Consider the following 109,635-nt stretch of genomic DNA (forward strand, 5'->3'; position numbering starts at 1 on the left):
TCCCGCCGGGGCTGGACCCGCTCCGTAGGGGCTCGGCCGTGCCTTCGCTTGAGCCCGCGCCTGCGCTGGGGTTCTGCCACGCCTTCGCCTGCGCTGTCGCTGGGGTTTCGCCGCGCTCGGCTCGGCCTGCCGACCGGGCGGGGCCCAGGTGTCGCCCCGGTCCGTGGCTGGTCGGCACCTGGAGGTGTGCCCCCTTCCCCGGGCTCTCGGCGCCGCCCCGCGCGGCGCGGACCCGCCCGCCGCCCCCGCCCGGGCAGGGTGAGGCTCTGCCCCCACCTCGCCCCCGTGCCCCGCGCGGCGTGGACCCGCCCGCCGCCCCCGCCCGGGCCCGGGTGAGGGCTCGGCCCTCGCATCGGCCCTGGTGGCCCCGCCGTCCCCACCGGGGCGCGGGCGAGGGGCCGCCTCGCACCCGGCCTTGCGCCTCCGCGCGGCGCGGACCCGCCCGCCGCCCCCGCCCGCCGGGCGCGCTGTCGGTCGGTCACGCACCCGCGGCGCCCCGCGTCGGGGCCGGTCCGGCGAAGCCGGGTGTGACGGGTGGGCGGGTGGGAGGAACCGCCGCGGTAGCGGCGGGGACGTGGGGCGTCGGCTGTGGCGCTCCGCGTCGGGGTCCGGCCGGGCGAAGCCGGGTGTGACGGGTGGGCGGGTGGGAGGAACCCGCCGCGGTAGCGGTGGGGGGGGCGCAGGGCGGCGTGAGGCGCGACGCCCCGCGCCGAGGGCCCGCCCGGCGAAGGCGGGCCGCGCCAGGGAGAGGGGAACCCACCCGTCAGGGGCCGAAGCGGCGGCGGTACGCCGAGGGGCTGAGCCCCGTCGCCCGGCGCAGCCGCGCGCGGAGGTTGGCCGCGGACCCGAGCCCACTGCGCCGGGCCACCACGTCGAGCCGTTCCTCCCCGCGCTCGATGAGCCGGCACGCGAGCCCGACCCGCTCCCCGTTGAGCCAGGCCAGCGGCGTCGTACCCAACTGCGCCCGGAACCGCCGGTGCAGCGTGGCGGGGCTGACGGCGGCCCGCGCGGCGAGCCCGCCCACGGTGAGGGGTTCGTCGAGGCGTTCCTGGGCCCAGGCGAGGAGCGGCGCGAGGGACTCGTCGGGGACGTCGGGGACGGGCCGTTCCACGAACTGCCGCTGTCCGCCGTCGCGGTGGGCGGCGAAGACGAGCCGCCGGGACACGGACACGGCGACCTCCGCGCCGAAGTCGCGGCGCACGATGTGCAGGCCGAGGTCGAGCGCGGCGGCGCTGCCCGCGGCGGTGAGGATGTCGCCGTCGTCGACGAAGAGGACGTCGGGTTCGAGCCGGACGGCGGGGAAGCGGGCCCGGAAGTCCTCGGCCCACTGCCAGTGCGCGGTGGCGCGGCGCCCGTCGAGGACCCCGGCCTCGGCGAGCGTGAACGCGCCGCTGCAGAAGCCGACGAGCCGGGCCCCGCGCGCGTGCGCGCGCCGTACGGCGTCCAGGACGGCGGGGCGGCGCGGCACCTCGGTGTCGGGCCGGTTGGGCACGATCAGCGTGTCGGCGGTGTCGGCGGCCTCGATCCCGACCACCCCGGTGAGGGTGAAGAAGCCGTCGCGCATGAGGGTGCGCGGCTCGGGCGAACACAGCGCGAAGTCGTACAGGGAGGGCCGCTCACGGCCGAGCTCGGGCCGCGGAAGCCCGAAGACCTCGGTGGCGCAGCCGAGTTCGAAGGGATTGGAGTTCTCATCAACGATGACAACGACCCGATGCCCCCGCCCGCCCCCGCCCCCCGACAGCCCGGCTTCGGCTCCCGGCCGCCCGGCTTCGGCCCCAGACCCGGCCCCAGACCCGGCTCCGGGGCGCCCGGCCCCGGCTCCCGCCCGCCCGGCCCCGGCCCCGGAACGCCCGGCCCCGGCTCCTGACCGTCCGGCCCCGGCTCCGGGGCGCCCGGCCCCGGCTCCCGCCCGCCCGGCCCCGGCCCTGGCCCCGCCCCCGGCCCCCGGCCCGCCCCCGGGCCCCTGCGAGTTTTCTTGCGCCATATGCGATTTCTAGCACTCGTGGTCGCGCGGGCCAAGGTTCACGATGGCCTTATGACCATGGAAACCGCAGTTCAGAGGCGTATGCCGATCGCTCTCGACGAGGCCCTCGCCTCGTTCGACGAGCACTGGAGCCCCCGCATCGTCACGCACGTCAACGACTACGACGTACGCGTCACCAAGGTCGAGGGCGAGCACGTGTGGCACGTGCACGATGACACCGACGAGTTCTTCCTCGTCCTGGACGGGGAGTTGGACATCGCCCTGCGCGAGCCCGCGGGGGAGCGCACGGTGACCCTGCCGAAGGGCTCGGTCTTCACCGTCCCGCGCGGCACCGAGCACAAGCCGACCGCGCGCCCCGGCACCCGGATCCTGCTCTTCGAGCCCACGGGCACGCTGACGGTCGGGGACCGCCACGACGAGGTCCCCGACCACGTGGACGTGACCACGGGCCACGCCCTCGACGCCTAGGGCCCGGAGCACCTCAGGCCCCGGCGCCGCCCCCGGCCTCGGCGTCCGCCGCCCGCGCGTCGTACGACGACCGCGCCGCCGCGATCTCGTTCTGGTGCTCCTCGGTCCAGGTGACCAGGGACTGGATGGTGTGGTGCAGGGTGCCGCCCAGCGGCGTCAGCTCGTACTCGACGCGGGGCGGCACCACCGGGTGGACCGTGCGCCGCACGAGGCCGTCGCGCTCCAGCTGACGCAGGGTGACGGTGAGCATCCGCTGGCTGATGCCGTCGATCTCGCGCCGCAGCTCCGTGAAGCGCAGACGGCGCTGGTCGAGGAGTGCGATCACCAGGAGTGACCACTTGTCGGCGATCCGGTCGAGGATCTGCCGCACCTGGCAGTCCTCGCGGGTGTCCCACTGGAAGGGGTCGGCGTCCCCGTAGTCCAGCCCGTTCCCGTACTCCCGGGCGGCGTCGTGAGGCACGGTGCTCCCGGAGTTACTCGGTGACTTCAAAGTGCCTTCTTCCATGCCTGCCGATGCTGCCGCACGCTGTCCATGGTTACAAGAAGGAACCGGCCATCAGTTGGGTAACCAACGGGTTGAATCGAGGAGTCACCATGGGCGCCCGCGCGTGGGCACTGCTGCTCGTCCTCTGCGGCACGATCTTCCTGGAGGGCGCCGACATCGCGATGCTCGCGATCGCGATCCCCACGATCAGGTCCGACCTGGACCTGTCGACGGCCACCGCGGCCTGGGTGATCAGCTCGTACGTCCTCGGCTACGCGGGCTTCACGCTGCTCGGCGGCCGCGCGGCCGACCTGCTCGGCAGGCGACGGATGTTCCTGACCTGGCTCGGGGTCTTCCTGGTCTTCTCCGGGCTCGGCGGCCTCGCGACCGAGGGCTGGATGCTGATCGTGGCCCGGTTCGTGACCGGCGTGGCCGCCGCGTTCATGACGCCCGCCGCGATGTCCATCATCACCACCTCGTACGCGGAGGGCCCCGAGCGCAACAAGGCGCTGCTCGTGTTCGCGGGCACCTCGGCGGGCGGCTTCTCGCTCGGCCTGGTCATCGGCGGGCTGCTCACCGAACTCGGCTGGCAGTGGGTGTTCTTCGCCCCGGTCGTCCTCGCCGCCGCGATCCTCGCCGCCGCCGTCCGGCTCGTGCCCGCGGCCGACGCGCCCGCGGCGAAGGCGTCGGCGACCCTGCGCTCGGGCGGCTTCGACCTGCCGGGCGCGGCGGCGGCCGCGGGCGCCATGCTGCTGCTCGCCTACGGCGTCGTACGGCTCGAACACGGCCTCGACGGCTGGCCGTTGACGCTCGGCGCAACCCTCGGCGGGCTGCTGCTCGGCGCGGCGTTCGTCGGCATCGAGCGCCGCGCGGCCGTGCCGCTCGTGCGCCTCGGCATCTTCCGCACCGGCACGGTGGTGCGGGCCGGGCTCGGCGCGCTGCTGTTCCTCGGCGCCTTCATGGGCTTCCAGTTCGTGCTCACGCTGTACTTGCAGGAGCTGCGCGGCTGGTCGTCGTGGCAGACGGCGATCGCCCTCGTCGTGATGGGCTGCGACGTGGTGCTCGCGCCGACCCTCACGCCCCGCCTGGTGAACCGCTACGGCCACGCCCGCGTCATCCTCGGCGGCTTCCTGCTCGCGGCCCTCGCGTACGCGCTGTTCCTGCCGGTCGGCAGGGACTGGACGTACGCGGCGATGTTCCCGACGCTGCTCATCGCGGGCACGTCCTTCGCCCTCGCGTACGGGCCGCTGATGATCGCGGCGACCGACGGCGTCGCCGCGCGGGAGCAGGGCCTCGCGGGCGGAATCCTGCACACCGCCACGCAGTTCGGGGCGGCGATCGGGGTCTCGGGCGTGACGGCGGTGTACGGGCTCGTCGCCGGGGGCCACGGCGGCACCGCCGGGGCCGGGCACTCGCTCGACGCCTTCCGCGCGGCCCTCGTGGTGCCGGTGGCCCTCGCCCTGGTGGGCGTGGCCGTCGCCCTGGCCGGGGTGGTGCGCGGCGGGCGACCGCCTCAGCCCGCGGCCCGCAGCGAAGAACCGGCCGCCGCCCTGCCCGTGACCAGCGAGGCGCGGTGACCGCTCGGGCTGATGCCCCGGATCCGCTTGAAGGCGTCGCTGAAGCCGAACCCGTCGGCGTACCCGACCCGTCCGGCCACGGACGCCACCGTCGCACCCGGCTCGGCGAGCAGCTCGGCGGCCAGCGTCATGCGCCACTCGGTGAGGTACGCCATCGGCGGCTGCCCGACGAGATCGGCGAAGCGGCGGGCGAAGGCCGCGCGTGAGACCCGGGCGCGCGCGGCGAGCGCCGCCACCGTCCAGGCCCGGCCCGGCTCCTCGTGCATGGCGCGCAGGGCCGGGCCCACCACGTCGTCGCCCAGCGCCCGGTACCAGGCGGGCGGGCAGGACTCGGGCAGGTCGAACCACTCCCGCAGGGTGCAGGCGAGCAGCCAGTCGAGCATCCGGTCCATCACGTACTGGCGCCCCGCCCGGTCGGCCGCCACCTCGTCCGCGATCAGGCCGATGATCGTCAGGCACTCCTCGCCGCCGGGCACCACGAGCACCGGCGGCAGCGCGCTGAGCAGCCGCCGTCCGCCGCTGCCGTCCCACTGGTAGGTGCCGGTGACCAGCTCGGTCTCCGCGTCGCCCGCGGCGGCGACGCCGAAAGGGCCCGAGGTGCGCACGGCGGCGCAGCCCGCCCCCAGGGTGCGCGTCCCGCCCGGGCCCGTGACGTGGGCCTGCCCGCGCAACACCATGACCAGGGTCAGCGCGACGGGCTCCGTCGGCTCCGGCTCCCACGCCCCGCGCAGCACCGTACGGGCGAACAGCGCGCCGTCCGCGCGGATGCCGCGCAGCAGATCCCCCAGAGCGTCCATGCCCCCACCGTAGACGGCCGTCCGGGCCGGCAAGACGGACGCCTATGGGGCCGAGACGGACGCCCATGTCACCGGGAGCGGCACCGGGGTTGGCTGGACGCATGACGACGACACCCCAGCAGACACCCCAGAAGGCACCGCGTACCGACGACCTGATCCTCGTGCTCGGCGCCACCGGCAAGACCGGGCGCAGGCTCGTGCCCCGGCTGCGCGCGGCGGGCCACACCGTGCGCGCGGCCTCCCGCTCCGGCGAGACCCGTTTCGACTGGAACGAACGCTCTACCTGGGCGGCGGCGTTGGACGGCGCGTCCGCCCTCTACCTGGTCGCGCCGGAGGAGCCGGAGCCCGTCGCCGACTTCGTGGCCCAGGCCGTGGCGGCGGGCGTGCGCCGCTTCGTGGTCCTGTCCGGGCGCGGCATCGAGGTGTCCGGCGAGTCCTTCCTCGCGGGCATGGCGCGGGCGGACCGCGTGGTGCGGGAGGCGGACGTCGACTGGACGGTGATCCGCGCCAACAACTTCGCGCAGAACTTCGACGAGGACTACGCCCACGCCCCGCTGCTCGCGGGCCGCCTCGCCCTGCCGGTCGGCGACGTGGCCGAGCCGTTCGTCGACGTCGAGGACATCGCGGAGGTCGCGGCCGCGCTGCTCACCGAGGAGGGCCACTCCGGCCGCGTGTACGACCTTTCGGGCCCGCGCGCCCTCACCTACGCCGAGGCGGTCGCGGAGATCGCGGCGGCGTCGGGCCGCCCGATGCGCTTCGAGGCGGTCACGCAGGAGCAGTTCCTGGCGGAGCTCCGCGCGGCGGAGGTCCCCGAGCCGCTGGCGCGCGAACTGGCCGCCGTCTTCACGTTCACGGCCGAGGGCCACCTCTCGCCGCTCGCGACGGGCGTCCAGGACGTACTCGGCCGGGCGCCGAGGGACTTCAGCGCGTACGTGAAGTCGGCGGCGGCGCGGGGTGCGTGGGCCTGACGGCGGGAGACGGGACGGCCTGCCGCGCGGCGGCGGCCCGCGCCGCGTTGCGCCGCGCGAAGCGGAACGCGTCGAAGGTCAGCAGCGCGAGCGCCAGCCACACCAGGGCGAACCCGGCCCACCGCTCCGGCGGCATCTCCTCGTGGAAGTACAGGATGCCGAGCAGGAACTGGAACACGGGCGCCAGGTACTGGAGCAGCCCCAGCGTGGACAGCGGCACGCGGATCGCGGCGGCGCCGAAGCAGACCAGCGGCGCCGCCGTCACCACGCCGGTCGCGGCGAGCAGCGCGGCGTGCCCGGCGCCCTCCGTGCCGAACACGAGGTCGCCCCGGGTGCCGAGCCACACCAGATAGGCGACGGCGGGCAGGAACTGCACGGCCGTCTCGGCGGCCAGGGACTCCAGACCGCCGAGGTTGACCTTCTTCTTCACCAGGCCGTACGTCGCGAAGGTGAAGGCCAGGCACAGCGAGATCCACGGCGGCCTGCCGTAGCCGATGGCGAGGACGAGCACGGCGGCCAGGCCCACGGCGACGGCGGCCCACTGCACGGGCCGCAGCCGCTCGCCGAGCAGCAGCACGCCGATCGCGATGGTGACCAGGGGGTTGATGAAGTAGCCGAGGGAGGCCTCGACGACGTGGCCGGTGTTCACGGCCCAGATGTAGATGCCCCAGTTGACGGTGATGACGGACGCGGCGATGGCGACGAGGCCCAGTTTGCGGGGCTGGCGCAGCAGTTCACCGGCCCAGGCCCAGCGGCGTACGAAGAGCAGTGCGACGGCGACGACCACGAGGGACCAGGCCATGCGGTGGGCCAGGATCTCGCCCGCGCCCGCGGGCTTGAGGAGCGGCCAGAAGAGGGGCACGAGGCCCCACATGCCGTAGGCGGCGATGCCGTTCAGGAGGCCTGTGCGGGCTTCCCCCTTCGCCTGCGCAGGTCCCACAGTTCCTCCTCCGTACCGGCAGCCCCACGCTGCCTTCCGAAGGTAGCGCCCACGGCCCTGACCTGTCATGCCCGTTTCGCCATACGGTCATGACACACCTGCCCCCCTGCTGTGGGCAGCTGGTCCGCCCAGAGGGCGGAACGGGTGGGCACAGCCCCCCACCGGCCAGCACCCGCAAACGAGACGGTCAGACCAGAGCGGCAGCAACAGCCGAGGCAAGCGGCGTGGTCGGCCGCCCGATGAGCCGGGCAAGATCCCCGCTCGTCCCCGCGAGCCGCCCCCGGCGAATCGCCGCGTCCGCATCCACCAGCACCGCCGCCACCGGCTCCGGCAGCCCCGCCCCCACCAGCACCGCCAGATGCTCCGCGGGCGACACCTCGGCGTAGGACACAGACGTGCCGGAGGCCTTCGCGACCTCCGCCGCGTACTCGGGGAAGCTCCACGCCACGTCCCCGCTCAGCTCGTACGCGCGCCCCTCGTGGCCCTCGCCGGTCAGGACGGCGACGGCCGCGGCGGCGTAGTCGGCGCGGGCGGCGGAGGCGACGCGGCCCGAGGGCCCGGCGCTGCCGACGACGGCCCCGTGCTCCAGGACGGGGGCGAGGTGCTCGGTGTGGTTCTCGTGGTACCAGCCGTTGCGCAGGAACGTGTACGGAAGGCCCGACGCGAGCACCGCCCGCTCGGTCTCCTTGTGCTCGGCGGCGAGGTCGAAGTCGGCGTCCGGCCCGCCGAGGATGCCCGTGTACACCAGGTGCGCGACCCCGGCGGCCCGCGCCGCGTCGATGACGGCCCGGTGCTGCGGCACCCGGCGCCCGATCTCGCTGCCGGACACGAGCAGGACCTTGTCGCCCGCCGCGAAGGCGCCCGTGAGGGTCTCGGGCGCGCTGTAGTCCGCGATCCGCAGCTCGACGCCGCGCGCGGCGAGGTCGGCGGCCTTCTCCTCGTTCCGTACGACGGCCACGACCCGGTCGGCGGGCACGCCCGCGGCGAGAAGCCCTTCGACGACGAGGCGGCCGAGGTGTCCGGTGGCTCCGGTGACGACGATGCTCATGGGTGGTTGCTCCTGTATGTCCCGTTGGGATGAGGTATGGCACTCACCCTAGCTAGGGCACTAACCATCCGTAAGTACCCACTTTGAAGTAAGGTACTGGCATGGCCGTAAGTAAAAGTCGGACCCCGGGCGCCGAGCAGCTGTGCCCCCACCGCCTCGTCCTGGAGCACGTCACGAGCCGCTGGGGCGTCCTCGTCCTGATCGCGCTCGCCGAGCGCTCGTACCGCTTCAGCGAGCTGCGCCGCGAGGTCAGCCGGATCGGCAGGACCGTCAGCGAGAAGATGCTGGCCCAGACCCTCCAGACCCTGGAGCGGGACGGCCTGGTGCTCCGCGAGGCCAGGCCGGTCATCCCGCCGCACGTCGACTACTCCCTCACCGGCCTGGGGCGCGAGGCCGCCGAGCAGGTCATGGCCCTCGCCACCTGGACGGACCGGCGCATGGACGACGTACTGAAGGCGCGCGAGGAGTACGACGCGGCCCGCGCCTGACGCGCGCCGCGCGTACGACGAGGCCCGGTCCTGAAAGGTCAGGACCGGGCCTCGTCGTACGCGGGCGGTGACGGCTAGCCGACGACCGTCCAGGTGTCGCCGCCGGCGAGCAGCGCCGCGAGGTCGCCCTTGCCGTGCTGCTCGACGGCCGTGTCGAGCTGGTCGGCCATGAGCGTGTCGTACACCGGCCGCTCCACGCTCCGGAACACGCCGATCGGGGTGTGGTGCAGCGTGTCCGGGTCGGCCAGGCGCGAGAGCGCGAAGGCCGTGGTCGGGGACGCGGCGCGGGCGTCGTGGACGAGGATGTCGCCCTCGTTCTCCGCGGTCACGGGGACGACCTTGAGGTCGCCGGTGGCCGGGTCGCGCACGACGCCCTTGGAGCCTTCGGTGCCGAAGCGGATCGGCGCGCCGTGCTCCAGGCGGATCACGGCCTCCTCGGCCTGCTGCTTGTCCTTGAGGACCTCGAAGGCGCCGTCGTTGAAGATGTTGCAGTTCTGGTAGATCTCCACCAGGGCCGTGCCCGGGTGGTCGGCGGCCTGGCGGAGGACCTCGGTCAGGTGCTTGCGGTCGGAGTCCACCGTGCGGGCGACGAAGGAGGCCTCGGCGCCGATCGCGAGGGACACCGGGTTGAAGGGCGCGTCGAGCGAGCCCATCGGCGTCGACTTGGTGATCTTCCCGACCTCGGAGGTGGGGGAGTACTGGCCCTTGGTGAGGCCGTAGATCCTGTTGTTGAACAGCAGGATCTTCAGGTTCACATTGCGCCGCAGGGCGTGGATCAGGTGGTTGCCGCCGATGGACAGGGCGTCGCCGTCACCGGTGACGACCCAGACGCTCAGGTCGCGCCGCGAGGAGGCGAGGCCCGTAGCGATGGCGGGGGCGCGGCCGTGGATGGAGTGCATCCCGTACGTGTTCATGTAGTACGGGAAGCGGGACGAGCAGCCGATGCCGGAGACGAAGACGATGTTCTCCTTGGCCAGGCCGAGCTCGGGCATGAAGCTCTGGACGGCCGCCAGGACCGCGTAGTCGCCGCAGCCGGGACACCAGCGCACTTCCTGGTCGGACTTGAAGTCCTTCATCGACTGCTTGGCCTCGGCCTTGGGCACGAGCTTCAGCAGCGTCTCGGAGCCGGTGGGCCCCTCGATCGTGGTGTCAGCCATCGATGGCCTCCTTGAGAGCCGTGGCGAGCTGCTCGGCCTTGAACGGCATTCCGTTGACCTGGTTGTAGGAGACCGCGTCCACGAGGTACTCGGCGCGGATCAGTGTGGCGAGCTGGCCGAGGTTCATCTCGGGGATCACCACCTTGTCGTAACGCTTCAGGACGTCGCCCAGGTTCCGCGGGAAGGGGTTGAGGTGGCGCAGATGGGCCTGCGCGACGCTCTGCCCCGCGGCGCGCAGCCGGCGCACGGCGGCGGTGATCGGCCCGTACGTGGAGCCCCAGCCGAGGACCAGGAGCCGCGCGTCGCCGGTCGCGTCGTCGACCTCGAGGTCCGGCACGGCGACGCCGTCGACCTTGGCCTGGCGGGTACGGACCATGAAGTCGTGGTTGGCCGGGTCGTACGAGATGTTGCCCGTGCCGTCCTGCTTCTCGATGCCGCCGATGCGGTGCTCAAGGCCCGGCGTGCCGGGGATCGCCCACGGCCGGGCGAGGGTCTTCGGGTCCCGCTTAAACGGCCAGAAGACGTCGGTGCCGTCCGCCAGGGTGTGGTTCGGCCCGGAGGCGAACTGCACGCGCAGGTCCGGGAGTTCGTCCGACTCCGGGATGCGCCACGGCTCGGAGCCGTTGGCCAGGTAGCCGTCGCTCAGCAGGAAGACGGGCGTGCGGTACGTCAGCGCGATCCGGGCCGCCTCCAGGGCGGCGTCGAAGCAGTCCGCCGGGGTGCGCGGGGCGACCACCGGCACCGGCGCCTCGCCGTTGCGGCCGTACATCGCCTGGAGCAGGTCGGCCTGCTCGGTCTTGGTGGGCAGACCGGTGGAGGGCCCGCCGCGCTGGATGTCCACGACCACGAGCGGCAGCTCCAGGCTCACCGCGAGGCCGATCGTCTCCGACTTCAGGGCCACGCCGGGCCCCGACGTCGTGGTCACCGCGAGCGAGCCGCCGAAAGCGGCGCCGAGGGCGGCGCCGATGCCCGCGATCTCGTCCTCGGCCTGGAAGGTGCGCACGCCGAAGTTCTTGTGCTTGCTCAGCTCGTGCAGGATGTCCGAGGCGGGCGTGATCGGGTACGAGCCCAGGTACAGCGGCAGGTCGGCCTGGCGCGAGGCGGCGATCAGGCCGTAGGCGAGGGCGAGGTTGCCGGAGATGTTCCGGTAGGTGCCCGGCGGGAAGGCGGCCGCCGCGGGTGCCACCTCGTAGGAGACCGCGAAGTCCTCGGTCGTCTCGCCGAAGTTCCAGCCCGCGCGGAACGCGGTGATGTTCGCCTCCGCGATGTCCGGCTTCTTGGCGAACTTCGTCCGCAGGAACCGCTCGGTCCCCTCGGTCGGCCGGTGGTACATCCACGAGAGCAGACCGAGCGCGAACATGTTCTTGCTGCGGCCCGCGTCCTTGCGGGACAGGTCGAAGTCCTTCAGCGCCTCGACCGTCAGCGTGGTCAGCGGCACCGGGTGGACCTGGAACCCGTCGAGCGAGCCGTCCTCCAGCGGCGAGGTCTCGTACCCCACCTTCTGCATGGCCCGCTTGGTGAATTCGTCCGTGTTGACGATGATCTCGGCGCCGCGCGGCACGTCGCCGATGTTCGCCTTGAGGGCGGCCGGGTTCATCGCGACCAATACGTTCGGCGCGTCGCCCGGGGTGAGGATGTCGTGATCGGCGAAGTGCAGCTGGAAGCTGGATACGCCCGGCAGCGTGCCGGCGGGGGCACGGATTTCGGCGGGGAAGTTCGGCAGCGTCGACAGGTCGTTGCCGAAGGACGCCGTTTCGGAGGTGAACCGGTCACCGGTGAGCTGCATGCCGTCACCGGAGTCACCCGCGAAACGAATGATCACTCGGTCGAGACGGCGTACGTCCTTCTCGCCCGCGGGCCTGCGCTGTTCCCCGACTACGGCTTCGTCGGCCTGCTCGGCCGGGCTACTGACCTGGCTGGTCACTGAACTGGACCTCCCTCGAGGCGACTGTGCGGGATCGCAGGCAGACCTGCCCTCCCGCTGCCCACCCTACGTCTGTAAGGGGTACCTTCCTGGGGCCGCTCGCATGGTGGACGCACCTTTGAGACAGCTTGATGCCCTGATTTATCACGTTCTGCCTCGCCCCCCGGCCTCTCATGAAGACGCTCTCCGCTCATCCTTTGGTTCTAGGGCGCCGGATCTAGGACCGGCGCCCTCCTGCGCTGGGCGCTGTCCCGCTGCCGGGACGTTCCCGCCCTGGTCGGAGTACCTCGTCCGGCACCTCTGACACGATGTCAGTGCGGTGGGTGGATGGTGAATCCCGAACGCCCCGGAATGGGGCCGGACGTTTCCGGAAGGACACCGGAAATACGGAATTAGGAATTCAGATACGTGAGCACGGCAAGCACCCTCCGGTGATCGCCGTCGCTCTGGGAAAGTCCGAGCTTCAAGAAGATATTGCTGACGTGCTTTTCCACGGCCCCGTCGCTGACGACGAGCTGACGCGCGATCGCCGAGTTGGTCCGCCCCTCGGCCATCAGGCCCAGGACCTCCCGCTCACGCGGGGTGAGGCCCGCGAGGACGTCCTGTTTGCGGCTGCGCCCGAGCAGCTGCGCCACGACCTCCGGGTCGAGCGCGGTCCCGCCCTGCGCCACCCGCACCACCGCGTCCACGAACTCGCGGACCTCCGCGACCCGGTCCTTGAGCAGATAGCCCACGCCCCGGCTCGACCCCGCGAGCAGCTCCGTCGCGTACTGCTCCTCCACGTACTGGGACAGCACGAGCACGCCGAGCCCCGGATGGCTCTTGCGCAGCTTCACGGCCGCGCGGACCCCTTCGTCCGTGTGCGTCGGCGGCATCCGCACGTCCGCGACCACGACGTCCGGCAGCTCGTCCTGGGCCGCGAGCTCCGTGATCGTCTTGATCAGCGCGTCCGCGTCCCCCACGCCCGCGACCACGTCGTGCCCGCGGTCGGTCAGCAGCCGGGTCAGCCCCTCCCTGAGCAGCACTGAATCCTCGGCGATGACCACCCGCACCTTGTCCTCCACGATGTTCCGGCCCCCCACAGCCTGTCCCCACCCCATTGACAGACCCCAGCATCCCAGCATCCGGACCCTCATGGGACCGACTCCGGCCACGTCCGAACAGCCGAACGCCCCGAACGGGCAGATCAAGCCCGTCCGGGGCGTGGCTTTCCAGCCGGTTCAGTGGTCGAGGGGGAGGCGCGGGGGCGCGCCGGTCAGGGGCGCCGGGGCGCGGGTGGGGTGCGCCGTCCGGGGTCGCCGGGGTGTGGTGGGGTGCGCCGGTCAGGGCCGCCGGGGCGCGCGGGTGGGGTGCGCCGGGCGAGGCGGGGGCCTGGGGCTCGGGGGCCGGGGGCTAGCCCCGCCAGGGGAGCTCCGCCGTCACCAGGGTCGGGCCGCCGACGGGGGACTCCACCACGAGGATCCCGTCCACCGCGTCCAACCGCTCAGCGAGCCCCGCGAGCCCGGAGCCCGCTCCCACGTCGGCCCCGCCCCGGCCGTCGTCGGTCACCTGGAGCATCAGCCGGTCTGCCGCCCACCACACGTCCACGGACGCCCGCGAGGCCCCGCTGTGCTTGCTGATGTTCTGCAGGAGCTCGGAGACCGTGAAGTACGCGATGCCCTCGATCGCCGCCGCGGGCCGGGCGGGCAGGTCGACCTCCACGTCCACCGGCACGGTGGACCGCGCGGCGAGGGAGGACAGGGCCGCGTCGAGCCCCCGGTCGGTGAGCACGGCGGGGTGGATGCCCCGCGCGAGGTCGCGCAGCTCCTGGAGGGCCACCTTCACCTCGCCGTGCGCCTCGTCGACCATCCGGGCCGCCGCCTCCGGGTCCTCCGCGAGCTTCTCCTTGGCGAGGCCGAGGTCCATGGCCAGGGCGACGAGCCGGGCCTGCGCGCCGTCGTGCAGGTCCCGCTCGATGCGCCGCAGGTCCGCCGCCGCGGTGTCCACGACCACACCGCGGTCCGACTCCAGCTCCGCGACGCGCGACACCAGGCGGGAGGGGCCGAGGAGCCCGAAGACCAGGACGCGGTCGACGGTGGTCAGGGCACGGATGATCCACGGCGTGGCCAGCGTGATCAGCAGACCGGTGAGGGCGGTGAGCCCGATCTCGAAGGGGTTGTCCAGGTAGATGTGGTGCGTGGCGTCGCTGTAGAGCTGGATGCCGCCCTGGCCCACGTAGGCCGGGAAGATCCAGAACCACAGCGGGTACGTGAGCATCGCCCAGCCGTACGTCCAGAAGACCAGCGCCACCACGAAGGCGAAGATCGCCCACGGCATGTGGATGACGGCGTACACCGCGTGCCGCCAGGAGACGCCGCTCTTCAGGACGGCACCCATCCACGCCAGCGGCCCCGAGCCGCGCGGCTGGAGCGGGTGCGGGTCCTTCACGTCGACGCCGAGCAGCGCCCGCGCCCGCACCCGCTCGAGCGACCCGAAGCCGCGGCAGGCGGTCAGCGCCAGGGCGAGGACGGGGACGCCGATGAACGTGATCAGCAGACCCACGCCGAGCGTGAGCGTCGTCACCGCGAAGGAGAAGCCGATGACGCTGAGGGGCATCGAGAGCAGCACGTACACGAACTCCCGCAGGGTGCGCCCCTCGAAGGGCGCCCGCAGCCAGACCGGGAGGCGGTGGTGGCGGGCCGTCCCAGCCGCGTCGCCCCCGTGGTCCTCGGCCCAGCGGCCGTCGAGGTCGCTCCTCATGAGGTGTCCGTACCCCTGTCCGTAGTCCGTGGCCATCGCTGCCGTCCGTTTCTGTTCGTCCCGCGCGGTTCCCGGCCCTCCGTGACCGGCGCGGGCTCCCTCTTGTCGTACTCCCAGAGTGCGCTCCGGGGCGTGTGGTGGACCATGGAGCGCGTCGGCGTCTTCGGCCGGGGGTTTTCCCTACCCTCCGGGGGGATGTGGGCCCCGCCGGCGGAAGGGCCCGCTCCGGCACGGCGCCCGGGCCGCGCCCGCCTCACTCCGTCCGGGCCGCGCCCGCCTCACTCCGTCCGGTCACGCCACGGCAGCTCCGCCGTGATCGTCGTCGGCCCGCCCTGCGGCGAGTCGATGATGAACAGGCCGTCGACCGCACCGAGCCGCTCCGAGAGGCCCGCCATGCCCGTGCCGCCGTCCAGGCTGGCCCCGCCGTGCCCGTCGTCGCGCACCTGGATGAGCAGCCGCTGGTCCGAGCGCCACACCTCGACGCCGGCGGTGCGGGCGCCGCTGTGCTTGGACACGTTCTGCAGGAGCTCGGAGACCGTGAAGTAGGCGATGCCCTCGATCGCCGCCGCCGGGCGCGCGGGCAGATCGGCCGTCACCTTCACCGGCACCGTGCACCGGGCGGCCACCGAGGACAGCGCCGCGCTGAGGCCGCGGTCGGTGAGGACCGCGGGGTGGATGCCCCGGGCCAGGTCGCGCAGCTCCTGGAGGGCGAGCTTCACCTCGCCGTGCGCCTCGTCGACCATGGCCGCCGCCGCGTCCGGGTCCTCGAGGAGCTTCTCCTTGGCGAGACCGAGCCCCATGGCGAGCGCGACGAGCCGGGCCTGCGCGCCGTCGTGCAGGTCCCGCTCGATGCGCCGCAGGTCCGCCGCCGCGGTGTCCACGACCACGCCCCGGTCCGACTCCAGCTCCGCGATGCGCCGCTCCAGCTCGTCCGACGGCGAGAGCAGTCCGCGGGCCATCGCCCGGTCGGCGTTGGCGAGCGCCCGCACCACGAACGGCAGCACCGGCCAGAGCAGGAACAGGCCGCACAGCGTCAGCGTGAACGTCGCGATGCCCCACGGCAGGCGTATGAACCCGTACAGCACGGCCCGCCAGCCCACCGGGTCCTTCAGCGTCGACCACAGCCAGGTGAGGACCCCGCCGCCGCGCCGCGACTTCAGCGGCATGGGGCTCGGCTCGTCGATGTGCACGCCGAGCAGCGTCCGGGCCCGCGCCCGCTCGAACCTGCCGAAGAGCCGCGCCCCGTACAGCGCGAGCGCGAGCAGCGGCAGACCGATGACCGTGAACGACAGGAATCCGCCGATGAAGCACGCCGTCACCACATACGTGAAACCGACCAGGCCCGCCGGGAGATTCAGCAGGAGGTGCAGGATCTCCTTCCAGGTGTGCGCGTCGTACGCGAACCGGGCAGGCGGCAGTGGCTCCGGTGTGGCCTGCGAAGACGTGGAACGTGGGGTCATATGAGCAAGAGTGCCCGGCGTGTGGCCCCGCGCGCCATGAGGGGGGCCGCCGAACCGGACTGTGGATAACCCCACCAGATCGCTGGGGTGGATCCGGCGAACCGATCCGGCGGATCCGGCCGATGACGGACCCGCGGCAGACCGGTCCGTGACGGTCTGCTTACCTCGCCTTTAGCAGGCCCTAGACTCCCGTGCGTACAGATCGTCGAACAGGGCGAGTCACGGAGTGCAGGGAGCGAGGGGCTGACGTGCCAGGGACGACGTACGTCGCGGCGAGCTACTACGAGTCGTACTCCGTCGTCGGACTGCTCGCCGTGGTCGGCGTGCTGTTCGTCGCCGTCGCCTTCGGCGCCGGGCGGCTGCTGCGGCCCGTCGTGCCGACCCCCGAGAAGCTCCTCACGTACGAGTGCGGCGTGGACCCGGTCGGCGAGGGCTGGGCGCACACCCAGGTGCGCTACTACGTGTACGCCTTCCTCTACGTGATCTTCGCCGTCGACTCGATCTTCCTCTTCCCGTGGGCGACGGTCTTCGCCGAGTCCGGCTACGGCGCGACGACCCTCGTCGAGATGTTCATCTTCCTCGGCTTCCTCGCCGTGGGACTGCTGTACGCCTACAAGAAGGGCGTCCTCACATGGACGTGAACCAGGAGCCCGCGGGGCCGGCCGAGCCCGTGCTCCTCCCGGAGCCGAAGAAGCTGGGCGTCCTGTCCCGGCTCGCCCCCGAGCCGATGAAGGTGGTCCTGAACTGGGGCCGCCGCTACAGCCTGTGGGTCTTCAACTTCGGGCTCGCCTGCTGCGCCATCGAGTTCATCGCGGCCTCCATGGCCCGCCACGACTTCATCCGGCTCGGCGTCATCCCGTTCGCGCCGGGCCCGCGCCAGGCCGACCTGATGGTCGTGTCCGGCACGGTCACGGACAAGATGGCGCCCGCCGTGAAGCGCCTGTACGAGCAGATGCCCGAGCCCAAGTACGTCATCTCCTTCGGCGCCTGCTCCAACTGCGGCGGCCCGTACTGGGACTCGTACTCCGTCACCAAGGGCGTCGACCAGATCATCCCGGTCGACGTGTACGTCCCCGGCTGCCCGCCCCGGCCCGAGGCCCTGCTCCAGGGCATCCTCAAGCTCCAGGAGAAGATCGCGCGGGAGTCCCTCGGCGAGCGGTACGCCGCCAACGGGGCGCGCCCGTCCACGGCCGCGCTGCGCAGCGGCCCGGTGGCTCCCCCGGCGCCCCCGGCCGAGCCCTCGGCGCAGGCCGCGCCCTCCGCGCCCTCCGTAGGGGAGGACGGCAGATGACCGGCTGGCTGTCCGCCCCCGTGGAGGAACTGTTCGGCGCGGAGGCGACCGCCGAGGAGTCGTACGACCTCCTGACCGTGGACGTGCCGTCCGCGTCCTGGCCCGAAGCCCTGCGGACCGCCCGGTCCACGCTCGGCTGCACGTACTTCGACTGGCTCAGCGCCGTCGACGAACCGGGCACGGGCTTTCGCGTGAGCTGCCACGTGGTGGCGCTGTCCCCGGTGCGGCGCCTCCTCGTCCGTACGACGGTTCCGCACGAGGCGCCCGTCCTGCCCTCCGCGGTCGACGTCTACGCGGGCGCGGCCTGGCACGAGCGCGAGACCCACGAGATGTTCGGCGTCCGCTTCGAGGGCCATCCGCACCTGGTTCCGCTGCTGCTTCCGGAGAACTTCGAAGGCCATCCCCTGCGCAAGGACTTCGTGCTCGCGGCCCGCGTGGCCAAGGCGTGGCCCGGCGCGAAGGAACCGGGGGAGTCCGAGCACGGTGGCCCCAAGCGGCGCCAGATGCTTCCGCCCGGCGTGCCCGACCCGAACGAGTGGGGCCCGCTGAAGGGCCAGCTGCCCGCCGCCCCGGCGCGCCCCGCACGCGGCGCGGGCCGTGCCGCGGCCGCGGGGGAGCGCCCCGCACGGCGCACGCGGACGGCGAGCGCGGGTTCGGCCGGCCAGAGCCCCGCTCCGGCCGCCGACGCTCCGGCGACCGACGCCCCGGCCGCCGACCAGGCCCCCGCTCCCGCCCGGCCGCCGCGCCGCGCGCGCAGCGTGAGCCAGGGCTCGGCGTCGCAGCGTACGGCGGCGCAGACCCCCGCTCCGGCGGACGCGGCGCGGCCCCCCGAGGCCCCTGGCCCCGACGCCGCCCCGGCCGCCCCGGCGCCGGACAAGCCGCAGCCCGCGCCGCGCGCCTCCGACGCCCCGTGGCACCACGCCCGCCCGGCCTTCGACACACCGAAGCAGGAACCCGAGCGGAAACCTCGGACGGCACCGGCAGAGACCCCGGCACCGGCAGAGACCCCGGCACCGGCAGAGCCCCCGGCACCGGCAGAGACCACAGAGAACACGGCGAACGAGGGGGACTCCGGGAACCCGGACACCGGCACCGAAGGAGGCACGCAGTGAACGACGCCCTCGACGTCACCCTGCGACTCCTCGTCGTCTTCGTCGCCTTCCTCGCCCTGCCCCTGATCGTCGGCCAGACCGAGCACAAGGTGATGGCCCACATGCAGGGCCGCCTCGGCCCCATGTACGCGGGCGGCTTCCACGGCTGGGCCCAGCTCGTCGCCGACGGCGTGAAGTTCGCGCAGAAGGAAGACGTCGTCCCCGCCGACGCGGACCGCCGCATCTTCCAGCTCGCCCCGGCCGTCGCCCTGCTGCCCTACCTCCTGGTCCTCGTCGCCATCCCCATCGGCCCCCAGGAGGGCGCCGTCGGTCAGGTCGTCGACGCGGGCATCTTCTTCGTCCTCGCCGTCATGGGCGTCGGCGTCCTGGGCTCCCTGATGGCGGGCTGGGCGTCGGCCAACAAGTTCTCCCTGCTCGGCGGCCTGCGCACGGCGGCCCAGCTGCTGGCGTACGAACTGCCGATGCTGCTCGCCGCCGCCTCCGTCGCGATGGCCGCGGGCACGGTCTCGCTGCCCGGCATCCTCAACGCCTTCGAGTGGTGGTGGCTGCCCTGGCAGATCGTCGGCGCCGTGGTCTTCTTCGTGGCCGGGCTCGCCGAACTCCAGCGCCCGCCCTTCGACATGCCGGTCGCCGACTCCGAGATCATCTTCGGCGCGTACACCGAGTACACCGGACTGCGCTTCGCTCTCTTCCTCCTCGCCGAGTACGCCGGGATCGTCGTCCTGTGCGGCCTCACCACCGTCCTCTTCCTCGGCGGCTGGCACGGGCCGGGGGGCGCCGACGGCCTCGGCTGGGTGTGGACCCTCCTGAAGACCGGCCTCCTCGCCTTCGTCGTCATCTGGCTGCGCGTCACCTACCCCCGGCTCCGCGAGGACCAGCTCCAGAAGCTCTCCTGGACCCTCCTCGTCCCGCTCGCCCTGGCGCAGATCGCGCTCACCGGAATCGTGAAGGTGGCGATCAACTAATGGCCCGCCCGTCACCCGACCACCGCCCCTCAACGACGCCGTCCGGGCGGCCCCGCATGTCCGTCCCCGGATCCGGCCTGGCCAAGGGCCTCGCCGTCACCCTCCGCACGATGACGCGGAAGTCCGTCACCGAGCAGTACCCGGACGTCCAGCCCGACCTGGCGCCCCGCACCCGCGGCGTCATCGGCCTGTTCGAGGAGAACTGCACGGTCTGCATGCTCTGCGCCCGCGAGTGCCCCGACTGGTGCATCTACATCGACTCCCACAAGGAGACGGTCCCGCCCGCCGCGCCCGGCGGCCGCGAGCGCAGCCGCAACGTCCTCGACCGCTTCGCCATCGACTTCTCCCTCTGCATGTACTGCGGCATCTGCATCGAGGTCTGCCCCTTCGACGCGTTGTTCTGGTCCCCGGAGTTCGAGTACGCCGAGACCGACATCCGCGAGCTCACCCACGAGCGCGACAAGCTCCGCGAGTGGATGTGGACCGTCCCGGCCCCGCCCGCCCTCGACCCCGCCGCCGAGGAACCCAAGGAACTGGCCGCCGCCCGCAAGGCCGCCGACAAGCTCGCCGCCGAGCGGGCCGCCGCCGAACAGCAGACCACCGAGCCCGAGGGGGACGCGTGAACGTCCACGTCGCCGCCGCGGCCCCCCACGGCTTCCTGTCCCCGACCGGCGTCGAGGTCGCCTTCCTCCTCGTCGGCCTCGTCACCCTCGGCGCCGCGATCGTCACCGTCACCACCAAGCAGCTCGTGCACGCCGCGCTCTGGCTGGTCGTGGCCCTCGGCGGGCTCGCCGTCGAGTACCTGCTCCTGAGCGCCGAGTTCATCGCCTGGGTGCAGGTCCTCATCTACGTCGGTTCCGTCGTGGTCCTCCTCCTCTTCGGTCTGATGCTCACCAGGGCCCCCATCGGCCGCTCCCCGGACGCCGACTCGGGCAACCGCTGGGTCGCGCTCGCCGTGGCCCTCGCCGCCGCTGCCGCCCTGGTGTGGGTCGTCGTGGACGCGTTCCGTACGCAGTGGATCGAGCTGGACGGCCCCGCCCAGGGCTCCACCGAGGTGACCGGCGCCTTCCTCTTCCGGAACTGGGTGCTGCCCTTCGAGGCGCTGTCCGTGCTGCTCCTCGCCGCACTGGTCGGCGCGATCGTGCTGTCCCGCAAGTCCAAGGAGGACCCCGGCGGCAAGCCCCCGAAGAGCCGGAGCGGCCCGCAGCCCCCGAAGGGCGCGACGGCCCAGCAGGAGAGGACCCGCTGATGCACCTCGCCTACCCCGCCGTCCTCGCCGTCCTCCTCTTCTGCGTCGGCCTGTACGGCGTGCTCGCCCGCCGCAACGCGATCCTGGTCCTGATGTCCGTCGAGCTCATGCTCAACGCCGTCAACCTCAACCTCGTCGCCTTCGACGTCTGGCTGCGCGACACGCTCCACTCCGGCCAGGCCCTGACGCTCTTCACCATCGCCATCGCCGCCGCCGAGATCGGCATCGGCCTCGCGATCGTCCTGGCCGTCTACCGCAACCGGGGCACCTCCGCCGTCGACGACCTCCGCGACACCGCCGAACACCCCGACGGCGACGACGACGGCGACGACGACTTTGACGGCGTCGCCCTCGACGAGCCCGAGCCCGCCCCCGACGAGGCGGCCCAGCAGCCCCAGAAGTCTCAGCAGTCGCAGAAGGCCGAGGCCACCGCGTGACCACGACCACCCTCGCCGTCCTCGTCCCCGTCCTGCCGTTCCTCGGCGCCGCCGCCGGCCTGCTGCTCGGCCGCACCGTCCCCGGTCTGGTGCGGCCCCTCGCGGTGCTGCCCACCCTGACGTCGCTGGTCCTCGCCGCCGTCGTGGCCGCGCGCCAGGGCGGCGACTCCGCCGTGGACGCGGCCACCCAGCTCACGCCCACCGGCTCGGTGCCGATCGACCTCGCCCTGCACATCGACGGCTTCGCCGCGCTCGTCGCCGTCCTCGTCGGCGTCGTCGCCTGCTGCGTGCAGATCTACTCGACGGGCTATCTGCGCGACGACCCGCGCTACCCCTCGTACGCCGCCCTCGTGTCGCTGTTCACCTCCGCGATGCTGCTCGTCGTCTACTCCGGCGACCTGATGGTGCTCCTGGTCGGCTGGGAGGTCATGGGCATCTGCTCGTACTTCCTCGTCGGCCACTACTGGGAGACCCCCGAGGCCCGCGCCGCCTCCCTGAAGGCCTTCCTGGTCACCAAGCTCGGTGACGTCCCCTTCCTGATCGGCCTGTTCGCGCTCGCCGTCGACGCCGGCTCGTTCCGGATCACCACCGTCCTCGCGACGGTCGCGGACGGCGGCCTCGACCACCCGACGCTGATCGCCCTGCTGCTGCTCGCGGGCGTGGCGGGCAAGTCCGCGCAGTTCCCGCTGCACACCTGGCTGCCCGACGCGATGGCGGGCCCGACCCCCGTCTCCGCGCTGATCCACGCCGCGACGATGGTCGCCGCCGGTGTCTACTTCGTCGCCCGGCTCCTCCCCGTCTTCGCCGCCTCGTCGGCGGCCCTGGTCGTCCTCGCCGTCATGGCCGCCGTCACCATGGCCGGTTCCGCCCTGGCCGCGCTCGCCCAGGACGACATCAAGCGGGTCCTCGCGTACTCGACGATCGGCCAGCTCGGCTACATGACCGGCGCGCTCGCCGTCGGCGACCGGGGCGCCGCCGTCTTCCACCTCCTGTCCCACGGCGCCTTCAAGGCGCTCCTCTTCCTCGCCGCCGGCGTGGTCATCCACGCGGCGGGCACCAACTCCCTGGCCGCGATGTCCCGCATGCGGAACCTGCGCGCCCGCGTCCCCGACGCCTACTGGACGATGACCGTGGCGCTCCTCGCGCTCGCCGCGATCCCGCCGTTCAGCGGCTTCTTCTCCAAGGAGGCGGTGCTCGGCGCGGCCGAGCACGCGGCCACCGGGCACGCCGACGCCGTCCCCGGAGCGGCGGGCTGGATCGTCCTCGTCGCGGGCCTGGTCAGCGCCCTCCTCACCGCCGCCTACGCGGCCCGGCTCTGGCTGCTCGCCTTCAACGGACAGGGAGCGGAAGCCCCCGACCACGGCCGTCAGCCCGTCACGATGACCGCCGTGCTCTGGGTGCTCGCCGTCCCCTCACTCGCCTTCGGCCTCGCCGTCGGCACCCTGCCGGACTGGTTCGACGGCCACGAACTCGCCCCGAAGCTCACCACCTCCGTCCTCGGCACCGGCCTCGCCCTGGTCGGCGCCCTCGTCACCTACGGCGCCTGGCGGCACACCACGGCCCTCGCGGCCCGCGTGCCGATCGGCGCCGTCGCCGCCCACCCCGAGGCCGACGGGGGCGAGGTCGAGGCGGAGGCCATCGCCAGCCACGCCCCCGCGTACGGCGACGTCGCGAGCGCCCCCGACCCGGCGGACCCCGGCCGTCTGCTGCTCGGCCCGCTGCACCGCCACGCCGCCGCGGGCTTCCACCTGGACGCCGTCTACGCCGCCCTGTTCGTCCGTCCCGTGCAGGCGGGTGCCCGCCTCGTCCGCTTCCTCGACCGCGAGGTCGTCGACACGTACGTCCGCGGTGCGGGCGCCGCGCCCCGCCTGCTCGGCGCGGCCGTCCGGCGCGCGCAGACGGGCAACGTGCAGACCTATCTGAGCGCGCTGCTCGCGGGCACCGTCGTCCTGGCGGTCGCCGCCGTCCTCGTCGCCACCGCCGGAGCGTGAGCAGCAGTGATCGGTATCAGTGAGTCCGTGATGCAGTTCCTTCTCGCGTTGATCGTGGTCGGCCCGCTCGTCGGCGCCGTGGCCGCCCTCCTCCCGGCGCCGCCCGGGCTGAAGGGGAAGTCGCCCGACCAGGCCGTGCTGCGCCACGGCGTGACCGTGACCGGCGCGATCCTGCTCGCCGCGATCGTCCTCGCGCTCGGCTTCGACCACGACCACCCGTCGAAGATGCAGGCCACGACCGACATCAGCTGGATCCCCGCGCTCGACGTGCGCATCCACCTCGGCATCGACGGCATCTCCCTCCCCCTTCTGGTCCTGACCGCGCTGCTGACCTTCCTCTGCGCGCTGTACAGCTACTTCAAGCTGCCTGAGGGCCCGTCACCCAAGGCATTCGTGGCGCTGGTGCTCGTGCTCGAGTCCGGCACCCTCGCGACCTTCGCCGTCCTCGACCTGCTGCTGTTCTTCCTCGCGTTCGAGATGGTCCTCATCCCGATGTACTTCCTCATCGCCCGCTGGGGCGGGGCCCAACGCGCTCGGTCCGCCTGGAAGTTCATCCTGTACACGCTGCTCGGCTCCGTCGTGATGCTGCTCGGCCTCCTCCTCATCGGTCTCAGGTCCGGCACGTTCGACATGGTGGCACTCGCCACTGACAATCACCCCGGGCTCACCAAGTCCGTGCAGGTCATCGCCGTTCTGGCGATCGGGATCGGGCTCGCGGTCAAGACGCCGATGTGGCCGCTGCACAGCTGGCTGCCGGACGCCCACACCGCCGCCCCGACCGTCGGCTCGGTCCTGCTGGCCGGCGTCCTGCTGAAGATGGGTACGTACGGGTTCGTCCGGATCCTGCTGCCGATCGCGCCGGACGGCATGCGGACCTTCGCGCCCTACCTCGCCGCGTTCGCCGTCGTCGGGATCATCTACGGCTCGCTCGCCTGCCTCGCGCTCGCGCGGCCCGGCGCGAAGGGCGACCTCAAGCGCCTCATCGCGTACTCGTCCGTCGGCCACATGGGCTTCGTGCTGCTCGGCATCTCCACGATGAGCCCGACCGGCGTGAACGGCGCCCTGTTCGCGAACATCGCCCACGGCCTGATCACCGGCCTGCTGTTCTTCCTCGTCGGCGCCCTCAAGGACCGCACCGGCACCAGCGACCTCGACGCCCTTGCCGAGGGGTCCGGCGCCGCCCTCTACGGCAAGGCCCCGCGCCTCGGCGGCCTGCTCGCCTTCGGGGCCGTCGCCTCGCTCGGGCTGCCGGGCCTCGCCGGGTTCTGGGGCGAGATGCTAGCGCTGTTCGGCGCGTTCAAGCCCGCCGACGACCTCAGCCGCCCGGCGTACCTCACGTTCATGGCCGTCGCCGCCTTCGGCACCCTCCTGACGGCCGCGTACATGCTCATCGTCGTCCGCCGCGTGTGCATGGGCCCGGCCGCCGGAGCGGACGCGCCCCGGCTCGCCGACGTCCACGGCTACGAGTTCGCCGCCTGGACCCCGCTCGTCGCCCTCACCGTCCTCGCCGGACTCTGGCCCGCGGCCCTCCTCGGCCTCACCGACCCGGCCGTGCAGCAGCTCCTCGCGGGAGGAAAGTCGTGACCGTGGCCCCCACCGACAGCGCCTTCGTCGAGAGCGCGGCCAGCGTCGTCCAGAGCGTCGACTGGCCCGCGATCCTGCCGCCCACCATCACGGCCGTCGTCGCGCTCGCCGTGCTCGTGATCGACCTCTTCGTAGGGGAGCACCGCAAGGCGCTCCTCGGCTGGATCTCCCTCGCGGGCCTGGCCGCCGCCGCGCTCTCCATGCTGCCGATCGCCGACTCCCACCACCGCGACACCTTCTGCGTGGTCGGCACGGGCGGCACCGTGTGCAGCTACACGGTCGACGAGTTCACCCTCGCCATCCAGCTCCTCGTCCTCGGCGGAGCGCTGCTCGCCGGGCTGCTGTCGCTGAGCACCCTCAAGGACGCGCGGGCCGCCAAGAGGGAGCTCCCCGAAGGGGAGTTCTGGTTCCTGCTCCTGTCGTCGGTCGCGGGTGCCGTCCTGCTGCCCGCCTCCCGCGACCTGGCCACGCTCGTCGTCGCCCTCGAAGTCGCCTCCCTGCCCGCGTTCGCCCTGGTCGGCCTCAAGCGCGGGGACAAGCGGTCCTCCGAGGCCGCCCTGAAGTTCTTCCTCTCCTCGGTCGCCGCCACCGCGGTGACCCTCCTGGGCGTCAGCTTCGTGTACGCGGCCACGGGCACCCTCTACCTCACCGAGCTGGATGAGAAGCTCGGACAGGTCGACGGACAGCTGGAGACGCTCGCCCAGGCCGGTGTCGTGCTGACCCTCGTCGGATTCGCCTTCAAGGTGGCGGCCGTCCCGTTCCACTTCTGGGTACCCGACGCCTACGTAGGCGCGCCCCTGCCCGTCGCCGCGTACCTCTCGGTCGTCGGCAAGGCGGTCGGCTTCACCGGGCTCATCCTCGTCACCGTCGTCGGTTTCCGGTCGTACGACGACGTGTGGGGCCCGGCCATCGCCGCACTGGCCGCGCTCACCATGACGGCGGGCAACGTCGCCGCCCTCCGACAGCAGGCCACGCGCGCGTACAGCGCGGTCCGGCTGCTCGCCTGGTCGTCGGTCGCCCAGGCGGGCTACCTCCTGGTGCCGATCGCGTCGGCCGGATTCGACAACGGGCGGGGCGAGGACGCCCCCACGGACGCCGTCGGCGCCACCGTCGCCTACGCCCTGATGTACGCCGTCGTGAACCTGGGAGCCTTCGCCGTCGCCGCGCTCGTCGGCCGCACCCGGCGCAAGAACCGGGTCAGCGACTACCGGGGCCTGTACGCCAAGAGCCCGCTGTCCGCCCTCACCCTCGCCTTCTTCCTGCTCTGTCTCGCGGGCCTGCCCCCCGGCATCATCGGCCTCTTCGCGAAGGTCACCGTCTTCTCGGCGGCCGTCGACGCGGGCCTCGGCTGGCTCGCCGTGGTCATGGCTGTCAACGTGGTGATCGCCCTGTACTACTACCTCCAGTGGACGGCGCTGCTGTTCCGCGCCCCCGAGGGCGAGCCCGCCCGGCACCGCGTCCCCGCCCCGCTCACCGTGGCCATCGCCGCGACCGCGGTCCTCGGAATCGCCCTCTCCGGAGCGCCGCAGCTCGTCCTGAGGTTCACCGGGACCAGCCCGTTCTGACGCCTTTCTGAAGCCGCTCCGCCCCGGAGACGACCGCGTCACCCGGGCGGCCCACAGCGGCTCCGGCGCGCACAAGGGAACTAGCTCCTCCCGCCTGGCGTTGACCAGGAAGGGAGGGTCCACTGAACAGTGGAAGACCAGCAAGCAGAGGGTTCCCCCGCGCACCACCAGGAGGGCGTACCGTGCACCGCCGAACCAACGGGCTGAAAACCGCCGTACTCCTCGGGGGACTGTCGGCACTCATCCTCGTCATCGGCAGTTTCTTCGGGCGTACGGGCCTGATCGTCGCGCTCTTCGTAGCCATCGGGACGAACGCGTACGCGTACTGGAACAGCGACAAACTGGCCCTGCGCGCCATGCGCGCCCGCCCGGTCAGCGAATTCGAGGCCCCCGAGCTGTACCGCATGGTGCGCGAGCTCTCCACCCAGGCCCGCCAGCCCATGCCCCGCCTGTACATCTCGCCCACCGAGGCGCCGAACGCCTTCGCGACGGGCCGCAATCCGCGCAACGCCGCCGTCTGCTGCACGGAGGGCATCCTGCGCATCCTCGACCAGCGCGAGCTGCGCGGCGTCATCGGCCACGAGCTGAGCCATGTCTACAACCGGGACATCCTGATCTCCTCGGTCGCCGGCGCCCTCGCCTCGGTCATCATGTTTCTGGTCAATTTCGCCTGGCTGATTCCCATCGGCCGGTCGAACGACAACGAGGGCCCCGGCATCTTCGGCATGCTCCTGATCATGCTGCTCGGCCCGCTCGCGGCCTCCATCATCCAGCTCGCCATCAGCCGCTCCAGGGAGTACGAGGCCGACGCGTCCGGCGCCCAGCTCACCGGCGACCCCCTGGCCCTCGCGAGCGCTTTGCGTAAACTCGACGCCGGTACGAAGCAGTTGCCGCTCCCTCCCGAGCCGCGGCTGGAAACGGCGAGTCACATGATGATCGCGAACCCGTTCCGGCCGGGCCAGGGTATGTCGAAGATGTTCTCCACCCACCCGCCGATGGCGGAGCGCATCGCCCGGCTCGAAAAGATGGCAGGTCGCCCGCGATGAAAGTAATCCTGAACCTCATCTGGCTCGTCCTGTGCGGGCTGTGGATGTGCTTCGCCTACCTGGTCGCGGGCGTGGTCCTGTGCATCACGATCATCGGCATCCCGCTGGGCCTCGCCGCCTTCCGCATCGGCCTCTTCGCCCTGTGGCCCTTCGGCCGCAAGGCCGTCGAGCGCTCCGACGCGGGCGCGCCGTCCCTGATCGGCAACGTGGTGTGGCTGATCCTCGCGGGCTGGTGGCTGACCATCGGCCACATCATCACCGGCGTCCTGCTGTGCCTCACGATCATCGGCATCCCGCTGGGTCTCGCCAACTTCAAGATGATCCCGATCTCCCTGATGCCCTTGGGCCGCGAAATCGTGCCCACGGACGAGCCGTTCGGCGCTGCGTCGGTACGACCGGCACCCGCCGGGCATCCGCAGAACCAGGGGTGGTGACCCGCTTCGGCGGGGCCCGCTTCGAAGAGACGGTGCTCCGGCCGAAGGCCCGCCAGGACGGGACAGCACCCCGTCGACCACGGGCGCCCAGACACGGGCGCCCAGACCCGACGGCGCCCTCCCGAGCGCGGGCGGCGCACCCGGCGGCAGGGGCTCACTCCCGGACAAGGCAGCGCCCCCATAGCCGAGGGAAGCGCCCCTCACAGTCGGGGGGCAGCTGCGATCACCAGCCGGGAGACCGGCTGCGACCACCAACCGGGGACGGCCCGCGTCAGCCGATGGCCGCCTCCTCCAACCGGGGACGGCTCGCCCCAGCCGATGGCCGCCTCCTCGAACCGGGGGCGGCCGATCCGCGGCCGAGGGCCGCCTGCCCCAACCGGGGGCGGCCGATCCGCGGCCGATGGCCACCTGCCCCAACCGGGGATCACCCGCCCCCGCCAGGAACTGACGCCCCGCCGGGCCCGCCCCCGCCCCCACGTCGGCCCCGCCCCCCGATCCGCCGCCGCACCCCGTAGGCCACGGCCCCCACCGCCACCACCCCCGCACCCGCCACCAGCGAAACCCCCGGCAGCGCGAACGCCAGCACCACGCACCCCGTGGCACCCACCACCGGCCCCACGCGCGCGAGGGGCGCCCGACTCAGCGTCCACGCCGACGCGTTGGCGATCGCGTAGTACACGAGCACCCCGAACGACGAGAAGCCCACCGCGCCGCGCACGTCCGCCGTCGCGGCCAGCAGGGCCACCACCGCGCCCACGGCGATCTCCGCCCGGTGCGGCACCTGGAAGCGCGCGTGCACGGCGGCGAGCGCCCCCGGCAGATGCCGGTCGCGCGCCATGGCGAGCGTCGTCCGCGACACGCCCAGGATCAGCGCCAGCAGCGACCCGAGCGCCGCCACGGCCGCCCCCACCCGCACCACCGGCACCAGACCCGGCGCCCCCGCGGCCCGTACGGCGTCCGCCAGCGGAGCCGAAGCCTCCGCGAGCCCGCCCGCCCCCAGCACGGCGAGCACCGCCACGGCCACGCACGCGTACACCGCGAGCGCGATGCCGAGGGCCAGCGGAACCGCGCGCGGAATCGTGCGCGCCGGATCACGGACCTCCTCGCCCAGCGTCGCCACGCGCGCGTACCCGGCGAAGGCGAAGAACAGCAGTCCCGCCGCCTCCAGGACCCCGCCGAAGCCGCCGCCGGAGAGCCCCACGTCCACGCGCCCCGCCTCGGCCTCCGGCGAGCCCAGACAGACCGCGACGACGAGTACGAGAACCGCGAGCACCCCGGCCACGATCACCCGGGTCACCCACAGCGACTTCCGCACGCCCAGGTAGTTCACGGCCGTCAGGGCCACCACGGCGGCCACCGCGACGGCGCGCGCCTGCCCGGGCCACGCGTACGCCCCCACCGTCAGCGCCATGGCCGCGCACGAGGCCGTCTTGCCGACGACGAACGCCCAGCCCGCCAGATAGCCCCAGAACTCCCCGAGCCGCTCCCGCCCGTACACGTACGTCCCGCCGGACTCGGGGTAGCGCGCCGCGAGCCGGGCCGAGGCCACGGCATTGCAGTACGCGACCACGGCGGCGACCGCGAGCGCGATCAGCAACCCCGGCCCGGCGGCGTCGGCCGCGGGCCCGAGGACCGCGAAGATCCCGGCCCCCACCATCGCGCCGAGCCCGATCACCACGGCGTCGCGGACCCCGAGGGTCCGCCGCAGCTCCCCAGCCCCGTCAGGCCCCCGCCGCCCCGTCCGCCCTGTCATGGGCCCGCACCCTAGCGACCCGAGGGAACCGCCACCGCCCCCTGCGACGTCCCACAGGACAACAACGCACGAAAAGGCACGAAAGGTCAGGTCACCGCATGGGTGTCATCAGCTGGATCATTCTGGGCCTCCTCGCCGGTGCCACCGCCAAGATCCTGCTCCCGGGCCGCGACCCGGGCGGCTTCGTCGGCACGACGGTGATCGGCATCGCGGGCGCCTTCGTGGGCGGCTGGCTCTCCGCACGCTTCCTCGACCGGCCCATAGCCGAGCACTTCTTCGACGGCGCGACCTGGACGGCGGCCATCGGCGGCTCGCTCGTCCTGCTCATCGCCTACCGCATCCTCTTCGGCCACTCCCGGCGCTGACTCCGCCGGACGGCCGCGGACGTCCCCACGAGGCTCCTACGCGTTCCCCACACAGACCGCAGCCAGCAGCAAGGGCGGGCACCCGATCCGGGTGCCCGCCCCCTCATGTCCCACGGCGTGCGTACGACTCGACCGCGTACGCGACTACCTACCGGTAGTTCACGAACTGCAGCGCGAAGTCGAAGTCCTTGCCCTTCAGGAGGGCGATCACGGTCTGGAGGTCGTCACGGCTCTTCGAGCTGACGCGCAGCTCCTCGCCCTGCACCTGCGCCTTGATGCCCTTGGGGCCCTCGTCGCGGATGATCTTCGCCACCTTCTTCGCGTTGTCCTGGGAGATGCCCTCCTCGATCGACGCGAAGATCTTGTACTCCTTGCCGGACAGCTGCGGCTCGCCCGCGTCCAGCGACTTCAGCGAGATGCCCCGCTTGATCAGCTTGGACTGGAACACGTCGAGGATCGCCTTCACGCGGTCCTCGCCGTTCGCCTCCATCAGGATCTTCTCGCCGGACCACGAGATCGAGGCGCCCGTGCCCTTGAAGTCGTAGCGCTGCGAGATCTCCTTGGCCGTCTGGTTGAGGGCGTTGTCGACCTCCTGCCGCTCGACCTTCGAGACGATGTCGAAACTGGAGTCGGCCATGTCCTGTGGCTCCTTGTATCGGTATCTGCGTACTCAGCGGGTACACGGCCTTCAGTCGCCGACCGCATCCGCAAAGCCTAGCCACTGCCCCCGCGCCGGGTGCCGATCAATCGGGTGGCGAAGCACCCCTGGGCATCAGGTATCGTTTACGTCGTTGCCACGGAGCACCGCGAGAGCGGGGCCAGGCAGCAAACCCGGCGGTGTGCCCGAGCGGCCAAAGGGAGCAGACTGTAAATCTGCCGGCTCAGCCTTCCCAGGTTCGAATCCTGGCGCCGCCACGCTGAGAGAGACCCTCTTCGACTTGCGTTTACGCAGGTCGGAGGGGGTCTTTGCGTTTCCTTGGAGGGCCATCCAGGGATCGCTTGCGCCGATCGGAAAGCCGATCGAAAATGGGTGATCTGCCTCACATTGTCCCGGTCGTGTCAGTGCCCTGATCGCAGGGCGTCACCCGCCGAGGCGCCGGGGCCTGCGGGGGCGGCCCGGCCGCCGGAGCGGCTGCCCCTTCGCGAGCGAGACGGCGTCGACGCGGGAGCGGGTGCGCGACGCACGCGGGTGCCGTGGGCACACTGGTGACATGTCGTCCAGTTCAGCGCGTCGCAGGCACTGCCCGGAGTGTCGGCGCGAAATCGCCGTCGTCGGCGGGCGGTTCGCTCGTCACGACCCGCCGGGGCCGCGCGGCGGGGAGGACCTGGTCTCGTGCCCCGGCTCGCGCCGCCACGCCCAGATCGGTGCCGCGCAGCCCGCGCTCGACGGCTACGTAGTGCCTGAATTTCCCGGGCAGTTGCCCTTGTTCTGAGCCCCGGCCGCGCTCGGCGGCATACGGGTCAGTTCCCGGCGACCGACTTCACCGCCACCGACACCGGCACGGAACCGCTGACCAGTTCGAGGGTCAGGCCCGCCGTCGCCGGGGTCTCCAGGAGCTCGGCGAGTACCGCGGCCACGTCGTCGCGGGGGACGGGGCCGCGCCCCGTCGACGCCTCCAGGCGCACGAGGCCCGTGCCCGCGTCGTCCGTGAGCATCCCCGGGCGCAGGATCGTCCAGTCGAGGGCCGCACGGCCGCGCACGTCCGCGTCGGCCTCGCCCTTGGCACGCAGATACGCGTCGAAGATCTCGTCCCCCGCGTGGTTCGGATCCGCGCCCATCGACGACACCACCACGTACCGCCGCACACCGGCCCGCTCCGCCGCGTCCGCGAACAGGACGGCGGCCGCGCGGTCCACGGAGTCCTTCCGGGCGGCGCCGCTGCCGGGGCCGGCGCCCGCGGCGAACACCGCCGCGTCCGCGCCCTCCAGATGCCCCGCGACCTCCTCGACGGACGCCGACTCCAGGTCGCACAGCACCGGCTCGGCACCGGCGTCCCGCAGGTCCGACTCGTGCGCCGAATTGCGGATGATTCCTACGGCTTCGTCCCCGCGCGCGGCGAGCAGCCGCTCCAGACGCAGGGCGATCTGTCCATGGCCTCCAGCGATGACAATGCGCATGCCTCCGACGGTACGGCAGATCCGGCCGCTCGGCCTCGGACAGCACCCGCGACGCCCCCGCCCCCGCAGGCGTACGCCGTCACGCCCCCCGCCCCTGCCGCGGCAGACCGAGCGCCACCGCGGCCGCGGAGTCGCAGTACTCGCGCACCGCGCTCGTCCGTGCCACCACGCGCCCCCGATGCACCACCACACGGCTGTACGCCAGGGACAGCGCGCCTTCGAGGCTGTCGCCGCGCACGGCGAGGAGTTCGGCGGGGAAGCCCGCCTCGATCCTGACCGGCGGCAGGCCCATGGCCTCACGGGCGGCCGAACTCACCGCGGCGTACGCCTCGTCGGGGCGCAGCCCGCCGCACGAGGCCAGGAGGTACGCCGCCTCCAGCGGGTCCCCGCGGCCCACGGGGTTCGCGACGTCGCGCAGCGCGCCGCTGCCCGCCGCGACCCGCACCCCGGCGGCCCGCAGCAGGCGTACCGGAGGCGTGCCGGCACTGCCCGGCAACGTGCCGCAGCCGCCCTGCGGCAGGCACACCACCGTCACCCCGGCCGCCGCGAGTTGCTCCGCCGCGCGCGCGGCCACGTCGGAGGGCAGCCGCCGCAGGCCGCCGCAGGGGCCGACCGCCACACCGGGCCGCAGGCCCCCCGCCATGGCGGCGAGCCGGCCGAGGCGCGCCGGGTCGCCGCCGTCCGTGTGCAGGTCGACGGGGCGGCCGTACTCCGCCGCGAGGTCGAGCACCGCCTCGGCGTACCCCGTCGGATCGGGGTCCAGATCCGGGCAACCACCCACTACGGAGGCCCCCATGCGCACCGCGTCCCGCAGCATCGCGAGCCCGTCGGCCCCGGCCGCGCCCGTCAGGAGCCGCGGCACCGCGACGACGGACAGGTCGACGAGCCCGCGCAGCGACCGGCGCGCCTGGAGCACCGCCTCCAGGGAGCCCAACCCCTGCACGTCCCCGACGCGTACGTGCGCGCGCAGCGCCGTCGCCCCGTGCCCGAGCTGCAACAACGCCGCCTCGGTGGTGCGGCGTTGGACGTCCTGCGCGTCGTACGACACCGGCCCCTCGCGGAGCGCGGACAGTGCCGTGTCGCTGTGGGCGTGCGGCTCGGCGGCAGCGGGCAGCAGCAGGAAGCCGCTCAGGTCCACGCGCGCGGCGTGCGCGCTGAGGCTGCCCGCCGTGCCGACGGCCTCGATGCGTCCGGCGCCGACCCGGACGTCCACGGTCCTGCCGTCCACGAGCCGCGCGCCGCAGAGCAGCAGGGCCCCGGACGTGGCGTCGGGCTCGGCGGAGTGGGGCTGCTGCGGCTGACTGTCGGGCATCGCGCTCCTGGGGCTCGGGGGCGGCGCGGACGCGGCTTCGAGGCGCGCAAGATCACGCAGCGTGAGGTGAGCCTAGGACGGCGGCGGCCCCGCTTCGCGGAGGAGCGCAATAGTCGTACCGCTGTGGTGCGGGAGCCGTGCGGCTGTGGTGCGGGAGTCGTACCGCCGTGGTGCGGGCGTGCTCGGATGTGGCGGTGCGGCGTCGGTGGGCCCACGTGCCGGTGTGGCGCCAGGGAGTGCTCGTACCTGTGTGGCGCGCGTGCGCGGTGATGGCTCGCGAGGCGCCGCGACACGTACGGGACGGGCCGATCGGGGCGCCTGCCATGACCTCGGACGGGCCTTGCGAAACGGATTTGGGCGAACGGCTGCCGAGCGTGTAATGTCTTCATCGCTCGCCCCAATAGCTCAGTCGGTAGAGCGTCTCCATGGTAAGGAGAAGGTCAACGGTTCGATTCCGTTTTGGGGCTCTGATGTGAAGGGTTCCTCGCCTCGGCGAGGAGCTGCATCACATCGCAGCGGTGTAGCTCAGTCGGTAGAGCAAGCGGCTCATAATCGCTGTGTCACCGGTTCAAGTCCGGTCACCGCTACACACAGTAGCCGATTGCGGGGTCGGTCCTTCGATCGGCTACTCTTTATGCGTTCATCCGTCCATCCGTCCGTCATAGGAGCACTCACGTGGCTGCCACCGACGTCCGCCCGAAGATCACGCTGGCCTGCGTGGAGTGCAAGGAGCGGAACTACATCACCAAGAAGAACCGGCGTAACAACCCGGACCGTCTTGAGATGAAGAAGCACTGCCCGCGTTGCAACTCGCACACCGCGCACCGCGAGACGCGATAAACACAGGCTAGAACTAGAGGCCGTCCCCGTTGTTTCGGGGGCGGCCTCTAGTCGTTTGTAGATCCAGTAGATCCAGATGTAGATCCAGTAGATCCAGAAGAGATCTGGTGGACCCAGTCTTCACGGATCGCCGGTAGCGTCTCTTGCTCGATCTCTCGCCCAGCCCGTAGCCCGGTCTGCGGCCTCGTGCGGGCACGCCACCGGCGGCACCGGGCTCGCGAGAATCCGAGCTCATTGGAATCCAGCTGCAGGAGGTGCCGAGCCATGGCGCTCGACCAGTCCTTCGTCGGGCGGACCTACCCGCCCACCGACCCGTACGAGGTCGGCCGCGAGAAGATCCGCGAGTTCGCGGTCGCGGTGGGTGACGCCAACCCGGCGTACGCCGACCCGGAGGCCGCCAAGGCGCTCGGGCACCGGGACGTCATCGCCCCGCCGACCTTTGTGTTCGCGATCACGTTCAAGGCCGCGGGCCAGGTCATCGAGGACCCGCAGCTGGGGCTCGACTACAGCCGCGTCGTGCACGGCGACCAGAAGTTCGCGTACACGCGTCCCGTGTACGCGGGCGACCGGCTCACCGTCACCTCCACCATCGAGGCGATCAAGTCGATGGCGGGCAACGACATCCTGGACATCCGCGGCGAGGTCCACGACGAGGCGGGCGAGCACGTCGTGACCGCGTGGACCAAGCTCGTCGCGCGCGCGGCCGGGACCGAGGAGGCGTAAGGCGATGGCAGAGAAGATCGCATACGACGACGTGGAGGTCGGCACGGAGCTGCCGGCCCAGACCTTCCCCGTGACGCGCGCCACGCTGGTGCGGTACGCGGGCGCCTCCGGGGACTTCAACCCCATCCACTGGAACGAGAAGTTCGCGGTGGAGGTCGGCCTGCCGGACGTCATCGCGCACGGCATGTTCACCATGGCCGAGGCCATCCGCGTGGTGACGGACTGGACCGGCGACCCGGCCGCCGTCGTCGAGTACGGCGTGCGCTTCACCAAGCCCGTCGTGGTCCCGAACGACGACGAGGGCGCGACGATCGAGGTCAGCGCCAAGGTCGCGGCCAAGCTCGACGACAACAAGGTCCGTGTGGACCTGCTGGCGACCAGCGCCGGGCAGAAGGTCCTCGGGATGTCGCGCGCGGTCGTGCGACTGGCCTGAGGCCAAGACCTGAGGCCTGAGGCCCGAGGCCCGAGGCCCGAGGCCTGAGGTCCGAGACCTGAGCCAGGGCGATGAAGTAGGCGAAGTAAGGGGCGTTCTCCATTGCGGGGCGCCCCTTACGCGTTGCGGCCCCCCGGCCTGATCAACGCTCCGCACATGGGTGCCGTTCCACCAGCCAAGGGCGCCCCCCTCGGGGCACCCTCAACGCCCCCTCAAGGCCTCCCTCGGCAGACCTCGACCACCCCCCTTGACGTAGTTAGTGATTGAGTACTAACTTACTCGCATGGTCAGGATGAGCGCGGAGGAGCGACGCGAGAGCGTCATCCGGGCGGCGATGAGCGAGTTCGCCCGAGGCGGGTATCACGGGACGTCCACCGAGGCGATCGCCAAGCGCGTCGGGGTCTCGCAGCCGTATCTCTTCCGTCTCTTCCCCGGCAAGAAGGCGATGTTCCTCGCGGCGTCGGCACGCTGCTGCGAGGAGGTCCGGAAGGTGTTCGAGACCGCGAGTGAGGGGCTCGAAGGCGAAGAGGCCCTGCACGCGATGGCGCAGGCGTACCACGGCCTCATCATGGAGGACCCCGACAAGCTGCACATGCAGCTCCAGACGTACGTGGCCGTGGCCGCCGCCGAGGCGGCCGGGGACTACGAGTTCGGCGAGATGGTGCGCGCCGGCTGGATGGAGCTCTGGGAGACCGTGCACCTGCCGCTCGGTGCCGACGTGGACGAGACGACGACTTTCCTGGCCTACGGGATGCTGCTCAACGCCCTGTCGGCCATGGGTTTTCCGCCTGAGCACCGGGTGTGGGAGGGGTTCTACGCCTCGGCGCAGCCTCCGGGGGAGGCGAAGCGGCCCCAGCTCGTGAAGGGGCCGGAGTCGGGGCGGGCTCCGGGGCAGTCCCCGTAGGGGCGTCCGGCCCCGGTGGGATCGCCCGGTGTCCGGGCATTCTTCTGCCCGCATAAGTTAGTCATCAATAACTAACCAAAACAGGAATCTGTAAGAACAGTGTCTGGGGGAGCGATGTCACAGCAAGCAGCACCGCGCGGGAGAGTCGTGTGGGCCCTCGTCATCACCAGCGTCGCCGGGTTCATGGCGGCCCTGGACAACCTCGTCGTCACGACCGCGCTGCCCTCCATCCGGGAGGACCTCGGCGGTGGCCTGGAGGACCTGGAGTGGACGGTGAGCGCCTACACCCTCACCTTCGCCGTGCTCCTGATGTTCGGCGCGGCCCTGGGGGACCGGTTCGGGCGCCGCAAGCTCTTCGGGGCGGGCCTCGCCGTCTTCACCGCGGCCTCCGCGGCCGCCGCCCTCGCGCCCGGCCTGGAGGAGCTGATCGCGGCCCGCGCGGTGCAGGGCGTCGGCGCGGCCATCATGATGCCGCTCACCCTCACCCTGCTCACGGCTGCCGTGCCCGCGGCCAAGCGCGGCATGGCGTACGGGATCTGGGGGGCCGTCAACGGTCTCGCGGTCGCCAGCGGGCCGCTCATCGGCGGCGCCCTGACCGAACACGTGTCCTGGCAGTGGATCTTCTGGCTGAACGTTCCGCTGGGCATCGCCCTGCTGCCGCTCGCCCGCCTGCGCCTCACCGAGTCGTACGGCACCGGCGCCCGGCTCGACATCGCAGGCACCCTGCTCGCCAGCGGCGGTCTGTTCGGCATCGTCTACGCCCTGATCCGCGGCAACGTCGACGGCTGGACCAGCGCGCCCGTCCTGACCGGCCTGATCGCGGGCGGCGCGCTGCTCGCCGGGTTCGTGCACCACGGCATCCACAACGCGGCCCCGATGCTGCCCATGCGGCTGTTCCGCAACCGCGCCTTCTCCGCGATCAACGCCGCCAGCCCGCTGATGTTCGTCGGGATGTTCGGCTCGATCTTCCTGCTCAGCCAGTTCCTCCAGGGCGTGCTCGGCTACTCGCCGACCGAGGCGGGACTGCGGATGCTGCCCTGGACCGGCATGCCGATGATCGTCGCGCCCATCGCCGGGTACCTCTCCGACCGCATCGGCGGCCGCCCGGTCGTCACCGCGGGCCTCGCGTTCCAGGCCGTGGGGCTCGGCTGGTTCGCCATGATCGTCTCTCCGGACGTGTCGTACGCCGCTCAGCTGCCCGCCCTGATCATCAGCGGGATCGGCATGGCCCTGTACTTCGCCCCGGCCGCGAGCCTCGTCATGTCCAGCGTCCGCCCCGCCGAGCAGGGCATCGCCTCCGGAGCGAACAACGCGCTGCGCGAGGTGGGCGGCGCGCTCGGCATCGCCGTCCTCGCCTCGGTCTTCTCCGCGCAGGGCGGGTACGAGTCGCCGCGGGCGTTCGTGGACGGGCTCGAGCCCGCGCTGTGGGTGGGCGCGGGAGTCGTCGCCCTGGCGGCCGCCGCCGCGGCGCTGCTGCCGGGCCGGCGGGCCGGGCAGGCCGACGGCTCCGCCGCCGCTCCGGCGACGGAGGACCGGGTGCCGGTCAGCGCGTGAGACCGACGCGCCCACCGACCCACCCGCCCGTCCCGGGCGGGTGGGTTCGCGCTTGCCCGCCCGGCGCCCCGGAGGCCCGCCGCCCGGGCGGGGGAGCGGGCCCGCATACCCTGGTGTGCGTGCAGGTACTTGACGACGCCCCCCTCGCCCCGCTGACCACCTTCCGGCTCGGCGGCCCCGCCGACCGGCTGATCACCGCGACGACCGACGCCGAGGTGGTCGCCGCCGTCCGCGAGGCCGACGCATCCGGTACGCCGCTGCTGCTCATCGGCGGCGGCAGCAACCTGGTCATCGGCGACAAGGGCTTCGCCGGAACCGCGCTGCGCATCGCCACCACCGGCTTCGCGCTCGACGGCACCACGCTGGAGCTCGCGGCGGGCGAGGTGTGGACCGACGCCGTGGAGCGGACCGTCGCGGCCGGACTCGCGGGCGTCGAGTGCCTCGCGGGGATCCCCGGCTCCGCGGGCGCGACCCCCATCCAGAACGTGGGCGCGTACGGCCAGGAGGTCTCCCAGACCATCACCGAAGTGGTCGCGTACGACCGCAGGACCGATGAGACGGTCACCCTCTCGAACGAGGAGTGCGGGTTCTCGTACCGCCACAGCCGCTTCAAGGCCGACCCCGAGCGCTACGTGGTCCTGCGCGTGCGCTTCGCGCTGGAGGACGCGGACGGCATGAGCGCCCCGATCCGGTACGCGGAGACGGCCCGCACGCTCGGCGTCGAGGTCGGCGACCGCGTCCCGGCGGCCGTCGCCCGCGAGACCGTCCTGAAGCTGCGCGCGGGCAAGGGCATGGTGCTCGACGCCGAGGACCACGACAGCTGGTCGGCCGGGTCGTTCTTCACCAACCCGATCCTCACCGACGCGGAGTTCGCCGCCTTCCACGCGCGCGTGGCCGACCGGCTCGGCCCGGACGTCGCCCCGCCCGCCTTCCCCGCGGGCGACGGCCACGTGAAGACCTCCGCCGCCTGGCTCATCGACAAGGCCGGGTTCCCCAAGGGCTACGGCCAGGGCCCCGCCCGCATCTCCACCAAGCACACGCTGGCCCTCACCAACCGCGGCGGCGCCACCACGCAGGACCTGCTCGACCTGGCGCGCGAGGTCGTCGCGGGCGTACGGGACGCCTTCGGGGTCACGCTCGTCAACGAGCCGGTGACGGTGGGCGTCAGCCTGTAGCGCCACCCTCCCCAGAGCCCCCAGAGCCCCCAGAGCCCCCAGAGCCCCCAGAGCCCCCAGAGCCCACAGGGCCCACAGGGCCTGCTGATCCCGCAGAGCCCGCGGAGCCCGCAGGCCCCCCAAGAGGGGCGTTCAGTACGCCACGCCCACGCCCTGCTTCACCGTCGCCGGGTCGTCGATCATCGTCAGCATGGCGTGCGCCACGTCGGCCCTGCCGATCTGCCGGGCGCTGCGCGGATTGCGCCCGACCGCCGTGCGGTAGACGCCCGTCAGCGGCTTGTCGAGGAGCCGCGGCGGGCGGACGGACGTCCAGTCCGTCGCGCTGCGCGCCAGCTCGTCCTCCAGGACGCGCAGATCCTCGTACACCGGCTTGAGCACCCTGCTCACCACGGCCATCATGGCCCGGTCGGCGAGCGGCTCGCGCTCCGCCACCGGGGCCAGCGGCGCGGCGCTCACCACCAGGAGGCGGCGCACGCCCTCCGCCTCCATGGCGCGCAGTACCGGCACCGTGAGGCGCGTCGCGATGCCCGCACGCGCGTCCTCGCGTCCACGCGCCCCCAGACCGGAGAGCACCGCGTCCCGCCCCGCCACGGCCCCGCGCAGCTCCTCCGCGTCCGTGAGGTCGGCCGTGACCACCTCCAGGCGCTCCCCGGTCGCCTTCAGACGCGCCGGGTCGCGCACCACCGCCGTGACCTCGTGCCCCGCCGCGAGGCCCTGCCGGACGATCTCCCCGCCGATGCCCCCGCTCGCCCCGAACACCGTGATCCTCATCGCGCCCTCCAGGTGGGTAAGTATTCACTCACCACTAGAGTGAGTACGCACTCACCCCGTCGTCAAGCCCGTTTGGACGGTTCATGGAACGGCAGGCACCGCAGCGGCCCACGCGCGAACGCATCCTCGACGCCGCCCACGAGCTCATGGTCACGCTCGGTCTCGCCCGGGCCACCACCAAGGAGATCGCGAAGGCCGCGGGCTGCTCCGAAGCCGCGCTCTACAAGCACTTCACGAGCAAGGAAGACCTGTTCGTCGGCGTCCTCCAGGAGCGGCTGCCGCGCCTCGGACCGCTCCTGCGCCGCCTCATCGAGGAGCCGGGGGAGCGCACCGTCGAGCAGAACCTCACCGAGATCGCCGTCCTGGCCTGCGAGTTCTACGCACAGAGCTTCCCGGTCGCCGCCTCCCTGTACGCGGAGACCAAGCTCAAACGCCGCCACGACGACGCCATGCGCGAGCGCGGCATGGGCCCCCACATGCCCATCGAGGCCCTGGACGCCTATCTGCGCGCCGAGCGCGAAGCGGGCCGCATCGACCCCGACGCCGACACCTTCGCCGCGGCCTCACTGCTCCTGGGCGCCTGCGCCCAGCGCGCCTTCGCCTATGACGCCACGGTCGGCAAGCGGCCCCCGCGGCCCGTCGACGCCTTCGCCGCGGGGCTCGCCCGCACGCTCCTGGCCGGCGTCAGCCGCTGATCCACCCGTCGATCCCGGCGAGCAGCCTCTTCTGCACGTCGGCGGGGGCTGCCGAGCCGCGCACCGACTGCCGTGCGAGCTCGGCCAGTTCGGCATCGGTGAAGCCGTGGTGCTGCCGCGCGATCTCGTACTGCGCGGCGAGCCGCGAGCCGAACAGGAGCGGGTCGTCGGCCCCGAGCGCCATGGGCACCCCGGCGTCGTACAGCGTGCGCAGCGGCACGTCCTCGGGCTTCTCGTAGACACCGAGGGCCACGTTCGACGCCGGGCACACCTCGCAGGTCACCCCGCGCTCCGCGAGCTTCTTCAGGAGCCGCGGGTCCTCGGCCGCGCGCACGCCGTGGCCGATGCGCCGCGCGTGCAGGTCGTCCAGGCAGTCGCGCACCGAGGCGGGGCCCGTCAGCTCACCGCCGTGCGGGGCCGCGAGCAGGCCGCCCTCCCGCGCGATCGCGAAGGCCCGGTCGAAGTCCCGGGCCATGCCGCGCCGCTCGTCGTTGGACAGGCCGAAGCCGACGATGCCGCGGTCGGCGTACCGGACCGCGAGCCGGGCCAGCGTGCGCGCGTCCAGCGGGTGCTTCATGCGGTTCGCGGCGACCAGGACGCGCATCCCCAGGCCGGTCTCGCGCGAGGCGCTGTCGACGGCGTCCAGGATGACTTCCAGGGCCGGGATGAGCCCGCCGAGCCGGGGCGCGTACGACGTCGGGTCGACCTGGATCTCCAGCCAGCCGGAACCGTCCCTGAGGTCCTCCTGCGCGGCCTCCCGCACCAGCCGCTGGATGTCCTCCGGCTCGCGCAGACAGGACCGCGCGATGTCGTAGAGCCGCTGGAAGCGGAACCAGCCGCGCTCGTCGGTGGCGCGCAGCTTCGGCGGGGTCCCGCCGGTCAGCGCGGCGGGCAGGTGGACGCCGTACTTGTCGGCGAGCTCCAGGAGGGTGGAGGGCCGCATCGACCCGGTGAAGTGCAGGTGCAGATGGGCTTTGGGCAGCTCGCTGACGTCTCGTACACGCTCCATTCCAGGATCTTGCCGTACGCACCCCCGTCCCGGTAGCCGCTTCTTCCCATGAGGTACGTCACCGAACGAAGGAACGGAACCACCGCATGACGAAGGAACGGGCCCGCCGCATCATGTGACGCGGCGGGCCCGTTCCCTCGGGGCGGCGGGGGTCAGTCCCGCGCCTCCGCAAGCAGCTTCTGGATCCGCGAGACGCCCTCGACGAGGTCCTCGTCACCGAGGGCGTACGACAGGCGCAGATAGCCCGGCGTGCCGAAGGCCTCGCCCGGGACGACCGCGACCTCGACCTCGTCCAGGATCAGCGCGGCCAGCTCGACGGAGTCCTGCGGGCGCTTGCCGCGGATCTCCTTGCCGATGAGGCCCTTCACCGACGGGTACGCGTAGAAGGCGCCCTCGGGCTCGGGGCAGACGACGCCGTCGATCTCGTTCAGCATCCGCACGATCGTCCTGCGGCGGCGGTCGAAGGCCTCGCGCATCTTCTCGACGGCGGTCAGATCGCCGGAGACGGCGGCGATGGCGGCGGCCTGCGCGACGTTGGAGACGTTGGAGGTGGCGTGCGACTGGAGGTTCGTCGCGGCCTTCACCACGTCCTTCGGGCCGATGATCCACCCCACGCGCCAGCCGGTCATCGCGTACGTCTTCGCGACGCCGTTCACCACGATGCACTTGTCGCGCAGCTCGGGCAGGAGCGCGGGCAGCGACGTGAACTCGGCATCCCCATAGACCAGGTGCTCGTAGATCTCGTCCGTCATCACCCACAGGCCGTGCTCGTGCGCCCAGCGCCCGATGGCCTCCGCGTCCTCGCGGCTGTAGACCGCGCCCGTCGGGTTCGACGGCGACACGAAGAGGACGACCTTGGTCTTCTCCGTGCGCGCGGCCTCCAGCTGCTCGACCGAGACGCGGTAGCCGGTGGTCTCGTCGGCGACGACGTCGACCGGGACGCCGCCCGCGAGACGGATCGACTCCGGGTACGTCGTCCAGTACGGCGCCGGGACGATGACCTCGTCACCCGGGTCGAGGATCGCGGCGAAGGCCTCGTAGATGGCCTGCTTGCCGCCGTTGGTGACGAGGATCTGGGCGGCCTCGGGCTCGTAGCCGGAGTCGCGCAGCGTCTTCGCGGCGATCGCGGCCTTCAGCTCGGGCAGGCCGCCCGCCGGGGTGTACCGGTGGTACTTCGGGTTCTTGCAGGCCTCGACGGCCGCCTCGACGATGTAGTCCGGGGTCGGGAAGTCGGGCTCGCCCGCGCCGAAACCGATCACCGGGCGCCCGGCGGCCTTGAGGGCCTTGGCCTTGGCGTCGACGGCGAGGGTCGCGGACTCGGAGATCGCGCCGACTCGGGCGGAGACCCGGCGCTCGGTGGGTGGAGTGACAGCGCTCATGCGCCCATCGTTCCAGACCCCGAGGGGCCCGGGCACACGGGTTTGCCGGATGGCCCGCCGGGCCTCGGCCCCACCCTGCCGCCGGCCTCGGCCCCGCCCCGTTCCCGGCCTCGACGCCACCCCGCCCCCGGCCCCGGGTCCCCCTCCCTCCCGGCCCCGCCCCGCCCCAGGTCCGGCCGCTCGCAGGGGCGCCCGCCACACCCCCGAGCGCCCCCGGAACGACCGGCGGAACCCCAGCTGTTCGACGGGGCGCTCCGGACCACGTACACTCACTCGTCGTTGGCCCTCACCGGCCGCTCCTTCCACCGCACTCCGTGCACATGGTCGGATGCGGTAGGTTGGGGGAAACCAAAGGGTCGTAGCTCAATTGGTAGAGCACTGGTCTCCAAAACCAGCGGTTGGGGGTTCAAGTCCCTCCGGCCCTGCTACACACTCCTTCGCCAGGATGTGTGCGCATGTACGTACTGCATTGCACCGCCGTGCGGCTCAACCGGGCGCGGCACGGCCACGACCCGGAATCAGGTGAGGACGAGTGACGGACGCCGTGGGCTCCATCGACATGCCTGATGCCCAGGACGAGGCGCCGGAGTCCAAGAAGGGCCGCAAGGGCGGCAAGCGCGGCAAGAAGGGCCCCCTGGGCCGTCTCGCGCTCTTCTACCGCCAGATCGTCGCCGAGCTGCGCAAGGTCGTCTGGCCCACCCGGAACCAGCTCACGACGTACACCACCGTCGTGATCGTCTTCGTCGTCATCATGATCGGTCTGGTGACCGTGATTGACTATGGCTTCAGCCACCTCATCAAGTACATCTTCGGCTAGGCCGAAAGCGAAGGGCGCCGCACCAGGCGCCCCTTTCGCGTGTTCCACCCCCATGTATCCAGGAAGAAGCAGCCACCGTGTCTGACCCGAACCTGAACGACGCCATCGAGTCGGCGGAGTCCGTGGAGGACCAGATCGACATCGTCGAGGCGGCGGACGCCGTGGACCCGGACGAGGTCGAGGCTGCCGACGCCGCCGCCGGTGAGGCTGCCGAAGAGGCCGCTGTGCACGAGGACGACGAGGTCGAGGCCGTCGCGGAGACCGACGAGGACGACGCCGTCGCCGAGCTCGACGAGGACGCCGCTGCCGCCGACTCCGCCGAGGACGAGGCCGAGGTCGAGGAGGCGGAGCCCGCCGAGCCGGTCGACCCCGTCGCCGCCCTCCGTGACGAGCTGCGCGGCCTGCCCGGCGAGTGGTACGTCATCCACACCTACGCCGGTTACGAGAACCGCGTGAAGACCAACCTCGAGCAGCGCGCCGTCTCGCTCAACGTCGAGGACTACATCTTCCAGGCCGAGGTGCCCCAGGAAGAGGTCGTCCAGATCAAGAACGGCGACCGCAAGACGATCCGCCAGAACAAGCTCCCCGGCTACGTCCTGGTCCGCATGGACCTGACGAACGAGTCCTGGGGCGTCGTCCGCAACACCCCCGGCGTCACCGGCTTCGTGGGCAACGCCTACGACCCGTACCCGCTGACCCTGGACGAGATCGTCAAGATGCTCGCCCCGGAGGCCGAGGAGAAGGCCGCCCGCGAGGCCGCCGAGGCCGAGGGCAAGCCCGCCCCGCAGCGCAAGGTCGAGGTCCAGGTCCTGGACTTCGAGGTCGGCGACTCGGTCACCGTCACCGACGGCCCCTTCGCCACGCTCCAGGCCACGATCAACGAGATCAACGCCGACTCGAAGAAGGTCAAGGGCCTCGTCGAGATCTTCGGCCGCGAGACCCCGGTCGAGCTCAGCTTCGACCAGATCCAGAAGAACTGACGCCAAGCTCTTCCGACAGGGCCCCCGACCAGCGGATCTCCGCCGGACGGGGGCCCTGTCGCATGCCCCGGCACAGAACCGGGCCGAACACATGTGTTCCGCACCACAACCATCGGGCGACCCGGGCTGTCTGACCTGGTAGACGGAACCTTCCGGCCTCCCACCGCTCTCCACCACGCACCACCCACGCCCAAGGGGATTCCTGCGACCCTGGCGCGGCGATTTGTGGTGCTCTGCTGCGGTATGGCCGGATGGGCTCACTCACCACGAGCAAGGGGACACCTCATGAGAGCTCGCAAGACCGCGATCGCCGCCTCTGCCTGTGCCTTCGTCCTGCTCGGCGGCGGCTCCGCGCTCGCCGGCACCGGCCCCGCCCCCGCGCCCGGCGCCCGCGGGGCCGCGCCCCAGTCGACGGCGCCCTCCGCGGACGGCAACCCGAGGAGCGCCAAGGCACAGGCCGCGGGGGTCTGTGCCGACGCGTACCAGATCGGGACCACCGCCTACATCGACCGGGGCGGCGCGCACGCGGCATCGGTCAAGCAGTTCTACTCGCCCTCGTGCAAGAAGAACTACGGCTACGTGTGGGTGTGGAAGAGCTTCCGCGACAAGATCAAGGACTACGACGTCAGCACCGGTGTCTACAGCTACTCCCGGGACGAGATCCTCGGCCAGGACTGGTGGAACCGCACCAACAGCGCGGAGTTCTGGTCGCTGCCCGCCGCCACCGCCGCCGAGTGCACCGCGGCGATCGGCCAGCTGCGCGCCCCCGGTGACCCGCTGCCGGGCCAGGCGCTGACCTCCAAGCGCTGCTGAGCCGAGCCGCGCTCCCCATGCTCGCTCGGCGGGGGCCGCCCTCCCGGCCCTCGTCGAGCGGGGCCGTTGATACGTCCGTGGGCCCGTCACACGGGGGCGGGCCCACGGGCCTGCTCGGGGGCCGGTTTGGGCCCCGGCGCGTTACCCGTTATCGTAGGGCGGTATGCCTCCATCCAAATGATCCAGACGATCGTGTGACGGTCGTCGCGGAACGCCGCTGGATCATGTCGGAGGGGGCTGCTCAACACTCTCACTAGGACCCGGAGAGAGCAATGCCTCCCAAGAAGAAGAAGGTCACGGGGCTTATCAAGCTCCAGATCCAGGCCGGCGCCGCCAACCCGGCCCCGCCTGTCGGCCCCGCGCTGGGCCAGCACGGCGTGAACATCATGGAGTTCTGCAAGGCCTACAACGCCGCGACCGAGTCGCAGCGTGGCTGGGTGATCCCGGTGGAGATCACGGTCTACGAAGACCGCTCCTTCACCTTCATCACCAAGACCCCGCCGGCCGCGAAGATGATCCTCAAGGCCGCGGGCGTGGAGAAGGGCTCCGGCGAGCCGCACAAGACCAAGGTCGCCAAGATCACCGAGGCGCAGGTCCGCGAGATCGCCACCACCAAGATGCCCGACCTCAACGCGAACGACCTGGACGCCGCGTCGAAGATCATCGCCGGCACCGCCCGTTCCATGGGCATCACGGTCGAGGGCTGATCCTCCCCGTTTGACCTTGAGTGGCAGGGCCAGCGCTGGCCCGGACCACGAACTCCAAACCTGAACCTCAGGAGTACGAAGTGAAGCGCAGCAAGACTCTCCGCGCTGCGGACGCCAAGATCGACCGGGAGAAGCTGTACGCCCCGCTCGAGGCCGTCCGTCTCGCCAAGGAGACCTCCTCGACCAAGTTCGACGGCACCGTCGAGGTCGCCTTCCGTCTGGGTGTCGACCCGCGCAAGGCCGACCAGATGGTCCGTGGCACCGTGAACCTCCCGCACGGCACCGGTAAGACCGCCCGGGTCCTGGTCTTCGCGACCGGTGACCGTGCTGCGGCCGCGGAAGCCGCCGGGGCCGACATCGTCGGCGCCGACGAGCTCATCGACGAGGTCTCCAAGGGCCGCCTGGACTTCGACGCCGTCGTCGCCACGCCGGACCTCATGGGCAAGGTCGGCCGCCTCGGCCGCGTGCTCGGTCCGCGTGGTCTGATGCCGAACCCGAAGACCGGCACCGTGACCCCCGATGTCGTCAAGGCTGTCAACGACATCAAGGGCGGCAAGATCGAGTTCCGCGTCGACAAGCACTCGAACCTGCACTTCATCATCGGCAAGGTGTCCTTCGACGACACCAAGCTGGTGGAGAACTACGCCGCGGCCCTGGAGGAGATCCTCCGTCTGAAGCCGTCGGCCGCCAAGGGTCGCTACATCAAGAAGGCCGCCATCACCACCACGATGGGCCCCGGCATTCCGGTCGACTCCAACCGCACCCGCAACCTCCTCGTCGAGGAGGACCCGGCCGCCGTCTGACACTGACGGCAGCCGCGCGTCTGGCGCGTATCCGACGGGTCCCGCAACCATTCGTGGTGCGGGACCCGTCCCGTTGTACGGGTAGACGCTGGGGGAACGGATTTTCCCGTGAACGGGTTTTCCCGTGAACGAGCTTTCTCCGCAAGTGACTTCGCCGTACGTGATGTCGACTACGTACGGAGGACGCCGGGGAGCGGGCCGCGCTAGCGTGCTGGCTCTCCATGGACGCAAGGGGTGGGACGACATGAACGGCACGACAGCGCGCCGCGTGGCGCTGGCGATCGCGGCCGCGACGGCACTGACCGGCATCACCGCCTGTGGCTCGTCGGACGGCTCGGACAGCGACTCCAAGGGCTCCTCCGGAAAGGGCGGGGGCGGCGGCCTCGGCGCCAGTCCGATAGCCGCCCTGCGCACCATCGAGAAGTCCACCGACAAGGCGGACTCGGCCAAGGTGGAGTCCGAGACCACCATGGGCTCCGTGATGTCCATGAAGGCCAGCGGCGTCCTCGGCTGGGAGGACGGCCTCACCGGCAACATGACGATCACGTACACCGGCGGCCAGCTCGCCGAAACCATGCGCCAGACGGGCAGCACCTCGATGGAGGCCCGCTATCTGCCCGACGCGTACTTCGCGAAGATGGGCGACCGCTTCGCCGCGCAGGCCGGCGGCAAGCACTGGGTGAAGTACGCGTACGACGACCTGGAGCGGGTCGGCGGCGGCTCGGGCGCGTACATGAAGGACGCGATGCAGAACAGCACGCCGCACCAGTCGGTGAAGATGCTGCTCGCCTCCGGTGACGTGAAGAAGGTCGGCGAGGAGAAGGTCCGGGGCGTCAACACCACGCACTACTCGGGCACCGTCGACGTCGCCGAGCTCGCGGAGAAGTCCTCCGGCCTCAGCGCCTCCCAGCTCTCCGACATGAAGAAGCAGCTGGAGCAGGCGGGCGTCACCACCGAGACCGTCGACATCTGGGTCAACGACGAGAACCTGCTGGTCAAGAAGGTCGAGAAGGGCCAGATGAAGACCGGCGAGCTGGCCGCCACCGCGTACTACAGCGACTACGGCACCGCGGTCTCCGCCGAGGAGCCGCCCGCGGCCGACACCGCCGACTTCAAGGACCTGATGAACCGTCAGCCCACCACCTGATCTCGGTCCGATAGCGGCCCGATCTCGGTCTGACCTCGGAAGATATCCCCGAGCCCCCGCGCGCGTCCGTCAGGTAACCTCAGCCCACCGCAATAAATGGATCAAATGTTCCTAGGGGTGGGGTAATGATCGTTTCCGTACGTAAGGGTCGCAAGAGGGCGGCGGGGGCCGCCGTGGCGGCCCTGCTGCTCGCCGGTGGTGCGGTGGGCTGCGGCACGGAGAAGAAGTCGGACGGCGCGGGGGACGACCTCTCGCCCGCCGCCGCCGTGAAGAAGGCCGCGAAGAACAGCGAGCGGCTCAAGTCGTTCAGCTTCCGCATGAAGGGCCAGGTGCCCGGCGACGGGCGCGTCAAGGCCGAGGCGTCGATGACGGCGGAGCCGCTCGCCATGCGGATGAAGATGACCTCGCTCGACCAGGGGGGCCAGAAGGCCGAGATCCGGCTCGTCGACGGCGGTCTGTACCTCGGCGGCGGCAAGCCCAGCGCCGGGACGGACGGCAAGAGCTGGATGAAGTTCGACGCCAAGGCCATGGAGAAGCAGGGCGCGGGCAAGCCCGCGGGCTCCTCCATGTCCAGCCAGGCGGAGAAGAACCCGGCCCAGGAAGCCGCCTTCCTGACCGGCTCCAAGGACGTGAAGAAGGTCGGCGAGGAGTCGGTCGACGGTGTCGAGACCACCCGCTACCAGGGCACGGTCACCCTGGCCGACCTGCGCGCGGACCTGAAGGACGAGGACGCGAAGACGCGGGCGAGCCGGACGAAGAACATCGAGAAGTTCGAGTCCATGGGCATCGAGAAGCTCTCGATGGACATGTGGATCGACGGGGACGACCGGGCGAAGCAGTTCCGCACCCAGGGCAAGGGCGACAAGGGCAAGTTCGACATGACGATCACGTTCTTCGACGTGAACAAGCCCGTCACGGTCACGGCGCCGCCGAAGAGCCAGGTCATGGACCTCGCCCAGATGATGAAGGACGCGGGCGCCAAGGGCTGACCCGATTTGCCTGACGCGGCCCCGTTCGCGTAGCCTTCCGGAGAAGCCAAAGACCGCTGGTCGTTGTCGTGTGCTCGTGAGAGTGTGCGGCGGCCGAAGGATCCGCTGAACTGCGGACGACCCGCGCAGGTGACCGAGGAAGTGCTCCTGGACGCGTTCGTGTCCGGTCGAGCTCACGCCCCGTGCGCCTGCGCCGGGGCGTTTCGTTTTGTGCAGAGCCCCTTCCTTGTGCCTGATTCAGGCGGTCCGGCGACACGGCTGATCGAGAAGGGTCAGTCGAGGATCATCACCCCGGAAGGAGGCCGAGGCTCATGGCGACGTCCGACAAGGTCGCAGCCGTCGAGGAGATCACGCAGAAGCTGCGCGACTCCAACGCTGCTGTTGTGACTTCTTACACCGGACTGAGCGTGGCGCAGCTCAAGCAGCTCCGTCGTTCTCTCGGCGACAACGCTCAGTACCGTGTGGTGAAGAACACGCTGACCAAGATCGCGGCCAACGAGGCCGGGATCCAGCTGGACGAGCACCTCAAGGGCTCGACCGCTGTCGCCTTCGTGACCGGTGACCCGGTCGAGGCGGCGAAGGGTCTGCGTGACTTCGCCAAGGAGAACCCCGCTCTTGTCATCAAGGGCGGCGTTCTGGACGGCAAGGCGCTGTCCGCCGACGACATCAAGAAGCTTGCGGACCTCGAGTCCCGCGAGGTTCTGCTCTCCAAGCTGGCCGGTGCCTTCAAGGGCAAGCAGTCTCAGGCTGCCTCTGTCTTCCAGGCGCTGCCGTCGAAGCTCGTCCGCACCGTGGACGCGCTCCGTGCCAAGCAGGACGAGCAGGGCGGTGCCGAGTAACTCGGCTCGCATAATGACCGCCGCCTGACGGCGACGGTCACAGCGGGCCAGACGTACGCCCGCCACACCAGTACATCCGGCACCTGCCGAATTAGTGGAAGGACCGCCATCATGGCGAAGCTCACCCAGGACGAGCTGCTCGAGCAGTTCGAAGGCATGACCCTCATCGAGCTCTCCGAGTTCGTGAAGGCCTTCGAGGAGAAGTTCGACGTCACCGCCGCCGCTGCCGCGCCGGTCGTCGTCGCCGGTGGTGCCGCTGGTGGCGCCGCTGCCGCCGCCGAGGAGGAGAAGGACGAGTTCGACGTCATCCTCACCGGTGCGGGCGACAAGAAGATCCAGGTCATCAAGGTCGTGCGTGAGCTGACCTCCCTGGGTCTGAAGGAGGCCAAGGACCTCGTCGACGGCACCCCGAAGCCGGTCCTCGAGAAGGTCGCCAAGGACGCCGCGGAGAAGGCCGCCGAGGCCCTCAAGGGCGCCGGCGCCTCCGTCGAGGTCAAGTAACACCTCACGGGGTCGTACGCGACTCCTCGAGCCCCGTGGTCCTGTGAGGGACCACACGGCTCCCGCGCTGTAACGCGCACACACTGAAGGGCGATCACCCAGTTGGGTGGTCGCCCTTCGGCATTCCCGTGACGGCTGCCTTGCACTGTCGGCACCGGCGAGTATGGTGATCTTCGTTGTGCCTCCGAGCGGACTCCGAACGTTCCTGAATCGGAGCCTGTCAGGGGAGGGGGGCCTTGACGAACCGCACGCAGCGCGCAATTCTCAGGACGCGTCGTCACAAGGATCCGCATCCGAGGCATGGATCGGCGGCGAAGAGGGCAGTATCGATGTGCGTTGAGGACGTGGCTTGCCGCAGGTGTTGAGAACACAGAGGGTCTTCAGAAACCCGCACTGGACATCAGTGGGCCAGGTGGCTACACTGACCCTTTGCGCTGCCTGTTAGCTGCCTCCTGCCCGTCACCAGGGGCATGCCCATCCGTGAGCATCGTGGGTTGAAACCGCTCTGACCTGGCCTTTTGGCCACTTCGGGACCGTCTCTCCTCCGTGCCAAGGCTGGGACCGGTACGCGCGTAGTGAGTCCGAGCCCTCGGAAGGACCCCCTCTTGGCCGCCTCGCGCACTGCCTCGACCGCGAATACGAACAACGGCGCCAGCACCGCCCCGCTGCGCATCTCCTTTGCAAAGATCAAGGAGCCCCTCGAGGTTCCGAACCTTCTTGCGCTGCAAACCGAGAGCTTCGACTGGCTGCTCGGCAACGACGCGTGGAAGGCTCGTGTCGAGGCGGCTCTGGAGTCCGGACAGGACGTCCCCACCAAGTCCGGTCTGGAGGAGATCTTCGAGGAGATCTCCCCGATCGAGGACTTCTCCGGGTCGATGTCCCTGACGTTCCGGGACCACCGCTTCGAGCCCCCGAAGAACTCCATCGACGAGTGCAAGGAGCGCGACTTCACGTTCGCCGCCCCGCTCTTCGTCACCGCTGAGTTCACCAACAACGAGACCGGCGAGATCAAGTCCCAGACGGTCTTCATGGGCGACTTCCCGCTCATGACGAACAAGGGCACCTTCGTCATCAACGGCACCGAGCGTGTCGTGGTGTCGCAGCTCGTCCGTTCGCCCGGCGTCTACTTCGACTCCTCCATCGACAAGACGTCCGACAAGGACATCTTCTCGGTCAAGATCATCCCGTCCCGGGGTGCCTGGCTGGAGATGGAGATCGACAAGCGCGACATGGTCGGCGTGCGCATCGACCGCAAGCGCAAGCAGTCGATCACCGTGCTGCTCAAGGCCCTCGGCTGGACGACCGAGCAGATCCTCGAGGAGTTCGGCGAGTACGAGTCCATGCGCGCCACCCTGGAGAAGGACCACACCCAGGGCCAGGACGACGCGCTGCTCGACATCTACCGCAAGCTCCGTCCGGGCGAGCCGCCGACCCGCGAGGCCGCGCAGACGCTGCTCGAGAACCTGTACTTCAACCCGAAGCGCTACGACCTCGCGAAGGTCGGCCGCTACAAGGTGAACAAGAAGCTGGGCGCGGACGCCCCGCTCGAGGCCGGCGTCCTCACGGTCGAGGACATCATCGCCTCGATCAAGTACCTGGTGAAGCTGCACGCCGGTGAGACCGAGACCGTGGGCGACAGCGGTGCGTCCATCGTCGTCGAGACCGACGACATCGACCACTTCGGCAACCGCCGCATCCGCAACGTCGGCGAGCTGATCCAGAACCAGGTCCGTACGGGTCTCGCCCGTATGGAGCGCGTCGTGCGCGAGCGCATGACCACTCAGGACGTCGAGGCGATCACGCCGCAGACCCTGATCAACATCCGGCCGGTCGTCGCCTCCATCAAGGAGTTCTTCGGCACCAGCCAGCTGTCGCAGTTCATGGACCAGAACAACCCGCTGTCGGGCATCACCCACAAGCGGCGTCTGAACTCGCTCGGCCCGGGTGGTCTCTCCCGTGAGCGGGCGGGCTTCGAGGTCCGTGACGTGCACCCCTCGCACTACGGCCGCATGTGTCCGATCGAGACGCCCGAAGGCCCGAACATCGGTCTGATCGGTTCGCTCGCCTCGTACGGCCGCATCAACCCGTTCGGCTTCATCGAGACGCCGTACCGCAAGGTCGTCGAGGGTCAGGTCACCGACGACGTCGACTACCTGACCGCTGACGAAGAGGACCGATTCGTCATCGCCCAGGCCAACGCGCCGCTGACCGACGAGCTCCGGTTCGCCGAGGCCCGCGTCCTGGTCCGCCGCCGTGGCGGCGAAGTCGACTACGTCGCGCCGACGGACGTGGACTACATGGACGTCTCGCCGCGCCAGATGGTGTCGGTCGCGACCGCGATGATCCCCTTCCTCGAGCACGACGACGCCAACCGCGCGCTCATGGGCGCGAACATGATGCGCCAGGCCGTGCCGCTGATCACCGCCGAGGCCCCCCTCGTCGGTACGGGCATGGAGTACCGCTGCGCCGTCGACGCCGGTGACGTCATCAAGGCCGAGAAGGCGGGTGTGGTCCAGGAGGTCTCCGCGGACTACATCACCGTCACGAACGACGACGGCACGTACACCACGTACCGCGTCGCGAAGTTCTCCCGCTCGAACCAGGGCACCTCGGTGAACCAGAAGGTCATCGTCGAGGAAGGCGCGCGCGTCATCGAGGGCCAGGTCCTCGCCGACGGTCCCGCCACCCAGGAAGGCGAGATGGCCCTGGGCAAGAACCTGCTCGTGGCCTTCATGCCGTGGGAGGGCCACAACTACGAGGACGCGATCATCCTGTCGCAGCGCCTCGTGCAGGACGACGTCCTCTCCTCGATCCACATCGAGGAGCACGAGGTCGACGCCCGTGACACCAAGCTGGGCCCCGAGGAGATCACCCGGGACATCCCGAACGTCTCCGAGGAGGTCCTCGCCGACCTCGACGAGCGCGGCATCATCCGCATCGGTGCCGAGGTCGTCGCCGGTGACATCCTCGTCGGCAAGGTCACGCCCAAGGGTGAGACCGAGCTGACGCCGGAGGAGCGCCTGCTCCGCGCGATCTTCGGTGAGAAGGCCCGCGAGGTCCGTGACACCTCCCTGAAGGTGCCGCACGGTGAGATCGGCAAGGTCATCGGCGTCCGCGTCTTCGACCGCGAAGAGGGCGACGAGCTCCCGCCGGGCGTGAACCAGCTGGTCCGCGTCTACGTGGCCCAGAAGCGCAAGATCACCGACGGTGACAAGCTCGCCGGCCGGCACGGCAACAAGGGTGTTATCTCGAAGATCCTTCCGATCGAGGACATGCCGTTCCTCGAGGACGGAACTCCGGTCGACATCATCCTCAACCCGCTGGGCGTGCCGTCCCGAATGAACCCGGGACAGGTCCTGGAGATCCACCTCGGCTGGCTCGCCAGCCGCGGCTGGGACGTCTCCGGCCTCGCCGACGAGTGGGCGGAGCGGCTCCAGGTGATCGGCGCCGACTCGGTCGCCCCGGGCACCAACGTCGCCACGCCGGTCTTCGACGGCGCCCGCGAGGACGAGCTGGCCGGTCTGCTCCAGCACACCATCCCGAACCGCGACGGCGAGCGCATGGTGCTCCCGTCCGGCAAGGCGCGCCTGTTCGACGGCCGCTCCGGCGAGCCGTTCCCGGACCCGATCTCGGTCGGGTACATGTACATCCTCAAGCTGCACCACCTGGTCGACGACAAGCTGCACGCCCGCTCGACCGGTCCGTACTCCATGATCACCCAGCAGCCGCTGGGTGGTAAGGCTCAGTTCGGTGGCCAGCGCTTCGGTGAGATGGAGGTGTGGGCGCTGGAGGCTTATGGCGCCGCGTACGCCCTCCAGGAGCTGCTGACGATCAAGTCCGACGACGTCACCGGCCGCGTGAAGGTCTACGAGGCCATCGTCAAGGGCGAGAACATTCCCGAACCCGGCATTCCCGAGTCCTTCAAGGTGCTCATCAAGGAAATGCAGTCCCTGTGCCTCAACGTGGAGGTGCTGTCCTCGGACGGCATGTCCATCGAGATGCGCGACACGGATGAGGACGTCTTCCGCGCCGCGGAGGAGCTCGGTATCGACCTGTCCCGGCGCGAGCCGAGCAGCGTCGAAGAGGTCTGACGGGTCCCCCGCCACCCCTGACACCGGGGTGGCGGGCCCCCGGACCCCGACAGACCATTGATTGAGACACGACCCTGAGAGGGATTGACGCATAGTGCTCGACGTCAACTTCTTCGACGAGCTCCGGATCGGCCTGGCTACCGCGGACGACATCCGTCAGTGGAGCCACGGCGAGGTCAAGAAGCCCGAGACCATCAACTACCGCACCCTCAAGCCCGAAAAGGACGGACTCTTCTGCGAGAAGATCTTCGGTCCGACCCGGGACTGGGAGTGCTACTGCGGTAAGTACAAGCGTGTCCGCTTCAAGGGCATCATCTGCGAGCGCTGCGGCGTCGAGGTCACTCGCGCCAAGGTGCGTCGTGAGCGGATGGGCCACATCGAGCTGGCCGCGCCCGTCACGCACATCTGGTACTTCAAGGGTGTCCCGTCGCGTCTGGGCTACCTGCTCGACCTCGCGCCGAAGGACCTCGAGAAGGTCATCTACTTCGCCGCGTACATGATCACGTTCGTGGACGAGGAGCGCCGCACGCGCGACCTGCCCTCCCTGGAGGCGCACGTCTCCGTGGAGCGTCAGCAGATCGAGAACCGCCGCGACGCCGACCTCGAGGCCCGCGCCAAGAAGCTCGAGACCGACCTGGCCGAGCTCGAGGCCGAGGGCGCCAAGGCCGACGTGCGCCGCAAGGTGCGCGAGGGCGCCGAGCGCGAGATGAAGCAGCTGCGCGACCGCGCGCAGCGCGAGATCGACCGTCTGGACGAGGTCTGGTCGCGCTTCAAGAACCTCAAGGTCCAGGACCTCGAGGGCGACGAGCTGCTCTACCGCGAGCTGCGTGACCGCTTCGGCACGTACTTCGACGGCTCGATGGGTGCCGCGGCGCTGCAGAAGCGCCTGGAGTCCTTCGACCTCGACGAGGAGGCCGAGCGCCTCCGCGAGATCATCCGCACCGGCAAGGGCCAGAAGAAGACCCGTGCGCTGAAGCGGCTGAAGGTCGTGTCTGCCTTCCTGCAGACCTCCAACAGCCCCAAGGGCATGGTCCTCGACTGCGTCCCGGTCATCCCGCCGGACCTGCGTCCGATGGTGCAGCTGGACGGTGGCCGCTTCGCGACCTCCGACCTGAACGACCTGTACCGCCGCGTGATCAACCGCAACAACCGCCTGAAGCGCCTTCTCGACCTCGGTGCGCCCGAGATCATCGTGAACAACGAGAAGCGCATGCTCCAGGAGGCCGTCGACGCGCTGTTCGACAACGGCCGCCGCGGTCGCCCGGTCACCGGTCCCGGCAACCGTCCCCTGAAGTCCCTCAGCGACATGCTGAAGGGCAAGCAGGGTCGCTTCCGCCAGAACCTCCTCGGCAAGCGTGTGGACTACTCCGCGCGTTCCGTGATCGTCGTCGGTCCGCAGCTGAAGCTGCACCAGTGCGGTCTGCCCAAGGCCATGGCCCTGGAGCTCTTCAAGCCGTTCGTGATGAAGCGCCTGGTCGACCTGAACCACGCGCAGAACATCAAGAGCGCCAAGCGGATGGTCGAGCGCGGCCGCACGGTCGTGTACGACGTCCTCGAAGAGGTCATCGCCGAGCACCCGGTTCTGCTGAACCGTGCGCCGACGCTGCACCGCCTCGGCATCCAGGCCTTCGAGCCGCAGCTGGTCGAGGGCAAGGCCATCCAGATCCACCCGCTCGTCTGCACCGCGTTCAACGCGGACTTCGACGGTGACCAGATGGCCGTCCACCTGCCGCTCTCCGCGGAGGCGCAGGCCGAGGCCCGCATCCTGATGCTGTCCTCGAACAACATCCTCAAGCCCGCCGACGGCCGGCCGGTGACGATGCCGACGCAGGACATGGTCCTGGGTCTGTTCTTCCTCACCACCGACGGCGAGCTGCGTGACGTCAAGGGCGAGGGCCGTGCGTTCGGCTCCACCGCCGAGGCGATCATGGCGTTCGACGCCGACGAGCTCGCGCTCCAGTCGTCCGTCGACATCCGCTTCCCGGTGGGCACCATCCCGCCGCGTGGCTGGGTGCCGCCGGTCGCCGAGGAGGGCGAGCAGGAGTACCAGCAGGGCGACAGCTTCCGCCTGCGCACGACCCTGGGCCGCGCGCTCTTCAACGAGCTGCTGCCCGAGGACTACCCGTTCGTCGACTACTCGGTCGGCAAGAAGGAGCTCTCCGAGATCGTCAACGATCTCGCCGAGCGCTACCCCAAGGTCATCGTGGCGGCGACGCTCGACAACCTGAAGGCGGCCGGCTTCTACTGGGCGACCCGTTCCGGCGTCACCGTGGCCATCTCCGACGTCGTCGTGCCTGAGGCGAAGAAGGAGATCGTCGCGGGCTACGAGGCCCAGGACGAGAAGGTCCAGAAGCAGTACGAGCGCGGTCTGATCACCAAGGAAGAGCGCACGCAGGAGCTCATCGCGATCTGGACCAAGGCGACCAACGAGGTCGCCGAGGCGATGAACGCGAACTTCCCCAAGACCAACCCCATCTTCATGATGGTTGACTCGGGTGCCCGAGGAAACATGATGCAGATGCGGCAGATCGCCGGTATGCGTGGTCTGGTGTCGAACGCGAAGAACGAGACCATCCCGCGTCCCATCAAGGCCTCGTTCCGCGAGGGCCTCTCCGTGCTCGAGTACTTCATCTCGACCCACGGTGCCCGTAAGGGTCTGGCGGACACCGCTCTGCGTACCGCCGACTCCGGTTACCTCACCCGTCGTCTGGTCGACGTCTCCCAGGACGTCATCATTCGCGAGGAGGACTGCGGCACCGAGCGCGGCCTGAAGCTGAAGATCGCGGTCCGTGGCGAGGACGGCGTGCTCCGCAAGACGGAGAACGTCGAGACGTCCGTGTACGCCCGCATGCTGGCCGAGGACGTCGTCATCGACGGCAAGGTCATCGCGCCGGCCAACGTCGACCTCGGTGACGTCCTGATCGACGCCCTGGTCGCCAACGGCGTCGAGGAGGTCAAGACCCGCTCGGTCCTGACCTGTGAGTCCGCGGTCGGCACCTGTGCCTTCTGCTACGGCCGCTCGCTGGCCACCGGCAAGCTGGTCGACATCGGTGAGGCGGTCGGCATCATCGCCGCCCAGTCCATCGGTGAGCCCGGTACCCAGCTGACGATGCGTACCTTCCACACCGGTGGTGTGGCCGGTGACGACATCACCCAGGGTCTGCCCCGTGTCGTCGAGCTCTTCGAGGCCCGTACGCCGAAGGGTGTCGCCCCGATCTCCGAGGCCGCGGGCCGCGTCCGCATCGAGGAGACCGAGAAGACCAAGAAGCTCGTCGTCACCCCGGACGACGGCAGCGACGAGACGGCGTTCCCGATCTCGAAGCGTGCCCGTCTGCTCGTGGGCGAGGGCGACCACGTCGAGGTGGGCCAGAAGCTCACCGTGGGTGCCACCAACCCGCACGACGTGCTGCGCATCCTCGGCCAGCGCGCGGTCCAGGTCCACCTGGTCGGCGAGGTCCAGAAGGTCTACAACTCGCAGGGCGTGTCGATCCACGACAAGCACATCGAGATCATCATCCGGCAGATGCTGCGCCGCGTGACGATCATCGAGTCCGGCGACGCGGAGCTGCTGCCGGGCGAGCTCGTCGAGCGCTCGAAGTTCGAGACCGAGAACCGTCGTGTGGTCACCGAGGGCGGTCACCCCGCCTCCGGCCGTCCGCAGCTGATGGGTATCACCAAGGCCTCGCTGGCGACGGAGTCCTGGCTGTCGGCCGCCTCCTTCCAGGAGACGACCCGAGTCCTGACGGATGCGGCGATCAACGCCAAGTCCGACAGCCTCATCGGCCTCAAGGAGAACGTCATCATCGGTAAGCTCATCCCGGCCGGTACGGGTCTGTCCCGCTACCGCAACATCCGGGTCGAGCCGACCGAGGAGGCCAAGGCCGCGATGTACTCGGCCGTCGGCTACGACGACATCGACTACTCGCCGTTCGGCACGGGCTCCGGCCAGGCCGTTCCGCTGGAGGACTACGACTACGGGCCCTACAACCAGTAGTCCTCGCCTCCAGAGCGAGACAACACCGCAGGGCGGTCACCCGACGAGAGCCGGGTGGCCGCCCTGCGGCGCTTTGCCGCATGATGGAAGGCACACATCGTGTGGGGGAGCGTGCGTATCGTGACCAGTCCGTGGGGGCAGCCGGCGCCGTGGCCGGGGCAGCAGGGGCAGCCGTCGATGCTGGCGGGCCACTCCGACCGGGAGCGCGCGGTCGACGTGCTGCGCGCGGGCTTCGCGGAGGGCCGCCTCCAGCAGGACGAGTACGAGCGCCGCGTCGAGCGGGCCTACCAGGCGCGTACGGTGGGGGAGCTCGGCCTCCTGGTCGCCGACCTGCCGCAGGGCCCCTCGGGCTTCCCCCAGGCCCCGCCCGCGGTGCCGCACACCTTCATGGCGGCGCCGCCCACGAACGGCAAGGCCACCGCGGCCCTGGTGTGCGGGATCGCGACGTTCTTCACGTTCGGCGCCTCGGCGCTGCCCGCGGTCGTTCTCGGCCACATCGCCCGCTCCGAGATCCGCCGCAGCCACGAGAGCGGCGACGGCCAGGCGGTGGCGGGCCTGGCCCTGGGCTGGCTGTGGATCGCCGGGTGGTCCCTGCTCCTGCTCCTGGTCGTAGCGGCGGCGAAGTGAGCCCACGCGCGCCCATGCAGCCCGTCCGGCGCTTGAGGGCGAGGCCGAAGGCCGATGACCGGCTCACGGCGCCCGAGGCGCCCGGCGTGTCCGGGGTCCGGGGTATTTGTTTTGACCGCAGCCAATGAGGTAGGTACGCTCAGACCTTGTGCCTGGGGTGTGCCTGGGCTCGCGCGCGTGTCTTCAACCGCATCGTGAGTCTGATCCGGCCACCGCAATCTGCGCCCTTCTCGCTTTTAGCGGGGGTCTGCAGCATTCGACACACCCGACCGCGTGGGTCGGCAACGTTCCAGGTTAGCTTTACTATTCGGCACACAGAAACCGGAGAAGTAGTGCCTACGATCCAGCAGCTGGTCCGGAAGGGCCGGCAGGACAAGGTCGAGAAGAACAAGACGCCCGCACTCGAGGGTTCGCCCCAGCGCCGTGGCGTCTGCACGCGTGTGTTCACGACCACCCCGAAGAAGCCGAACTCGGCGCTCCGGAAGGTCGCGCGTGTGCGTCTGACCTCCGGTATCGAGGTCACGGCCTACATCCCGGGTGAGGGACACAACCTGCAGGAGCACTCCATCGTGCTCGTGCGCGGCGGCCGTGTGAAGGACCTGCCGGGTGTTCGCTACAAGATCATCCGCGGTTCCCTCGACACCCAGGGTGTCAAGAACCGCAAGCAGGCCCGCAGCCGCTACGGCGCCAAGAAGGAGAAGTAAGAATGCCTCGTAAGGGCCCCGCCCCGAAGCGCCCGGTCATCATCGACCCGGTGTACGGCTCTCCTCTGGTGACCTCCCTCATCAACAAGGTGCTGCTGAACGGCAAGCGCTCCACCGCCGAGCGCATCGTCTACGGCGCCATGGAGGGTCTGCGTGAGAAGACCGGCAACGACCCGGTCATCACGCTGAAGCGCGCGCTGGAGAACATCAAGCCGACCCTCGAGGTCAAGTCCCGCCGCGTCGGTGGTGCGACCTACCAGGTGCCGATCGAGGTCAAGCCCGGTCGCGCCAACACGCTGGCCCTGCGCTGGCTGGTGGGTTACTCCCGCGCCCGTCGCGAGAAGACCATGACCGAGCGTCTGCTCAACGAGCTCCTCGACGCCTCCAACGGCCTGGGTGCCGCTGTGAAGAAGCGTGAGGACACCCACAAGATGGCCGAGTCCAACAAGGCCTTCGCGCACTACCGCTGGTAGTCGCTACCCCCATCGAGACCGAGAGAAGACTGAGCCGATATGGCTACCACTTCACTTGACCTGGCCAAGGTGCGCAACATCGGCATCATGGCTCACATCGACGCGGGCAAGACGACGACCACCGAGCGGATCCTGTTCTACACCGGTGTCTCGTACAAGATCGGTGAGGTCCACGACGGTGCCGCCACGATGGACTGGATGGAGCAGGAGCAGGAGCGTGGCATCACGATCACCTCTGCTGCCACCACCTGTCACTGGCCGCTGAACGACGTCGACCACACGATCAACATCATCGACACCCCCGGGCACGTCGACTTCACCGTCGAGGTGGAGCGCTCCCTGCGCGTGCTCGACGGTGCCGTGACGGTGTTCGACGGCGTCGCCGGTGTCGAGCCCCAGTCCGAGACCGTGTGGCGTCAGGCGGACCGCTACGGCGTCCCGCGTATCTGCTTCGTCAACAAGCTCGACCGTACGGGTGCCGAGTTCCACCGCTGCGTCGACATGATCGTCGACCGCCTCGGTGCGACCCCGATCGTCATGCAGCTGCCCATCGGCGCGGAGGCTGACTTCAAGGGCGTCGTCGACCTCGTCACGATGAAGGCCTTCGTCTGGTCCGCCGAGACCAAGATGGGCGAGGCCTACGACATCGTCGACATCCCGGCCACGCACACCGAGGCCGCCGACGAGTGGCGCGGCAAGCTCCTCGAGGCCGTCGCCGAGAACGACGAGCAGATGATGGAGCTGTACCTCGAGGGCCAGGAGCCCACCGAGGAGCAGCTGTACGCGGCGATCCGTCGCATCACCATCGCCTCGGGCAAGGGCGGCGACACCACCGTCACCCCCGTGTTCTGCGGCACCGCGTTCAAGAACAAGGGCGTCCAGCCCCTGCTCGACGCGGTCGTGCGCTACCTCCCCTCCCCCCTGGACGTCGAGGCCATCGAGGGCCACGGCACCAAGGACCCGGAGGAGATCGTCAAGCGCAAGCCGTCCGACGACGAGCCGCTCGCGGCCCTCGCGTTCAAGATCGCGAGCGACCCGCACCTCGGCAAGCTCACCTTCGTCCGGATCTACTCCGGTCGCCTTGACTCCGGCACCGCCGTGCTGAACTCCGTCAAGGGCAAGAAGGAGCGCATCGGCAAGATCTACCGCATGCACGCGAACAAGCGTGAGGAGATCGAGTCGGTGGGCGCCGGTGACATCGTCGCCGTCATGGGTCTGAAGCAGACCACCACGGGCGAGACGCTCTGTGACGACAAGGCCCCGGTCATCCTGGAGTCCATGGACTTCCCGGCGCCGGTCATCCAGGTCGCCATCGAGCCGAAGTCCAAGGGTGACCAGGAGAAGCTGGGTGTCGCCATCCAGCGCCTCTCGGAGGAGGACCCCTCCTTCCAGGTCCACTCGGACGAGGAGACCGGCCAGACCATCATCGGTGGTATGGGCGAGCTTCACCTCGAGGTGCTCGTCGACCGCATGAAGCGCGAGTTCCGCGTCGAGGCGAACGTCGGCAAGCCGCAGGTCGCGTACCGCGAGACGATCCGTCGGGCCGTCGAGCGCGTGGACTACACCCACAAGAAGCAGACCGGTGGTACCGGTCAGTTCGCCAAGGTGCAGATCGCGATCGAGCCCATCGTCGACGGCGATGCCTCGTACGAGTTCGTGAACAAGGTCACCGGTGGCCGCATCCCGCGGGAGTACATCCCGTCGGTGGACGCGGGTGCGCAGGAGGCCATGCAGTTCGGCATCCTGGCGGGCTACGAGATGACGGGCGTCCGCGTCACGCTGCTCGACGGTGCCTACCACGAGGTCGACTCCTCCGAGCTCGCCTTCAAGATCGCCGGTTCGCAGGCCTTCAAGGAGGCCGCGCGGCAGGCCAAGCCCGTGCTGCTCGAGCCGATGATGGCCGTCGAGGTCACCACGCCCGAGGACTACATGGGCGACGTCATCGGCGACATCAACTCCCGCCGTGGCCAGATCCAGGCCATGGAGGAGCGCAGTGGCGCCCGGGTCGTCAAGGGCCTGGTTCCGCTGTCGGAGATGTTCGGCTACGTCGGAGACCTCCGCAGCAAGACGTCGGGTCGCGCAAGCTACTCGATGCAGTTCGACTCCTACGCCGAGGTTCCGCGGAACGTCGCCGAGGAGATCATCGCGAAGGCCAAGGGCGAGTAGCTCACCCGAGCACACGCTTTAGGCTTGACACCGTCGGCCGGGGCAAACCCCGCGATCCGTGAGGAATGCCCCGGCGGTCGGCACCCCAGCAAAGATCACCTGGCGCCGATGAAGTAAGGCGTACAGAACCACTCCACAGGAGGACCCCAGTGGCGAAGGCGAAGTTCGAGCGGACTAAGCCGCACGTCAACATCGGCACCATCGGTCACATTGACCACGGTAAGACGACCCTCACGGCCGCCATTACCAAGGTGCTGCACGACGCGTACCCCGACCTGAACGAGGCCTCGGCCTTCGACCAGATCGACAAGGCTCCCGAAGAGCGTCAGCGCGGTATCACCATCTCCATCGCGCACGTCGAGTACCAGACGGAGACGCGTCACTACGCCCACGTCGACTGCCCCGGTCACGCGGACTACATCAAGAACATGATCACGGGTGCCGCGCAGATGGACGGCGCCATCCTCGTGGTCGCCGCCACCGACGGCCCGATGCCGCAGACCAAGGAGCACGTGCTCCTGGCCCGCCAGGTCGGCGTTCCGTACATCGTCGTCGCCCTGAACAAGGCCGACATGGTGGACGACGAGGAGATCCTGGAGCTCGTCGAGCTCGAGGTCCGTGAGCTCCTCTCCGAGTACGAGTTCCCGGGCGACGACGTCCCGGTCGTCAAGGTCTCGGCGCTCAAGGCGCTCGAGGGCGACGCCGAGTGGGGCAAGTCCGTCCTCGACCTGATGAAGGCCGTCGACGAGGCCATCCCGCAGCCCGAGCGTGACGTCGACAAGCCGTTCCTGATGCCGATCGAGGACGTCTTCACGATCACCGGTCGTGGCACCGTCGTCACCGGTCGCATCGAGCGTGGTGTCCTCAAGGTCAACGAGACCGTCGACATCATCGGCATCAAGACCGAGAAGACCACCACCACGGTCACCGGCATCGAGATGTTCCGCAAGCTGCTCGACGAGGGCCAGGCCGGTGAGAACGTCGGTCTGCTGCTCCGCGGCATCAAGCGCGAGGACGTCGAGCGCGGCCAGGTCATCATCAAGCCGGGCTCGGTCACCCCGCACACCGAGTTCGAGGCGCAGGCGTACATCCTGTCGAAGGACGAGGGTGGCCGTCACACCCCGTTCTTCAACAACTACCGCCCGCAGTTCTACTTCCGTACGACGGACGTGACCGGCGTCGTGACCCTCCCCGAGGGCACCGAGATGGTCATGCCGGGTGACAACACCGAGATGAAGGTGGAGCTCATCCAGCCCGTCGCCATGGAGGAGGGCCTGAAGTTCGCCATCCGTGAGGGTGGCCGGACCGTCGGCGCCGGCCAGGTCGTCAAGATCACCAAGTAAGTACTCCTTGCTTGTTGATCGGGGAGACCCGGTCGCTCTGAACTGAGCGCAGCGAGAGGCCCCACCTGCCGTTACGGCGGGTGGGGCCTCTTGTCGTGTCCGGGGGCGCCGGGCACGGCCGTGCCGCTTGACAATCGGCTCGATTGGCCTTCGTCGTCCCAGGTGTGGCACACTGTTCAGGTTGCTCGGTTGAGTGCCGATGCTGTGCGCCTCCCGCCGGGAGGACTGAAAGCGAGTCCCACAGTACTCGTCGCCCCATCTGCCGTAAGGCAGCGCTGTGGCGGACGTACGGGAATCTTTCGGGAAGTGCGGTGCGGTGGCTCGGCCAGGCGCCCGGTGGGTTTCTTCCCCCGGACCCGCGGTCATGCAGGGCCGCAGCCCCTAGCAGGGAAATCCTTCGGGAGATCTGTGTGAGCGGGACTGCGACACGCCCGACCGCGTGGGTCGGAGGAAGTAGAAAAACGGGCCTTCCGGGGGCCAGAGCGTTCGAGACAAAGGACTACTAAGTAGCCATGGCGGGACAGAAGATCCGCATCCGGCTCAAGGCCTACGACCACGAGGTCATCGACTCCTCGGCGAAGAAGATCGTCGAGACGGTGACGCGTACTGGTGCGTCGGTCGCGGGCCCGGTGCCGCTGCCCACTGAGAAGAACGTGTACTGCGTCATCAAGTCGCCGCACAAGTACAAGGACTCGCGCGAGCACTTCGAGATGCGCACGCACAAGCGCCTGATCGACATCCTCGACCCGACGCCCAAGACCGTTGACTCGCTGATGCGCCTGGACCTTCCGGCCGGCGTTGACATCGAGATCAAGCTCTGAGAGGCACGGAAGAGATGACCAAGCAGATCAAGGGCATCCTGGGCGAGAAGCTCGGCATGACCCAGGTCTGGGACGAGAACAACCGTGTCGTCCCCGTGACCGTGGTCAAGGCCGGGCCCTGCGTTGTTACCCAGGTCCGTACGAATGACAGCGACGGCTACGAGTCGGTCCAGATCGCCTTCGGCGAGATCGACCCGCGCAAGGTGAACAAGCCCCTCAAGGGCCACTTCGCCAAGGCCGACGTGACCCCCCGACGCCACCTCGTCGAGATCCGTACCTCGGACGCGTCCGAGTACACCCTCGGCCAGGAGCTCACCGCCGAGACCTTCGAGTCGGGCGTCAAGGTCGACGTGACCGGCAAGAGCAAGGGCAAGGGCTTCGCCGGTGTCATGAAGCGCCACAACTTCGGTGGCCTCGGCTCCAGCCACGGCACCCAGCGCAAGCACCGCTCGCCCGGCTCCATCGGTGGCTGCGCCACCCCGGGCCGCGTGTTCAAGGGCCTCCGCATGGCGGGCCGCATGGGCAACGAGCGGGTCACCACCCAGAACCTGACCGTCCACGCCGTTGACGCGGAGAAGGGTCTGCTGCTCATCAAGGGCGCGGTTCCCGGTCCGAACGGCGGCCTCGTCCTGGTCCGCACCGCGGCCAAGGGGGCCTGAGGTAACCGATGAGCACTGTTGAGATCCTTTCGCCGGCAGGCGACAAGGCCGGTACCGTCGAGCTCCCCGCGGAGATCTTCGACGCGAAGGTCAGCATCCCGCTGATCCACCAGGTCGTTGTCGCGCAGCTGGCCGCTGCCCGCCAGGGCACGCACAAGACCAAGACGCGCGGCGAGGTCCGTGGTGGCGGCAAGAAGCCGTACCGCCAGAAGGGCACCGGCCGCGCCCGCCAGGGTTCGACCCGCGCGCCGCAGTTCGCCGGTGGTGGCGTCGTGCACGGTCCCGTGCCGCGTGACTACTCGCAGCGGACCCCGAAGAAGATGAAGGCCGCCGCCCTGCGCGGTGCCCTCACCGACCGGGCCCGCAACAGCCGCATCCACGTCGTCTCCGACGTGGTCGAGGGCGACATCTCCACGAAGGCCGTCAAGGCTCTCCTCGGCAAGATCAGCGAGCGCAAGAACGTGCTCCTGGTCGTCGAGCGCGAGAACGAGAAGGCCGTGCTGTCCGCCCGCAACCTGCCCCAGGTCCACATCCTGGAGCCGGGCCAGCTGAACACGTACGACGTTCTCGTCTCGGACGACGTGGTCTTCACCCAGGCCGCGTTCGAGTCCTTCGTGTCTGGCCCCAAGGCCGCTGACACCGAAGGGAGCGAGGCCTGATGGCTATCCGTCACCCCGCTATCGCCTCGAAGGCCGCCAAGGCCGCCAAGGCCGCGCGCGTCGCCAAGGCGAAGCGCCACGCCACCGAGGGCAAGAACACCGTCGAGACGCCGCTGAGCAAGAGCTTCACGGACCCCCGTGACGTGCTCCTCAAGCCGGTCGTCTCGGAGAAGAGCTACGCGCTGCTCGACGAGGGCAAGTACACCTTCGTCGTCGCGCCGGGCGCCAACAAGACCCAGATCAAGCAGGCCGTCGAGGCGGTCTTCTCGGTCAAGGTCACCGGTGTCAACACGCTCAACCGCCAGGGCAAGCGCAAGCGCACCCGCACCGGTTTCGGCAAGCGTGCCGACTCCAAGCGCGCGATCGTGACCCTCGCTGAGGGCGACCGTATCGACATCTTCGGCCAGGCCTCCTAACGGAGACCCTGGTCCGAATATCGGACGAGGACTGAGAAATGGGAATCCGCAAGTACAAGCCGACGACGCCGGGCCGCCGTGGCTCCTCCGTCGCCGACTTCGTCGAGGTCACGCGGTCCACGCCGGAGAAGTCGCTGGTCCGCCCCCTGCACAGCAAGGGCGGCCGTAACAACGCCGGTCGTGTGACCGTTCGCCACCAGGGTGGCGGACACAAGCGCGCCTACCGTGTGATCGACTTCCGTCGTCACGACAAGGACGGCGTGCCGGCGAAGGTCGCGCACATCGAGTACGACCCGAACCGCACCGCGCGCATCGCCCTGCTGCACTACGCAGACGGCGAGAAGCGCTACATCATCGCTCCGCGCAACCTGGCGCAGGGTGACCGGGTGGAGAACGGCCCTGGCGCCGACATCAAGCCCGGCAACAACCTTGCCCTGCGCAACATCCCGGTCGGTACCACGATCCACGCGATCGAGCTCCGTCCGGGCGGCGGCGCCAAGTTCGCCCGCTCCGCGGGTGCCTCGGTGCAGCTGCTCGCGAAGGAGGGCTCGATGGCCCACCTGCGCATGCCGTCGGGCGAGATCCGTCTGGTCGACGTCCGCTGCCGCGCCACCATCGGTGAGGTCGGCAACGCCGAGCAGTCGAACATCAACTGGGGCAAGGCCGGCCGCAAGCGCTGGCTGGGCGTCCGTCCCACCGTTCGCGGTGTCGTGATGAACCCGGTTGACCACCCGCACGGTGGTGGTGAGGGCAAGACCTCCGGTGGTCGTCACCCGGTCTCGCCCTGGGGCAAGAAGGAAGGCCGTACTCGTTCGCCCAAGAAGGCGTCGAACAAGTACATCGTCCGCCGCCGCAAGACGAACAAGAAGCGCTAAGGACGGGTTGAGATGCCTCGTAGCCTGAAGAAGGGGCCCTTCGTCGACGACCACCTGATCAAGAAGGTGGATGTCCAGAACGAAGCCGGCACCAAGAACGTCATCAAGACCTGGTCCCGCCGCTCGATGATCGTCCCGGCCATGCTCGGCCACACGATCGCGGTGCACAACGGCAAGACCCACATCCCGGTGTTCGTCACCGAGTCGATGGTCGGCCACAAGCTCGGCGAGTTCTCGCCGACGCGCACCTTCCGGGGTCACGTCAAGGACGACCGGAAGTCGAAGCGCCGCTAAGGCGGGGTGGAATCGACTATGACTAACACCGAAGGGACAACCATGGAAGCCAGGGCCCAGGCGCGGTACATCCGCGTCACGCCCATGAAGGCCCGCCGCGTGGTGGACCTCATCCGTGGCATGGATGCCACGGAGGCTCAGGCGGTCCTGCGTTTCGCCCCGCAGGCCGCCAGCGTGCCGGTCGGCAAGGTGCTGGACAGCGCCATCGCCAACGCCGCGCACAACTACGACCACACGGACGCCTCGTCGCTGTACATCAGCGAGGCGTACGTGGACGAGGGCCCGACCCTGAAGCGGTTCCGTCCGCGTGCCCAGGGCCGTGCCTACCGGATCCGTAAGCGGACCAGCCACATCACCGTGGTCGTCAGCAGCAAGGAAGGAACCCGGTAATGGGCCAGAAGGTAAACCCGCACGGGTTCCGGCTCGGTGTCACGACCGACTTCAAGTCGCGTTGGTACGCCGACAAGCTGTACAAGGACTACGTCAAGGAAGACGTCGCCATCCGTCGGATGATGACGTCCGGCATGGAGCGCGCCGGCATCTCGAAGGTGGAGATCGAGCGCACCCGTGACCGCGTGCGTGTGGACATCCACACCGCTCGTCCCGGCATCGTCATCGGCCGCCGTGGCGCCGAGGCCGACCGCATCCGCGGTGACCTCGAGAAGCTCACGGGCAAGCAGGTCCAGCTGAACATCCTCGAGGTCAAGAACCCCGAGACGGACGCTCAGCTCGTGGCCCAGGCCGTCGCGGAGCAGCTGTCCTCCCGCGTCTCCTTCCGTCGCGCCATGCGCAAGAGCATGCAGTCGGCGATGAAGGCGGGCGCCAAGGGCATCAAGATCCAGTGTGGCGGTCGTCTCGGCGGTGCCGAGATGTCCCGCTCGGAGTTCTACCGCGAGGGCCGTGTGCCCCTGCACACGCTCCGCGCCAACGTGGACTACGGCTTCTTCGAGGCCAAGACGACCTTCGGCCGCATCGGCGTGAAGGTCTGGATCTACAAGGGCGACGTCAAGAACATCGCCGAGGTCCGCGCCGAGAACGCCGCTGCCCGCGCCGGCAACCGCCCGGCCCGTGGTGGCAACGACCGCCCGGCCCGCGGTGGCCGTGGTGGCGAGCGTGGCGGCCGCGGCCGCAAGCCGCAGCAGCAGTCCGCGCCGGCTGCCGAGGCCCCCAAGGCCGAGGCTCCCGCCGCTGCCGCTCCGGCTGCTGAGAGCACCGGAACGGAGGCCTGACCGACATGCTGATCCCCCGTAGGGTCAAGCACCGCAAGCAGCACCACCCCAAGCGCTCTGGCATGAGCAAGGGTGGCACGCAGGTTGCGTTCGGTGAGTACGGCATCCAGGCCATGGGCCCGGCGTACGTCACCAACCGTCAGATCGAGGCCGCGCGTATCGCGATGACCCGCCACATCAAGCGTGGCGGCAAGGTCTGGATCAACATCTACCCGGACCGTCCCCTCACCAAGAAGCCTGCCGAGACCCGCATGGGTTCCGGTAAGGGTTCGCCGGAGTGGTGGATCGCCAACGTCAAGCCCGGACGCGTCATGTTCGAGCTGTCGTACCCCAACGAGAAGATCGCCCGTGAGGCGCTGACCCGTGCGGCCCACAAGCTGCCGATGAAGTGCCGGATCGTCAAGCGCGAGGCAGGTGAAGCGTGATGTCGGCCGGTACCAAGGCGTCCGAGCTGCGCGAGCTGGGCAACGAGGAGCTCCTCAACAAGCTCCGCGAGGCCAAGGAAGAGCTGTTCAACCTCCGCTTCCAGGCGGCGACGGGTCAGCTCGAGAACCACGGTCGGCTCAAGGCCGTCCGTAAGGACATCGCGCGGATCTACACCCTGATGCGTGAGCGCGAGCTGGGCATCGAGACGGTGGAGAGCGCCTGATGAGCGAGAGCAACGTGACTGAAGAGACGAAGGCCGCGCGCGGCTTCCGCAAGACCCGCGAGGGTCTGGTCGTCAGCGACAAGATGGACAAGACCGTCGTCGTCGCAGTCGAGGACCGCGTCAAGCACGCGCTGTACGGCAAGGTCATCCGCCGTACGAACAAGCTCAAGGCGCACGACGAGCAGAACGCCGCGGGCGTCGGCGACCGTGTCCTCCTCGCGGAGACCCGGCCGCTGTCCGCGACGAAGCGCTGGCGCGTCGTCGAGATCCTCGAGAAGGCCAAGTAATTACCTGAAGGGTTTCCTTCAGGTTCAGTTCCGCCAGGCTCGGCAGGGGCCCCACTCTCGCTAGGGACGAGGCCCCTGCCGGGAACCGGCAGACAAACAGGAGATAGACGTGATCCAGCAGGAGTCGCGACTTCGCGTCGCCGACAACACGGGTGCGAAGGAAATCCTCACCATCCGTGTTCTCGGTGGCTCGGGTCGCCGCTACGCGGGCATCGGTGACGTCATCGTCGCCACCGTCAAGGACGCGATCCCCGGTGGCAACGTGAAGAAGGGTGACGTCGTCAAGGCGGTCATCGTTCGCACCGTCAAGGAGCGCCGCCGTCCGGACGGCTCGTACATCCGCTTCGACGAGAACGCCGCCGTCATTCTGAAGAACGACGGCGACCCTCGCGGCACCCGTATCTTCGGCCCGGTGGGCCGTGAGCTGCGCGAGAAGAAGTTCATGAAGATCATCTCGCTCGCGCCGGAGGTGCTGTAAGCATGAAGATCAAGAAGGGTGACCTGGTCCAGGTCATCACCGGCAAGGACAAGGGCAAGCAGGGCAAGGTCATTGCCGCTTACCCGCGCGACGAGCGCGTCCTGGTCGAGGGTGTCAACCGGGTCAAGAAGCACACGAAGGCCGGCCCCACGGCCTCCGGCTCCCAGGCCGGTGGCATCGTCACGACCGAGGCGCCGATCCACGTCTCCAACGTCCAGCTGGTCGTTGAGAAGGACGGCAACAAGGTCGTCACGCGCGTCGGCTACCGCTTCGACGACGAGGGCAACAAGATCCGCGTTGCCAAGCGGACGGGTGAGGACATCTGATGACGACCACCACCACTCCGCGCCTCAAGACGAAGTACCGCGAGGAGATCAAGGGCAAGCTGCAGGAGGAGTTCTCGTACGAGAACGTCATGCAGATCCCCGGCCTCGTCAAGATCGTGGTCAACATGGGTGTCGGCGACGCCGCCCGTGACTCCAAGCTCATGGACGGTGCCGTCCGTGACCTGACCACGATCACCGGTCAGAAGCCGGCCATCACCAAGGCCCGCAAGTCCATCGCGCAGTTCAAGCTGCGTGAGGGTCAGCCGATCGGTGCCCACGTCACGCTCCGTGGCGACCGCATGTGGGAGTTCCTGGACCGCACCCTGTCGCTGGCGCTGCCGCGTATCCGCGACTTCCGTGGTCTGTCCCCCAAGCAGTTCGACGGCCGTGGCAACTACACCTTCGGTCTCACGGAGCAGGTCATGTTCCACGAGATCGACCAGGACAAGATCGACCGTGTCCGGGGTATGGACATCACCGTGGTGACCACGGCGACCAACGACGCTGAGGGCCGCGCGCTCCTTCGTCACCTCGGCTTCCCGTTCAAGGAGGCGTGAGCGAGATGGCGAAGAAGGCTCTGATCGCTAAGGCTGCTCGCAAGCCCAAGTTCGGTGTGCGTGGCTACACCCGCTGCCAGCGCTGCGGCCGCCCGCACTCCGTGTACCGCAAGTTCGGCCTGTGCCGCGTGTGCCTTCGTGAGATGGCTCACCGTGGCGAGCTGCCGGGCGTGACCAAGAGCTCCTGGTAATCCCCTAGTTGGGATGACCGGAGTCTCTCGGTAAGCAATGAGGTCGGTGGGGGCCCGGCCGCGCATGCCTTAGGCTTGTGTGGTTGGGCGCCCTGCCGCCCTCGTACGACTTACTACGCCGTAGGTCCCCGCGCCGCACCCGTCCCGCCCATGAGTGGGGAGAGGGATGGCGCAGACAGGAAACCCCGGCGAGAGAGGCCGAAGGCCAATTCATGACCATGACTGATCCGATCGCAGACATGCTTACGCGTCTGCGGAACGCGAACTCGGCATACCACGACACCGTGGCGATGCCGCACAGCAAGATCAAGTCGCACATCGCGGAGATCCTCCAGCAGGAGGGTTTCATCACGGGCTGGAAGGTCGAGGACGCCGAGGTCGGCAAGAACCTCGTTCTCGAGCTCAAGTTCGGGCCGAACCGTGAGCGCTCCATCGCGGGCATCAAGCGGATCTCGAAGCCTGGTCTGCGTGTTTACGCGAAGTCCACCAACCTGCCGAAGGTGCTCGGCGGCCTGGGCGTGGCCATCATCTCCACGTCGCACGGTCTGCTCACCGGCCAGCAGGCGGGCAAGAAGGGCGTGGGTGGGGAAGTCCTCGCCTACGTCTGGTAGCGGAAGGGAACGGAGGAAACAGCTATGTCGCGTATTGGCAAGCTCCCCATCACGGTTCCCGCCGGCGTGGACGTCACCATCGACGGCCAGACGGTCCAGGTGAAGGGTCCCAAGGGCACCCTGAGCCACACCGTCGTGTCGCCGATCGAGATCGCTAAGGGTGAGGACGGCGTTCTGAACGTCACCCGCCCGAACGACGAGCGTCAGAACAAGGCCCTGCACGGCCTGTCCCGCACGCTGGTGGCGAACATGATCACCGGTGTGACCCAGGGTTACGTGAAGAAGCTCGAGATCAGCGGTGTCGGTTACCGCGTCCTGGCGAAGGGCTCCAACCTGGAGTTCTCGCTCGGCTACAGCCACCCGATCCTGATCGAGGCGCCCGAGGGCATCTCGTTCAAGGTCGAGTCGCCGACCAAGTTCTCGGTCGAGGGCATCGACAAGCAGAAGGTCGGCGAGGTTGCGGCCAACATCCGCAAGCTGCGCAAGCCTGACCCGTACAAGGCCAAGGGCGTCAAGTACGAGGGCGAAGTCATCCGCCGCAAGGTCGGAAAGGCGGGTAAGTAAGCCATGGCATACGGTGTCAAGATTGCTAAGGGCGACGCTTACAAGCGTGCTGCCATCAAGCGTCGTCACATCCGGATCCGTAAGCACATCTCGGGTACGGCTGAGCGTCCGCGCCTGGTCGTGACGCGCTCCAACCGCCACATCGTGGCCCAGGTCATCGACGACATCCAGGGTCACACCCTGGCGTCGGCGTCGACCCTGGACGCGTCCATCCGTGGTGGCTCGGACGACAAGTCGGCGCAGGCCGGCAAGGTCGGCGCCCTGGTCGCCGAGCGTGCCAAGGCCGCCGGTGTCGAGGCTGTCGTGTTCGACCGTGGCGGTAACCGGTACGCGGGTCGCATCGCGGCCCTGGCCGACGCCGCCCGCGAGGCCGGGCTCAAGTTCTGAGCTCGCTGCGTAGCTAGCGGAAAAGAGAGAGGTAAATCCAATGGCTGGACCCCAGCGCCGCGGCAGCGGTGCCGGTGGCGGCGAGCGGCGGGACCGGAAGGGCCGTGACGGCGGCGCAGCTGCCGCCGAGAAGACCGCGTACGTTGAGCGCGTTGTCGCGATCAACCGCGTCGCCAAGGTTGTGAAGGGTGGTCGTCGCTTCAGCTTCACCGCGCTGGTCGTGGTGGGCGATGGCGACGGCACCGTGGGTGTCGGTTACGGCAAGGCCAAGGAGGTGCCGGCCGCCATCGCCAAGGGCGTTGAGGAGGCCAAGAAGCACTTCTTCAAGGTCCCGCGTATCGCCGGTACCATCCCGCACCCGATTCAGGGTGAAAAGGCCGCGGGCATCGTCCTGCTCAAGCCGGCTTCGCCGGGTACCGGTGTTATCGCCGGTGGTCCCGTGCGTGCCGTGCTCGAGTGCGCCGGTGTCCACGACATCCTGTCGAAGTCCCTGGGCTCCGACAACGCGATCAACATCGTGCACGCGACCGTGGCGGCCCTCAAGGGTCTGCAGCGTCCCGAGGAGATCGCGGCTCGCCGTGGTCTGCCGCTCGAGGACGTCGCTCCCGCCGCTCTGCTGCGTGCGCGTGCCGGGGCTGGTGCGTAATGGCGCAGCTCAAGATCACGCAGGTGAAGTCGTACATCGGCAGCAAGCAGAACCACCGTGACACCCTGCGTTCCCTTGGTCTCAAGGGCATCAACACGCAGGTCGTCAAGGAGGACCGCCCCGAGTTCCGCGGCATGGTGCACACCGTCCGCCACCTCGTGACGGTTGAGGAGGTCTGATCATGGCGGAGAACAACCCGCTGAAGATCCACAACCTCCGTCCGGCTCCCGGCGCCAAGACCGCCAAGACCCGTGTCGGTCGTGGTGAGGCGTCGAAGGGTAAGACGGCCGGTCGTGGTACCAAGGGCACCAAGGCCCGTTACCAGGTTCCGGAGCGCTTCGAGGGTGGCCAGATGCCCCTCCACATGCGTCTCCCGAAGCTGAAGGGCTTCAAGAACCCGTTCAAGACCGAGTACCAGGTCGTCAACCTGGACAAGCTCACCGCCCTCTACCCCGAGGGTGGCGAGGTCACGGTGGCCGACCTGGTCGCCAAGGGCGCCGTTCGCAAGAACAGCCTTGTCAAGGTCCTCGGCCAGGGCGAGGTCACCGTGGCGCTGCAGGTGACGGTTGACGCCGTCTCCGGCTCCGCCAAGGAGAAGATCACCGCCGCCGGCGGTACCGTCACCGAGCTCGTCTGAAGTTCTCAGGCGTCTCGATGACTTGAGCGATCCCGACCGGGGATGCCCCACAAATGGGGCATCCCCGGTTGGTCGTTCCAAGGGGGGCACGGTCGCCGGTAAGGTGGCGTGCACTGTTACTTTCCGCGCGGTCTGTCCTCGCGACCGGCCGGGCGGTTCTTGGCTTTCAGTTAGACACACACGTACTTATCCGTCGGACACACCACCGTCACCTCTGACGCAGTAGCGCGGGGGTCGCAGGAGGCACCGTGCTCACCGCGTTCGCCCGGGCGTTCAAGACGCCCGACCTGCGCAAGAAGCTGCTCTTCACGCTCGGCATCATCGTGATCTACCGGCTCGGGACGCATATCCCGATCCCGGGCATCGACTACAAGAACGTCCAGACCTGTATCGACGCGGCCAATGCCAACCAGGGCCTGTTCGGTCTGGTCAACATGTTCAGTGGCGGCGCGCTCCTGCAGATCACGATCTTCGCGCTCGGCATCATGCCGTACATCACGGCGAGCATCATCCTGCAGCTGTTGACCGTGGTGATCCCGCGTCTGGAAGCCCTCAAGAAAGAGGGCCAGGCGGGCACGGCCAAGATCACGCAGTACACCCGCTACCTGACCATCGCGCTGGCCATCCTGCAGGGCACCGGCCTGGTGGCCACCGCCCGCACCGGCACCCTGTTCCAGGGCTGCCCGGTCGCCTCGGAGATCGTCCCCGACCAGTCGATCTTCGTCACCATCACGATGGTCATCACCATGACCGCCGGTACGGCCACCGTCATGTGGCTCGGTGAGCTCATCACCGACCGCGGCATCGGCAACGGCATGTCGATCCTGATGTTCATCTCGATCGCCGCGACCTTCCCGGCCGCCCTCTGGGGCATCAAGAAGCAGGGCGACCTGGCCGGCGGCTGGATCGAGTTCGGCACCGTCATCCTCGTCGGCCTGTTCATGGTCGGCCTGGTGGTCTTCGTGGAGCAGGCGCAGCGCCGCATCCCGGTGCAGTACGCGAAGCGCATGATCGGCCGCAGGTCCTACGGCGGCACGTCGACGTACATTCCACTGAAGGTCAACCAGGCGGGCATCATCCCTGTGATCTTCGCCTCGTCGCTGCTCTACATTCCGGCGCTGGTCGCCCAGTTCGCCGGTGGCCAGTCCAGCTGGAAGACGTGGATCGAGCAGAACCTGACCAAGGGTGACCACCCGATTTACATCGTCACCTACTTCGTCCTGATCGTCTTCTTCGCCTTCTTCTACGTGGCGATCTCCTTCAACCCGGAGGAAGTCGCGGACAACATGAAGAAGTATGGTGGCTTCATCCCGGGCATCCGGGCTGGCCGACCGACCGCTGAGTATCTGAGCTACGTACTCAACCGGATCACCTGGCCGGGCTCGCTGTATCTGGGTCTGATCGCTCTTGTGCCAACGATGGCGTTGGTGGGCTTCGGGGCCAACCAGAACTTCCCCTTCGGTGGAACGAGCATCCTCATCATCGTGGGTGTGGGCCTGGAGACCGTGAAGCAGATCGAGAGCCAGCTCCAGCAGCGCAACTACGAAGGGTTCCTCCGCTGATGCGAATCGTCCTCGTCGGGCCGCCCGGTGCCGGCAAGGGAACGCAGGCCGCGTTCCTTGCCAAGAACCTGTCGATCCCGCACATCTCCACGGGCGACCTCTTCCGCGCCAACATCAGCCAGCAGACGGAGCTCGGCAAGCTGGCCAAGTCCTACATGGACGCCGGAAACCTCGTCCCGGACGAGGTGACCATCGGCATGGCCAAGGACCGCATGGCGCAGCCCGACGCGGAGAACGGCTTCCTGCTCGACGGCTTCCCGCGCAACGTGTCGCAGGCCGAGGCCCTGGACGAGGCCCTCAAGGCCGACGGCCAGAAGCTGGACGCGGTCCTCGACCTGGAGGTCCCCGAGGACGAGGTGGTCAAGCGCATCGCGGGCCGCCGCATCTGCCGCAACGACTCCAGCCACGTCTTCCACGTGACGTACAGCCCGCCGAAGCAGCAGGACGTCTGCGACGTCTGCGGCGGCGAGCTCTACCAGCGCGGCGACGACAAGGAAGAGACCGTGCGCAAGCGGCTCGACGTCTACCACCGCGAGACCGAGCCGATCATCGACCACTACAAGGCCCAGGGCCTGGTCGTCACGATCTCGGCCCTCGGCAAGGTGGACGAGGTCACGCAGCGCGCCATGTCCGCCCTGCACAGCGAGAGCGCCTGACACGGATGTGACTGGGCCGCGGCACCCCGGGCGGGTGCCGCGGCCCAGCTGTGGGCGGGGCGCGAGGGGCACTGCCACGGCCGTATCGTGGTGAGTGCTCCTCGTATGTCGTACGTCGTACTCGTAGGTTCAGAAAGGCTCAGGCCCGGACATGGTGCAGATCAAGACTCCCGAGCAGATCGCCAAGATGCGCGCGGCGGGACTTGTCGTCGCCGCCATCCACCAGGCCACGCGGGCGGCGGCCGTGCCGGGCGCCACCACCAAGGACCTGGACGACGTGGCGCGCAAGGTGATCGCCGAGCACGGCGCCAAGTCGAACTTCCTCGGGTACGGCGGCTTCCCCGCGACCATCTGCACCTCGAAGAACGAGGTCGTCGTGCACGGCATCCCGAGCGACGAGGTCGTCCTTGAGGACGGCGACATCATCTCCATCGACGCGGGCGCGATCGTGGACGGCTGGCACGGCGACGCCGCGTTCACCGCGTTCGTGGGCGGCGGTCACGCTCCGGAGCTGGTCGAGCTGTCCCGGGTGACCGAGGAGTCGATGTGGGCGGGCATCGCCGTCATGAAGCTGGGCAACCGGCTCGTCGACGTCTCCCGCGCCATCGAGACGTACATCCGCCGCCAGCCGCGGCCCGCCTCCGGCAAGTACGGGATCATCGAGGACTACGGCGGCCACGGCATCGGCACCGAGATGCACATGGACCCGCACGTGCTGAACTACGTGGAGCGGCGGCGCGGGCGCGGGCCCAAGCTGGTGCCCGGGTTCTGCCTCGCGATCGAGCCGATGGTGTCGCTCGGGACCGCGAAGACCGAGACCCTGTCGGACGACTGGACGGTCATCACCACGGACGGCACCTGGTCCTCGCACTGGGAGCACTCGGTCGCGCTGACCGAGCAGGGGCCGCTGGTCCTCACCGCGCCCGACGGCGGCAAGGCGAAGCTCGCCGAGTACGGCGTCACCGCCGCGCCCGACCCGCTGGGCTAGACCCGGCCGCGCCGCGCACCGGTCCACGTGTGTGCGGCCTCTGGGCACAGTGGGTGAGGGCTGCCGCGGTGCCGCTTAAGGATCTTCCCGGGCGGGCATTCTTTCTCGATTCGTCTTTCCGGGTGCACTGACGTAGACTGACGCGTCGGCTCTCGTGCATCCGCATGTCTGCGTCTCCGCAGAGAGTCGATCAAGGTAGTCGATTCGAAGGGCGAAGCGTGGCCAAGAAGCAAGGTGCCATCGAGATCGAGGGCACTGTCGTCGAGTCTCTGCCGAACGCCATGTTCAAGGTCGAGCTCCAGAACGGCCACCAGGTCCTGGCACACATCAGCGGCAAGATGCGCATGCACTACATCCGCATCCTCCCTGACGACCGGGTCGTGGTGGAGTTGTCTCCGTACGACCTGACGCGTGGCCGGATCGTCTACCGGTACAAGTAGATCTTGCCTGTATCCCGCTCCGGCGGGGTGGTGGCACTGACCCGGAGAACCTCACACCCATGAAGGTCAAGCCGAGCGTCAAGAAGATCTGCGACAAGTGCAGGGTGATCCGCCGTCACGGCCGGGTCATGATCATTTGCGACAACCCGCGCCACAAGCAGCGCCAGGGCTGACGCACGTACTGCACTCGCAGATTTTCGCGCGACGCACGTAACAGCACATATGCAGGACCCGTCCCTCTCTAGGTCCATCAGGTAATGGAGGGCGACACCCCCGGTCGGAGGCCGGGGACCCAGTACGTACCTCATACGGCGGCTGGGAGTGGTTCTGCTGAAGACCTCCGTAGATTCACAGGAGCCATGAATGGCACGCGTTGAAGGTGTTGACCTCCCGCGCGACAAGCGCATCGAGGTCGCCCTCACCTACGTGTTCGGCATCGGCCGGACGCTGTCCCAGCAGACGCTGGACGCCACTGGTGTCGACCGCAACACCCGTGTTCGCGACCTGACCGAGGAAGACCTCGTCAAGATCCGCGAGTACGTGGACCAGAACGTCAAGACCGAGGGTGACCTCCGTCGCGAGATCCAGGCCGACATCCGCCGCAAGGTCGAGATCGGCTGCTACCAGGGTCTGCGCCACCGTCGTGGCCTGCCCGTCCGCGGTCAGCGCACCAGCACCAACGCTCGCACCCGCAAGGGCCCGCGTCGCGCCATCGCCGGTAAGAAGAAGCCGGGCAAGAAGTAGTCCTCGCTCAGCGGTCTATCGACAGCTGACGCTGCAGGACCGACCACCTCCCGTAGGAGTTAAAGATGCCCCCCAAGGGTCGTCAGGGCGCTGCCAAGAAGGTGCGCCGCAAGGAAAAGAAGAACGTCGCTCACGGCCACGCGCACATCAAGAGCACGTTCAACAACACGATCGTGTCCATCACGGACCCGACCGGCAACGTGATCTCCTGGGCCTCCGCCGGCCACGTCGGCTTCAAGGGCTCGCGCAAGTCCACCCCGTTCGCCGCGCAGATGGCCGCCGAGTCGGCCGCGCGTCGCGCGCAGGAGCACGGCATGCGCAAGGTCGACGTCTTCGTGAAGGGTCCGGGCTCCGGCCGCGAGACCGCGATCCGCTCCCTCCAGGCCACGGGCCTCGAGGTCGGTTCGATCCAGGACGTCACGCCGACCCCGCACAACGGCTGCCGCCCGCCGAAGCGTCGCCGCGTCTGACGCACGTCGCTTGACTTGAGGTTTTCGGGCGGTATGGCTCCTTAGGGCCGTGCCGCCCGTACCCTTGTACTACTCAGGGCATCAAATAGTGGGTGCCCCTGACTGAAGGAATCACTTCATGCTGATCGCTCAGCGTCCCTCGTTGACCGAAGAGGTCGTCGACGAGTTCCGCTCCCGGTTCGTTATCGAGCCGCTGGAGCCGGGCTTCGGCTACACCCTCGGCAACTCCCTGCGTCGTACGCTCCTCTCCTCGATCCCGGGTGCGGCGGTCACGTCCATCCGCATCGACGGTGTCCTGCACGAGTTCACCACCGTGCCGGGCGTCAAGGAGGACGTCACCGACCTCATCCTCAACATCAAGCAGCTGGTCGTCTCCTCGGAGCACGACGAGCCGGTCGTGATGTACCTGCGCAAGCAGGGCCCGGGTCTGGTCACCGCCGCCGACATCGCGCCGCCGGCCGGTGTCGAGGTGCACAACCCCGACCTCGTCCTCGCCACGCTCAACGGCAAGGGCAAGCTGGAGATGGAGCTGACCGTCGAGCGCGGTCGCGGCTACGTCTCCGCCGTGCAGAACAAGCAGGTCGGCCAGGAGATCGGCCGCATCCCGGTCGACTCCATCTACTCGCCGGTCCTCAAGGTGACCTACAAGGTCGAGGCCACCCGAGTCGAGCAGCGCACCGACTTCGACAAGCTGATCGTCGACGTCGAGACCAAGCAGGCCATGCGCCCGCGCGACGCCATGGCGTCCGCCGGCAAGACCCTGGTCGAGCTGTTCGGTCTGGCCCGCGAGCTCAACATCGACGCCGAGGGCATCGACATGGGTCCGTCCCCGACGGACGCCGCGCTCGCCGCCGACCTGGCGCTGCCGATCGAGGAGCTGGAGCTCACGGTCCGCTCCTACAACTGCCTCAAGCGTGAGGGCATCCACTCCGTGGGTGAGCTCGTCGCCCGCTCCGAGGCCGACCTCCTGGACATCCGCAACTTCGGCGCGAAGTCCATCGACGAGGTCAAGATGAAGCTCAACGGGATGGGTCTGGCCCTCAAGGACAGCCCGCCCGGATTCGACCCGACCGCCGCGGCCGACGCCTTCGGCGCCGACGACGACGCGGACGCCGGGTTCGTCGAGACCGAGCAGTACTAGAGCTCGGGCCCGACGGTCTGATTTCGGCTGCGCGCGCGTTGTGGTTGCTCGCGCAGTTCCCCGCGCCCCTTACGGGGCGCGGGTGCCGCTGACCCCGGTACCTGATACGGCCGGGGCAGATCACTAGGAGAAACACCATGCCGAAGCCCACCAAGGGTGCCCGTCTGGGCGGCAGCGCCGCGCACGAGAAGCTGATGCTGGCGAACCTCGCCAAGGATCTCTTCGAGCACGGCCGCATCACCACGACCGAGGCGAAGGCCCGCCGCCTGCGCCCGTTCGCGGAGCGTCTGGTCACCAAGGCGAAGAAGGGCGACCTTCACAACCGCCGTCAGGTGCTCCAGGTCATCACGGACAAGAGCGTCGTCCACACGCTCTTCGCCGAGATCGGCCCGCGCTACGAGAACCGCCCGGGTGGCTACACCCGTATCACCAAGATCGGTAACCGCCGTGGCGACAACGCGCCCATGGCCGTCATCGAGCTGGTGGAGGCCCTGACCGTGGCCCAGCAGGCCACCGGTGAGGCCGAGGCGGCCACGAAGCGCGCCGCTAAGGACGCCGAGGTTTCTGACGCCAAGGTCGACACGACCAAGGGCGAAGAGGCTGCCGAGGAGTCGAAGGACGCGTAAGCGTTCTCGGGTACTGCGCGTCGTCGACTGCGGCCCCGTCGTGGCTGGTCGCGCAGTTCCCCGCGCCCCTTCAGGGCGTCGCGGGCCCGTCCCCTGCGGGGCGGGCCCGCTTTCGTGTGCCTGAGAGGATTGCGGTGTGAGTGAGGAAGTGAAGCCCGGGTTCGTCCGGGTGCGCCTTGACCTGTCGTACGACGGCCGGGACTTTTCCGGGTGGGCGAAGCAGCGCGAAGGCCAGCGGACCGTCCAGGGCGAGATCGAGGACGCGCTGCGCACGGTCACGCGGTCGGGCGAGACGTACGAGCTGACCGTGGCCGGGCGGACCGACAGCGGGGTGCACGCGCGCGGCCAGGTCGCGCACGTCGACCTGCCGGAGAGCCTGTGGGCCGAGCACCGCGAGAAGCTGCTGCGGCGGCTCGCCGGACGGCTGCCGCACGACGTGCGGATCTGGCGGGCGGAGGAGGCCCCGGCCGGGTTCAACGCGCGGTTCTCGGCGATCTGGCGGCGGTACGCGTACCGCGTGACCGACCACCCCGGCGGCGTCGATCCGCTGCTGCGCGGCCACGTCCTGTGGCACGACTGGACGCTCGACCTGGACGCGATGAACGAGGCCGCGCAGGCGCTCATCGGCGAGCACGACTTCGCCGCGTACTGCAAGCGGCGCGAGGGCGCGACGACCATCCGCACGCTCCAGGAGCTGCGCTGGGAGCGGCGCCCCGACGGGATCCTCGAAGCGACCGTGCGGGCGGACGCCTTCTGCCACAACATGGTGCGGTCCCTGGTGGGGGCCATGCTGTTCGTGGGGGACGGACACCGGCCGCCGGACTGGCCGGGCAAGGTGCTCGCGGCCGGGGTGCGGGACTCGGCGGTGCACGTGGTGCGGCCGCACGGGCTCACGCTCGAAGAGGTCGGCTATCCGGCGGACGAGCTGCTCGCGGCGCGCAGCGCGGAGGCGCGGAACAAGCGGTCGCTGCCGTCGGCGGGTTGTTGCTGAGCGCTGGATAGAGCGTTCGTTCTATTCGGGGTTGTTGGCGGCGGCCGACGCCTGCGTCTCGCCCCGGCGGTTGATCTGGTTGAAGGCGAAGCGGGCGAGGTCGTCGCCGACCTCGTACGCCTTGCGGTCCTTCTCCGTGACGTCCTTGCCGCCCAGGAAGCCGGTCGTCGTGAAGTACGCGTAGCGGCCGTACGCGTTGTACGTGCCGCGGCAGACGGCCGTGCGGCAGAACGGGGCGACGCCCTTGCCGGGCAGCGAGGTGACCAGGCCCTTGTCGGCCTGCTTCTTGACCTTGGCGGCCTGGGCCTCGGTGTCGAAGACGGCCACGCCGACGGTGACGGCGATGCCGCGGCGGGCGTAGGTGACGCGCATCAGCTTGGTGCACTTGTTCTTGGTGAGGACCCGGCCGAGGACCGGCTGGGTCACCGAGGCGCACCGCTTGGTGTCGGCGGTGGCGCCCTTCTTGTAGACCTTGGCGCCGGAGGTCAGCTTCGTGCCGGGGAAGAGGATCGCGGCGCTCAGGGGCGCCTTGTCCTTGTCCGCGTCGGAGATGTAGTCCTTCGGGTCCGGCGGCGGCGGGGGAGTGGTCGCCTCGAAGGACGGCTCCGGAGCCGAGGAGGCGCCGGGGATGTCCGGGGACGAGGGCAGCTCGCTCGCGGGCTTGTTGGAGGCGGCGGCGTCGTCGCCGTTCGCGGAGACGACGGCGACGGCCACGGCCGTGGCGACGGCGACGGTGGCGAGGGCACCGCCGCCGAAGAGGAGCCATTTGCGGCGGCGGGCGCGCTTCTCGGACGCTTCGGCCAGCGCCGCCCAGTCCGGGGTCGTTGAGCCCCCCGGACCCCACTGAGGTCCCCCTTGCCCAAAGCTCATGCGCGGCATCTTAGACGGGGCGGTGGGGATGTTGAGCCGGGGCCGGGGCGGGTTCTCGCCCTAGCCTGAGCCGCATGAACGCGGGCAAATGTGATGTTTCCGGCGGTACGGGGTGGTGGCTGCGGCCCGCCGCGTGGCAGGCGTGGGCGGTGCTCGGGGTGGTCCTCGGCGCGCTGGTGCTGCGCGTCGCCTGCCGCGTGCCGGACGGCGGCATGGACAACGGGATCGTGGTGCGGGCGGCCGGGGCCTGGCTGGAGGGGCGCTCTCCGTACGCGGACCGGCACTTCCTGTACCTCCCGGGGGCCGTGCTCGCGGCGGTGCCGCAGGCCGTCCTTCCGCAGGGGGTGGTGCGGGCCCTCGTGCCGCTGGGGGTGGTGGGGGCCCTCGCGGGCGGCTGGGCGGGTGCGCTGCGTATCCACGGGGTGCCGCTGGGGAGCCGCTTCGCGGTGTTCGGCCTGCTCGGCCTCGCCCTGGGCTTCGCGCCCTTCGGGCACCTGGTGGAACTCGGGAACTGGACCGTGGCGTCGGCGGCCGCGCTTCCGGTGGCGCTGCTGTGCGTGTGCCGTGGCCGGTGGGGGCGGGCGGGGGCGGTGCTCGGGGTCGCGGTGGCCGTGAAGCCGCTCCTGGTGCCGGTGCTGCTCCTCTTCGTCTTCGCGCGGCGGTGGCGGGAGCTGGGGATCGCCGTGGGGGTGCCGGTCGCGGTCTCCGCCGCCGCGGCGCTCCTGCTGCCCGACCCGGCGGGCTTCCTCACCCGTACGCTCCCCTTCCTCCTGCGCGGCGGTGACAGCTTCGTGCGGCTCTATGAGGCCTCGCCCGCGGCCGTCCTTCCGCGCCTCGGGGTGCCGGGTGCCGTGGCCTCGCTGGTGGCGGGGGCGGGGGCCGTGGTGGGGGTGGGGTGTGCGTGGCGGCGCTGGGGGCGCGGGGACGCGGGGGCCGGGCGGGTCGTGGAGACGGCCGTGGCCCTGATGCTGGCGGCGTTCCTGGTGTCCCGGCCCTCGTACGACCACTATCTGCTGGTCGTGGTGCCGCTGCTGCTCGCGGGGGCGGGGGAGGCGGGGGCCGTGGTGCGGGGGGCCGGGTTCTGGGTGGCGCTGGTGCCGCAGGTGCCGGGGTTCGCGTGGGTGGGTCTTGAGCCGGGGGTGCGGCGGGCCTTCAAGGATTGCGTCACGCTCTGTGTGCTGGCCTTCGCGGTCGCGCGGTGCTGTCTCCGGCCGAGGGCGGTTACTGTGGATGACGCAGGACCAGCAGGACCGCCCGAGGCGGTGGGGTCGGCGGTGCCGGTCTCCAGGGCCGCGTTTTGACCCATACGGGGCGGCGCGGGTAGTCTCGGGGACTGATACGTATTGGCTTCCTCGTTCTCACGCGAAAGGGCCCATACGTAGGTTCCCTGGAGCAGTTACCAGTGGCTCGCATACGGGCAGCGTCCCCGGCACTGTGAGCCCCAGCTGCATGATCGCTTCCTGGGTGCCGTGTGTCTGGACCCCATCCACTGAAGAAGCGAAGGCTACGAAGTGCGTACGTACAGCCCCAAGCCCGGCGACGTGACCCGTCAGTGGCACGTCATCGACGCCCAGGACATCGTCCTGGGACGTCTGGCGACCACCGCCGCCTCTCTCCTGCGCGGCAAGCACAAGCCGATCTACGCGCCCCACGTCGACACCGGTGACTTCGTCGTCATCATCAACGCCGACAAGGTGCACCTGTCCGGCAACAAGAAGACCCAGAAGATGGCCTACCGTCACTCTGGCTACCCGGGCGGCCTCCGCTCGGTGCGCTACGACGAGCTGCTCGAGAAGAACCCCGAGAAGGCCATCGAGAAGGCCGTCAAGGGCATGCTCCCGAAGAACTCGCTGGGCCGTCAGATGCTCTCGAAGCTGAAGGTCTACAAGGGTGACCAGCACCCGCACGGCGCGCAGCAGCCGCAGCCGTTCGAGATCACCCAGGTCGCGCAGTAAGTCCGGCCACCCCCTAAGCCTGAAGAGAATCTGAGGATCATCGTGGCCGAGACCACCGCTGAGCAGCCGATCGACGAGACTGTCGACATCGAGCACTACACCACCGAGTCCGAGGCGCCCGTCGAGGGCGAGTACACCTCGGAGTCGAACGCCGCGCGCTTCGGCGACCCGCAGCCGGCCGCCGGCCTGGGCCGTCGCAAGAACGCGATCGCCCGCGTCCGGATCGTCCCGGGCACCGGCAAGTGGAAGATCAACGGTCGCACCCTTGAGGACTACTTCCCCAACAAGGTGCACCAGCAGGAAGTCAACGAGCCGTTCAAGGTCCTCGAGCTCGAGGGCCGCTACGACGTCGTCGCCCGCATCGCGGGTGGCGGTGTCTCCGGTCAGGCCGGCGCCCTGCGCCTCGGCGTGGCCCGTGCCCTGAACGAGGCCGACGTGGACAACAACCGCGGCGCCCTCAAGAAGGCCGGCTTCCTCAAGCGCGACGACCGTGCGGTCGAGCGCAAGAAGGCCGGTCTCAAGAAGGCCCGCAAGGCCCCGCAGTACAGCAAGCGCTAAACATCGCTGCCTGCTAGTACTCACGAACGCCTCGGCGGCACCCTGTGTGCTGCCGGGGCGTTTCGTTTATCAGCGCCCCGTCGATCCGGGGTGGACGCTCGGAATGTCGGAATGTTCGGAGGACAGCAGTGGGACGACTCTTCGGCACGGACGGCGTGCGCGGTGTCGCCAACGCCGATCTGACGGCGGAGCTCGCGCTCGGTCTCTCGGTCGCCGCGGCACACGTGCTCGCCGAAGCGGGCACCTTCGAGGGCCATCGCCCGACAGCGGTGGTGGGGCGTGACCCGCGCGCGTCCGGGGAGTTCCTGGAGGCCGCGGTCGTCGCGGGCCTGGCGAGCGCGGGCGTGGACGTCCTGCGCGTCGGTGTGCTGCCCACCCCGGCGGTGGCCCACCTCACCGCGGCGCTCGGCGCCGACCTCGGCGTGATGCTGTCCGCCAGCCACAACGCCATGCCCGACAACGGCATCAAGTTCTTCGCCCGCGGCGGCCACAAGCTCGCCGACGACCTGGAGGACCGCATCGAGTCCGTCTACGAGGAGCACCGCACCGGCGCTCCCTGGGAGCGGCCCACCGGTGCCGGGGTCGGCCGGGTCACCTCGTACGACCAGGGGCTCGACCAGTACGTGGCGCATCTGATCGGCGTGCTGCCGAACCGCCTCGACGGGCTGCGGATCGTCCTGGACGAGGCGCACGGCGCCGCGGCCCGGGTCTCCCCGGAGGCCTTCGCGCGCGCGGGCGCCGAGATCGTCACCATCGGCGCGTCCCCCGACGGCCTGAACATCAACGAGGGCTGTGGCTCGACCCATCTGGAGCTGCTCCGGGCGGCCGTCGTCGAGCACGGCGCCGACCTCGGCATCGCGCACGACGGCGACGCCGACCGCTGCCTCGCCGTGGACCACACGGGCGCCGAGGTCGACGGCGACCAGATCCTCGCCGTGCTCGCGCTCGGCATGCGCGAGCGCGGGGTGCTGCGCCGCGACACCGTTGTCGCCACGGTCATGTCGAACCTGGGCTTCAAGCTCGCCATGGAGCGCGAGGGCCTGCGGTTCGTCCAGACCGCCGTCGGCGACCGGTACGTCCTGGAGGAGATGAAGGCCAACGGCTACGCGCTCGGCGGCGAGCAGTCCGGGCACGTCATCGCCCTGGACCACGCCACCACCGGCGACGGCACCCTCACCGGGCTGCTGCTCGCGGCCCGCGTCGCCGAGACCGGCCGCAGCCTCAAGGAGCTGGCCGCCGTCATGGAGCGCCTGCCGCAGGTCCTCATCAACGTGCCGGACGTGGACCGGACCCGGGTGCGGACCTCGACGGAGCTGGCCACCGCGGTCGCCGACGCCGAGCGCGAGCTCGGCGAGACCGGCCGGGTGCTGCTGCGCCCCTCCGGCACCGAGCCGCTGGTGCGCGTGATGGTGGAGGCCGCCGACATCGAGCAGGCCCGCTCGGTGGCCGGGCGCCTCGCGGACGTGGTGAAGTCCGCGCTCGGCTAGGGCAGGCCGAACTTCTTCGCGGTGCGTTCGCGCTGCCGGGCCCAGAGCAGCTTCTGGGTGAGCAGCGTGAACGTACCGGCGAGGACGATGCCGAGCAGATTGAGCAGGAGCTGCTCGGTGGAGCCCCAGGCCTGGCGGTACTCGTCGTAGCTGAAGGCCACCGCGGCGTTCGCCGCCGCCGGGACCGTCGTCACCGAGATGGCGACGCCCACGAGCGCGCCCGACTTCGCCGATGTGAGCGAGAGGGTGCCCGCGGCGCCCGCGAGGACGGCCACGACGAAGGAGAACCAGTCGGGCCGGTAGATGAAGTTGGTGTTGGGGCGCTTGGCCTCCAGCGCCGCCTGGTCGAAGAGATCGACCGCGTCCATGAAGAAGCTGAAGGCCACCGTGACCGCCATGGCGATCGCGAAGCCCGCGATCAGCGCGATCAGGGAGCGCAGCGCCAGGCGCGGGGCGCGCTGCACGAGCGCCGTGCAGAAGCCCGCGAGCGGGCCGAACTCCGGGCCCACCGCCATCGCGCCCACGATGAGGATCGCGTTGTCGAGGACGACGCCGCAGGCGGCGATCATCGTGGCGAGCGTGATGAAGGCGACGTACGTGATGGAGAGCGTGGACTCCTCGTGCGTGGCGTCCGCCAGGTGCTCCCACAGGACCGCGTCCGCGCCCTCGCCCGGCGCCTCGTCCTCCGCCTTGTCGGCGCGCAGGGACAGCGACAGGTCGATGTTCTCCAGGGCGATCGAGCCGTGCTTGTCGATCTCCAGGGCGCGCAGGCCGCCGAGCAGTTCGTCGCCCGCCTCCCGGGCCACGTCGCACATCACGATGTCGCCCGACGGGTTGCGGGCCGCGCCCGGCACGACGGCGAGGTGGGTCGTGCCGGGCGTCTTCTCGATCAGACGCACCACGGCGTCCGTCCGGTCCGCCGGGGTGATCAGGCGCAGATGGAGCATGCCCGCACCTTAACGCCCGGCTGACGCGTCCCCTTCAGGCTTGGCGCGGGCCGGTTCAGAGCTTGCGCAGGCTGAGCCGGCGCACCTTGTGGTCGGGGCCCTTGCGGATGATGAGCGTGGCGCGGCCGCGCGTGGGCGCCACGTTCTCCACCAGGTTCGGCTTGTTGATGGTCCGCCAGGTGGTGCGGGCGTAGTCGAGCGCCTCCTCCTCGGAGACCTGCGTGTACTTCCGGAAGTACGACGACGGGTTCTGGAAGGCGGTCTCGCGCAGCTTGCGGAACCGGTTCAGGTACCAGCGCTCGATGTCCTCGGCGCGGGCGTCGACGTACACGCTGAAGTCGAAGTAGTCGGCCAGGCCCACGCGGGTGCGGCCGTCCTTGCCGGGCAGGGCGGGCTGCAGCACGTTCAGCCCCTCGACGATGAGGATGTCCGGGCGGCGGACCGTCAGGCGCTGGCCGGGCACGATGTCGTAGATCAGGTGGGAGTAGACCGGCGCCGTCACCTCGTCCTTGCCCGCCTTGATGTCGGCGACGAAGCGGGTCAGCGCCCTGCGGTCGTACGACTCGGGGAAGCCCTTGCGCGACATCAGGCCGCGCGCCTGGAGCTCCTTGGTGGGCAGCAGGAAGCCGTCCGTGGTCACCAGCTCCACGCGCGGGTGCTCGGGCCAGCGCGAGAGCAGGGCCTGGAGCAGCCGCGCCACCGTCGACTTGCCCACGGCGACGGAGCCCGCGACCCCTATGACGAAGGGCGTGCCCGACTGGGAGCCCTTCTCACCGGTGTCGCCCAGGAAGGTGTTGAGCGCTCCGCGCAGGCCGTCGGTGGCGCCCACGTAGAGGTTGAGGAGACGGGAGAGCGGGAGGTAGATGTCCCGCACCTCATCGAGGTCGATGACGTCGCCGAGGCCGCGCAGCTTCTCCAGCTCGGCGGCGGTCAGGGGCAGCGGCGTCTTTTCGCGCAGCGCGCTCCACTCGGAACGGGTGAGGTCGACGTAAGGGGTCGCCTCCGGCTTGTGCCGGTTGGCGCCCCGTGGCGGCGAGGAGACCAAAGAGATCACAGTCCATTGTTACGGCAGTTTGAACGTCCGTGCGGGTGGGGTGTGTCACCCCCCGTGCGGGTGGGGTGTGTCACCCCCGTGCGGCTTCGTCGTCGGGGTGCCGTGATTAGCTGCCGCCGTGATTATTGGTGTGGGCATCGACGTGGCCGAGATCGATCGGTTCGCGGCCTCCCTGGAGCGGACGCCGGGGATGCGGGAACGGCTCTTCGTGGAGCGGGAGTTGCATCTGCCCGGCGGGGAGCGGCGCGGGGTCGCCTCGCTCGCCGCCCGGTTCGCCGCCAAGGAAGCCTTGGCCAAGGCCCTGGGTGCGCCGCCCGGGCTGCGCTGGACCGACGCCGAGGTGTACGTGGAGGAGACCGGGCAGCCCCGCCTTCGGGTCTCCGGGACCGTGGCCGCGCGGGCCGAGGCCCTGGGGGTGCGCGGGTGGCACGTCTCCCTGAGCCATGACGCGGGGGTGGCCTCCGCGGTCGTCATCGCGGAGGGGTAGTCCGTGTCCGGCGCTTCGTGTCCGGCGCTTTGTGTCCGGTGCCTCGCGTCCCGTGCCTCGCGTCCCGTGCCGCGGCGCTGCCGGGGCGCGCGGTGTGCGCGAGACTTGGTGGATGCGTACTGCGTATCGCGTGGAGGACGTACGGGCGGCCGAGCGCGCGCTGATGGCGCGGGTTCCCGAAGGGGCGCTGATGCAGCGGGCCGCGGCGGGGCTCGCCGTGGCCTGCGGGCAGCTGCTCGGGAAGGTGTACGGGGCGCGTGTCGCGCTCCTGGTCGGCAGCGGGGACAACGGCGGTGACGCGCTCTACGCCGGCGCGCGGCTCGCCCGGCGCGGGGCCGGGGTGACGGCCGTGCTGCTCTCGCCGGAGCGGGCCCACGCGGGCGGGCTCGCGGCGTTGCGGGGGGCCGGGGGGCGGGTGGTCGACGGCTCGGGGGCCGGTTCCGGCTCTGGTTCCGCGGCCGATGCCGCGTTCGCTTCCCTCTCGGGTGCCGATCTCGTCGTCGACGGGATCGTGGGCATCGGCGGCAAGGGCGGCCTGCGGCCCGGCGCCGCCGAACTCGCCCGTGCCGCCGAGGAGTCCGGGGCCCTGGTCGTGGCCGTCGACCTGCCGAGCGGGGTCGACGCCGACACCGGCGAAGTGCGCGGCGCGGCCGTGCGCGCGGACGCGACCGTGACGTTCGGGGCGTACAAGCCGGGGCTCCTCGTCGATCCCGCCCGGGAGTACGCCGGGGCCCTGCGGCTCGTGGACATCGGGCTCGGCGGTGAACTCTCCGCGTACGCGCCCGCGGTGGAGGCCCTGCAGTACGCCGATGTGGAGCAGCTTCTTCCGGTGCCGGGGGCCGAGAGCGACAAGTACCGGCGCGGGGTCCTCGGGGTCGTCGCCGGGTCCGCCCGCTACCCGGGCGCGGCCGTCCTCACCGTCGCCGGGGCGCTGCGCGGGGGCGCCGGGGCCGTGCGGTACGTGGGGCCCGCCGCGGACGCCGTCATCGCCCGCTTCCCCGAGGCGCTGGTGTCGGCCGGGCCGGTGCCCCGGGCCGGGCGCGTGCAGGCCTGGGTGGTGGGGCCGGGACTCGGGGACGGGCACGGGGACGCGGGGGAGCGGCTGCGGGACGTGGTCGCCGCGGAGGTGCCCGTGCTCATCGACGCGGACGGGCTGCGGCTCGTGGACGCCTCGGCCGTGCGGGAGCGGGGCGCGCCGACGCTGCTCACGCCGCACGCGGGGGAGGCCGCCGCGCTGCTCGGGGTGGGGCGGGCGGAGGTCGAGGCGGCCCGGCTCGACGCGGTGCGGGAGCTGGCCGGGCGGTACGGGGCCACGGTGCTGCTCAAGGGGTCCACGACGCTGGTCGCCGGGGCCGGCGGGGGTGTCGTACGGGTCAATCCGACGGGGACCGGGTGGCTGGCCACCGCGGGGAGCGGGGACGTGCTGTCGGGGCTTGCCGGGGCGCTGCTCGCGGCGGGGCTCGGGGCTCGGGACGCGGGGGCCGTGGGGGCGTTTCTGCACGGGCTCGCGGGGCGGCTCGCGGCGGAGGGGGCGCCGGTGGGCGCGCAGGACGTGGCGGAGGCCGTTCCGGCGGCCTGGCGGGACGTGCGGCGCGGCTAGCGCGGGGCGCTTCGCGTTTCTGGGGTGTGCCGTCCGTCCGTCTTCTGGGGTTTGCCGTCCGTCCGTCTGCTGGGGGCGTGTCGGCCGTCCGTTCTCTGGGGTGTGCCGGCCGGCCGTGGTGGGGCGGGGCCGCCCCGGTATGTCCGTCCTCGCCGTCATCTGCGCGGGGCGGCCATCCCGCCCGACGCGGTGTACTCGGGGTGCTCCGGGCGGACATACCGGTGCGTCCCCTCTTGTTTCGTCGGCGGCTTTCCGCCGGTGGACCGGGAGCTCCCTCCCTGCGTGCGCCCTCTTGTTTCGTCGGCGGCTTTCCGTGCGTGGTGGCTTGCGCGGTGACGTCCCGTGCCGTCGTCCTTCTCCGCCGCTCTGAGAGACTGTTCGACGATGACTGATACTGCACTGCCGCGTGTGCGCGCTGAGATCGACCTCGCTGCCCTTCGGGCCAACGTGCGGGCGCTGCGTGCGCACGCGCCCGGGGCCGCGTTCATGGCCGTCGTGAAGGCGGACGGGTACGGGCACGGCATGGTGCCGTGTGCCAAGGCCGCGTTGGACGCGGGGGCCGACTGGGTCGGGACCGCCACGCCGGAGGAGGCGCTCGCGCTGCGGGCCGCGGGTGTCGGTGGGCGCTTGATGTGCTGGCTGTGGACGCCGGGGTCGCCCTGGCGGGAGGCCGTCGAGGCGGACATCGACGTGTCGGTGAGCCGGGTGCAGGCCCTGGCCGAGGTCGCCGCCGCCGCGCGGGCCGCCGGGCGCACGGCCCGGGTGCAGCTCAAGGCCGACACCGGTCTCGGGCGCAACGGGTGCATGCCCGACGACTGGCCGGAGCTCGTGGGCGAGGCCCTGCGCGCGGAGGCCGACGGCCTGGTGAAGGTCACGGGCCTGTGGTCGCACTTCGCCTGCGCCGACGAGCCGGGGCATCCGTCGATCGCGCCGCAGCTGGGCACGTTCCGCTCGATGGTCGGGTACGCCGAGGAGGCGGGCCTCCGCCCCGAGGTGCGGCACATAGCCAACTCCCCGGCCACGCTCACCCTGCCCGAGACGCACTTCGACCTGGTGCGGCCGGGCATCGCGATGTACGGGGTCTCGCCCAGCCCCGAGATCGGGACGCCCGAGGACTTCGGGCTGCGTCCGGTGATGACGGTCGCCGCGGCCCTGGCCCATGTGAAGCGCGCCCCGGCGGGACACGGGGTGAGCTACGGACACCTCTACACCACGGCGGGCGAGACGACCCTGGGCCTGGTGCCCGCGGGCTACGGGGACGGCATCCCGCGGCACGCCTCCGGCACGGGCCCGGTGCTCGTCGGCGGCAAGTGGCGGACCGTCGCCGGACGCATCGCCATGGACCAGTTCGTGGTGGACCTCGGCGGTGACGAGCCCGAGGTCGGCGCGGAGGCCGTGCTCTTCGGGCCAGGCGATCGCGGGGAGCCCACCGCCGAGGACTGGGCGCGGGCCGCGGGCACCATCGCGTACGAGATCGTGACGCGCATCGGCGCGCGCGTCCCGCGCGTCTATGTGAACGAGCGGCCGGGCACCGGCGACTGAAGAGGAGCGGCACGTGGGCGAGGGCAGCACGGGGGCGGCCGCCGAGGTGGTCGGGGCGGTGGCGGGACGGCCGGGCGGCGCGGTGACGACGTGGCGGCGGGCCGGGGTCGCGGGCGCCGCCATAGGAGTCATCGCGGCGGGCGCCGCGGCCGGGGTCGCCATCGAGCGGCTCACGGTCGGGCGCGGCATGCGCAAGAAGGCCCGTCTCGCCCTCGACGCCTCGGGGCCGTACGGCTCCCTGCGCGGCACCCCCGGCAAGGCGTACGCCGACGACGGCACGGAGCTCGCCTTCGAAGTCGACGAGGTGGGCGCGGAGGGCTCCCAGGCCGCTCGGCGGCGCCGGCTGTTCGGGCGGCGGGCGCCCGCCCCCGTCACCGTCGTGTTCAGCCACGGCTACTGCCTCAGCCAGGACTCCTGGCACTTCCAGCGCGCCGCCCTGCGGGGCGTCGTCCGGGCCGTGTACTGGGACCAGCGCAGCCACGGGCGCTCGGGGCGCGGCGCGGCCCGCCTTCGCGACCGCGAGCCGGTCACCATCGACCGGCTCGGCCGGGACCTGAAGGCCGTCATCGACGCGGCCGCGCCCGAGGGGCCGCTGGTCCTCGTCGGGCACTCCATGGGCGGCATGACGACGATGGCCCTCGCCGACCAGTTCCCGGAGCTGATCCGGGAGCGGGTGGTGGGCGTCGCGCTGGTCGGTACGTCCGCCGGGGGGCTCGGGGAAGTCAACTTCGGGCTGCCGGTCGCGGGGGTGAACGCCGTGCGGCGCGTCCTGCCCGGCGTCCTGCGGGCGCTCGGCTCGCAGGCCGAGCTGGTGGAGCGCGGGCGGCGGGCCACGTCCGACCTGTTCGCGGGCATCATCAAGCGGTACTCGTTCTCGTCGAAGGACGTCGACCCGGCGGTCGCCCGGTTCGCGGAGCGCATGATCGAGTCCACGCCGATCGACGTGGTCGCGGAGTTCTACCCGGCGTTCACCGAGCACGACAAGGCCGACGCCCTCAAGCACTTCGCCGAGCTGCCCGTGCTCGTGCTCGCCGGGGACAAGGACCTGGTCACGCCGAGCGAGCACAGCGAGGTGATCGCCGACCTGCTGCCGGACGCGGAGCTCGTCCTGGTGCCGGACGCCGGTCACCTGGTCATGCTGGAGCACCCGGAGGTGGTCACCGACCGCCTGGCGGACCTGCTGGCACGGACGGGCGCGGTCGGCACCGGCTGACCGGTTACCGTGGGGCCCATGGAAGCACCGCACAGCCCGGCCGTCCCCGCCGCCACCCTGAAGATCGCCGTCAACTCACCGGAGCAGATGGGTGAGTTGGGCCGCCGCCTGGCCAAGATCCTGCGTCCGGGCGATCTCGTCATGCTCACCGGCGAGCTCGGCGCGGGCAAGACGACGCTGACGCGCGGCCTCGGCGAGGGCCTCGGCGTGCGCGGTGCCGTCACCTCGCCGACGTTCGTCATCGCCCGCGTCCACCCGCCCCTCGGCGACGGTCCCGCCCTGGTGCACGTGGACGCGTACCGCCTGGGCGGCGGGCTCGACGAGATGGAGGACCTGGACCTGGACGTGTCGCTTCCGGACTCCGTGGTCGTCGTCGAGTGGGGCGACGGCAAGGTCGAGGAGCTGTCGGACGACCGGCTGCACCTGGTCATCCACCGGGCCGTGGGAGACACCACGGACGAGGGACGCGAGATCACGGTGCACGGGATCGGGGCGCGCTGGCAGGACGCCGACCTGAGCGTCCTGGCCGTCTGAAATTCCTTCGCCGGGTCGGCTGAGGTTCCTTCGCCGGGTCAGCTGAGGTCGTCTCTCCTGGCCGTCCGAGGTCGTCTCTCCGCGCCGTCCGGGGTCGTTCTCCGGCTGCTCGACCCGTTCGGCCGTCCCGCCGGTTCGTCCTCGCCGCCCGGTCGGGGACTGCTGCCGTCCACATTTTCCGACAAGGCGTCGGTAAGATGTTGCGTGGCGGGTGCCGGGCGTGTTCACATGGATACCGGTACTGGTTAGGTCTACCTAACCACGTCTGCTCCCGAAGCCCCAGGAGGCGTCCATGCCGGCTTCAGAACGAGACGTACAGCCCCGGCCGCAGGGGCTGACGGCGCAGCCGTCCAGTTGCTCGATGCGTGAGCTGCTCGCGTCGTGCGCCGCCGCGAGCGCCGTCTCCACGCCTCCGGCCGCACCTGTGCCCCAGGAAGCCCCCGTGGACGAACCGCGGCGCGACGCCGCGTGACGCGATCAGGCGCCGCGTAACGGGGTCAGGCGCCGCGTAACGGGGTCACTTGACGACGACGACCGGCGTTTCGATGATCGCGAAGTCCCACATCGCGTTGCCGTCCTCGCGGGAGGAGCGGATGCCGCCGGTCTTCTTCGCCGGGTCCGGCTTCTCCGTGGAGCCGTTGAGCGCCGCGCTGAACCCGACCGTTATGCCGTCGACCGTCGTGAAGCGCACGACGTGCTCGATCTGCCTGCCGTCCGAGCCGGTGACCTGGCCCTGGCGCGAGGTGACCTCGTAGGTGCCGGGCTCGGGGTCGACGGTGCTCGGCGTGACCTTGTACGTGCGCTTCGCCTTGCCGGAGTCGCCGACCAGCCAGACCCGGTCGCCCTCCAGCGAGTACACGACCCGTTTGCCGGTGCCCGAGCGGTCCGGAAGGGCCAGCGAGCCGCCCTTGCCCTTGGGGGACTTCGTGGGGGTCGTGGGGGACTTGTCCGGCCGCGCGTTCAGGTCGTCCGGCGCGCTCGCGGAGGCCTGGTAGGCGAGGAATCCGACCACGGCGAGGGCGGCGGCGGTGAGCCCGGCCACGAATCCCGAGCTGGTCCTGGACACTGAGCCACCTTCCCTACGTACGGCTATGGAGTGACGGTAGCAGCAGGCGCACCCCTGGCCGGTGCGGCCGTGCGCGGGGCCTCGGAGCCGTAGGCTGTTCGCGTGCTCTTGCTCGCTCTGGATACCGCAACCCCCGCCGTCACCGTCGCGCTGCACGACGGCACGTCCGTCGTCGCCGAGTCGAGTCAGGTCGACGCGCGCCGCCACGGCGAGCTGCTGCTGCCCGCCGTCGACCGCGTCCTCGCCGACGCGGGCGTGAGACTCGACGCGGTCACCGCCGTCGTCACCGGGGTGGGCCCCGGGCCGTACACCGGTCTGCGGGTGGGTCTGATGACGGCCGACACCTTCGGCCTCGCGCTCGGCGTGCCCGTGTACGGGGTGTGCACGCTCGACGGTCTGGCGTACGCCTCCGGGATCGAGGACGGCCCCTTCGTCGTGGCCACGGACGCGCGCCGCAAGGAGGTCTACTGGGCCCGGTACGAGGACCCGCGCACGCGCGTCGCGGGGCCCGCCGTGGACCGGCCCGCCGACATCGCCGAGCAGGTCGCCGGGCTTCCGGCCGTCGGCGCGGGCGCCACGCTCTACCCGGAGACCTTCCCCGACGCCCGCGGGCCCGAGCACGTGGCGGCCGCGGCCCTCGCCGGGCTCGCGGCCGAGAAGCTGGCCGCGGGGGAGGAGCTCCTGGAGCCCCGCCCGCTGTACCTGCGCCGCCCGGACGCGCAGGTGCCCAAGAACTACAAGGTGGTCACCCCCCAGTGACCACCGTGACGACCCAAGCCGCCGTGCTGCGCGAGATGCGCTGGTGGGACATCGATCCCGTCCTCGCCCTGGAGAAGGAGCTCTTCCCGGAGGACGCCTGGTCGCGCGGCATGTTCTGGTCCGAGCTCGCGCACGCGCGCGGGCCGGGCTCGACGCGCCGCTATCTGGTGGCGTACGACGGCGCGCGCCTGGTCGGCTACGGCGGGCTCGCGGTGGCGGGCACCGACTCCGACGGCGGCGACGCGCTGGCCGCCGACGTGCAGACCATCGCCGTCGCCCGGGACCAGTGGGGCACCGGGCTCGGCGCGCGGCTGCTCACCGAGCTCCTGCGGCACGCGACCGCCTTCGAGGCCACCGAGGTGATGCTCGAGGTGCGCGTGGACAACACCCGGGCGCAGAAGCTGTACGAGCGCTTCGGGTTCGAGCCGATCGGCTTCCGCCGCGGCTACTACCAGCCGGGGAACGTGGACGCGCTGGTGATGCGCCTCTCGGACCCCTCAGCCCTGCCGCAGGCCCCGCACCCCTCCCCGAACGGCCGGGCCGACGGCCCCGTGAACGGCGTACAAGGAACCGAGATCCATGGCTGACCTCCGCGACGAGCCCCTCGTCCTCGGCATCGAGACCTCCTGCGACGAGACCGGCGTCGGCATCGTGCGCGGCACCACGCTGCTCGCCGACGCCGTCGCCTCCAGCGTCGACGAGCACGCGCGCTTCGGCGGCGTCGTGCCCGAGGTCGCCTCGCGCGCGCACCTGGAGGCGATGGTCCCGACGATCCAGCGCGCCCTGAAGGACGCGGGCGTCGCCGCCTCCGACCTCGACGGGATCGCCGTCACCGCGGGGCCCGGCCTCGCGGGCGCGCTGCTCGTCGGCGTCTCGGCCGCGAAGGCGTACGCGTACGCGCTCGGCAAGCCGCTGTACGGCGTCAACCACCTGGCCTCGCACATCTGCGTGGACCAGCTGGAGCACGGTGCGCTGCCCGAGCCGACGATGGCGCTCCTCGTGTCCGGCGGGCACTCCTCGCTGCTGCTCTCCACGGACATCACCGCCGACGTCCGGCCCCTCGGCGCCACCATCGACGACGCCGCGGGGGAGGCCTTCGACAAGATCGCGCGGGTGCTGAACCTGGGCTTCCCCGGCGGCCCCGTCATCGACCGCTACGCGCGCGAGGGCGACCCCGAGGCGATCGCCTTCCCGCGCGGTCTGACCGGTCCGCGCGACCCCGCGTACGACTTCTCCTTCTCCGGCCTGAAGACGGCCGTGGCGCGCTGGATCGAGGCGAAGCGGGCCGCGGGCGAGGACGTGCCGGTGCGGGACGTGTCCGCGTCCTTCCAGGAGGCGGTCGTCGACGTGCTCACCCGCAAGGCCGTCAGGGCCTGCAAGGACGAGGGCGTCGACCACCTCATGATCGGCGGCGGCGTGGCGGCCAACACCCGGCTGCGGGCGCTCGCCCAGGAGCGGTGCGAGCGCGCGGGCATCCGCCTGCGGGTGCCGCGGCCCAAGCTGTGCACGGACAACGGCGCGATGGTCGCCGCGCTCGGCGCGGAGATGGTGGCACGCAACCGGCGGCCGTCCGACCTCGGGCTCTCGGCGGACTCCTCCCTGCCGGTGACCGAGCCGCACGTGCCGGGCGCGCACGCCCACACCCACGATCACGACCACGTGCACGAGGTCAGCAAGGACAACCTCTACTCATGAGCGTCGCGCTGATGTGGGAGGCCCGCGCCGCCGAGGGGCGCGGGCCCGAGCTGCTCGCCTGGGCGCGCGCCCAGGGCCTGGCGGCCGCGCCGGTGCGCCGTGAGACCTTCCGCGCGCCCCAGGACCGCGTCCTCGTCATCACCTGGTGGGACGCCGCGTACGACGCCGAGCTGCCGGAGCTGCCCGCGCCGCCCGCGGACCTGGTGTCCCGCCCGCCGCACCGCTGGCGCTTCGAGCCCGTCGACTCCTGACGGGCCCCCGGGCGGGGTCAGGGGGCCGGGTGCCCCACGAGCATGGTGGGCGCGCCCGCGACCCGGGTGAGGAAGACCGTGGCGGAGCCGGGGCCCCGGGGCTTCACCTTGCGGCGGAGCTCCTCCGGCTCCACGGCCGAGCCCCGCTTCTTGACCGTGAGCACACCGACCTCACGCTCCCGCAGCAGCGCTTTGAGCTTCTTCACGTTGAACGGCAGCTGGTCCGTGATCTCGTACGCGCTGGCGTACGGCGTCGTACGGGCCACGTCGGAGGTGACGTAGGCGATCGTCTCGTCGACGAGCCCGCCCTCGACCCGCGCGGCGACCTCCGCGACGAGATGGGCGCGGATGACGGCGCCGTCCGGCTCGTACAGATAGCGGCCGACGGGGCGCACATCGGGGTCCGGGAGCATGACCGCGCGCCCCGCGCACAAAGTGGCGCGTGAAGGCAGAAGGGTCGCCCGGTGCGAGCCGGGCGCGTCCGTGCCGAACCACAGCACCGCTTCCTTCACGTCCCCGCCGTCCGAGATCCACTCGGCCTCCGCCTCCTCGGGCACCGCCTCGTGCGGGATGCCGGGGGCGATCTTCAGGGCCGCGCGCGGGGCCTTCCGCGCGGCCGCCACCGCCCAGGACAGCGGGGGCGAGTACGCCTCCGGGTCGAAGATCCGCCCGCGCCCGCCGCGCCGCGCGGGGTCCACGAAGACCGCGTCGTACCCGGCCGTGTCCACCTCCGTGACATCCGCCTCACGGACCTCGATGAGGTCCTCCAGCCCGAGGGCGGCGGCGTTCGCGCGGGCGACCGCGCAGGTCAGCGGATCGTGGTCGACCGCGAGGACCTCGATTCCGGCGCGTGCGAGCGCGATCGCGTCGCCGCCGATGCCGCCGCACAGATCGGCGATCCGCCGCACGCCGAGCTCCTTGAACCGCTCCGCCCGGTACGTCGCGACGGACGTGCGCGTGGACTGCTCGACGCCGTTCGGCGTGAAGAACATCCGCGCGGCGTCCCCGGCGCCGAACTTCGCCACCGCCCGCTGTCGCAGCCGCGCCTGGGCGAGCGCCGCCGAGACCAGGTCGGCGGGGTGGTCGCGGCGCAGCCGGGTCGCGACCGCGAGCTCCGCGGCCGGTTCGACCTCCCGTACGGCGTCGAGGAGGGCGGTGCCCTCGGCGGTGAGGAGCGCGGCGAAGGCCGTCGTGGCGGGCTGCGGATCGTGCGGAGCGTTCACCGGCCCATTGTGGGCCAGTCGGTGGAAGGTGCGCGTCCGGCGGCGGTGTCGAGCCCTCGGCAGGGCTCTGAACTGCGAGGATCCGGCGCCATGCGACTAGTACGACAAAATGGAGAATGGGTACGAATGGTGAGGGGGCGGGCGCTGCTCGCCCTTGCCGCGCTCGGCGTCGGCGCGGTCGCCTCCGGCTGCGCGTCGGACCCGGACGCCGGTGCGGGGCGCGAGCACGGGGCGCCCGCCGCCCACGGCCAGCAGCCGCGCCTCGCCCCGCCCGCCCAGGCCCTGCGCGAGTACGCCCAGCGGCTGCGCGCCAGCCAGGCCGCGCGGGCCGCCGCCGCGAAGCGCTGGGGACTCGCCGAGGTCCCGCTCACGGCGCCCGCCGCGCCCGCCGTCAAGACGCGTCCCGCCACGCGCAAGGGCTTCGAGGTGCGGGGGCAGGCGGAGCTGCCGCCGGTGTTCACCACGGTGCCGACCAAGGACAAGGTCGTCTTCCTGACCGTCGACGACGGCGCCGAGAAGGATCCGGCCTTCCTGCGGATGATGAGCGACCTGAAGATCCCGTACACCGCGTTCCTCAGCGACTACCTCGTCAAGGAGGACTACGGCTACTTCAAGCGGATGCGGGACCACGGCGTCACGCTGAACAACCACACCCTCAACCACCGCTATCTGCCCGGTCTCTCGTACGAGGCCCAGCGGCACGAGATCTGCGGCATGCAGGACGTCATCGAGCGGCGGTACGGCAAGCGCCCCGAGCTCTTCCGGCCGCCGTACGGCAACTACAACCGCGACACCCTGCGCGCCGCCAGGTCCTGCGGCGTCAAGGCGGTGCCGCTGTGGGCGTCCGAGGGCTTCGCCGACCACATGGAGTGGCGCGAATGGGACAAGGACCTGCACCCCGGCGACATCATCCTCACGCACTTCCGGGGCCGCGAGGACTGGAAGGGCACGATGCCCGACATGGTCCGCACGGTCCTGAAGACGGTCACCGACAGGGGGTACGCGGTGGCCCGCCTGGAGGACTACCTGTGAGGCGCGCCGCCACCGCGGTGCTCCTCCTGGCCCCCCTCCTGCTGACGGGCTGCGCCCAGTCGGTGGACCCGATCGAGAGGCTGGGGAGGAAGGCGGCCGAGAAGATGTCTCCTGGCTGTGCCGAGCGACCGTTGGCCGGACCCCGGGCGGAGAGGCCCCCCTCCGGGCGGAGCCCCAGCGCCCCCGCGCCCCGCGCGGAACCCACCCCGCACGCGAAACGTTGCCCGAAGGAGCACCCGCCCACGGCCTCGCCCGGAGCCCCCCGCTAGCCCCTCGCCCACCCCTCGCGGAGGGGGAAACCTGCCAAGCCGGCGGCAGTCAATTGGCACTCCGCTTGACCGAGTGCTAATCGCCGTCCTAGTCTCGGGCCTGGCACTCCCACCTGGAGAGTGCCAGAAGCGACGGGCAGGTCCGGCACCCGCGACGACGGATCGACCTGGTCGCCACCTCTAGATCAGTTAACCCCGCGAGATCTCCGAAGGGGGAGGTCGGATCGTGACGACCGCCAGCTCCAAGGTTGCCATCAAGCCGCTCGAGGACCGCATTGTGGTCCAGCCGCTCGACGCCGAGCAGACCACGGCCTCTGGCCTGGTTATTCCGGACACCGCGAAGGAGAAGCCCCAGGAGGGCGCCGTCCTCGCCGTGGGCCCGGGCCGCTTCGAGAACGGCGAGCGCCTGCCGCTCGACGTGAAGGTCGGCGACGTCGTGCTCTACAGCAAGTACGGCGGCACCGAGGTGAAGTACAACGGCGACGAGTACCTGGTGCTCTCCGCCCGCGACGTGCTCGCGATCATCGAGAAGTGATCGAGCGCTAGTCACCTGCTTCACCCAGCAGATTTGTTTCGCGCTGCGCCCCTGGTCACCCCGCTGATTGCCGGGCGGCGAGGGGCGCAGTTCGTTCACCCGAGTTTTCCGAGAGGGCTGAATCGCTCCCATGGCGAAGATCCTGAAGTTCGACGAGGACGCCCGTCGCGCCCTTGAGCGCGGCGTCAACAAGCTTGCCGACACGGTCAAGGTGACGATCGGCCCCCGCGGCCGCAACGTCGTCATCGACAAGAAGTTCGGCGCCCCGACCATCACCAACGACGGCGTCACCATCGCCCGTGAGGTCGAGGTCGAGGACCCGTACGAGAACCTCGGCGCCCAGCTGGTGAAGGAGGTGGCGACCAAGACCAACGACATCGCTGGTGACGGCACCACCACCGCCACCGTGCTCGCCCAGGCCCTGGTCAAGGAAGGCCTGCGCAACGTTGCCGCGGGTGCCTCCCCGGCCGCCCTGAAGAAGGGCATCGACGCCGCCGTCAAGGCCGTCTCCGACGAGCTGCTCGCCACCGCGCGGCCGATCGACGACAAGTCCGACATCGCCGCCGTGGCCGGGCTCTCCGCCCAGGACCAGCAGGTCGGCGAGCTCATCGCCGAGGCGATGGACAAGGTCGGCAAGGACGGTGTCATCACCGTCGAGGAGTCCAACACCTTCGGTCTCGAGCTGGACTTCACCGAGGGCATGGCCTTCGACAAGGGCTACCTGTCGCCGTACTTCGTGACGGACCAGGAGCGCATGGAGGCCGTCCTCGAGGACCCGTACATCCTCATCCACCAGGGCAAGATCGCCTCCATCCAGGACCTGCTGCCGCTCCTGGAGAAGGTCATCCAGGCCGGCTCCTCGAAGCCGCTCCTGATCATCGCCGAGGACGTCGAGGGCGAGGCCCTCTCGACCCTCGTCGTGAACAAGATCCGCGGCACCTTCAACGCCGTCGCGGTGAAGGCCCCCGGCTTCGGCGACCGCCGCAAGGCGATGCTCGGCGACATGGCCACCCTCACCGGCGGCACCGTCATCGCCGAAGAGGTCGGCCTCAAGCTCGACCAGGTCGGTCTCGACGTGCTCGGCACCGCCCGCCGCGTGACGATCACCAAGGACGACACCACCATCGTCGACGGCGGCGGCAACGCCGGTGACGTCGAGGGCCGCGTCGCCCAGATCAAGGCCGAGATCGAGACCACCGACTCCGACTGGGACCGCGAGAAGCTGCAGGAGCGCCTCGCGAAGCTCGCCGGCGGCGTGTGCGTGATCAAGGTCGGCGCCGCCACCGAGGTGGAGCTGAAGGAGAAGAAGCACCGTCTGGAGGACGCCATCTCCGCGACCCGCGCCGCGGTCGAGGAGGGCATCGTCTCCGGTGGTGGCTCCGCGCTCGTCCACGCCGCCAAGGTGCTCGAGGGCGGCCTCGGCAAGGAGGGCGACGAGGCCACCGGTGTCGCCGTCGTCCGTGGCGCCGTCGTCGAGCCGCTGCGCTGGATCGCCGAGAACGCCGGCCTCGAGGGCTACGTCATCACCACCAAGGTGGCGGAGCTGGAGAAGGGCCAGGGCTTCAACGCCGCGACCGGCGAGTACGTCGACCTGGTCAAGGCCGGCGTCATCGACCCCGTGAAGGTCACGCGCTCCGCCCTGGAGAACGCGGCCTCCATCGCCTCCCTGCTGCTCACGACCGAGACCCTGGTCGTCGAGAAGCCGGCCGAGGAAGAGGCCGACGCCGGTCACGGCCACGGCCACGGTCACTCCCACTGAGCATGACCTGAGCCGAGCGGTCGGCCAGAACCGACGAAGGCCCGGTATCCCGTCGCGGGATACCGGGCCTTCGCGCTGTCCGCCCCGCCCTGCGGCTCCGCGTCCGCCGGGGTGCGCGGTCCCGTCGGCCGCGGGGGGCCGGTCGCGCCCACGCGGCGGAGCCGCACATGGATACAGCCCCGCGCCCCTTTCGGGGGCGCCTTCTAGCGCGGCTCGTACTTGCGGCCGGTCCTCGACGTCACCCCGCCGAGCAGGGCGCGCGGCGTCACCTTCACCACGCCCATCATCGCCTTGTAGCGGGGGTCGGGCACGGAGAGGGACTTGCCGCGGGCCAGGTCGGTGAGGGCGGTGGAGACCAGTTTGTCCGCGTCCAGCCAGAGCCACTTGGGGATGTTGTCCGTGCCCATGCCCGCCCGCTCGTGGAACTCGGTGCGGACGAAGCCGGGGCACAGGGCCATCAGCCGCACCCCGGACCCGGCGAGGTCCCGCGCCGCGCCCTGGGTGAACTGCGCGATCCACGCCTTCGACGCCCCGTAGGTGCCGCGCGGCACGAAGGCGGCCACCGACGCCACGTTCACGACGCCCCCGCGCCCCCGCTCCCGCATGGTCCCGACCGCCGCCGACGTCAGCCGGAGCACCGCCTCGCAGTGCACCTTCAGCATCGTCAGCTCGTCGGCCATGGGGACTTCCAGATAGCGGCCCTTGTTGGCGAAGCCCGCGTTGTTGACGAGCAGGTCGACCGGGTCGCGCCGGTTCGCGAGCCGCTGTTCGACGGCCGCGATCCCGTCGTCCGTGGAGAGGTCCGCGGTCAGTACCTCCACCTCGTTCCCGTGCCGGTCGTGCAACTCGGTCGCCTGCTCCCGCAGCCGCTTCGTGTCACGTGCCACCAGGACGAGGTTGTGGCCGTCGGTGGCCAGGCGCCGTGCGAAGGCGGCACCGATGCCCGAGGTCGCACCCGTGATGAGAGCCGTAGTCATGGACCAAGGCTAGTGAGGCCACGGGCGTCCCCGCGCCACGTGCTCCGCGCACCAGGCCGGCGCGGGCGCCCCGGCGCGCGTCAACCGCCGTGCTTCTCCACGTACTTGAGGGCCTTCTCCGTCGCCTCGGGGTGCAGCGCGTCCCCGGCCGCGAGCAGCCTCGGCAGCAGCGAGCGCTCCGAGGTCACCGCCCTGAACTGCAGCGCGACGGTGACGTCGTGGTCGGGGCGGTGCGCGATCTCGACCGTGTCGCCCGCCTGGATCGCGCCCGGTTCGAGCACCCGCAGATACGCGCCGGGCAGCAACGCCTCGGTGAACCGCCGCACCCAGGCCTGCTCACCCATGTGGCCCTGGAACGTACGGCAGGGGATGCGGGACGAGGTGACCTCCAGGAGCAGGTCCTCGCCGACGCGCCAACGCTCCCCGATCAGCGCGCCGTTCACGTCGACGCCGGTCGTGGTGAGGTTCTCGCCGAACCCGCCGTTGGGGAGCTCGCGGCCGAGCCGGCGCCCCCAGGCGTCGAGGTCCTCGCGCGCGAAGGCGTACACCGCCTGGTCGTTCCCGCCGTGGTGGCGCAGTTCGCCGATCGAGTCGCCCGCGAGTCCGCTGCCGCCGGTGCCCTTGGGGCCGGGCGCCGTCACCCGAACGGGCTCGTCCACGGGCTGTTTGTCGATCCCGGTGAGGTTGCTGGGGGCGCTGGTGTACGGGACGGACTTCAGACGGCCCACATTCACGGAGAGAAGCTTCATGCGGTCAGGCTAAGGGAACGTGCTCAAAGCAGCTACGCAATATTATGCATTCCTCCCAAGGGTCACTTATGCTCGACGCATGATCGAGGCCCGTCATCTCCGTGTCCTGCGCGCCGTGGCCGCCACCGGCTCCTTCTCGGCCGCGGCCCGCGAGCTCGGCTGCACCCAGCCCGCCGTCAGCCAGCAGATGAAGGCCCTGGAGGCGTCCACGGGCACCCCGCTGCTCATCCGTGCGGGCCGCGAGATGCGCCTCACGCAGGCGGGCGAGGCCCTGGTCAGGCATGCCGCGGGCATCCTCGCCGGGCTGACCGCGGCCGAGGAGGAGGTCGCCGCGATCGCGGGCCTGCGCGCGGGCCGGGTCCGGCTCGTCTCCTTCCCCAGCGGCTCCTCCACGCTCGTCCCCGGCGCACTCGCCGCCCTGCGCGCCGCCCACCCAGGTACCCGCGTCTCCCTGGAGGAGGCCGAGCCGCCGCGCTCGGTGGAGATGCTCCGCGAGGGCGACTGCGACGTGGCCCTCGCCTTCCGGTACGAGGGGGCGGGCGCCGCCGAGGAGTGGGACGACCTCGTCGTACGGCCCCTGCTCGCCGACCGGCTCGTCGGCCTCGTCCCGGAGGGGCACCGCCTGGCGAAGGCGGACGCCGTCACCATCGGCGAGCTGGCCGGCGAGTCGTGGATCGCGGGCTGCCCGCGCTGCCGCCGCCAGCTCGTCGAGGTCTGCCGCGGCGCCGGCTTCGAGCCCCGCATCGACTTCGCGACCGACGACTACCCGGCGGTGATCGGCCTGGTCGGCGCGGGCCTCGGCGTCGCGGTCCTGCCCGAGCTCGCCCTTGAGTCGGTGCGGCCCAAGGGGGCCCGCGCGGTGGTGGTGGAGCCCGCCGTGCGCCGGGAGATCGTCGCGCTCACGCTGCCGGACCTGGCCCAGGTGCCGGCGGTCGCGGCGACCCTCGACCGGCTGGCCCGCGCCGCCGAGCGCTGAGTACGCCACCGGGCGCCCGGCGACGCGCTGGGGGCTCGGCGACGCGCTGGGCGCTCGGCGACGCGCTGGGCGCTCGGCCCGCGTGCATGCGAGAGGAAACGTTCCTTCTCGGTGCCGGGCCCGCGCGGTGTCAGGGGGAAGCGGCGCCCCCGCCCCCGGCCGACGCCGCGACCAGCCGGTTGCGCGCGCGTCCCATCAGCTCTTCCCGTTCGTCCTCGGTGAGGCCGCCCCACACGCCGTACGGCTCCCGTACGGCGAGCGCGTGCGCGGCGCACTCCGCGCGCACCGGGCAGCGCATGCAGACCTCTTTGGCCGAGTTCTCGCGCGCGCTCCGTGCCGCGCCGCGCTCGCCCTCCGGGTGGAAGAAGAGCGAGCTGTCCACCCCGCGGCAGGCCGCGAGGAGCTGCCAGTCCCACAGATCTGCGTTCGGTCCGGGGAGGCGGGAGAAATCTGCCATTGCGTGTCTCCTGGTAGCCGTCGTGACGCGGATACGGTGCCCATGACCGTACATCTACTGTCTAAGGAGATGAAAATATGACTCATTGCGAATCTAGCCACAGACACCGGGAAAAGGGAAGAAAAGCCGCTAAATGGGGCATAGCCCTCAACCAGGTATGTGCGGTTTCATGCCGCCTGTGCCGTGTCCGCGCCCTCACGTAGAGTGCCGAAGGCGGCAGTCCGACCCGTAACTCTTTCGAGTGACCATCGTTGAGAGTGCGGAGGCGGTTGAAACAACAAGCGCTCGGGCAGGTGTCCGAGAGCGTCAACCGCACAGGTGACGACTTGTACCAGCCTGGAGGCTCAAGGTGACGCGCATCAGCTGCGGAGGACGGCCATGACATCCGTCCTCGTCTGCGACGACTCCCCGCTCGCCCGAGAGGCGCTGCGCCGCGCGGTCGCGACCGTGCCCGGCGTGGAGCGCGTGACGACAGCGGCCAACGGCGAGGAAGTCCTCCGCCGCTGGGGCGCCGACCGCTCGGACCTGATCCTGATGGACGTACGCATGCCCGGACTGGGCGGCGTCGAGACCGTGCGGCGGCTGCTCTCCGCCGACCCCGGCGCGCGCATCATCATGCTCACCGTCGCCGAGGACCTGGACGGGGTCGCGCTCGCGGTCGCCGCGGGCGCCCGCGGCTATCTGCACAAGGACGCCTCGCGCGCCGAGCTGCGCGCGACCGTCACCCAGGCCCTGGCCGACCCGACCTGGCGGCTCGCGCCGCGGCGGCTGAGGTCGGCCGAGATGGGGGCCGCTCCCACGCTCACCGCGCGGGAGATCCAGGTCCTGGAAGGCATGAGCCACGGCCGGTCCAACGCGGAGATCGGGCGCGAGCTCTTCCTCTCGGAGGACACGGTGAAGACGCACGCCAGGCGCCTCTTCAAGAAGCTCGGCGCCTCGGACCGGGCGCACGCGGTGGCGCTCGGCTTCCGCTGGGGCCTGGTTCGCTAGACGGGTTGTCGCGGGGGGCATGGCGATCCCCGCCCGCCGTGCGGCGGGCGGGGCCATGGACGCCCGCAATCGCCCGCCGCGGGAGCGGCTTGTGGCGCTTCGTCGCCGATGCCGCATCCTTGAAGGTGTGGAGTTCCTTGGGGACGAGTCGGCCGAGCGCAAGGGGAGGGTGCGGGAGATGAGTTTCGGCGCACCTGCTCATAACGCTTCGGTGCACAACTATGGACGCGGTGCCACAGATCAGTCAGCGCCGAGGCACCATGGACCGATGCGCGAGGACAAGACGACGGTGATCGGTGCCCTCGTCCTTCGCGCTGTCGAGGGTGACGAGCAGGCCACGCACGACCTCCTGGCCCATGTGCACCCCCTCGCCATCCGCTACTGCCGCACCCGGCTCTCCCGACTCCCGGGTGACGCCCGCCACTTCGTGGAGGACCTCGCGCAGGAGGTCTGCGTCGCGGTCCTGCTCGCCCTGCCGCGCTACCGCGACACCGGGCGGCCCTTCGAAGCCTTCGTCTTCGCCATCGCCGCGCACAAGGTCGCGGACCTCCAGCGGGCGGCGATGCGCCACCCGGGGTCGACCGCCGTGCCCTCGGACGAGATGCCCGAGCGGCCCGACGACTCCCTCGGACCCGAGGAGCGCGCGCTGCTCAGCAGCGACGCGGAATGGGCCAAGAAACTCCTGGCGAACCTCCCCGAGAACCAGCGCGAGCTGCTGCTGCTCCGCGTCGCCGTCGGCCTCACGGCCGAGGAGACCGGGCAGATGCTGGGCATGTCGCCCGGTGCGGTCCGGGTGGCGCAGCACCGGGCGCTGAGCCGTCTGCGGGCGCTGGCCGAGCAGTAGGGCCCGCCGCGCCGGAGCGGTGGACGCCACCCGCTTCCGGGTCCTCCCGAGGGGTGGGCCCCGCCCCGTTCCGGCTCCTCCCGAGCGGTGGACCCCGCCCCGTTCCGGGCCGCTGTGGCCAGGATCTCTTTTCCGCCGTGGCGGCGCGTCGCGAAGCGGCGCACTCCGGCCGTACCGGGCACGACCCGGCCGACGAGGGCCCCGAGGAGACTCTGTGTGAACCTACGAAGCCGTAGGGCACCCGGAACTGTGGAATGAGAGAGCCACGCTTCCCGTTAGCATGGACATCCGCACCGATCAAGGCCATTTGGGGAAGGTGTCATGACTGCAAACGTCGACGGAGTGCCCGAGAAATTCGCGACACTCGGGCTGACCTACGACGACGTGCTGCTGCTGCCGGGCGCGTCGGACATGGCGCCGGGTGACATCGACACCGCCTCGCACGTCTCGAAGAACGTCCGGGTGAACGTCCCGCTGCTCTCGGCCGCGATGGACAAGGTCACCGAGTCCCGCATGGCCATCGCCATGGCCCGCCAGGGCGGCGTCGGCGTACTGCACCGGAACCTGTCGATCGCCGACCAGGCGAACCAGGTCGACCTGGTCAAGCGCTCCGAGTCCGGCATGGTGACGGACCCCATCACCGTGCACCCGGACGCCACGCTCGCCGAGGCCGACGCGATCTGCGCCAAGTTCCGCATCAGCGGCGTCCCGGTGACCGACGGCGCGGGCAAGCTGCTCGGCATCGTCACCAATCGCGACATGGCCTTCGAGGCGGACCGCTCCCGCCAGGTGCGCGAGGTCATGACGCCGATGCCCCTGGTCACCGGCAAGGTCGGCATCTCGGGCGTGGACGCCATGGAGCTGCTGCGCCGCCACAAGATCGAGAAGCTGCCGCTGGTCGACGACAGCGGCGTCCTCAAGGGCCTCATCACGGTCAAGGACTTCGTGAAGGCCGAGAAGTACCCGAACGCCGCGAAGGACGCCGGGGGCCGCCTGATCGTCGGTGCCGCCGTCGGCGTCGCCGGTGACGCCTTCGACCGCGCCCAGGCGCTGATCGAGGCGGGTGTCGACTTCATCGTCGTCGACACCGCGCACGGCCACTCCCGCCTGGTCGGCGACATGGTCGCCAAGATCAAGTCGAACTCCGGCGGCGTCGACGTCATCGGCGGCAACATCGCCACCCGTGACGGCGCGAAGGCCCTCATCGACGCCGGTGTCGACGGCATCAAGGTCGGCGTCGGCCCGGGCTCCATCTGCACGACCCGCGTCGTCGCCGGCATCGGCGTACCGCAGGTAACGGCCATCTACGAAGCGTCGCTCGCCGCCAAGGAAGCCGGTGTCCCGGTGATCGGCGACGGCGGCCTGCAGTACTCCGGAGACATCGCCAAGGCGCTCGTCGCCGGCGCGGACACGGTCATGCTCGGCTCGCTGCTCGCGGGCTGCGAGGAGTCCCCGGGCGAGCTGCTCTTCATCAACGGCAAGCAGTTCAAGTCGTACCGCGGCATGGGCTCCCTCGGCGCCATGCAGTCCCGTGGTGACCAGCGCTCCTTCTCCAAGGACCGGTACTTCCAGGAGGGCGTCGCCTCCGACGAGAAGCTGGTGCCCGAGGGCATCGAGGGCCAGGTTCCCTACCGCGGCCCGCTGTCCGCGGTCGTGCACCAGCTGGTGGGCGGTCTGCGCCAGTCGATGTTCTACGTGGGCGGGCGTACGGTGCCCGAGCTCCAGGCCAACGGACGCTTCGTGCGGATCACGTCGGCGGGCCTCAAGGAGAGCCACCCGCACGACATCCAGATGACCGTCGAGGCACCGAACTACAGCCGCAACAAGTAGCGGCCACGCGCGCGTGTCGGGGATACTGGAACGGCATACGGAGTGCCGTAGGAAAGCTGAAGGGCCACACACGTGACTGAGATCGAGATCGGGCGCGGCAAGCGCGGCCGCCGGGCGTACGCCTTCGACGACATCGCCGTCGTACCGAGTCGGCGCACCCGCGACCCGAAGGAGGTCTCGATCGCCTGGCAGATCGACGCCTACCGCTTCGAGCTGCCCTTCCTCGCGGCCCCCATGGACTCCGTGGTGTCGCCGTCGACCGCCATCCGCATCGGCGAGCTCGGCGGCCTCGGCGTGCTGAACCTGGAAGGCCTGTGGACGCGGTACGAGGACCCGCAG

Annotated in this window: 119 protein-coding genes and 4 tRNA genes (1 of these 123 cut by a window edge); 98 read left to right on the top strand and 25 right to left on the bottom strand. The window is 70.5% G+C overall.

Features of this window, described 5'->3' with window-relative positions; translation table 11 throughout:
- Positions 1 to 763 precede the first annotated feature (763 nt).
- Positions 764 to 1,564 (bottom strand): helix-turn-helix domain-containing protein, encoded by an 801-nt coding sequence (locus C9F11_RS24400; protein WP_346347340.1) that lies wholly within the window; start codon positions 1,562 to 1,564, stop codon positions 764 to 766.
- Between the two features lie 501 nt (positions 1,565 to 2,065).
- On the opposite strand from C9F11_RS24400, the gene C9F11_RS24405 reads away from it, so the two are divergent.
- Positions 2,066 to 2,452 carry a cupin domain-containing protein gene (locus tag C9F11_RS24405; protein WP_249402222.1) on the top strand — a complete coding sequence of 129 codons (387 nt, stop codon included), beginning with the start codon at positions 2,066 to 2,068 and terminating at the stop codon, positions 2,450 to 2,452.
- A 13-nt stretch (positions 2,453 to 2,465) separates the two neighbouring features.
- On the opposite strand, the gene C9F11_RS24410 is transcribed toward C9F11_RS24405, so the two are convergent.
- Positions 2,466 to 2,957 carry a helix-turn-helix domain-containing protein gene (locus C9F11_RS24410; RefSeq protein ID WP_249401871.1) on the bottom strand — a complete coding sequence of 164 codons (492 nt, stop codon included), beginning with the start codon at positions 2,955 to 2,957 and terminating at the stop codon, positions 2,466 to 2,468.
- 89 nt (positions 2,958 to 3,046) lie between these two features.
- On the opposite strand from C9F11_RS24410, the gene C9F11_RS24415 reads away from it, so the two are divergent.
- Entirely contained in the window at positions 3,047 to 4,513 is a 1,467-nt protein-coding gene (locus C9F11_RS24415) for an MFS transporter (protein WP_171075832.1), read from the top strand.
- Here the strand turns inward: C9F11_RS24415 and C9F11_RS24420 are convergent.
- A complete protein-coding gene (locus tag C9F11_RS24420; RefSeq protein ID WP_138961272.1) occupies positions 4,450 to 5,310 on the bottom strand; it encodes an AraC family transcriptional regulator in 861 nt (286 codons plus the stop codon). The genes C9F11_RS24415 and C9F11_RS24420 overlap by 64 nt on opposite strands.
- A 101-nt stretch (positions 5,311 to 5,411) precedes the next feature.
- Between C9F11_RS24420 and C9F11_RS24425 the strand changes: the two genes are divergently transcribed.
- Positions 5,412 to 6,278 carry an NAD(P)H-binding protein gene (locus C9F11_RS24425; protein WP_138961273.1) on the top strand — a complete coding sequence of 289 codons (867 nt, stop codon included), beginning with the start codon at positions 5,412 to 5,414 and terminating at the stop codon, positions 6,276 to 6,278.
- On the opposite strand, the gene rarD is transcribed toward C9F11_RS24425, so the two are convergent.
- Together rarD and C9F11_RS24435 are read right to left on the bottom strand one after the other, a co-directional pair.
- On the bottom strand, positions 6,232 to 7,218 hold the full coding sequence (gene rarD / locus C9F11_RS24430) for an EamA family transporter RarD (RefSeq protein WP_269078096.1): 987 nt from the start codon (positions 7,216 to 7,218) through the stop codon (positions 6,232 to 6,234). The two genes, C9F11_RS24425 and rarD, sit on opposite strands and share 47 nt — an antisense overlap.
- 187 nt (positions 7,219 to 7,405) lie before the next feature.
- Entirely contained in the window at positions 7,406 to 8,266 is an 861-nt protein-coding gene (locus C9F11_RS24435; protein WP_138961275.1) for an SDR family oxidoreductase, read from the bottom strand.
- Positions 8,267 to 8,367: 101 nt separating this feature from the next.
- On the opposite strand from C9F11_RS24435, the gene C9F11_RS24440 reads away from it, so the two are divergent.
- On the top strand, positions 8,368 to 8,754 hold the full coding sequence (locus C9F11_RS24440) for a helix-turn-helix domain-containing protein (RefSeq protein ID WP_138961276.1): 387 nt from the start codon (positions 8,368 to 8,370) through the stop codon (positions 8,752 to 8,754).
- Between the two features lie 74 nt (positions 8,755 to 8,828).
- Here C9F11_RS24440 and C9F11_RS24445 read toward each other — a convergent pair whose 3' ends face one another.
- The 5 genes from C9F11_RS24445 to C9F11_RS24465 form a co-directional block, all read right to left on the bottom strand.
- On the bottom strand, positions 8,829 to 9,911 hold the full coding sequence (locus C9F11_RS24445) for a 2-oxoacid:ferredoxin oxidoreductase subunit beta (protein ID WP_138961277.1): 1,083 nt from the start codon (positions 9,909 to 9,911) through the stop codon (positions 8,829 to 8,831).
- Positions 9,904 to 11,835, bottom strand: coding sequence for a 2-oxoacid:acceptor oxidoreductase subunit alpha (locus C9F11_RS24450; protein WP_138961278.1), 1,932 nt, complete (start codon positions 11,833 to 11,835; stop codon positions 9,904 to 9,906). Before C9F11_RS24450 ends, C9F11_RS24445 begins: the two co-directional genes overlap by 8 nt.
- A gap of 392 nt (positions 11,836 to 12,227) precedes the next feature.
- Positions 12,228 to 12,887, bottom strand: coding sequence for a response regulator transcription factor (locus tag C9F11_RS24455; RefSeq protein WP_275940281.1), 660 nt, complete (start codon positions 12,885 to 12,887; stop codon positions 12,228 to 12,230).
- Positions 12,888 to 13,227: 340 nt separating this feature from the next.
- Positions 13,228 to 14,574, bottom strand: a complete 1,347-nt coding sequence (locus C9F11_RS24460) for a sensor histidine kinase (RefSeq protein WP_249401872.1) — start codon at positions 14,572 to 14,574, stop codon at positions 13,228 to 13,230.
- A 278-nt stretch (positions 14,575 to 14,852) separates the two neighbouring features.
- Positions 14,853 to 16,034, bottom strand: a complete 1,182-nt coding sequence (locus C9F11_RS24465; protein WP_138961280.1) for a sensor domain-containing protein — start codon at positions 16,032 to 16,034, stop codon at positions 14,853 to 14,855.
- A 248-nt stretch (positions 16,035 to 16,282) separates the two neighbouring features.
- On the opposite strand from C9F11_RS24465, the gene C9F11_RS24470 reads away from it, so the two are divergent.
- The 12 genes from C9F11_RS24470 to C9F11_RS24525 all read left to right on the top strand — a co-directional run bounded on the left by C9F11_RS24470 (position 16,283) and on the right by C9F11_RS24525 (position 27,708).
- Positions 16,283 to 16,675 carry an NADH-quinone oxidoreductase subunit A gene (locus C9F11_RS24470; protein WP_030684951.1) on the top strand — a complete coding sequence of 131 codons (393 nt, stop codon included), beginning with the start codon at positions 16,283 to 16,285 and terminating at the stop codon, positions 16,673 to 16,675.
- Positions 16,666 to 17,325, top strand: a complete 660-nt coding sequence (locus tag C9F11_RS24475) for an NADH-quinone oxidoreductase subunit B (RefSeq protein WP_138961281.1) — start codon at positions 16,666 to 16,668, stop codon at positions 17,323 to 17,325. Before C9F11_RS24470 ends, C9F11_RS24475 begins: the two co-directional genes overlap by 10 nt.
- Positions 17,322 to 18,437 (top strand): NADH-quinone oxidoreductase subunit C, encoded by a 1,116-nt coding sequence (locus C9F11_RS24480; RefSeq protein WP_138961282.1) that lies wholly within the window; start codon positions 17,322 to 17,324, stop codon positions 18,435 to 18,437. The genes C9F11_RS24475 and C9F11_RS24480 overlap by 4 nt, the downstream gene beginning before the upstream one ends.
- A complete protein-coding gene (locus C9F11_RS24485; protein WP_138961283.1) occupies positions 18,434 to 19,402 on the top strand; it encodes a complex I subunit 1 family protein in 969 nt (322 codons plus the stop codon). Before C9F11_RS24480 ends, C9F11_RS24485 begins: the two co-directional genes overlap by 4 nt.
- A 56-nt stretch (positions 19,403 to 19,458) precedes the next feature.
- A complete protein-coding gene (locus tag C9F11_RS24490; RefSeq protein ID WP_138961284.1) occupies positions 19,459 to 20,025 on the top strand; it encodes an NADH-quinone oxidoreductase subunit I in 567 nt (188 codons plus the stop codon).
- Positions 20,022 to 20,651, top strand: coding sequence for an NADH-quinone oxidoreductase subunit J (locus C9F11_RS24495; RefSeq protein WP_249401873.1), 630 nt, complete (start codon positions 20,022 to 20,024; stop codon positions 20,649 to 20,651). Before C9F11_RS24490 ends, C9F11_RS24495 begins: the two co-directional genes overlap by 4 nt.
- Positions 20,651 to 21,088, top strand: a complete 438-nt coding sequence (gene nuoK / locus C9F11_RS24500; RefSeq protein WP_138961285.1) for an NADH-quinone oxidoreductase subunit NuoK — start codon at positions 20,651 to 20,653, stop codon at positions 21,086 to 21,088. The genes C9F11_RS24495 and nuoK overlap by 1 nt, the downstream gene beginning before the upstream one ends.
- Positions 21,085 to 23,079 carry an NADH-quinone oxidoreductase subunit L gene (locus C9F11_RS24505; RefSeq protein ID WP_138961286.1) on the top strand — a complete coding sequence of 665 codons (1,995 nt, stop codon included), beginning with the start codon at positions 21,085 to 21,087 and terminating at the stop codon, positions 23,077 to 23,079. The genes nuoK and C9F11_RS24505 overlap by 4 nt, the downstream gene beginning before the upstream one ends.
- Before the next feature lie 6 nt (positions 23,080 to 23,085).
- On the top strand, positions 23,086 to 24,663 hold the full coding sequence (locus tag C9F11_RS24510) for an NADH-quinone oxidoreductase subunit M (RefSeq protein WP_138961287.1): 1,578 nt from the start codon (positions 23,086 to 23,088) through the stop codon (positions 24,661 to 24,663).
- Positions 24,660 to 26,228, top strand: a complete 1,569-nt coding sequence (locus C9F11_RS24515) for an NADH-quinone oxidoreductase subunit N (protein WP_249401874.1) — start codon at positions 24,660 to 24,662, stop codon at positions 26,226 to 26,228. Before C9F11_RS24510 ends, C9F11_RS24515 begins: the two co-directional genes overlap by 4 nt.
- A 182-nt stretch (positions 26,229 to 26,410) precedes the next feature.
- Positions 26,411 to 27,274: a zinc metalloprotease HtpX gene (htpX, locus tag C9F11_RS24520; RefSeq protein WP_138961288.1), complete on the top strand. Its 864-nt coding sequence runs from the start codon at positions 26,411 to 26,413 to the stop codon at positions 27,272 to 27,274.
- Positions 27,271 to 27,708: a YccF domain-containing protein gene (locus C9F11_RS24525; RefSeq protein ID WP_138961289.1), complete on the top strand. Its 438-nt coding sequence runs from the start codon at positions 27,271 to 27,273 to the stop codon at positions 27,706 to 27,708. The genes htpX and C9F11_RS24525 overlap by 4 nt, the downstream gene beginning before the upstream one ends.
- A gap of 424 nt (positions 27,709 to 28,132) precedes the next feature.
- Here C9F11_RS24525 and C9F11_RS24530 read toward each other — a convergent pair whose 3' ends face one another.
- Positions 28,133 to 29,461 carry an APC family permease gene (locus C9F11_RS24530; RefSeq protein WP_138961290.1) on the bottom strand — a complete coding sequence of 443 codons (1,329 nt, stop codon included), beginning with the start codon at positions 29,459 to 29,461 and terminating at the stop codon, positions 28,133 to 28,135.
- A 98-nt stretch (positions 29,462 to 29,559) separates the two neighbouring features.
- Here C9F11_RS24530 and C9F11_RS24535 point away from each other — a divergent pair, with 98 nt between their 5' ends.
- Positions 29,560 to 29,826, top strand: a complete 267-nt coding sequence (locus C9F11_RS24535) for a GlsB/YeaQ/YmgE family stress response membrane protein (protein WP_138961291.1) — start codon at positions 29,560 to 29,562, stop codon at positions 29,824 to 29,826.
- 148 nt (positions 29,827 to 29,974) lie between these two features.
- Here the strand turns inward: C9F11_RS24535 and C9F11_RS24540 are convergent, their stop codons facing one another.
- Positions 29,975 to 30,463: a YajQ family cyclic di-GMP-binding protein gene (locus C9F11_RS24540; protein ID WP_030684979.1), complete on the bottom strand. Its 489-nt coding sequence runs from the start codon at positions 30,461 to 30,463 to the stop codon at positions 29,975 to 29,977.
- Positions 30,464 to 30,659: 196 nt separating this feature from the next.
- On the opposite strand from C9F11_RS24540, the gene C9F11_RS24545 reads away from it, so the two are divergent.
- Together C9F11_RS24545 and C9F11_RS48790 are read left to right on the top strand one after the other, a co-directional pair.
- Positions 30,660 to 30,741 (top strand) — tRNA-Tyr (locus tag C9F11_RS24545).
- Between the two features lie 296 nt (positions 30,742 to 31,037).
- Positions 31,038 to 31,259: a hypothetical protein gene (locus C9F11_RS48790; protein WP_138961292.1), complete on the top strand. Its 222-nt coding sequence runs from the start codon at positions 31,038 to 31,040 to the stop codon at positions 31,257 to 31,259.
- A 28-nt stretch (positions 31,260 to 31,287) separates the two neighbouring features.
- Here C9F11_RS48790 and C9F11_RS24555 read toward each other — a convergent pair whose 3' ends face one another.
- On the bottom strand, positions 31,288 to 31,944 hold the full coding sequence (locus C9F11_RS24555; protein WP_138961293.1) for an NAD(P)H-binding protein: 657 nt from the start codon (positions 31,942 to 31,944) through the stop codon (positions 31,288 to 31,290).
- A 79-nt stretch (positions 31,945 to 32,023) separates the two neighbouring features.
- Entirely contained in the window at positions 32,024 to 33,256 is a 1,233-nt protein-coding gene (locus tag C9F11_RS24560) for an amidohydrolase family protein (RefSeq protein WP_138961294.1), read from the bottom strand.
- Between the two features lie 394 nt (positions 33,257 to 33,650).
- On the opposite strand from C9F11_RS24560, the gene C9F11_RS24565 reads away from it, so the two are divergent.
- The 8 genes from C9F11_RS24565 to C9F11_RS24600 all read left to right on the top strand — a co-directional run bounded on the left by C9F11_RS24565 (position 33,651) and on the right by C9F11_RS24600 (position 38,885).
- A tRNA-Thr gene (locus C9F11_RS24565) sits at positions 33,651 to 33,723 on the top strand.
- A 47-nt stretch (positions 33,724 to 33,770) separates the two neighbouring features.
- Positions 33,771 to 33,843, top strand: a tRNA-Met gene (locus C9F11_RS24570).
- Between the two features lie 88 nt (positions 33,844 to 33,931).
- On the top strand, positions 33,932 to 34,096 hold the full coding sequence (rpmG, locus tag C9F11_RS24575; RefSeq protein WP_003956487.1) for a 50S ribosomal protein L33: 165 nt from the start codon (positions 33,932 to 33,934) through the stop codon (positions 34,094 to 34,096).
- A gap of 264 nt (positions 34,097 to 34,360) precedes the next feature.
- On the top strand, positions 34,361 to 34,819 hold the full coding sequence (locus tag C9F11_RS24580) for a MaoC family dehydratase N-terminal domain-containing protein (protein ID WP_138961295.1): 459 nt from the start codon (positions 34,361 to 34,363) through the stop codon (positions 34,817 to 34,819).
- Positions 34,820 to 34,823: 4 nt separating this feature from the next.
- Positions 34,824 to 35,252, top strand: a complete 429-nt coding sequence (locus C9F11_RS24585) for a MaoC family dehydratase (protein ID WP_138961296.1) — start codon at positions 34,824 to 34,826, stop codon at positions 35,250 to 35,252.
- Positions 35,253 to 35,535: 283 nt separating this feature from the next.
- Positions 35,536 to 36,156 carry a TetR/AcrR family transcriptional regulator gene (locus tag C9F11_RS24590; RefSeq protein ID WP_138961297.1) on the top strand — a complete coding sequence of 207 codons (621 nt, stop codon included), beginning with the start codon at positions 35,536 to 35,538 and terminating at the stop codon, positions 36,154 to 36,156.
- Between the two features lie 114 nt (positions 36,157 to 36,270).
- The gene (locus tag C9F11_RS24595) at positions 36,271 to 37,710 is read left to right on the top strand and encodes an MFS transporter (RefSeq protein ID WP_138961298.1); all 1,440 of its coding nucleotides are present in this window, start codon (positions 36,271 to 36,273) and stop codon (positions 37,708 to 37,710) included.
- Positions 37,711 to 37,829: 119 nt separating this feature from the next.
- Positions 37,830 to 38,885, top strand: coding sequence for a UDP-N-acetylmuramate dehydrogenase (locus tag C9F11_RS24600; protein ID WP_138961299.1), 1,056 nt, complete (start codon positions 37,830 to 37,832; stop codon positions 38,883 to 38,885).
- Positions 38,886 to 39,017: 132 nt separating this feature from the next.
- Here C9F11_RS24600 and C9F11_RS24605 read toward each other — a convergent pair whose 3' ends face one another.
- A complete protein-coding gene (locus tag C9F11_RS24605; protein WP_138961300.1) occupies positions 39,018 to 39,656 on the bottom strand; it encodes an NAD(P)H-binding protein in 639 nt (212 codons plus the stop codon).
- 83 nt (positions 39,657 to 39,739) lie between these two features.
- On the opposite strand from C9F11_RS24605, the gene C9F11_RS24610 reads away from it, so the two are divergent.
- Positions 39,740 to 40,351, top strand: coding sequence for a TetR/AcrR family transcriptional regulator (locus C9F11_RS24610; protein WP_138961301.1), 612 nt, complete (start codon positions 39,740 to 39,742; stop codon positions 40,349 to 40,351).
- Here C9F11_RS24610 and C9F11_RS24615 read toward each other — a convergent pair.
- Both C9F11_RS24615 and C9F11_RS24620 read right to left on the bottom strand, forming a co-directional pair.
- Positions 40,341 to 41,360: an adenosine deaminase gene (locus C9F11_RS24615; RefSeq protein ID WP_138961302.1), complete on the bottom strand. Its 1,020-nt coding sequence runs from the start codon at positions 41,358 to 41,360 to the stop codon at positions 40,341 to 40,343. The two genes, C9F11_RS24610 and C9F11_RS24615, sit on opposite strands and share 11 nt — an antisense overlap.
- 152 nt (positions 41,361 to 41,512) lie before the next feature.
- Positions 41,513 to 42,739, bottom strand: a complete 1,227-nt coding sequence (locus C9F11_RS24620) for a pyridoxal phosphate-dependent aminotransferase (protein WP_138961303.1) — start codon at positions 42,737 to 42,739, stop codon at positions 41,513 to 41,515.
- A gap of 352 nt (positions 42,740 to 43,091) precedes the next feature.
- Between C9F11_RS24620 and C9F11_RS24625 the strand changes: the two genes are divergently transcribed.
- The 48 genes from C9F11_RS24625 to truA all read left to right on the top strand — a co-directional run bounded on the left by C9F11_RS24625 (position 43,092) and on the right by truA (position 81,637).
- A tRNA-Trp gene (locus C9F11_RS24625) sits at positions 43,092 to 43,164 on the top strand.
- A 107-nt stretch (positions 43,165 to 43,271) separates the two neighbouring features.
- Positions 43,272 to 43,556 carry a preprotein translocase subunit SecE gene (gene secE, locus C9F11_RS24630; RefSeq protein ID WP_138961304.1) on the top strand — a complete coding sequence of 95 codons (285 nt, stop codon included), beginning with the start codon at positions 43,272 to 43,274 and terminating at the stop codon, positions 43,554 to 43,556.
- A 77-nt stretch (positions 43,557 to 43,633) separates the two neighbouring features.
- Positions 43,634 to 44,536, top strand: coding sequence for a transcription termination/antitermination protein NusG (gene nusG / locus C9F11_RS24635; RefSeq protein WP_138961305.1), 903 nt, complete (start codon positions 43,634 to 43,636; stop codon positions 44,534 to 44,536).
- Between the two features lie 285 nt (positions 44,537 to 44,821).
- Positions 44,822 to 45,349: a hypothetical protein gene (locus C9F11_RS24640; protein ID WP_138961306.1), complete on the top strand. Its 528-nt coding sequence runs from the start codon at positions 44,822 to 44,824 to the stop codon at positions 45,347 to 45,349.
- A 272-nt stretch (positions 45,350 to 45,621) separates the two neighbouring features.
- The gene (gene rplK / locus C9F11_RS24645; RefSeq protein WP_016645192.1) at positions 45,622 to 46,056 is read left to right on the top strand and encodes a 50S ribosomal protein L11; all 435 of its coding nucleotides are present in this window, start codon (positions 45,622 to 45,624) and stop codon (positions 46,054 to 46,056) included.
- Between the two features lie 80 nt (positions 46,057 to 46,136).
- Positions 46,137 to 46,859, top strand: coding sequence for a 50S ribosomal protein L1 (rplA, locus tag C9F11_RS24650; RefSeq protein ID WP_138961307.1), 723 nt, complete (start codon positions 46,137 to 46,139; stop codon positions 46,857 to 46,859).
- 244 nt (positions 46,860 to 47,103) lie between these two features.
- Positions 47,104 to 48,006 carry a hypothetical protein gene (locus C9F11_RS24655; protein WP_138961308.1) on the top strand — a complete coding sequence of 301 codons (903 nt, stop codon included), beginning with the start codon at positions 47,104 to 47,106 and terminating at the stop codon, positions 48,004 to 48,006.
- 125 nt (positions 48,007 to 48,131) lie between these two features.
- Positions 48,132 to 48,995 carry a DUF6612 family protein gene (locus C9F11_RS24660; RefSeq protein WP_138961309.1) on the top strand — a complete coding sequence of 288 codons (864 nt, stop codon included), beginning with the start codon at positions 48,132 to 48,134 and terminating at the stop codon, positions 48,993 to 48,995.
- 311 nt (positions 48,996 to 49,306) lie between these two features.
- Entirely contained in the window at positions 49,307 to 49,834 is a 528-nt protein-coding gene (gene rplJ / locus C9F11_RS24665; protein WP_030685499.1) for a 50S ribosomal protein L10, read from the top strand.
- Between the two features lie 111 nt (positions 49,835 to 49,945).
- The gene (gene rplL, locus C9F11_RS24670; RefSeq protein WP_030685497.1) at positions 49,946 to 50,335 is read left to right on the top strand and encodes a 50S ribosomal protein L7/L12; all 390 of its coding nucleotides are present in this window, start codon (positions 49,946 to 49,948) and stop codon (positions 50,333 to 50,335) included.
- A gap of 605 nt (positions 50,336 to 50,940) precedes the next feature.
- A complete protein-coding gene (gene rpoB, locus C9F11_RS24680) occupies positions 50,941 to 54,426 on the top strand; it encodes a DNA-directed RNA polymerase subunit beta (RefSeq protein WP_138961310.1) in 3,486 nt (1,161 codons plus the stop codon).
- A gap of 94 nt (positions 54,427 to 54,520) precedes the next feature.
- Positions 54,521 to 58,420, top strand: coding sequence for a DNA-directed RNA polymerase subunit beta' (locus tag C9F11_RS24685; protein ID WP_138961311.1), 3,900 nt, complete (start codon positions 54,521 to 54,523; stop codon positions 58,418 to 58,420).
- A 120-nt stretch (positions 58,421 to 58,540) separates the two neighbouring features.
- A complete protein-coding gene (locus C9F11_RS24690; protein WP_249401875.1) occupies positions 58,541 to 59,047 on the top strand; it encodes a DUF1707 and DUF4190 domain-containing protein in 507 nt (168 codons plus the stop codon).
- Positions 59,048 to 59,379: 332 nt separating this feature from the next.
- The gene (rpsL, locus tag C9F11_RS24695; protein ID WP_003948652.1) at positions 59,380 to 59,751 is read left to right on the top strand and encodes a 30S ribosomal protein S12; all 372 of its coding nucleotides are present in this window, start codon (positions 59,380 to 59,382) and stop codon (positions 59,749 to 59,751) included.
- Positions 59,752 to 59,753: 2 nt separating this feature from the next.
- A complete protein-coding gene (gene rpsG, locus C9F11_RS24700; RefSeq protein WP_003974303.1) occupies positions 59,754 to 60,224 on the top strand; it encodes a 30S ribosomal protein S7 in 471 nt (156 codons plus the stop codon).
- A gap of 39 nt (positions 60,225 to 60,263) precedes the next feature.
- Positions 60,264 to 62,390 (top strand): elongation factor G, encoded by a 2,127-nt coding sequence (gene fusA, locus C9F11_RS24705; protein WP_030685487.1) that lies wholly within the window; start codon positions 60,264 to 60,266, stop codon positions 62,388 to 62,390.
- A 149-nt stretch (positions 62,391 to 62,539) separates the two neighbouring features.
- Positions 62,540 to 63,733, top strand: coding sequence for an elongation factor Tu (gene tuf / locus C9F11_RS24710; RefSeq protein ID WP_030685484.1), 1,194 nt, complete (start codon positions 62,540 to 62,542; stop codon positions 63,731 to 63,733).
- Between the two features lie 512 nt (positions 63,734 to 64,245).
- Positions 64,246 to 64,554 (top strand): 30S ribosomal protein S10, encoded by a 309-nt coding sequence (gene rpsJ, locus C9F11_RS24715; protein WP_003948644.1) that lies wholly within the window; start codon positions 64,246 to 64,248, stop codon positions 64,552 to 64,554.
- Between the two features lie 14 nt (positions 64,555 to 64,568).
- Positions 64,569 to 65,213: a 50S ribosomal protein L3 gene (rplC, locus tag C9F11_RS24720; protein WP_138961312.1), complete on the top strand. Its 645-nt coding sequence runs from the start codon at positions 64,569 to 64,571 to the stop codon at positions 65,211 to 65,213.
- A gap of 8 nt (positions 65,214 to 65,221) precedes the next feature.
- On the top strand, positions 65,222 to 65,872 hold the full coding sequence (gene rplD / locus C9F11_RS24725) for a 50S ribosomal protein L4 (RefSeq protein ID WP_138961313.1): 651 nt from the start codon (positions 65,222 to 65,224) through the stop codon (positions 65,870 to 65,872).
- Positions 65,872 to 66,288 (top strand): 50S ribosomal protein L23, encoded by a 417-nt coding sequence (gene rplW / locus C9F11_RS24730; protein ID WP_030685476.1) that lies wholly within the window; start codon positions 65,872 to 65,874, stop codon positions 66,286 to 66,288. Before rplD ends, rplW begins: the two co-directional genes overlap by 1 nt.
- 38 nt (positions 66,289 to 66,326) lie before the next feature.
- A complete protein-coding gene (gene rplB, locus C9F11_RS24735) occupies positions 66,327 to 67,163 on the top strand; it encodes a 50S ribosomal protein L2 (RefSeq protein WP_138961314.1) in 837 nt (278 codons plus the stop codon).
- A gap of 12 nt (positions 67,164 to 67,175) precedes the next feature.
- Entirely contained in the window at positions 67,176 to 67,457 is a 282-nt protein-coding gene (gene rpsS, locus C9F11_RS24740; protein ID WP_003948639.1) for a 30S ribosomal protein S19, read from the top strand.
- Between the two features lie 42 nt (positions 67,458 to 67,499).
- Complete coding sequence (rplV, locus tag C9F11_RS24745; RefSeq protein ID WP_030685471.1) at positions 67,500 to 67,847, top strand: 50S ribosomal protein L22; 348 nt, start codon at positions 67,500 to 67,502, stop codon at positions 67,845 to 67,847.
- Entirely contained in the window at positions 67,847 to 68,686 is an 840-nt protein-coding gene (rpsC, locus tag C9F11_RS24750) for a 30S ribosomal protein S3 (protein WP_030567260.1), read from the top strand. The genes rplV and rpsC overlap by 1 nt, the downstream gene beginning before the upstream one ends.
- A gap of 5 nt (positions 68,687 to 68,691) precedes the next feature.
- A complete protein-coding gene (gene rplP / locus C9F11_RS24755; protein ID WP_030685469.1) occupies positions 68,692 to 69,111 on the top strand; it encodes a 50S ribosomal protein L16 in 420 nt (139 codons plus the stop codon).
- On the top strand, positions 69,111 to 69,335 hold the full coding sequence (rpmC, locus tag C9F11_RS24760) for a 50S ribosomal protein L29 (protein WP_010036720.1): 225 nt from the start codon (positions 69,111 to 69,113) through the stop codon (positions 69,333 to 69,335). The genes rplP and rpmC overlap by 1 nt, the downstream gene beginning before the upstream one ends.
- Positions 69,335 to 69,622, top strand: a complete 288-nt coding sequence (gene rpsQ, locus C9F11_RS24765; protein ID WP_016434628.1) for a 30S ribosomal protein S17 — start codon at positions 69,335 to 69,337, stop codon at positions 69,620 to 69,622. The genes rpmC and rpsQ overlap by 1 nt, the downstream gene beginning before the upstream one ends.
- Before the next feature lie 109 nt (positions 69,623 to 69,731).
- A complete protein-coding gene (gene rplN, locus C9F11_RS24770; RefSeq protein WP_003974257.1) occupies positions 69,732 to 70,100 on the top strand; it encodes a 50S ribosomal protein L14 in 369 nt (122 codons plus the stop codon).
- 2 nt (positions 70,101 to 70,102) lie between these two features.
- Positions 70,103 to 70,426 (top strand): 50S ribosomal protein L24, encoded by a 324-nt coding sequence (rplX, locus tag C9F11_RS24775; protein ID WP_018543913.1) that lies wholly within the window; start codon positions 70,103 to 70,105, stop codon positions 70,424 to 70,426.
- The gene (gene rplE, locus C9F11_RS24780) at positions 70,426 to 70,983 is read left to right on the top strand and encodes a 50S ribosomal protein L5 (RefSeq protein WP_138961315.1); all 558 of its coding nucleotides are present in this window, start codon (positions 70,426 to 70,428) and stop codon (positions 70,981 to 70,983) included. Before rplX ends, rplE begins: the two co-directional genes overlap by 1 nt.
- Before the next feature lie 5 nt (positions 70,984 to 70,988).
- Positions 70,989 to 71,174, top strand: a complete 186-nt coding sequence (locus C9F11_RS24785; RefSeq protein WP_003948630.1) for a type Z 30S ribosomal protein S14 — start codon at positions 70,989 to 70,991, stop codon at positions 71,172 to 71,174.
- Between the two features lie 212 nt (positions 71,175 to 71,386).
- Positions 71,387 to 71,785: a 30S ribosomal protein S8 gene (gene rpsH, locus C9F11_RS24795; RefSeq protein WP_018528360.1), complete on the top strand. Its 399-nt coding sequence runs from the start codon at positions 71,387 to 71,389 to the stop codon at positions 71,783 to 71,785.
- 24 nt (positions 71,786 to 71,809) lie between these two features.
- Positions 71,810 to 72,349, top strand: coding sequence for a 50S ribosomal protein L6 (gene rplF, locus C9F11_RS24800; RefSeq protein ID WP_138961317.1), 540 nt, complete (start codon positions 71,810 to 71,812; stop codon positions 72,347 to 72,349).
- Between the two features lie 3 nt (positions 72,350 to 72,352).
- Positions 72,353 to 72,736: a 50S ribosomal protein L18 gene (gene rplR / locus C9F11_RS24805; protein ID WP_138961318.1), complete on the top strand. Its 384-nt coding sequence runs from the start codon at positions 72,353 to 72,355 to the stop codon at positions 72,734 to 72,736.
- A gap of 40 nt (positions 72,737 to 72,776) precedes the next feature.
- On the top strand, positions 72,777 to 73,382 hold the full coding sequence (rpsE, locus tag C9F11_RS24810; protein WP_030685449.1) for a 30S ribosomal protein S5: 606 nt from the start codon (positions 72,777 to 72,779) through the stop codon (positions 73,380 to 73,382).
- Positions 73,382 to 73,561, top strand: coding sequence for a 50S ribosomal protein L30 (rpmD, locus tag C9F11_RS24815; RefSeq protein ID WP_052580766.1), 180 nt, complete (start codon positions 73,382 to 73,384; stop codon positions 73,559 to 73,561). The genes rpsE and rpmD overlap by 1 nt, the downstream gene beginning before the upstream one ends.
- 2 nt (positions 73,562 to 73,563) lie before the next feature.
- The gene (gene rplO, locus C9F11_RS24820; protein ID WP_138961319.1) at positions 73,564 to 74,019 is read left to right on the top strand and encodes a 50S ribosomal protein L15; all 456 of its coding nucleotides are present in this window, start codon (positions 73,564 to 73,566) and stop codon (positions 74,017 to 74,019) included.
- 248 nt (positions 74,020 to 74,267) lie between these two features.
- Positions 74,268 to 75,581, top strand: coding sequence for a preprotein translocase subunit SecY (gene secY / locus C9F11_RS24825; RefSeq protein ID WP_138961320.1), 1,314 nt, complete (start codon positions 74,268 to 74,270; stop codon positions 75,579 to 75,581).
- The gene (locus C9F11_RS24830) at positions 75,581 to 76,237 is read left to right on the top strand and encodes an adenylate kinase (protein WP_138961321.1); all 657 of its coding nucleotides are present in this window, start codon (positions 75,581 to 75,583) and stop codon (positions 76,235 to 76,237) included. Before secY ends, C9F11_RS24830 begins: the two co-directional genes overlap by 1 nt.
- Positions 76,238 to 76,388: 151 nt before the next feature.
- Positions 76,389 to 77,225: a type I methionyl aminopeptidase gene (gene map, locus C9F11_RS24835; RefSeq protein WP_138961322.1), complete on the top strand. Its 837-nt coding sequence runs from the start codon at positions 76,389 to 76,391 to the stop codon at positions 77,223 to 77,225.
- A 218-nt stretch (positions 77,226 to 77,443) separates the two neighbouring features.
- Positions 77,444 to 77,665: a translation initiation factor IF-1 gene (gene infA, locus C9F11_RS24840; RefSeq protein WP_003948620.1), complete on the top strand. Its 222-nt coding sequence runs from the start codon at positions 77,444 to 77,446 to the stop codon at positions 77,663 to 77,665.
- 59 nt (positions 77,666 to 77,724) lie between these two features.
- Complete coding sequence (gene rpmJ, locus C9F11_RS24845) at positions 77,725 to 77,838, top strand: 50S ribosomal protein L36 (RefSeq protein WP_003948619.1); 114 nt, start codon at positions 77,725 to 77,727, stop codon at positions 77,836 to 77,838.
- Between the two features lie 190 nt (positions 77,839 to 78,028).
- Complete coding sequence (gene rpsM / locus C9F11_RS24850) at positions 78,029 to 78,409, top strand: 30S ribosomal protein S13 (RefSeq protein WP_138961323.1); 381 nt, start codon at positions 78,029 to 78,031, stop codon at positions 78,407 to 78,409.
- 65 nt (positions 78,410 to 78,474) lie between these two features.
- A complete protein-coding gene (rpsK, locus tag C9F11_RS24855; protein WP_003948617.1) occupies positions 78,475 to 78,879 on the top strand; it encodes a 30S ribosomal protein S11 in 405 nt (134 codons plus the stop codon).
- A gap of 118 nt (positions 78,880 to 78,997) precedes the next feature.
- The gene (locus tag C9F11_RS24860) at positions 78,998 to 80,020 is read left to right on the top strand and encodes a DNA-directed RNA polymerase subunit alpha (RefSeq protein WP_016645160.1); all 1,023 of its coding nucleotides are present in this window, start codon (positions 78,998 to 79,000) and stop codon (positions 80,018 to 80,020) included.
- A gap of 137 nt (positions 80,021 to 80,157) precedes the next feature.
- A complete protein-coding gene (gene rplQ, locus C9F11_RS24865; RefSeq protein ID WP_138961324.1) occupies positions 80,158 to 80,646 on the top strand; it encodes a 50S ribosomal protein L17 in 489 nt (162 codons plus the stop codon).
- Between the two features lie 136 nt (positions 80,647 to 80,782).
- Entirely contained in the window at positions 80,783 to 81,637 is an 855-nt protein-coding gene (gene truA / locus C9F11_RS24870; protein WP_138961325.1) for a tRNA pseudouridine(38-40) synthase TruA, read from the top strand.
- A 21-nt stretch (positions 81,638 to 81,658) separates the two neighbouring features.
- Here the strand turns inward: truA and C9F11_RS24875 are convergent, their stop codons facing one another.
- On the bottom strand, positions 81,659 to 82,507 hold the full coding sequence (locus C9F11_RS24875) for a hypothetical protein (protein ID WP_171075833.1): 849 nt from the start codon (positions 82,505 to 82,507) through the stop codon (positions 81,659 to 81,661).
- Positions 82,508 to 82,581: 74 nt separating this feature from the next.
- On the opposite strand from C9F11_RS24875, the gene C9F11_RS24880 reads away from it, so the two are divergent.
- From C9F11_RS24880 to glmM, 4 genes are all read left to right on the top strand, one after another.
- Entirely contained in the window at positions 82,582 to 83,808 is a 1,227-nt protein-coding gene (locus tag C9F11_RS24880; RefSeq protein WP_138961326.1) for a glycosyltransferase 87 family protein, read from the top strand.
- Between the two features lie 210 nt (positions 83,809 to 84,018).
- On the top strand, positions 84,019 to 84,462 hold the full coding sequence (gene rplM, locus C9F11_RS24885) for a 50S ribosomal protein L13 (protein WP_138961327.1): 444 nt from the start codon (positions 84,019 to 84,021) through the stop codon (positions 84,460 to 84,462).
- A 42-nt stretch (positions 84,463 to 84,504) separates the two neighbouring features.
- Positions 84,505 to 85,020 carry a 30S ribosomal protein S9 gene (gene rpsI / locus C9F11_RS24890; protein WP_138961328.1) on the top strand — a complete coding sequence of 172 codons (516 nt, stop codon included), beginning with the start codon at positions 84,505 to 84,507 and terminating at the stop codon, positions 85,018 to 85,020.
- A 128-nt stretch (positions 85,021 to 85,148) separates the two neighbouring features.
- Positions 85,149 to 86,507: a phosphoglucosamine mutase gene (glmM, locus tag C9F11_RS24895; protein ID WP_138961329.1), complete on the top strand. Its 1,359-nt coding sequence runs from the start codon at positions 85,149 to 85,151 to the stop codon at positions 86,505 to 86,507.
- Here glmM and C9F11_RS24900 read toward each other — a convergent pair.
- Positions 86,504 to 87,454 (bottom strand): DUF389 domain-containing protein, encoded by a 951-nt coding sequence (locus C9F11_RS24900; RefSeq protein ID WP_138961330.1) that lies wholly within the window; start codon positions 87,452 to 87,454, stop codon positions 86,504 to 86,506. The genes glmM and C9F11_RS24900 overlap by 4 nt on opposite strands.
- A 55-nt stretch (positions 87,455 to 87,509) precedes the next feature.
- Complete coding sequence (coaA, locus tag C9F11_RS24905) at positions 87,510 to 88,508, bottom strand: type I pantothenate kinase (RefSeq protein WP_138961331.1); 999 nt, start codon at positions 88,506 to 88,508, stop codon at positions 87,510 to 87,512.
- A gap of 118 nt (positions 88,509 to 88,626) precedes the next feature.
- Between coaA and C9F11_RS24910 the strand changes: the two genes are divergently transcribed.
- From C9F11_RS24910 to C9F11_RS48795, 6 genes are all read left to right on the top strand, one after another.
- The gene (locus C9F11_RS24910) at positions 88,627 to 88,995 is read left to right on the top strand and encodes a holo-ACP synthase (protein WP_138961332.1); all 369 of its coding nucleotides are present in this window, start codon (positions 88,627 to 88,629) and stop codon (positions 88,993 to 88,995) included.
- Between the two features lie 112 nt (positions 88,996 to 89,107).
- Positions 89,108 to 90,595 (top strand): NAD(P)H-hydrate dehydratase, encoded by a 1,488-nt coding sequence (locus C9F11_RS24915; protein WP_138961333.1) that lies wholly within the window; start codon positions 89,108 to 89,110, stop codon positions 90,593 to 90,595.
- Between the two features lie 384 nt (positions 90,596 to 90,979).
- Positions 90,980 to 92,137: an alanine racemase gene (alr, locus tag C9F11_RS24920; RefSeq protein WP_138961334.1), complete on the top strand. Its 1,158-nt coding sequence runs from the start codon at positions 90,980 to 90,982 to the stop codon at positions 92,135 to 92,137.
- Positions 92,138 to 92,150: 13 nt separating this feature from the next.
- Positions 92,151 to 93,350 (top strand): alpha/beta hydrolase, encoded by a 1,200-nt coding sequence (locus C9F11_RS24925; protein ID WP_138961335.1) that lies wholly within the window; start codon positions 92,151 to 92,153, stop codon positions 93,348 to 93,350.
- Between the two features lie 18 nt (positions 93,351 to 93,368).
- Positions 93,369 to 93,884: a tRNA (adenosine(37)-N6)-threonylcarbamoyltransferase complex ATPase subunit type 1 TsaE gene (gene tsaE / locus C9F11_RS24930; protein WP_138961336.1), complete on the top strand. Its 516-nt coding sequence runs from the start codon at positions 93,369 to 93,371 to the stop codon at positions 93,882 to 93,884.
- 292 nt (positions 93,885 to 94,176) lie between these two features.
- Entirely contained in the window at positions 94,177 to 94,356 is a 180-nt protein-coding gene (locus C9F11_RS48795) for a hypothetical protein (RefSeq protein WP_138961337.1), read from the top strand.
- A gap of 45 nt (positions 94,357 to 94,401) precedes the next feature.
- Here the strand turns inward: C9F11_RS48795 and C9F11_RS24940 are convergent, their stop codons facing one another.
- On the bottom strand, positions 94,402 to 94,950 hold the full coding sequence (locus C9F11_RS24940) for a hypothetical protein (RefSeq protein ID WP_138961338.1): 549 nt from the start codon (positions 94,948 to 94,950) through the stop codon (positions 94,402 to 94,404).
- A 102-nt stretch (positions 94,951 to 95,052) separates the two neighbouring features.
- Between C9F11_RS24940 and tsaB the strand changes: the two genes are divergently transcribed.
- The 4 genes from tsaB to C9F11_RS24960 are packed head-to-tail and all read left to right on the top strand — an operon-like array spanning position 95,053 to position 97,655.
- Positions 95,053 to 95,709, top strand: a complete 657-nt coding sequence (tsaB, locus tag C9F11_RS24945) for a tRNA (adenosine(37)-N6)-threonylcarbamoyltransferase complex dimerization subunit type 1 TsaB (protein ID WP_138961339.1) — start codon at positions 95,053 to 95,055, stop codon at positions 95,707 to 95,709.
- A gap of 35 nt (positions 95,710 to 95,744) precedes the next feature.
- Positions 95,745 to 96,296 carry a ribosomal protein S18-alanine N-acetyltransferase gene (gene rimI, locus C9F11_RS24950; protein ID WP_138966959.1) on the top strand — a complete coding sequence of 184 codons (552 nt, stop codon included), beginning with the start codon at positions 95,745 to 95,747 and terminating at the stop codon, positions 96,294 to 96,296.
- Positions 96,289 to 97,404, top strand: coding sequence for a tRNA (adenosine(37)-N6)-threonylcarbamoyltransferase complex transferase subunit TsaD (tsaD, locus tag C9F11_RS24955; RefSeq protein WP_138961340.1), 1,116 nt, complete (start codon positions 96,289 to 96,291; stop codon positions 97,402 to 97,404). Before rimI ends, tsaD begins: the two co-directional genes overlap by 8 nt.
- Positions 97,401 to 97,655, top strand: coding sequence for a hypothetical protein (locus C9F11_RS24960; RefSeq protein WP_138961341.1), 255 nt, complete (start codon positions 97,401 to 97,403; stop codon positions 97,653 to 97,655). The genes tsaD and C9F11_RS24960 overlap by 4 nt, the downstream gene beginning before the upstream one ends.
- Before the next feature lie 17 nt (positions 97,656 to 97,672).
- On the opposite strand, the gene C9F11_RS24965 is transcribed toward C9F11_RS24960, so the two are convergent.
- A complete protein-coding gene (locus C9F11_RS24965) occupies positions 97,673 to 98,878 on the bottom strand; it encodes a class I SAM-dependent methyltransferase (protein ID WP_249401876.1) in 1,206 nt (401 codons plus the stop codon).
- A 126-nt stretch (positions 98,879 to 99,004) separates the two neighbouring features.
- Between C9F11_RS24965 and C9F11_RS24970 the strand changes: the two genes are divergently transcribed.
- From C9F11_RS24970 to groL, 3 genes are all read left to right on the top strand, one after another.
- Positions 99,005 to 99,910 carry a polysaccharide deacetylase family protein gene (locus C9F11_RS24970; RefSeq protein ID WP_249401877.1) on the top strand — a complete coding sequence of 302 codons (906 nt, stop codon included), beginning with the start codon at positions 99,005 to 99,007 and terminating at the stop codon, positions 99,908 to 99,910.
- A gap of 495 nt (positions 99,911 to 100,405) precedes the next feature.
- The gene (gene groES, locus C9F11_RS24975) at positions 100,406 to 100,714 is read left to right on the top strand and encodes a co-chaperone GroES (protein ID WP_004955293.1); all 309 of its coding nucleotides are present in this window, start codon (positions 100,406 to 100,408) and stop codon (positions 100,712 to 100,714) included.
- 130 nt (positions 100,715 to 100,844) lie between these two features.
- On the top strand, positions 100,845 to 102,473 hold the full coding sequence (gene groL, locus C9F11_RS24980) for a chaperonin GroEL (protein WP_138961344.1): 1,629 nt from the start codon (positions 100,845 to 100,847) through the stop codon (positions 102,471 to 102,473).
- 203 nt (positions 102,474 to 102,676) lie between these two features.
- Here groL and C9F11_RS24985 read toward each other — a convergent pair whose 3' ends face one another.
- Positions 102,677 to 103,450, bottom strand: coding sequence for an SDR family oxidoreductase (locus C9F11_RS24985; protein WP_138961345.1), 774 nt, complete (start codon positions 103,448 to 103,450; stop codon positions 102,677 to 102,679).
- A gap of 80 nt (positions 103,451 to 103,530) precedes the next feature.
- Entirely contained in the window at positions 103,531 to 104,199 is a 669-nt protein-coding gene (locus C9F11_RS24990; protein ID WP_138961346.1) for an MOSC domain-containing protein, read from the bottom strand.
- 79 nt (positions 104,200 to 104,278) lie between these two features.
- Here C9F11_RS24990 and C9F11_RS24995 point away from each other — a divergent pair, with 79 nt between their 5' ends.
- Positions 104,279 to 105,175 carry a LysR family transcriptional regulator gene (locus tag C9F11_RS24995; protein WP_138961347.1) on the top strand — a complete coding sequence of 299 codons (897 nt, stop codon included), beginning with the start codon at positions 104,279 to 104,281 and terminating at the stop codon, positions 105,173 to 105,175.
- Positions 105,176 to 105,305: 130 nt separating this feature from the next.
- On the opposite strand, the gene C9F11_RS25000 is transcribed toward C9F11_RS24995, so the two are convergent.
- Positions 105,306 to 105,632, bottom strand: coding sequence for a WhiB family transcriptional regulator (locus C9F11_RS25000; RefSeq protein WP_138961348.1), 327 nt, complete (start codon positions 105,630 to 105,632; stop codon positions 105,306 to 105,308).
- Between the two features lie 378 nt (positions 105,633 to 106,010).
- On the opposite strand from C9F11_RS25000, the gene C9F11_RS25005 reads away from it, so the two are divergent.
- The 4 genes from C9F11_RS25005 to C9F11_RS25020 form a co-directional block, all read left to right on the top strand.
- A complete protein-coding gene (locus tag C9F11_RS25005) occupies positions 106,011 to 106,622 on the top strand; it encodes a response regulator transcription factor (protein ID WP_003948568.1) in 612 nt (203 codons plus the stop codon).
- A 268-nt stretch (positions 106,623 to 106,890) separates the two neighbouring features.
- Positions 106,891 to 107,466 (top strand): sigma-70 family RNA polymerase sigma factor, encoded by a 576-nt coding sequence (locus tag C9F11_RS25010; RefSeq protein ID WP_138961349.1) that lies wholly within the window; start codon positions 106,891 to 106,893, stop codon positions 107,464 to 107,466.
- A gap of 321 nt (positions 107,467 to 107,787) precedes the next feature.
- A complete protein-coding gene (gene guaB / locus C9F11_RS25015) occupies positions 107,788 to 109,296 on the top strand; it encodes an IMP dehydrogenase (RefSeq protein ID WP_138961350.1) in 1,509 nt (502 codons plus the stop codon).
- A gap of 72 nt (positions 109,297 to 109,368) precedes the next feature.
- Positions 109,369 to 109,635, top strand: partial view of a GuaB3 family IMP dehydrogenase-related protein gene (locus C9F11_RS25020; protein ID WP_030681695.1) — the start only. 858 nt of this gene lie beyond the right edge of the window; the window shows 267 of its 1,125 coding nt (coding positions 1-267); it begins with the start codon at positions 109,369 to 109,371; its stop codon lies beyond the right edge, outside the window.

The organism is Streptomyces sp. YIM 121038 (assembly GCF_006088715.1).
GTDB lineage: Bacteria > Actinomycetota > Actinomycetes > Streptomycetales > Streptomycetaceae > Streptomyces.

What these genes read in the sequence shown, in the direction of transcription:
- C9F11_RS24400 (WP_346347340.1), bottom strand. Translation starts at nt 1,564, where the DNA reads ATGCGCGACGGCTTCTTCACCCTCACCGGGGTGGTCGGGATCGAGGCC.
- C9F11_RS24405 (WP_249402222.1), top strand. Translation starts at nt 2,066, where the DNA reads ATGCCGATCGCTCTCGACGAGGCCCTCGCCTCGTTCGACGAGCACTGG.
- C9F11_RS24410 (WP_249401871.1), bottom strand. Translation starts at nt 2,957, where the DNA reads ATGGAAGAAGGCACTTTGAAGTCACCGAGTAACTCCGGGAGCACCGTG.
- C9F11_RS24415 (WP_171075832.1), top strand. Translation starts at nt 3,047, where the DNA reads ATGGGCGCCCGCGCGTGGGCACTGCTGCTCGTCCTCTGCGGCACGATC.
- C9F11_RS24420 (WP_138961272.1), bottom strand. Translation starts at nt 5,310, where the DNA reads ATGGACGCTCTGGGGGATCTGCTGCGCGGCATCCGCGCGGACGGCGCG.
- C9F11_RS24425 (WP_138961273.1), top strand. Translation starts at nt 5,412, where the DNA reads ATGACGACGACACCCCAGCAGACACCCCAGAAGGCACCGCGTACCGAC.
- C9F11_RS24435 (WP_138961275.1), bottom strand. Translation starts at nt 8,266, where the DNA reads ATGAGCATCGTCGTCACCGGAGCCACCGGACACCTCGGCCGCCTCGTC.
- C9F11_RS24440 (WP_138961276.1), top strand. Translation starts at nt 8,368, where the DNA reads ATGGCCGTAAGTAAAAGTCGGACCCCGGGCGCCGAGCAGCTGTGCCCC.
- C9F11_RS24445 (WP_138961277.1), bottom strand. Translation starts at nt 9,911, where the DNA reads ATGGCTGACACCACGATCGAGGGGCCCACCGGCTCCGAGACGCTGCTG.
- C9F11_RS24460 (WP_249401872.1), bottom strand. Translation starts at nt 14,574, where the DNA reads ATGAGGAGCGACCTCGACGGCCGCTGGGCCGAGGACCACGGGGGCGAC.
- C9F11_RS24465 (WP_138961280.1), bottom strand. Translation starts at nt 16,034, where the DNA reads ATGACCCCACGTTCCACGTCTTCGCAGGCCACACCGGAGCCACTGCCG.
- C9F11_RS24475 (WP_138961281.1), top strand. Translation starts at nt 16,666, where the DNA reads ATGGACGTGAACCAGGAGCCCGCGGGGCCGGCCGAGCCCGTGCTCCTC.
- C9F11_RS24480 (WP_138961282.1), top strand. Translation starts at nt 17,322, where the DNA reads ATGACCGGCTGGCTGTCCGCCCCCGTGGAGGAACTGTTCGGCGCGGAG.
- C9F11_RS24490 (WP_138961284.1), top strand. Translation starts at nt 19,459, where the DNA reads ATGTCCGTCCCCGGATCCGGCCTGGCCAAGGGCCTCGCCGTCACCCTC.
- nuoK (WP_138961285.1), top strand. Translation starts at nt 20,651, where the DNA reads ATGCACCTCGCCTACCCCGCCGTCCTCGCCGTCCTCCTCTTCTGCGTC.
- C9F11_RS24525 (WP_138961289.1), top strand. Translation starts at nt 27,271, where the DNA reads ATGAAAGTAATCCTGAACCTCATCTGGCTCGTCCTGTGCGGGCTGTGG.
- C9F11_RS24530 (WP_138961290.1), bottom strand. Translation starts at nt 29,461, where the DNA reads ATGACAGGGCGGACGGGGCGGCGGGGGCCTGACGGGGCTGGGGAGCTG.
- C9F11_RS24535 (WP_138961291.1), top strand. Translation starts at nt 29,560, where the DNA reads ATGGGTGTCATCAGCTGGATCATTCTGGGCCTCCTCGCCGGTGCCACC.
- C9F11_RS24540 (WP_030684979.1), bottom strand. Translation starts at nt 30,463, where the DNA reads ATGGCCGACTCCAGTTTCGACATCGTCTCGAAGGTCGAGCGGCAGGAG.
- C9F11_RS48790 (WP_138961292.1), top strand. Translation starts at nt 31,038, where the DNA reads ATGTCGTCCAGTTCAGCGCGTCGCAGGCACTGCCCGGAGTGTCGGCGC.
- C9F11_RS24555 (WP_138961293.1), bottom strand. Translation starts at nt 31,944, where the DNA reads ATGCGCATTGTCATCGCTGGAGGCCATGGACAGATCGCCCTGCGTCTG.
- C9F11_RS24560 (WP_138961294.1), bottom strand. Translation starts at nt 33,256, where the DNA reads ATGCCCGACAGTCAGCCGCAGCAGCCCCACTCCGCCGAGCCCGACGCC.
- C9F11_RS24580 (WP_138961295.1), top strand. Translation starts at nt 34,361, where the DNA reads ATGGCGCTCGACCAGTCCTTCGTCGGGCGGACCTACCCGCCCACCGAC.
- C9F11_RS24585 (WP_138961296.1), top strand. Translation starts at nt 34,824, where the DNA reads ATGGCAGAGAAGATCGCATACGACGACGTGGAGGTCGGCACGGAGCTG.
- C9F11_RS24590 (WP_138961297.1), top strand. Translation starts at nt 35,536, where the DNA reads ATGGTCAGGATGAGCGCGGAGGAGCGACGCGAGAGCGTCATCCGGGCG.
- C9F11_RS24595 (WP_138961298.1), top strand. Translation starts at nt 36,271, where the DNA reads ATGTCACAGCAAGCAGCACCGCGCGGGAGAGTCGTGTGGGCCCTCGTC.
- C9F11_RS24605 (WP_138961300.1), bottom strand. Translation starts at nt 39,656, where the DNA reads ATGAGGATCACGGTGTTCGGGGCGAGCGGGGGCATCGGCGGGGAGATC.
- C9F11_RS24610 (WP_138961301.1), top strand. Translation starts at nt 39,740, where the DNA reads ATGGAACGGCAGGCACCGCAGCGGCCCACGCGCGAACGCATCCTCGAC.
- C9F11_RS24615 (WP_138961302.1), bottom strand. Translation starts at nt 41,360, where the DNA reads ATGGAGCGTGTACGAGACGTCAGCGAGCTGCCCAAAGCCCATCTGCAC.
- C9F11_RS24620 (WP_138961303.1), bottom strand. Translation starts at nt 42,739, where the DNA reads ATGAGCGCTGTCACTCCACCCACCGAGCGCCGGGTCTCCGCCCGAGTC.
- C9F11_RS24640 (WP_138961306.1), top strand. Translation starts at nt 44,822, where the DNA reads ATGAGAGCTCGCAAGACCGCGATCGCCGCCTCTGCCTGTGCCTTCGTC.
- rplK (WP_016645192.1), top strand. Translation starts at nt 45,622, where the DNA reads ATGCCTCCCAAGAAGAAGAAGGTCACGGGGCTTATCAAGCTCCAGATC.
- C9F11_RS24655 (WP_138961308.1), top strand. Translation starts at nt 47,104, where the DNA reads ATGAACGGCACGACAGCGCGCCGCGTGGCGCTGGCGATCGCGGCCGCG.
- C9F11_RS24660 (WP_138961309.1), top strand. Translation starts at nt 48,132, where the DNA reads ATGATCGTTTCCGTACGTAAGGGTCGCAAGAGGGCGGCGGGGGCCGCC.
- rplJ (WP_030685499.1), top strand. Translation starts at nt 49,307, where the DNA reads ATGGCGACGTCCGACAAGGTCGCAGCCGTCGAGGAGATCACGCAGAAG.
- rplL (WP_030685497.1), top strand. Translation starts at nt 49,946, where the DNA reads ATGGCGAAGCTCACCCAGGACGAGCTGCTCGAGCAGTTCGAAGGCATG.
- rpsG (WP_003974303.1), top strand. Translation starts at nt 59,754, where the DNA reads ATGCCTCGTAAGGGCCCCGCCCCGAAGCGCCCGGTCATCATCGACCCG.
- fusA (WP_030685487.1), top strand. Translation starts at nt 60,264, where the DNA reads ATGGCTACCACTTCACTTGACCTGGCCAAGGTGCGCAACATCGGCATC.
- rpsJ (WP_003948644.1), top strand. Translation starts at nt 64,246, where the DNA reads ATGGCGGGACAGAAGATCCGCATCCGGCTCAAGGCCTACGACCACGAG.
- rplC (WP_138961312.1), top strand. Translation starts at nt 64,569, where the DNA reads ATGACCAAGCAGATCAAGGGCATCCTGGGCGAGAAGCTCGGCATGACC.
- rplD (WP_138961313.1), top strand. Translation starts at nt 65,222, where the DNA reads ATGAGCACTGTTGAGATCCTTTCGCCGGCAGGCGACAAGGCCGGTACC.
- rplW (WP_030685476.1), top strand. Translation starts at nt 65,872, where the DNA reads ATGGCTATCCGTCACCCCGCTATCGCCTCGAAGGCCGCCAAGGCCGCC.
- rplB (WP_138961314.1), top strand. Translation starts at nt 66,327, where the DNA reads ATGGGAATCCGCAAGTACAAGCCGACGACGCCGGGCCGCCGTGGCTCC.
- rpsS (WP_003948639.1), top strand. Translation starts at nt 67,176, where the DNA reads ATGCCTCGTAGCCTGAAGAAGGGGCCCTTCGTCGACGACCACCTGATC.
- rplV (WP_030685471.1), top strand. Translation starts at nt 67,500, where the DNA reads ATGGAAGCCAGGGCCCAGGCGCGGTACATCCGCGTCACGCCCATGAAG.
- rpsC (WP_030567260.1), top strand. Translation starts at nt 67,847, where the DNA reads ATGGGCCAGAAGGTAAACCCGCACGGGTTCCGGCTCGGTGTCACGACC.
- rplP (WP_030685469.1), top strand. Translation starts at nt 68,692, where the DNA reads ATGCTGATCCCCCGTAGGGTCAAGCACCGCAAGCAGCACCACCCCAAG.
- rpmC (WP_010036720.1), top strand. Translation starts at nt 69,111, where the DNA reads ATGTCGGCCGGTACCAAGGCGTCCGAGCTGCGCGAGCTGGGCAACGAG.
- rpsQ (WP_016434628.1), top strand. Translation starts at nt 69,335, where the DNA reads ATGAGCGAGAGCAACGTGACTGAAGAGACGAAGGCCGCGCGCGGCTTC.
- rplX (WP_018543913.1), top strand. Translation starts at nt 70,103, where the DNA reads ATGAAGATCAAGAAGGGTGACCTGGTCCAGGTCATCACCGGCAAGGAC.
- rplE (WP_138961315.1), top strand. Translation starts at nt 70,426, where the DNA reads ATGACGACCACCACCACTCCGCGCCTCAAGACGAAGTACCGCGAGGAG.
- C9F11_RS24785 (WP_003948630.1), top strand. Translation starts at nt 70,989, where the DNA reads ATGGCGAAGAAGGCTCTGATCGCTAAGGCTGCTCGCAAGCCCAAGTTC.
- rpsH (WP_018528360.1), top strand. Translation starts at nt 71,387, where the DNA reads ATGACCATGACTGATCCGATCGCAGACATGCTTACGCGTCTGCGGAAC.
- rplF (WP_138961317.1), top strand. Translation starts at nt 71,810, where the DNA reads ATGTCGCGTATTGGCAAGCTCCCCATCACGGTTCCCGCCGGCGTGGAC.
- rplR (WP_138961318.1), top strand. Translation starts at nt 72,353, where the DNA reads ATGGCATACGGTGTCAAGATTGCTAAGGGCGACGCTTACAAGCGTGCT.
- rpsE (WP_030685449.1), top strand. Translation starts at nt 72,777, where the DNA reads ATGGCTGGACCCCAGCGCCGCGGCAGCGGTGCCGGTGGCGGCGAGCGG.
- rpmD (WP_052580766.1), top strand. Translation starts at nt 73,382, where the DNA reads ATGGCGCAGCTCAAGATCACGCAGGTGAAGTCGTACATCGGCAGCAAG.
- rplO (WP_138961319.1), top strand. Translation starts at nt 73,564, where the DNA reads ATGGCGGAGAACAACCCGCTGAAGATCCACAACCTCCGTCCGGCTCCC.
- C9F11_RS24830 (WP_138961321.1), top strand. Translation starts at nt 75,581, where the DNA reads ATGCGAATCGTCCTCGTCGGGCCGCCCGGTGCCGGCAAGGGAACGCAG.
- map (WP_138961322.1), top strand. Translation starts at nt 76,389, where the DNA reads ATGGTGCAGATCAAGACTCCCGAGCAGATCGCCAAGATGCGCGCGGCG.
- rpmJ (WP_003948619.1), top strand. Translation starts at nt 77,725, where the DNA reads ATGAAGGTCAAGCCGAGCGTCAAGAAGATCTGCGACAAGTGCAGGGTG.
- rpsM (WP_138961323.1), top strand. Translation starts at nt 78,029, where the DNA reads ATGGCACGCGTTGAAGGTGTTGACCTCCCGCGCGACAAGCGCATCGAG.
- rpsK (WP_003948617.1), top strand. Translation starts at nt 78,475, where the DNA reads ATGCCCCCCAAGGGTCGTCAGGGCGCTGCCAAGAAGGTGCGCCGCAAG.
- C9F11_RS24860 (WP_016645160.1), top strand. Translation starts at nt 78,998, where the DNA reads ATGCTGATCGCTCAGCGTCCCTCGTTGACCGAAGAGGTCGTCGACGAG.
- rplQ (WP_138961324.1), top strand. Translation starts at nt 80,158, where the DNA reads ATGCCGAAGCCCACCAAGGGTGCCCGTCTGGGCGGCAGCGCCGCGCAC.
- C9F11_RS24875 (WP_171075833.1), bottom strand. Translation starts at nt 82,507, where the DNA reads ATGAGCTTTGGGCAAGGGGGACCTCAGTGGGGTCCGGGGGGCTCAACG.
- C9F11_RS24880 (WP_138961326.1), top strand. Translation starts at nt 82,582, where the DNA reads ATGAACGCGGGCAAATGTGATGTTTCCGGCGGTACGGGGTGGTGGCTG.
- C9F11_RS24900 (WP_138961330.1), bottom strand. Translation starts at nt 87,454, where the DNA reads ATGCTCCATCTGCGCCTGATCACCCCGGCGGACCGGACGGACGCCGTG.
- C9F11_RS24915 (WP_138961333.1), top strand. Translation starts at nt 89,108, where the DNA reads ATGCGTACTGCGTATCGCGTGGAGGACGTACGGGCGGCCGAGCGCGCG.
- alr (WP_138961334.1), top strand. Translation starts at nt 90,980, where the DNA reads ATGACTGATACTGCACTGCCGCGTGTGCGCGCTGAGATCGACCTCGCT.
- tsaE (WP_138961336.1), top strand. Translation starts at nt 93,369, where the DNA reads ATGGAAGCACCGCACAGCCCGGCCGTCCCCGCCGCCACCCTGAAGATC.
- C9F11_RS48795 (WP_138961337.1), top strand. Translation starts at nt 94,177, where the DNA reads ATGCCGGCTTCAGAACGAGACGTACAGCCCCGGCCGCAGGGGCTGACG.
- rimI (WP_138966959.1), top strand. Translation starts at nt 95,745, where the DNA reads ATGCGCTGGTGGGACATCGATCCCGTCCTCGCCCTGGAGAAGGAGCTC.
- tsaD (WP_138961340.1), top strand. Translation starts at nt 96,289, where the DNA reads ATGGCTGACCTCCGCGACGAGCCCCTCGTCCTCGGCATCGAGACCTCC.
- C9F11_RS24960 (WP_138961341.1), top strand. Translation starts at nt 97,401, where the DNA reads ATGAGCGTCGCGCTGATGTGGGAGGCCCGCGCCGCCGAGGGGCGCGGG.
- C9F11_RS24970 (WP_249401877.1), top strand. Translation starts at nt 99,005, where the DNA reads ATGGTGAGGGGGCGGGCGCTGCTCGCCCTTGCCGCGCTCGGCGTCGGC.
- groL (WP_138961344.1), top strand. Translation starts at nt 100,845, where the DNA reads ATGGCGAAGATCCTGAAGTTCGACGAGGACGCCCGTCGCGCCCTTGAG.
- C9F11_RS24985 (WP_138961345.1), bottom strand. Translation starts at nt 103,450, where the DNA reads ATGACTACGGCTCTCATCACGGGTGCGACCTCGGGCATCGGTGCCGCC.
- C9F11_RS24990 (WP_138961346.1), bottom strand. Translation starts at nt 104,199, where the DNA reads ATGAAGCTTCTCTCCGTGAATGTGGGCCGTCTGAAGTCCGTCCCGTAC.
- C9F11_RS24995 (WP_138961347.1), top strand. Translation starts at nt 104,279, where the DNA reads ATGATCGAGGCCCGTCATCTCCGTGTCCTGCGCGCCGTGGCCGCCACC.
- C9F11_RS25000 (WP_138961348.1), bottom strand. Translation starts at nt 105,632, where the DNA reads ATGGCAGATTTCTCCCGCCTCCCCGGACCGAACGCAGATCTGTGGGAC.
- C9F11_RS25005 (WP_003948568.1), top strand. Translation starts at nt 106,011, where the DNA reads ATGACATCCGTCCTCGTCTGCGACGACTCCCCGCTCGCCCGAGAGGCG.
- C9F11_RS25010 (WP_138961349.1), top strand. Translation starts at nt 106,891, where the DNA reads ATGCGCGAGGACAAGACGACGGTGATCGGTGCCCTCGTCCTTCGCGCT.
- guaB (WP_138961350.1), top strand. Translation starts at nt 107,788, where the DNA reads ATGACTGCAAACGTCGACGGAGTGCCCGAGAAATTCGCGACACTCGGG.